This is a genomic window from Streptomyces yangpuensis, from assembly GCF_024666385.1.
Lineage (GTDB): Bacteria > Actinomycetota > Actinomycetes > Streptomycetales > Streptomycetaceae > Streptomyces > Streptomyces yangpuensis.
The window spans coordinates 1,814,658-1,928,522 of the sequence record NZ_CP102514.1 but is presented as its reverse complement, the minus strand read 5'-3'; the positions used below and the strand labels follow the sequence as shown (position 1 = coordinate 1,928,522).

100 protein-coding genes (2 of these 100 running past the window's edge) are annotated in these 113,865 nt (G+C 72.6%); 63 read left to right on the top strand and 37 right to left on the bottom strand.

Features of this window, described 5'->3' with window-relative positions:
* Positions 1–795, bottom strand: the 5' portion of a protein-coding gene (locus NRK68_RS08875; protein ID WP_257855540.1) for an FdhF/YdeP family oxidoreductase. 1,476 nt of this gene lie to the left of the window's left edge; 795 of the gene's 2,271 nt are visible here — the first part of the coding sequence; it begins with the start codon at positions 793–795; its stop codon lies beyond the left edge, outside the window.
* A gap of 200 nt (positions 796–995) precedes the next feature.
* On the opposite strand from NRK68_RS08875, the gene polA reads away from it, so the two are divergent.
* Positions 996–3,719, top strand: a complete 2,724-nt coding sequence (polA, locus tag NRK68_RS08870; RefSeq protein WP_183069518.1) for a DNA polymerase I — start codon at positions 996–998, stop codon at positions 3,717–3,719.
* Positions 3,720–3,807: 88 nt separating this feature from the next.
* Here the strand turns inward: polA and NRK68_RS08865 are convergent, their stop codons facing one another.
* Complete coding sequence (locus tag NRK68_RS08865; RefSeq protein ID WP_257855539.1) at positions 3,808–4,668, bottom strand: DUF4184 family protein; 861 nt, start codon at positions 4,666–4,668, stop codon at positions 3,808–3,810.
* Positions 4,669–4,852: 184 nt separating this feature from the next.
* Between NRK68_RS08865 and NRK68_RS08860 the strand changes: the two genes are divergently transcribed.
* From NRK68_RS08860 to pgfA, 4 genes are all read left to right on the top strand, one after another.
* A complete protein-coding gene (locus NRK68_RS08860; protein ID WP_257855538.1) occupies positions 4,853–6,133 on the top strand; it encodes a lytic transglycosylase domain-containing protein in 1,281 nt (426 codons plus the stop codon).
* Positions 6,134–6,204: 71 nt separating this feature from the next.
* Positions 6,205–7,254 (top strand): hypothetical protein, encoded by a 1,050-nt coding sequence (locus NRK68_RS08855; protein WP_257855537.1) that lies wholly within the window; start codon positions 6,205–6,207, stop codon positions 7,252–7,254.
* A gap of 170 nt (positions 7,255–7,424) precedes the next feature.
* A complete protein-coding gene (locus NRK68_RS08850; protein WP_183069522.1) occupies positions 7,425–7,565 on the top strand; it encodes an SPW_0924 family protein in 141 nt (46 codons plus the stop codon).
* Positions 7,566–7,578: 13 nt separating this feature from the next.
* Positions 7,579–8,574 (top strand): cell envelope lipid trafficking protein PgfA, encoded by a 996-nt coding sequence (gene pgfA / locus NRK68_RS08845; RefSeq protein ID WP_183069523.1) that lies wholly within the window; start codon positions 7,579–7,581, stop codon positions 8,572–8,574.
* Here pgfA and NRK68_RS08840 read toward each other — a convergent pair.
* Both NRK68_RS08840 and NRK68_RS08835 read right to left on the bottom strand, forming a co-directional pair.
* Positions 8,561–11,395, bottom strand: coding sequence for an ATP-dependent RNA helicase (locus NRK68_RS08840; protein WP_257855536.1), 2,835 nt, complete (start codon positions 11,393–11,395; stop codon positions 8,561–8,563). The two genes, pgfA and NRK68_RS08840, sit on opposite strands and share 14 nt — an antisense overlap.
* A 4-nt stretch (positions 11,396–11,399) precedes the next feature.
* A complete protein-coding gene (locus NRK68_RS08835) occupies positions 11,400–12,248 on the bottom strand; it encodes a class I SAM-dependent methyltransferase (RefSeq protein WP_257855535.1) in 849 nt (282 codons plus the stop codon).
* 353 nt (positions 12,249–12,601) lie between these two features.
* Between NRK68_RS08835 and rpsA the strand changes: the two genes are divergently transcribed.
* The 4 genes from rpsA to NRK68_RS08815 all read left to right on the top strand — a co-directional run bounded on the left by rpsA (position 12,602) and on the right by NRK68_RS08815 (position 16,393).
* Positions 12,602–14,110 (top strand): 30S ribosomal protein S1, encoded by a 1,509-nt coding sequence (rpsA, locus tag NRK68_RS08830; protein ID WP_030666059.1) that lies wholly within the window; start codon positions 12,602–12,604, stop codon positions 14,108–14,110.
* Positions 14,111–14,358: 248 nt separating this feature from the next.
* The gene (locus NRK68_RS08825; protein ID WP_257855534.1) at positions 14,359–15,297 is read left to right on the top strand and encodes a PAC2 family protein; all 939 of its coding nucleotides are present in this window, start codon (positions 14,359–14,361) and stop codon (positions 15,295–15,297) included.
* Positions 15,298–15,328: 31 nt separating this feature from the next.
* The gene (gene coaE, locus NRK68_RS08820) at positions 15,329–15,940 is read left to right on the top strand and encodes a dephospho-CoA kinase (protein ID WP_183069527.1); all 612 of its coding nucleotides are present in this window, start codon (positions 15,329–15,331) and stop codon (positions 15,938–15,940) included.
* A gap of 66 nt (positions 15,941–16,006) precedes the next feature.
* Entirely contained in the window at positions 16,007–16,393 is a 387-nt protein-coding gene (locus NRK68_RS08815) for a tetratricopeptide repeat protein (protein ID WP_183069528.1), read from the top strand.
* Positions 16,394–16,441: 48 nt separating this feature from the next.
* On the opposite strand, the gene NRK68_RS08810 is transcribed toward NRK68_RS08815, so the two are convergent.
* Positions 16,442–17,056: a hypothetical protein gene (locus tag NRK68_RS08810; protein WP_257855533.1), complete on the bottom strand. Its 615-nt coding sequence runs from the start codon at positions 17,054–17,056 to the stop codon at positions 16,442–16,444.
* Between the two features lie 175 nt (positions 17,057–17,231).
* Here NRK68_RS08810 and NRK68_RS08805 point away from each other — a divergent pair, with 175 nt between their 5' ends.
* The 3 genes from NRK68_RS08805 to NRK68_RS08795 all read left to right on the top strand — a co-directional run bounded on the left by NRK68_RS08805 (position 17,232) and on the right by NRK68_RS08795 (position 22,900).
* Entirely contained in the window at positions 17,232–18,614 is a 1,383-nt protein-coding gene (locus NRK68_RS08805) for a helix-turn-helix domain-containing protein (protein ID WP_257855532.1), read from the top strand.
* Between the two features lie 111 nt (positions 18,615–18,725).
* Entirely contained in the window at positions 18,726–21,698 is a 2,973-nt protein-coding gene (locus NRK68_RS08800; RefSeq protein ID WP_257855531.1) for an SCO1167/SCO6262 family helicase, read from the top strand.
* Entirely contained in the window at positions 21,695–22,900 is a 1,206-nt protein-coding gene (locus tag NRK68_RS08795; protein WP_257855530.1) for an SWIM zinc finger family protein, read from the top strand. The genes NRK68_RS08800 and NRK68_RS08795 overlap by 4 nt, the downstream gene beginning before the upstream one ends.
* On the opposite strand, the gene NRK68_RS08790 is transcribed toward NRK68_RS08795, so the two are convergent.
* Entirely contained in the window at positions 22,881–23,429 is a 549-nt protein-coding gene (locus NRK68_RS08790; RefSeq protein ID WP_183069531.1) for a hypothetical protein, read from the bottom strand. The genes NRK68_RS08795 and NRK68_RS08790 overlap by 20 nt on opposite strands.
* A 126-nt stretch (positions 23,430–23,555) precedes the next feature.
* On the opposite strand from NRK68_RS08790, the gene NRK68_RS08785 reads away from it, so the two are divergent.
* Entirely contained in the window at positions 23,556–24,254 is a 699-nt protein-coding gene (locus tag NRK68_RS08785; protein WP_257855529.1) for a chaplin, read from the top strand.
* Positions 24,255–24,417: 163 nt separating this feature from the next.
* On the opposite strand, the gene NRK68_RS08780 is transcribed toward NRK68_RS08785, so the two are convergent.
* Positions 24,418–25,110 (bottom strand): DUF2293 domain-containing protein, encoded by a 693-nt coding sequence (locus NRK68_RS08780; protein ID WP_183069533.1) that lies wholly within the window; start codon positions 25,108–25,110, stop codon positions 24,418–24,420.
* 148 nt (positions 25,111–25,258) lie between these two features.
* On the opposite strand from NRK68_RS08780, the gene NRK68_RS08775 reads away from it, so the two are divergent.
* Positions 25,259–25,657 (top strand): cupin domain-containing protein, encoded by a 399-nt coding sequence (locus NRK68_RS08775; RefSeq protein WP_308296103.1) that lies wholly within the window; start codon positions 25,259–25,261, stop codon positions 25,655–25,657.
* A 27-nt stretch (positions 25,658–25,684) separates the two neighbouring features.
* Here NRK68_RS08775 and NRK68_RS08770 read toward each other — a convergent pair whose 3' ends face one another.
* Entirely contained in the window at positions 25,685–27,139 is a 1,455-nt protein-coding gene (locus NRK68_RS08770; RefSeq protein ID WP_183069535.1) for a WGR domain-containing protein, read from the bottom strand.
* A gap of 92 nt (positions 27,140–27,231) precedes the next feature.
* Between NRK68_RS08770 and NRK68_RS08765 the strand changes: the two genes are divergently transcribed.
* On the top strand, positions 27,232–27,879 hold the full coding sequence (locus NRK68_RS08765; RefSeq protein ID WP_183069536.1) for a nucleoside/nucleotide kinase family protein: 648 nt from the start codon (positions 27,232–27,234) through the stop codon (positions 27,877–27,879).
* A gap of 238 nt (positions 27,880–28,117) precedes the next feature.
* On the opposite strand, the gene NRK68_RS08760 is transcribed toward NRK68_RS08765, so the two are convergent.
* Together NRK68_RS08760 and NRK68_RS08755 are read right to left on the bottom strand one after the other, a co-directional pair.
* Positions 28,118–29,023 (bottom strand): carbohydrate kinase family protein, encoded by a 906-nt coding sequence (locus NRK68_RS08760; protein WP_257855528.1) that lies wholly within the window; start codon positions 29,021–29,023, stop codon positions 28,118–28,120.
* Positions 29,020–29,964, bottom strand: coding sequence for a pseudouridine-5'-phosphate glycosidase (locus tag NRK68_RS08755; protein WP_183069538.1), 945 nt, complete (start codon positions 29,962–29,964; stop codon positions 29,020–29,022). Before NRK68_RS08755 ends, NRK68_RS08760 begins: the two co-directional genes overlap by 4 nt.
* Here NRK68_RS08755 and NRK68_RS08750 point away from each other — a divergent pair.
* On the top strand, positions 29,852–30,811 hold the full coding sequence (locus tag NRK68_RS08750) for a class I SAM-dependent methyltransferase (RefSeq protein ID WP_308296102.1): 960 nt from the start codon (positions 29,852–29,854) through the stop codon (positions 30,809–30,811). The two genes, NRK68_RS08755 and NRK68_RS08750, sit on opposite strands and share 113 nt — an antisense overlap.
* 73 nt (positions 30,812–30,884) lie before the next feature.
* Positions 30,885–31,271, top strand: coding sequence for a cupin domain-containing protein (locus NRK68_RS08745; protein WP_257857804.1), 387 nt, complete (start codon positions 30,885–30,887; stop codon positions 31,269–31,271).
* Here the strand turns inward: NRK68_RS08745 and NRK68_RS08740 are convergent.
* The 3 genes from NRK68_RS08740 to NRK68_RS08730 all read right to left on the bottom strand — a co-directional run bounded on the left by NRK68_RS08740 (position 31,261) and on the right by NRK68_RS08730 (position 34,259).
* Positions 31,261–32,466, bottom strand: coding sequence for an MFS transporter (locus NRK68_RS08740; protein ID WP_183069578.1), 1,206 nt, complete (start codon positions 32,464–32,466; stop codon positions 31,261–31,263). The genes NRK68_RS08745 and NRK68_RS08740 overlap by 11 nt on opposite strands.
* 258 nt (positions 32,467–32,724) lie before the next feature.
* Positions 32,725–33,288 (bottom strand): methylated-DNA--[protein]-cysteine S-methyltransferase, encoded by a 564-nt coding sequence (locus tag NRK68_RS08735; protein WP_257855526.1) that lies wholly within the window; start codon positions 33,286–33,288, stop codon positions 32,725–32,727.
* A gap of 68 nt (positions 33,289–33,356) precedes the next feature.
* Positions 33,357–34,259 (bottom strand): glycerophosphodiester phosphodiesterase, encoded by a 903-nt coding sequence (locus tag NRK68_RS08730; RefSeq protein ID WP_257855525.1) that lies wholly within the window; start codon positions 34,257–34,259, stop codon positions 33,357–33,359.
* 234 nt (positions 34,260–34,493) lie between these two features.
* On the opposite strand from NRK68_RS08730, the gene uvrB reads away from it, so the two are divergent.
* The 4 genes from uvrB to NRK68_RS08710 all read left to right on the top strand — a co-directional run bounded on the left by uvrB (position 34,494) and on the right by NRK68_RS08710 (position 40,558).
* On the top strand, positions 34,494–36,668 hold the full coding sequence (gene uvrB, locus NRK68_RS08725) for an excinuclease ABC subunit UvrB (protein WP_183069541.1): 2,175 nt from the start codon (positions 34,494–34,496) through the stop codon (positions 36,666–36,668).
* Positions 36,669–36,756: 88 nt separating this feature from the next.
* Complete coding sequence (locus tag NRK68_RS08720) at positions 36,757–37,335, top strand: TerD family protein (protein WP_046775365.1); 579 nt, start codon at positions 36,757–36,759, stop codon at positions 37,333–37,335.
* A 44-nt stretch (positions 37,336–37,379) separates the two neighbouring features.
* On the top strand, positions 37,380–39,335 hold the full coding sequence (locus NRK68_RS08715; RefSeq protein ID WP_257855524.1) for a TerD family protein: 1,956 nt from the start codon (positions 37,380–37,382) through the stop codon (positions 39,333–39,335).
* A 239-nt stretch (positions 39,336–39,574) separates the two neighbouring features.
* The gene (locus NRK68_RS08710; protein WP_183069543.1) at positions 39,575–40,558 is read left to right on the top strand and encodes a TerC family protein; all 984 of its coding nucleotides are present in this window, start codon (positions 39,575–39,577) and stop codon (positions 40,556–40,558) included.
* A gap of 27 nt (positions 40,559–40,585) precedes the next feature.
* Here NRK68_RS08710 and NRK68_RS08705 read toward each other — a convergent pair whose 3' ends face one another.
* From NRK68_RS08705 to NRK68_RS08695, 3 genes are all read right to left on the bottom strand, one after another.
* Positions 40,586–41,911 (bottom strand): MFS transporter, encoded by a 1,326-nt coding sequence (locus NRK68_RS08705; RefSeq protein WP_183069544.1) that lies wholly within the window; start codon positions 41,909–41,911, stop codon positions 40,586–40,588.
* A 195-nt stretch (positions 41,912–42,106) separates the two neighbouring features.
* Positions 42,107–42,763 (bottom strand): MBL fold metallo-hydrolase, encoded by a 657-nt coding sequence (locus NRK68_RS08700; protein WP_046775368.1) that lies wholly within the window; start codon positions 42,761–42,763, stop codon positions 42,107–42,109.
* A gap of 23 nt (positions 42,764–42,786) precedes the next feature.
* A complete protein-coding gene (locus NRK68_RS08695) occupies positions 42,787–43,476 on the bottom strand; it encodes a maleylpyruvate isomerase family mycothiol-dependent enzyme (RefSeq protein WP_183069545.1) in 690 nt (229 codons plus the stop codon).
* 184 nt (positions 43,477–43,660) lie between these two features.
* On the opposite strand from NRK68_RS08695, the gene uvrA reads away from it, so the two are divergent.
* The gene (gene uvrA, locus NRK68_RS08690) at positions 43,661–46,642 is read left to right on the top strand and encodes an excinuclease ABC subunit UvrA (RefSeq protein ID WP_183069546.1); all 2,982 of its coding nucleotides are present in this window, start codon (positions 43,661–43,663) and stop codon (positions 46,640–46,642) included.
* Between the two features lie 239 nt (positions 46,643–46,881).
* Here the strand turns inward: uvrA and NRK68_RS08685 are convergent, their stop codons facing one another.
* Positions 46,882–47,763 (bottom strand): carbohydrate kinase family protein, encoded by an 882-nt coding sequence (locus tag NRK68_RS08685; protein ID WP_183069547.1) that lies wholly within the window; start codon positions 47,761–47,763, stop codon positions 46,882–46,884.
* A 129-nt stretch (positions 47,764–47,892) separates the two neighbouring features.
* On the opposite strand from NRK68_RS08685, the gene NRK68_RS08680 reads away from it, so the two are divergent.
* Positions 47,893–48,324: a Rieske (2Fe-2S) protein gene (locus NRK68_RS08680; RefSeq protein WP_183069548.1), complete on the top strand. Its 432-nt coding sequence runs from the start codon at positions 47,893–47,895 to the stop codon at positions 48,322–48,324.
* Between the two features lie 75 nt (positions 48,325–48,399).
* On the opposite strand, the gene NRK68_RS08675 is transcribed toward NRK68_RS08680, so the two are convergent.
* Positions 48,400–49,341 carry a hypothetical protein gene (locus NRK68_RS08675; protein ID WP_183069549.1) on the bottom strand — a complete coding sequence of 314 codons (942 nt, stop codon included), beginning with the start codon at positions 49,339–49,341 and terminating at the stop codon, positions 48,400–48,402.
* Positions 49,342–49,568: 227 nt separating this feature from the next.
* Between NRK68_RS08675 and NRK68_RS08670 the strand changes: the two genes are divergently transcribed.
* The 13 genes from NRK68_RS08670 (at position 49,569) to pgi (ending at position 65,393) form a co-directional block, all read left to right on the top strand.
* Positions 49,569–50,177 carry a papain-like cysteine protease family protein gene (locus tag NRK68_RS08670; RefSeq protein WP_183069550.1) on the top strand — a complete coding sequence of 203 codons (609 nt, stop codon included), beginning with the start codon at positions 49,569–49,571 and terminating at the stop codon, positions 50,175–50,177.
* Between the two features lie 5 nt (positions 50,178–50,182).
* Positions 50,183–50,974: a hypothetical protein gene (locus NRK68_RS08665; protein WP_257857803.1), complete on the top strand. Its 792-nt coding sequence runs from the start codon at positions 50,183–50,185 to the stop codon at positions 50,972–50,974.
* Positions 50,975–51,219: 245 nt separating this feature from the next.
* Positions 51,220–53,256 (top strand): excinuclease ABC subunit UvrC, encoded by a 2,037-nt coding sequence (gene uvrC / locus NRK68_RS08660; RefSeq protein ID WP_257855523.1) that lies wholly within the window; start codon positions 51,220–51,222, stop codon positions 53,254–53,256.
* On the top strand, positions 53,253–54,200 hold the full coding sequence (rapZ, locus tag NRK68_RS08655) for an RNase adapter RapZ (RefSeq protein WP_051809984.1): 948 nt from the start codon (positions 53,253–53,255) through the stop codon (positions 54,198–54,200). The genes uvrC and rapZ overlap by 4 nt, the downstream gene beginning before the upstream one ends.
* Entirely contained in the window at positions 54,197–55,252 is a 1,056-nt protein-coding gene (locus NRK68_RS08650; RefSeq protein ID WP_183069552.1) for a gluconeogenesis factor YvcK family protein, read from the top strand. Before rapZ ends, NRK68_RS08650 begins: the two co-directional genes overlap by 4 nt.
* A complete protein-coding gene (whiA, locus tag NRK68_RS08645; RefSeq protein WP_030009075.1) occupies positions 55,243–56,238 on the top strand; it encodes a DNA-binding protein WhiA in 996 nt (331 codons plus the stop codon). The genes NRK68_RS08650 and whiA overlap by 10 nt, the downstream gene beginning before the upstream one ends.
* Positions 56,239–56,386: 148 nt before the next feature.
* Positions 56,387–59,353 carry a M14 family metallopeptidase gene (locus NRK68_RS08640; protein ID WP_183069553.1) on the top strand — a complete coding sequence of 989 codons (2,967 nt, stop codon included), beginning with the start codon at positions 56,387–56,389 and terminating at the stop codon, positions 59,351–59,353.
* A gap of 233 nt (positions 59,354–59,586) precedes the next feature.
* Positions 59,587–60,591, top strand: a complete 1,005-nt coding sequence (gene gap, locus NRK68_RS08635) for a type I glyceraldehyde-3-phosphate dehydrogenase (protein ID WP_183069554.1) — start codon at positions 59,587–59,589, stop codon at positions 60,589–60,591.
* A gap of 126 nt (positions 60,592–60,717) precedes the next feature.
* On the top strand, positions 60,718–61,929 hold the full coding sequence (locus NRK68_RS08630; protein WP_183069555.1) for a phosphoglycerate kinase: 1,212 nt from the start codon (positions 60,718–60,720) through the stop codon (positions 61,927–61,929).
* Positions 61,930–61,934: 5 nt separating this feature from the next.
* Positions 61,935–62,711: a triose-phosphate isomerase gene (tpiA, locus tag NRK68_RS08625; protein WP_183069556.1), complete on the top strand. Its 777-nt coding sequence runs from the start codon at positions 61,935–61,937 to the stop codon at positions 62,709–62,711.
* Positions 62,712–62,839: 128 nt separating this feature from the next.
* Complete coding sequence (gene secG / locus NRK68_RS08620; RefSeq protein ID WP_030831296.1) at positions 62,840–63,070, top strand: preprotein translocase subunit SecG; 231 nt, start codon at positions 62,840–62,842, stop codon at positions 63,068–63,070.
* 181 nt (positions 63,071–63,251) lie between these two features.
* A complete protein-coding gene (locus tag NRK68_RS08615) occupies positions 63,252–63,587 on the top strand; it encodes an RNA polymerase-binding protein RbpA (protein WP_010352468.1) in 336 nt (111 codons plus the stop codon).
* A 150-nt stretch (positions 63,588–63,737) separates the two neighbouring features.
* On the top strand, positions 63,738–65,393 hold the full coding sequence (gene pgi, locus NRK68_RS08610; RefSeq protein ID WP_183069557.1) for a glucose-6-phosphate isomerase: 1,656 nt from the start codon (positions 63,738–63,740) through the stop codon (positions 65,391–65,393).
* Between the two features lie 64 nt (positions 65,394–65,457).
* Here the strand turns inward: pgi and pgl are convergent, their stop codons facing one another.
* The 5 genes from pgl to tkt all read right to left on the bottom strand — a co-directional run bounded on the left by pgl (position 65,458) and on the right by tkt (position 72,281).
* Positions 65,458–66,240, bottom strand: a complete 783-nt coding sequence (gene pgl, locus NRK68_RS08605) for a 6-phosphogluconolactonase (RefSeq protein WP_183069558.1) — start codon at positions 66,238–66,240, stop codon at positions 65,458–65,460.
* A gap of 234 nt (positions 66,241–66,474) precedes the next feature.
* On the bottom strand, positions 66,475–67,512 hold the full coding sequence (gene opcA, locus NRK68_RS08600) for a glucose-6-phosphate dehydrogenase assembly protein OpcA (protein WP_257855522.1): 1,038 nt from the start codon (positions 67,510–67,512) through the stop codon (positions 66,475–66,477).
* On the bottom strand, positions 67,509–69,035 hold the full coding sequence (gene zwf, locus NRK68_RS08595) for a glucose-6-phosphate dehydrogenase (RefSeq protein ID WP_030766695.1): 1,527 nt from the start codon (positions 69,033–69,035) through the stop codon (positions 67,509–67,511). Before zwf ends, opcA begins: the two co-directional genes overlap by 4 nt.
* Positions 69,036–69,040: 5 nt before the next feature.
* Entirely contained in the window at positions 69,041–70,159 is a 1,119-nt protein-coding gene (tal, locus tag NRK68_RS08590) for a transaldolase (RefSeq protein WP_183069560.1), read from the bottom strand.
* Positions 70,160–70,193: 34 nt separating this feature from the next.
* Complete coding sequence (gene tkt / locus NRK68_RS08585; RefSeq protein ID WP_183069561.1) at positions 70,194–72,281, bottom strand: transketolase; 2,088 nt, start codon at positions 72,279–72,281, stop codon at positions 70,194–70,196.
* Positions 72,282–72,606: 325 nt separating this feature from the next.
* Between tkt and NRK68_RS08580 the strand changes: the two genes are divergently transcribed.
* The 3 genes from NRK68_RS08580 (at position 72,607) to NRK68_RS08570 (ending at position 75,157) form a co-directional block, all read left to right on the top strand.
* Positions 72,607–73,554, top strand: coding sequence for a heme o synthase (locus tag NRK68_RS08580; RefSeq protein WP_075970093.1), 948 nt, complete (start codon positions 72,607–72,609; stop codon positions 73,552–73,554).
* Between the two features lie 24 nt (positions 73,555–73,578).
* Positions 73,579–73,938, top strand: coding sequence for a hypothetical protein (locus NRK68_RS08575; RefSeq protein ID WP_257855521.1), 360 nt, complete (start codon positions 73,579–73,581; stop codon positions 73,936–73,938).
* A 127-nt stretch (positions 73,939–74,065) separates the two neighbouring features.
* A complete protein-coding gene (locus NRK68_RS08570; protein WP_183069563.1) occupies positions 74,066–75,157 on the top strand; it encodes an amidohydrolase family protein in 1,092 nt (363 codons plus the stop codon).
* 46 nt (positions 75,158–75,203) lie between these two features.
* On the opposite strand, the gene NRK68_RS08565 is transcribed toward NRK68_RS08570, so the two are convergent.
* The 4 genes from NRK68_RS08565 to NRK68_RS08550 all read right to left on the bottom strand — a co-directional run bounded on the left by NRK68_RS08565 (position 75,204) and on the right by NRK68_RS08550 (position 79,093).
* Positions 75,204–76,163 carry a COX15/CtaA family protein gene (locus tag NRK68_RS08565; RefSeq protein ID WP_373023495.1) on the bottom strand — a complete coding sequence of 320 codons (960 nt, stop codon included), beginning with the start codon at positions 76,161–76,163 and terminating at the stop codon, positions 75,204–75,206.
* Between the two features lie 34 nt (positions 76,164–76,197).
* Positions 76,198–77,334 carry a hypothetical protein gene (locus NRK68_RS08560; RefSeq protein WP_183069565.1) on the bottom strand — a complete coding sequence of 379 codons (1,137 nt, stop codon included), beginning with the start codon at positions 77,332–77,334 and terminating at the stop codon, positions 76,198–76,200.
* 68 nt (positions 77,335–77,402) lie between these two features.
* Complete coding sequence (locus NRK68_RS08555) at positions 77,403–78,170, bottom strand: ABC transporter permease (RefSeq protein WP_257855520.1); 768 nt, start codon at positions 78,168–78,170, stop codon at positions 77,403–77,405.
* Positions 78,167–79,093 carry an ABC transporter ATP-binding protein gene (locus NRK68_RS08550; RefSeq protein ID WP_257855519.1) on the bottom strand — a complete coding sequence of 309 codons (927 nt, stop codon included), beginning with the start codon at positions 79,091–79,093 and terminating at the stop codon, positions 78,167–78,169. The genes NRK68_RS08555 and NRK68_RS08550 overlap by 4 nt, the downstream gene beginning before the upstream one ends.
* A gap of 349 nt (positions 79,094–79,442) precedes the next feature.
* On the opposite strand from NRK68_RS08550, the gene NRK68_RS08545 reads away from it, so the two are divergent.
* From NRK68_RS08545 to NRK68_RS08500, 10 genes are all read left to right on the top strand, one after another.
* Complete coding sequence (locus tag NRK68_RS08545) at positions 79,443–80,204, top strand: helix-turn-helix transcriptional regulator (protein ID WP_183069568.1); 762 nt, start codon at positions 79,443–79,445, stop codon at positions 80,202–80,204.
* Positions 80,201–81,616, top strand: a complete 1,416-nt coding sequence (gene sufB, locus NRK68_RS08540; RefSeq protein WP_183069569.1) for a Fe-S cluster assembly protein SufB — start codon at positions 80,201–80,203, stop codon at positions 81,614–81,616. Before NRK68_RS08545 ends, sufB begins: the two co-directional genes overlap by 4 nt.
* Before the next feature lie 71 nt (positions 81,617–81,687).
* Positions 81,688–82,866: a Fe-S cluster assembly protein SufD gene (sufD, locus tag NRK68_RS08535; protein ID WP_257855518.1), complete on the top strand. Its 1,179-nt coding sequence runs from the start codon at positions 81,688–81,690 to the stop codon at positions 82,864–82,866.
* Entirely contained in the window at positions 82,866–83,183 is a 318-nt protein-coding gene (locus NRK68_RS08530; protein WP_030027083.1) for a bifunctional 3-phenylpropionate/cinnamic acid dioxygenase ferredoxin subunit, read from the top strand. Before sufD ends, NRK68_RS08530 begins: the two co-directional genes overlap by 1 nt.
* Positions 83,184–83,190: 7 nt before the next feature.
* Entirely contained in the window at positions 83,191–83,955 is a 765-nt protein-coding gene (sufC, locus tag NRK68_RS08525) for a Fe-S cluster assembly ATPase SufC (RefSeq protein WP_030846240.1), read from the top strand.
* On the top strand, positions 83,952–85,208 hold the full coding sequence (locus tag NRK68_RS08520) for a cysteine desulfurase (RefSeq protein ID WP_183069570.1): 1,257 nt from the start codon (positions 83,952–83,954) through the stop codon (positions 85,206–85,208). Before sufC ends, NRK68_RS08520 begins: the two co-directional genes overlap by 4 nt.
* A gap of 22 nt (positions 85,209–85,230) precedes the next feature.
* Positions 85,231–85,692: a Fe-S cluster assembly sulfur transfer protein SufU gene (sufU, locus tag NRK68_RS08515; RefSeq protein WP_030027090.1), complete on the top strand. Its 462-nt coding sequence runs from the start codon at positions 85,231–85,233 to the stop codon at positions 85,690–85,692.
* A complete protein-coding gene (locus NRK68_RS08510; RefSeq protein WP_030027092.1) occupies positions 85,689–86,033 on the top strand; it encodes a metal-sulfur cluster assembly factor in 345 nt (114 codons plus the stop codon). Before sufU ends, NRK68_RS08510 begins: the two co-directional genes overlap by 4 nt.
* Before the next feature lie 131 nt (positions 86,034–86,164).
* Positions 86,165–86,485 (top strand): DMT family transporter, encoded by a 321-nt coding sequence (locus NRK68_RS08505; protein ID WP_183069571.1) that lies wholly within the window; start codon positions 86,165–86,167, stop codon positions 86,483–86,485.
* On the top strand, positions 86,485–87,045 hold the full coding sequence (locus tag NRK68_RS08500) for a TetR/AcrR family transcriptional regulator (RefSeq protein ID WP_183069572.1): 561 nt from the start codon (positions 86,485–86,487) through the stop codon (positions 87,043–87,045). Before NRK68_RS08505 ends, NRK68_RS08500 begins: the two co-directional genes overlap by 1 nt.
* Before the next feature lie 191 nt (positions 87,046–87,236).
* Here NRK68_RS08500 and NRK68_RS08495 read toward each other — a convergent pair whose 3' ends face one another.
* On the bottom strand, positions 87,237–88,112 hold the full coding sequence (locus tag NRK68_RS08495) for a winged helix-turn-helix transcriptional regulator (protein ID WP_183069581.1): 876 nt from the start codon (positions 88,110–88,112) through the stop codon (positions 87,237–87,239).
* Between the two features lie 105 nt (positions 88,113–88,217).
* Between NRK68_RS08495 and NRK68_RS08490 the strand changes: the two genes are divergently transcribed.
* Both NRK68_RS08490 and dapD read left to right on the top strand, forming a co-directional pair.
* Positions 88,218–89,447: an MFS transporter gene (locus NRK68_RS08490; RefSeq protein ID WP_257857802.1), complete on the top strand. Its 1,230-nt coding sequence runs from the start codon at positions 88,218–88,220 to the stop codon at positions 89,445–89,447.
* A 9-nt stretch (positions 89,448–89,456) separates the two neighbouring features.
* Positions 89,457–90,437, top strand: a complete 981-nt coding sequence (dapD, locus tag NRK68_RS08485) for a 2,3,4,5-tetrahydropyridine-2,6-dicarboxylate N-succinyltransferase (RefSeq protein WP_030963949.1) — start codon at positions 89,457–89,459, stop codon at positions 90,435–90,437.
* 63 nt (positions 90,438–90,500) lie between these two features.
* Here the strand turns inward: dapD and NRK68_RS08480 are convergent, their stop codons facing one another.
* The 3 genes from NRK68_RS08480 to NRK68_RS08470 all read right to left on the bottom strand — a co-directional run bounded on the left by NRK68_RS08480 (position 90,501) and on the right by NRK68_RS08470 (position 93,452).
* Positions 90,501–90,941: a PAS domain-containing protein gene (locus tag NRK68_RS08480; RefSeq protein WP_220819630.1), complete on the bottom strand. Its 441-nt coding sequence runs from the start codon at positions 90,939–90,941 to the stop codon at positions 90,501–90,503.
* Positions 90,942–91,085: 144 nt separating this feature from the next.
* Positions 91,086–91,340, bottom strand: a complete 255-nt coding sequence (locus NRK68_RS08475) for a hypothetical protein (protein WP_183069582.1) — start codon at positions 91,338–91,340, stop codon at positions 91,086–91,088.
* Positions 91,341–91,610: 270 nt separating this feature from the next.
* Positions 91,611–93,452: a DUF8508 domain-containing protein gene (locus NRK68_RS08470; protein ID WP_183069583.1), complete on the bottom strand. Its 1,842-nt coding sequence runs from the start codon at positions 93,450–93,452 to the stop codon at positions 91,611–91,613.
* Positions 93,453–93,829: 377 nt separating this feature from the next.
* Between NRK68_RS08470 and NRK68_RS08465 the strand changes: the two genes are divergently transcribed.
* Together NRK68_RS08465 and NRK68_RS08460 are read left to right on the top strand one after the other, a co-directional pair.
* Positions 93,830–95,338, top strand: coding sequence for a hypothetical protein (locus tag NRK68_RS08465; protein ID WP_183069584.1), 1,509 nt, complete (start codon positions 93,830–93,832; stop codon positions 95,336–95,338).
* A gap of 193 nt (positions 95,339–95,531) precedes the next feature.
* Positions 95,532–96,971, top strand: a complete 1,440-nt coding sequence (locus NRK68_RS08460) for an alkaline phosphatase PhoX (protein ID WP_183069585.1) — start codon at positions 95,532–95,534, stop codon at positions 96,969–96,971.
* A 27-nt stretch (positions 96,972–96,998) separates the two neighbouring features.
* On the opposite strand, the gene NRK68_RS08455 is transcribed toward NRK68_RS08460, so the two are convergent.
* The 4 genes from NRK68_RS08455 to NRK68_RS08440 all read right to left on the bottom strand — a co-directional run bounded on the left by NRK68_RS08455 (position 96,999) and on the right by NRK68_RS08440 (position 100,501).
* Positions 96,999–97,175 carry a hypothetical protein gene (locus NRK68_RS08455; RefSeq protein ID WP_167344711.1) on the bottom strand — a complete coding sequence of 59 codons (177 nt, stop codon included), beginning with the start codon at positions 97,173–97,175 and terminating at the stop codon, positions 96,999–97,001.
* 102 nt (positions 97,176–97,277) lie between these two features.
* Positions 97,278–98,546, bottom strand: a complete 1,269-nt coding sequence (locus NRK68_RS08450; RefSeq protein WP_257855517.1) for a TerD family protein — start codon at positions 98,544–98,546, stop codon at positions 97,278–97,280.
* A gap of 35 nt (positions 98,547–98,581) precedes the next feature.
* Complete coding sequence (locus NRK68_RS08445) at positions 98,582–98,821, bottom strand: hypothetical protein (RefSeq protein ID WP_183069587.1); 240 nt, start codon at positions 98,819–98,821, stop codon at positions 98,582–98,584.
* Positions 98,822–98,977: 156 nt separating this feature from the next.
* On the bottom strand, positions 98,978–100,501 hold the full coding sequence (locus NRK68_RS08440) for an aldehyde dehydrogenase (NADP(+)) (protein ID WP_183069588.1): 1,524 nt from the start codon (positions 100,499–100,501) through the stop codon (positions 98,978–98,980).
* 147 nt (positions 100,502–100,648) lie between these two features.
* On the opposite strand from NRK68_RS08440, the gene NRK68_RS08435 reads away from it, so the two are divergent.
* From NRK68_RS08435 to NRK68_RS08390, 10 genes are all read left to right on the top strand, one after another.
* Positions 100,649–101,431, top strand: coding sequence for an IclR family transcriptional regulator (locus tag NRK68_RS08435; protein WP_030962125.1), 783 nt, complete (start codon positions 100,649–100,651; stop codon positions 101,429–101,431).
* 160 nt (positions 101,432–101,591) lie between these two features.
* Positions 101,592–102,575, top strand: a complete 984-nt coding sequence (locus tag NRK68_RS08430) for a hypothetical protein (RefSeq protein ID WP_257855516.1) — start codon at positions 101,592–101,594, stop codon at positions 102,573–102,575.
* Entirely contained in the window at positions 102,575–103,864 is a 1,290-nt protein-coding gene (locus NRK68_RS08425; protein WP_183069590.1) for a sensor histidine kinase, read from the top strand. The genes NRK68_RS08430 and NRK68_RS08425 overlap by 1 nt, the downstream gene beginning before the upstream one ends.
* On the top strand, positions 103,861–104,544 hold the full coding sequence (locus NRK68_RS08420; RefSeq protein WP_257855515.1) for a response regulator transcription factor: 684 nt from the start codon (positions 103,861–103,863) through the stop codon (positions 104,542–104,544). Before NRK68_RS08425 ends, NRK68_RS08420 begins: the two co-directional genes overlap by 4 nt.
* Positions 104,545–104,606: 62 nt before the next feature.
* On the top strand, positions 104,607–106,055 hold the full coding sequence (locus tag NRK68_RS08415) for a peptidoglycan D,D-transpeptidase FtsI family protein (protein WP_257855514.1): 1,449 nt from the start codon (positions 104,607–104,609) through the stop codon (positions 106,053–106,055).
* 52 nt (positions 106,056–106,107) lie between these two features.
* Positions 106,108–106,596, top strand: coding sequence for a GNAT family N-acetyltransferase (locus NRK68_RS08410; RefSeq protein ID WP_308296096.1), 489 nt, complete (start codon positions 106,108–106,110; stop codon positions 106,594–106,596).
* Positions 106,597–106,755: 159 nt separating this feature from the next.
* Complete coding sequence (locus NRK68_RS08405) at positions 106,756–107,463, top strand: DsbA family oxidoreductase (protein WP_257855513.1); 708 nt, start codon at positions 106,756–106,758, stop codon at positions 107,461–107,463.
* 70 nt (positions 107,464–107,533) lie between these two features.
* On the top strand, positions 107,534–108,595 hold the full coding sequence (locus NRK68_RS08400; RefSeq protein WP_183069594.1) for an aminotransferase class V-fold PLP-dependent enzyme: 1,062 nt from the start codon (positions 107,534–107,536) through the stop codon (positions 108,593–108,595).
* Positions 108,596–108,715: 120 nt separating this feature from the next.
* Positions 108,716–109,792, top strand: coding sequence for an amidohydrolase family protein (locus NRK68_RS08395; RefSeq protein ID WP_257857799.1), 1,077 nt, complete (start codon positions 108,716–108,718; stop codon positions 109,790–109,792).
* A 201-nt stretch (positions 109,793–109,993) separates the two neighbouring features.
* Positions 109,994–110,968, top strand: a complete 975-nt coding sequence (locus NRK68_RS08390) for an SCO1860 family LAETG-anchored protein (protein WP_183069595.1) — start codon at positions 109,994–109,996, stop codon at positions 110,966–110,968.
* Between the two features lie 209 nt (positions 110,969–111,177).
* On the opposite strand, the gene NRK68_RS08385 is transcribed toward NRK68_RS08390, so the two are convergent.
* Positions 111,178–112,410 carry a CapA family protein gene (locus NRK68_RS08385; protein WP_183069596.1) on the bottom strand — a complete coding sequence of 411 codons (1,233 nt, stop codon included), beginning with the start codon at positions 112,408–112,410 and terminating at the stop codon, positions 111,178–111,180.
* 181 nt (positions 112,411–112,591) lie between these two features.
* Positions 112,592–113,865, bottom strand: the 3' portion of a protein-coding gene (gene cobC, locus NRK68_RS08380) for an Rv2231c family histidinol phosphate aminotransferase CobC (protein ID WP_257855512.1). The gene runs 148 nt beyond the window's last position; 1,274 of the gene's 1,422 nt are visible here — the last part of the coding sequence; the start codon falls outside the window, past its right edge — the gene reads right to left on this strand; it ends in the stop codon at positions 112,592–112,594.

Genomic DNA, 113,865 nt, shown 5'->3' with positions numbered 1-113,865 from the left:
CCGTTCCAGGCCGGCTTCGGGCAGCGGGTTCACCGAGATGATCTTCGCGCCGGCGGCCTTGGCCTGTTCCAGGGCGGAGAGCATGCGCGGGTGGTTGGTGCCCGGGTTCTGCCCGGCGACGATGATCAGTTCGGCCTGGTGGAGGTCTTCGAGGGAGACGCTGCCCTTGCCGATCCCGATGGTTTCCGTCAGTGCGGAGCCGGAGGACTCGTGGCACATGTTGGAGCAGTCGGGCAGGTTGTTGGTGCCGAACTCGCGGGCGAAGAGCTGGAAGAGGAACGCGGCCTCGTTGCTGGTGCGGCCGGAGGTGTAGAAGAGGGCCTCGTCGGGGGAGCCGAGCGCGTTCAGCTCCTCCGCGATGATCGCGAAGGCGCGGTCCCAGCTGACGGCCTCGTACCGGTCGCCGCCCTCGGGAAGGTACATGGGCTGGGTGATGCGGCCCTGCTGGCCGAGCCAGTAGCCGGAGCGGCCGGCCAGGTCGGCCAGGGGGTGCGCGGCGAAGAACTCGGGGGTGACCCGGCGCAGGGTGGCTTCCTCCGCGACGGCCTTGGCGCCGTTCTCGCAGAATTCGGCGGTGTGCCGTTTGTCGCCCTCGGGCCAGGCGCAGCCGGGGCAGTCGAAGCCGTCCTTCTGGTTGACCTTGAGGAGCGTGCGGGCGGTGCGGGCCAGGCCCATCTGCTGCTGCGCGATCCGCAGGGTGTGGCCGATCGCCGGAAGTCCGGCCGCCGCGTGCTTGGGCGGTGTGACCTGCGGTGCGTCCTGTACCGGATCGCCTGTGGGCGGCTTGGTCGCCATCGCGCTCCCCTTCGAGCGTTCGTACGTGCGCAGCACGGGTGGCCGCGTGCTTCGATCCTTGCACGACCCATGGGATTCGGGGGAGGGCGGTCCGGTGTCCGTGGTGTCCGCCCGGGTGCGCGGGGGGCGTCCGGTGGGGCGGGTGCGCCGGTGGGGGCGACGGGCCGGAATTGTCGGTGGGGGCGCCTAGGATCGGGGACGTGGCAGATTCAGCATCGAAGAAGACGGACCAGACGACCGCAGCGGACCGCCCCCGCCTGATGCTCATGGACGGGCACTCCCTGGCGTACCGGGCGTTCTTCGCGCTGCCCGCGGAGAACTTCACGACCGCGACGGGGCAGCCGACCAACGCCATCTACGGCTTCGCGTCGATGCTGGCGAACACGCTGCGCGACGAGGCGCCCACACACTTCGCGGTGGCGTTCGACGTGTCCCGCAAGACGTGGCGTTCGACGGAGTTCCCCGAGTACAAGGCGAACCGTTCCAAGACGCCCGACGAGTTCAAGGGGCAGGTCGAGCTGATCGGCGAGCTGCTCGACGCGATGAAGGTGCCGCGGTTCGCGATCGACGGTTTCGAGGCCGACGACGTGATCGCGACGCTGGCGACGCAGGCGGAGGCCCTCGGTTTCGAGGTGCTGATCGTCACCGGCGACCGGGACTCCTTCCAGCTCGTGTCCGAGCACACGACCGTGCTCTACCCGACCAAGGGCGTCTCGGAGCTGACGCGCTTCACGCCGGAGAAGGTCGAGGAGAAGTACGGGCTCACCCCGCAGCAGTACCCGGACTTCGCGGCCCTGCGCGGCGACCCGTCCGACAACCTGCCGGGCATCCCGGGCGTCGGTGAGAAGACCGCCGCCAAGTGGATCACGCAGTTCGGGTCGTTCGCGGAGCTCGTGGAGCGTGCCGAGGAGGTCAAGGGCAAGGCCGGGCAGAACTTCCGGGACCACCTGGAGGCCGTCAAGCTCAACCGGGTCCTGACCGAGATGGTCAAGGACGTGGAGCTGCCCAGGGGCGCCGCCGACCTGGGCCGCCTGCCGTACGACCGGGCCGCGGTGACCGGGGTGCTGGACGTGCTGGAGATCCGCAACCCGTCGCTGCGGGAGCGGCTGCTGGCCGTGGACCCGGGCGCGGCCGGGCAGGAGGCCGCCCCGGCGCCGGCGCCGGGCGTCGAGCTCGACGGGTCCGTGCTGGGCACGGGCGAGCTGGCGCCGTGGCTGGAGAGCCACGCGGGCGGGCCGCTGGGTGTCGCGACCGTCGACAGCTGGGCTCTCGGCCAGGGCAGCGTCGCCGAGATCGCGCTGGCCGCGGCCGGGGGAGCCGCCGCCTGGTTCACGCCGGCCGAGCTGGACGAGAGTGACGAGCGGGCCTTCGCGGCCTGGGCGGCGGACGCGGCCCGTCCCAAGGTCGTGCACAACGCCAAGGCCCTGATGCGGGTCTTCCCCGAGCACGGCTGGAGCCTCGCCGGCGTCACCATGGACACCGCGCTCGCCGCCTACCTGGTCAAGCCGGGCCGGCGGTCCTTCGCGCTGGACGCCCTGTCCACGGAGTACCTGCACCGTGAGCTGGCCCCCGCCGCCGCGGACGGGCAGCTCGCCTTCGGCGCCGACGAGACCGCCGAGGCCGAGGCGCTGATGGCGCAGGCCCGCGCCGTCCTGGACCTGGGCGACGCCTTCTCCGGCAAGCTCGCCGAGGTCGGCGCGGCCGAGCTGCTGCACGACATGGAGCTGCCGACCTCCGAGCTGCTCGCCCGGATGGAGCGCGCCGGCATCGCCGCCGACCGCGACCACCTGGAAGCGATGGAGCAGCAGTTCGCCGGCGCGGTGCAGCAGGCGGTCAAGGAGGCGCACGCGGCGGTCGGCCACGAGTTCAACCTCGGCTCGCCCAAGCAGCTCCAGGAGGTCTTCTTCGGTGAGCTGGACCTGCCGAAGACGAAGAAGACCAAGACCGGCTACACCACGGACGCCGACGCGCTGGCCTGGCTGGCCACGCAGACCGACCACGAACTCCCGGTGATCATGCTCCGGCACCGGGAGCAGGCCAAGCTGCGTGTCACCGTCGAGGGCCTGGTCAAGACCATCGCCGCCGACGGCCGGGTGCACACCAGCTTCAGCCAGACCGTCGCCGCGACCGGCCGGCTGTCCTCCACCGACCCGAACCTGCAGAACGTGCCGGTGCGCACCGACGAGGGGCGGGCCATCCGCCGCGGCTTCGTCGTCGGCGAGGGCTTCGAGTCGCTGATGACGGCCGACTACAGCCAGATCGAGCTGCGCGTGATGGCCCACCTCTCCGAGGACGAGGGCCTGATCGAGGCGTTCGCGTCCGGCGAGGACCTGCACACCACCGTCGCCTCCCAGGTGTTCGGGGTGGAGCGCGACCAGGTCGACGCCGAGATGCGCCGCAAGATCAAGGCCATGTCCTACGGCCTGGCCTACGGGCTGTCCGCCTTCGGCCTGTCCCAGCAGCTGGGCATCGAGCCGGCCGAGGCGCGCGGCCTGATGGAGACCTTCTTCGAGCGCTTCGGCGGGGTCCGCGACTACCTCCAGCGCGTCGTGGACGAGGCCCGGGCCACCGGATACACGGCGACGGTCTTCGGCCGCCGCCGGTACCTGCCCGACCTCAACAGCGACAACCGCCAGCGCCGCGAGGCCGCCGAGCGGATGGCGCTCAACGCCCCGATCCAGGGCACCGCCGCCGACATCGTCAAGGTCGCGATGCTGCGCGTCGACAAGGCGATCACCGAGGCCGGTCTGCGCTCGCGGATGCTGCTCCAGGTCCACGACGAAATCGTGCTGGAGATCGCCCCCGGCGAGCGGGAGCAGGTGGAGGAGCTGGTGCGCCGCGAGATGGGTGCCGCCGTCGAACTCCGTGCCCCGCTGGACGTGTCGGTGGGCGTCGGCTCCGACTGGGAGTCCGCCGCGCACTGACCCCGCGCGCCGCGCCGGGCGGTGTGCGGCGTGCTGCACGCGGCGTGCGGCGCGCCACGACGAGCGGGCAGCGCCCGTCCCCGTCCGCTCAGGCGGCGGGGACGGGCGTTCGCGTCTCCTCGTCCGAGCGCTGCCTGTCCCGGTCGCGGCGCTGCCGCAGGCGTACGAGGACCCCGTAGACCAGCAGGGCCACACTGAGGCCGCCGCCCGCACCGAAGCAGACGGTCGGGATGATGTCGAGGGGCGTACGGATCCGGTCGAAGAAGGTGAAGAAGCGGATCACGCGGAAGGTCACCCCGATCGAGACGCCCGCCCCGATCAGCGCCAGCGCACCCCAGTACTCCGCGCGGCCCAGCACCGGCACCGACGCGGGCGGCGGGGACGCCGGCAGGCGGCGCAGCGCGGTCGCCGTGAACCACAGCAGCGCACCGGCCGCGATCGCCGAAGTGCCGTACTGCAGGAAGGTGTACGGCGGGAAACCGAAGGCGATGGGCTCACCGAGCCAGGGCAGTGCGTTCGTCCCCCAGCGGTCCATGTGCGTGAAGCTGTCCCACAGCACGTGCGTGAGCGAACCGATGACGGCCGAGACGTAGAACCAGGCGAGGAGCGCGGGCAGTCGACGGTGTACGCGCCATTCCTCGCCCCGCACGAAGGCGTGGACCCTGCCGCGCAGGCGGCGCGGCAGGAGCGCGACGAGCGGCTCGCGCAGCAGCAGCCAGCACCCCACGAGGCCGGCGGTGAGCACCGCGTCCAGCGTGAGGATCCCGGGCAGTGAATGCGTGACGCTCCCGTACGCCATGAAGCCCTCGACGACCGCGTCGGTGAAGTAGAAGGTGTCCGGTGCGAAGGAGCCGAGGACCATCGCGGAGGCGACGAGGGGACCCCGTGCACGCCCCGTCCGGCGGATGGCCGGAAGTACGGCGGCCGCATGGCTGAGAGTGAACGGCATGGCACCTCTTCTGCGCGTTGCTGCGGTCGTTCCCTACTTCGGGCCAATGCGCCCGAAGGGTCCCGACAGTATGCGTGAGCTGCCTGTGGACGTGGGGATCCGGTGAATTCCGGCCCGTGGTGCGTGTCCATTGCAGGGAGTTGACGTAGGGTCACGCGGACGTCGAGGGGGAGGGGTCCGGCTCATGTCGTCTCGGATATTCGGCCGCAGGCTGCGCAGGGGAACGACGGCCGCGCTGGTCTGTGCGCTGACGGCCGCCGCGCTGACCGCTTCGCGGGGCCCGGCGGGCCCGGTCCCGGACACGGCGGTCACGGCCGGCGACAGCGCGGACCGGCCGCTCCCGGCGCCGGGGAGCGGCGGCGACTCGGCCTACTTCACCGAACTGCCGCCGCTGGTGAGCCCGCAGCCGCCACCGGTACTGCTGCCGGACGGGCCGCCCGAGACCCGGCCGCAGGAGCAGCCGGCGACGCCACAGCCGGCGACGGTGGTCGCCGTGGGCGGGGCCGCGCAGGGGATACCGGCGAGCGTACTCGCGGCGTACCAGCGGGCCGAGAAGACGGTGGGGCGGAGCGACCCCGGATGCGGACTGCGCTGGCAACTCCTCGCGGCCATCGGCAGGGTGGAGTCCGGTCAGGCGCGCGGCGGCCAGGTGGACGCGGCCGGCACCACCCTGCGGCCGATCCTGGGTCCGGTCCTCGACGGCAACGGCTTCGCGAACATCGCGGACACCGACGGCGGCGCGTACGACGGCGACGCGAGGTACGACCGGGCGGTCGGGCCGATGCAGTTCATCCCCTCCACGTGGGCGGCCTGGGGCCAGGACGCGGACGGCGACGGGCGCCGCAACCCGAACAACGTCCACGACGCGGCCCTCGCGGCAGCCCGCTACCTGTGCGCGGGCACCAGGGACCTCCGGGTGGAGGCGGACCTGGACCGTGCGGTGCTGTCCTACAACCACTCCACGGAGTACCTGCGGACGGTGCGGTCCTGGTTCACGTACTACCTGAAGGGGACGCACGAGGTCCCGGACAGCGGCGGTACGACGGCTCCCGCACCCACGGCCCCGTCGCCGAAGCCCACCCCGAAGCCGGACCCGGCACCGACGCCCACCCCGGACGCGAAGCCGAGCCCGACACCCACGCCGAGCCCGACACCGACGCCGGACCCGAAGCCCACGCCGACGCCTGCACCGACTCCGACCCCGACCCCCACACCGACGCCCACCCCCACACCGACGCCCACCCCCACACCGACGCCGGACCCGAAGCCCACGCCGACGCCTGCACCGACTCCGACCCCGACACCCACACCGACGCCCGGTCCGACCGTGACCCCGTCGCCGAAGCCCAGCCCCACGGCGAGTTCCGGGCCGACCCGGCGTCCGACGCCGACGCCGACGCCGACGCCGACTCCGGCTCCGGGTCGGACCTCGACGCCGAGCGCGAGCCCGACCGGTACCCCGTAGGGCAAAAGGAGTTGGCGGCCCGTCACCCGACCCCTGATGATTCCGGTTGTTCAGGGGGCGGAGGAGGGTGCATGGCCGATGTGTTCGCGTGTGCGGGGTGCGGAGCCGCGCTGACGGCCTCCCTGACGCGGGTCGCGCTCCCCGCCCGCGCCCACCAGCGCTACGGGCACGACCTGCTGCCCGCCCTGATGGAACAGGGCACCTACGCCGTCGACCCGGAGCCCTCCGGCCCGCCCTGGCGGCCGTGGAGCGGGATCGGGGCCGACGAGGCGGCCGCCCGCGGTGTGTTCGCCCCGGTCCCCTCCCTCTCCTTCGGGCCGCCGGGCACGTTCCTCGTCGCTCCGGGCGATACCCGCGACACCGTCCTTATCCCCGAGCGCTGCGACGGCTACTGCCTGGGCCTGGACGGTCGGGCCGGCCCGAACCTGGCCTGCGCGCACTGCGGACGGGCAGTGGCCACCCGCATCGACGACTGCACGCTCTGGCAGGTGGTGCGGCTCGACCCGGCCGCCGTCGACCGGATCCCCTCCGCGGACCCCGCCCCGACCGCCGACTGGGCCGAGCTCACCCGTGACCCGCAGTACGCGCCGCCGATCGAACCGCCCGGCCGCTGGAGCCCGCAGTGGGAGGCGGCCGTGGCGGTCGCCCTGGCCCACCTCCTGGCCGTCTCGGGAGGAAACCGCGTCAGCGTCCCCGCGGGCCTCCTCGCCACCGCCTTCGGCCGCGCGCTCGACGGGCTGCTCCCGGCCGGGCCGACGACGAACATCCTGGCCCTGGCCGGACCGGGCCTGCCCACCCCCACTCCCGCCACCGGCATCGTCCTCGTCCCGCAGCACCCGCAGACGGGTGAAGCCTGGCAGCCGCCGTCCGGCACCGCCGAGGCCGTGCCGCTGGCCGCCGACGTATGGATGCACCTGGCCTTCCACGACGACCGGCGGCTGGTCCCCGCGACCGGCGTGCTTCCCGACGGAGTCCTGCGTGACGATCCACTGCCCCGCCATCCGTGGAGGGTCTTCCGCCCCGACCGCAGCGTGCTCCTGCACACCCTGTCCCGGCTGCCCGCCGTCCGCGAACCCTGGCTGCGCGCGATCCACGACCGCCTGAGCAGCCGCCCCTGGTAGGCCTTGTCCTCAGAGGGGGTCCCCGGCGCCCGTGCGCCGGTGTCCACGCTCAGGGCCTGCACAGGTCGGGGGCCGTTCCCGCTGATCCACGGTCCGGACGGTTCTCATCTCGACCCCGCGTTGCTACGGTGCCCCATCTCTGACGCCTCATCAGATCCCGGAGCACCGGCATGCGCGCATTCGTCGCCGCCGTCGTCGGCCTCGCGGCCGCGCTGGCCCTCGTGTTCGCCCTTACGGCGTTCGGGGTGCCCGAAGGCGAGACCTCACCCAAGCCCCTGCTCACCACCGCGCCCCCCGCGCCCGGAAAGTAGAGGAGGGCCGGGCGTGCGACGCAGAGCGAGCCTTGTCCTGCTGGCCGTCGCCGTGTTCTGCGCGGCCCTCGCGCCGCTGCTGCGCTGGTACGCGTACCCACGGCTCGCCAAGATCCCGCCGAACCAGTACCAGGAGATGGTCCTGGAGGCGAAGGACGCGACCCTCCTCGACTACACCGGCGGCATGCAGCCCAAGAAGGTCGACAAGGTCACGATCGTCCAGACCCTCAAGGGCAACGTGGAGGCGTCCAGGGAGATCGAGACCAGCGCCGGCAAGGACGTCGTCGTCTGGGACACCCTGTCCTACATCATCGGGCCCGACGGCAAGATGGTCTCCCAGATCCCCGAGCGCTACATCTTCGACGCCCACACCCAGGATCCCGTGCACGCCACGGGCGAGATGGTCGACGGCGACGCCGTCAGACGCGAGGGCATCGAGTTCAAGTGGCCCTTCTTCACCGAGCCGCGCGACTACCTCTACTTCGACGCCCAGACCCGCACCTCCTCGCCGATCCACTACGTCGGACCGCGCACGTACCGGGGTATGGACGTCTACTACTTCGAGCAGACCGTCCCCTGGACGAAGGTCCCCATGCCGAAGAAGATGCCGATCGAGGGCATCGACCCGGCCACGATCGAGGCGGCCACCGGCACCACCCTCTGGTACACGGCGAAGGCGATGTTCTGGGTCGACCCGGTGACCGGGGCGCCCGTCAACGCCGAGCAGGAGATCCAGCAGGAGATGCGCGGCGGGATCGCGGCGGGCGGCCCCGACGGCAAGCTCACCGCCTTCGCCGGGCACGTGAAGATGCGCGAGGACTACGCCGAACACACCCTCGACCTGGTCGCCTCCAACCGTACGAAGGTCCTCGCACTGCACACCTACGCCCCGGCCGGCCTGGCCGCCGGCGGGCTGGCGTTCCTCGGGCTCGCGCTGTGGCTGGAGGCCCGCGGCCGCCGCGCACGGGACGGGGTGCCGGAGGGCGGCGAAGGGATCAGCCCCGCCTGAGCCGGGCGTTGGTGTGGCGGGTGGGCTCGGCGGTGGCCGGATCCTCCGGCCACGGGTGCTTGGGATAGCGGCCGCGCAGCTCCGCGCGGACGGCCCGGTAGCCGCCCTGCCAGAACGAGGCCAGGTCCGCGGTGACGGCCGCGGGCCGCCCGGCCGGCGACAGCAGGTGGACGAGTACGGGAACCCCCGCCACCCGCGGGGTCTCGGCCAGCCCGAACAGCTCCTGGAGCTTCACCGCGAGCACCGGCTGCTCGGCGGTGTAGTCGACGCGGATCCGCGAGCCGCTGGGGACCTCGATCCGCTCCGGCGCCAGCTCGTCCAGCCGGACCGCCTCGCCGGTGGCCCACGGCAGCAGCCGGTTCAGGGCCTGGCCGGCGTCGATCCGGGCCAGGTCCGCGCGGCGCCGGGCGCGGGACAGCTCCGGCTCCAGCCAGTCGTCGGCCCGCGCCAGCAGTACGGCGTCGTCCGCCACGTCGGGCCAGGGGCCGCCGAGCGTCCGGTGCAGGAACCCGAGGCGGGCCCGGAGCCCTTCCGCGTCCGCGGACCAGCGCAGGAGCCCCACGCCCTCGGCGCGCAGCCCGTCGAGCAGGGCGGCCCGTACGAGCGCCGGGTCGGGGCTGCGCAGCGGGCGCGTCGCGAGTTCGATCGCGCCCAGCCGCTGCGCCGCGCGGGTGACGACGTCCCCCTCCTCCCAGCGCACCTCCTCGGCGTCGGTCCGCAGGTGGGCGGCGGCGGTCAGGGCGGTGTCCTCGTCGATGACCGCGGCCAGCCGGATGCGTGCGGAGGCCGAGTGCGGGGGCCGGTCGGCGACGGCGACGGCCAGCCAGGGCGCGTGCCGCAGCGGTGACCCGTCCCCGAGCCCGGCCCCGGTCCCCGAGGCCATGAGGAAGGCCCCCTCGCCCCTGGCCTTCGCCACCCGCTCGGGGAAGGCGAGGGCGGCGACGAGCCCGGCGGCGAGGTCATCGGGTGCGGCGCCACCGCCGCGGCTCGGCCCCGCACCCCGCTCCTCGAACGCCGGAGGGGCTGGATTCGCCGGCTGTCGTGCACCGGTGTCCGCGGCGGAGGCCGGGATCCCGGCCCCGGCCGCGGAGCCCGGCGCCATGGAGCCGGTGCCGGTGCCGGTGCCGGGCGCGGGCACGCGCCCGGCGACTCCGGCCCCGGTTCCGGACGGGCGCCCCGCGGCCCCGGACGGGGTCCCGGTCCCGGATGCGGAAGTGCGCCCCGCCCCGGTTCCGGTCCACGCCCCGGCCCCTGCCCCTGCCCCGGTCCCGGCCCCGGTCCCGGCGGGGGTCCCGGAGGCGGGTTCCGCAGTGCCTCCCGCAGGGGCAGCGGCGCGCTCCAGACGGCGGGCCTCCGCGCGCCAGCGTGTCGCGTAGGAGTCGGTGCCCGCGCGGGCCGCGCGCCAGGCGGCGGCCAGGTCGTCCCCGTACTCGCGCGGCGGCTCCTCGCTCAGCAGCGCCACCACCTCCGCCGCCCGGCGGGCGCCGAGTGCGGCGCCGCCGTCCAGCAGGGCCCGCGCCAGCCGCGGGTGCAGCCCGAGCCGGGCCATCCGCAGCCCGCGCGGGCTCGGCCGGCCGGCCCCGTCCACCGCGCCGACGGCCAGGAGCACCTCCCGCGCCGCGGCCATCGCCCCGGCCGGCGGGGCGTCCAGCAGCGCCAGCCCGGCCGCGTCCGGGTCGCCCCAGCACGCCGCCTGCAGGGCGAACTGCGCCAGGTCGGCGATGCGGATCTCCGGCGCCGGGAATGCCGGCAGCCGGCCGTCCTCCGCCTCCGTCCAGCAGCGGTACACCACGCCCGGAGCCTCGCGCCCGGCCCGGCCCGCCCGCTGGCGCCCGGCCGCGCGGGAGGCCCGTACGGTCGCCAGCGCACCCAGCCCCCGGGCGTGGTCCACCCGCGGTTCGCGGGCCAGCCCCGAGTCGACCACCACCCGCACCCCGGGGACGGTCAGGCTCGACTCCGCGACCGCCGTCGCCAGGATCACCCGGCGGTGGCCCGCAGCCGTCAGCGCCGCGTCCTGCACGGCCGCCGGGGCCCGGCCGTGGACCTGGAGCACCTCCGCGTCCACGCCGCCCAGCTGCCCCGCCACCCGGGCGATCTCGCCGACGCCGGGCAGGAAGCACAGCACGTCACCGGAACGTTCCGCCAGCGCCCGCCGCACCACCGAGGCCACGTGCGCGAGCTGCGCCGGATCCACCCGCATCCCGTGCGGGGGCCGCACCGGGCGGGCCGGCGGCGCCCAGACGGTCTCCACCGGGTACGACACCCCCGCCGCCTCCACCACCGGCGCACCCCCCAGCACCCGGGCCCAGCCCGCGGAGTCCGTCGTCGCCGAAGCCGCCACGAGCCGCAGCTCCGGGCGCAGGGTCTCCCGTACGTCGAGGAGGAACGCCGCGACCGTGTCGGCGTCCAGGTGCCGCTCGTGGCACTCGTCCAGGACGACCACGTCCACGCCGGACAGCTCCTGGTCGCGCTGGAGCCGCTGCAGCAGCACCCCGGTGGTCACCACCTCCACCACCGTGCCGGGCCCGGCCACCCGCTCCCCGCGGACCGTGAAGCCGACCGAACCGCCGGTCTGCTCGCCCAGCAGCCACGCCATCCGGCGCGCCGCCGCCCGGGCGGCGATCCGCCGCGGCTCGGCCACGACCACCCGGCGCCGGGGGCCGCCGCCCACCAGGCCCGCGAGGACCAGCGGGACCAGCGTCGTCTTGCCGGTGCCGGGCGGCGCGCACAGCACCGCGGCGCCGTGCGCGTCGAGCGCACGGACGAGCCCGGGCAGGGCCTCGCGTACGGGAAGGGCGTCGAGGGCGGCCTGGCGGATCAAGGGGTCAGGCCCTCTCGCAGACGAAGATCGCGGTGCCGGGGATCAGGTTGCCGCGCAGCGGGGACCAGCCGCCCCACTCCTGGCCGTTCCACTCGGGCCACTCGGGCTCGACGAGGTCGAGCAGGCGGAAGCCGCCCGCGACCACGTCGCGGACCCGGTCGCCGACGGTGCGGTGGTGTTCGACGTACACGGCGCGCCCCCGCTCGTCCTGCTCGACGTACGGGGTCCGGTCGAAGTAGGAGGCGGAGACGGTCAGGCCCTCGGGGCCGGGTTCGTCGGGGAAGGCCCAGCGGACGGGGTGGGTCACGGAGAAGACCCAGCGGCCGCCGGGGCGCAGCACCCGGTGCACCTCGCGCATGACGTTGACCGGGTCCGCGACGAAGGGGACGGCGCCGTAGGCGGAGCAGGCCAGGTCGAAGGAGCCGTCGCGGAAGGGGAGGTTCCCGGCGTCCGCCTCCACGAGGGGGATGTCGTCGCCGATGCGCAGGGCGTGCTGGAGCTGGCGGTGGGAGAGGTCCAGGGCCACGGGACGGGCGCCCTGGGCGGCCAGCCAGCGGGAGCACTGGGCGGCGCCGGCACCGATCTCCAGCACGTCCTTGTCCTTCAGGGAGGCGGCGGGGCCGAGGAGGGCCGCGTCCGCCTCGTCGAGGCCCTCGGGGCCCCAGACGAAGCGGTCGTCACCGAGGAAGGCGCCGTGCTCGCTCTGGTACTCGTCGGCGTTGCGGTCCCACCAGCCGCGGCTCGCCCGGCTGCTCTCCGCTTCCCCGGCGTCACGGCGTGTGGCCTCGGCGTCGTCCGCGGAGCCCGGATCGGCCGTGTACGCGTTCTCGGGGGCGTCGTCCTCTTGGTTCATGGGGCCCGTCGTCGTAGTCTGCGAGTGTCTTGGGAAGTGGCAGGAACCGCCATCAGGGCGTTCCCGCCCATGAATTGTGCCGGTTGTGCGGTGATCCGCCCGGGCTGTGGGCCTTCGCGCATTGACCCTGTCCGGCCGCCCCCGTATGCTACAAGTTGCGCTGCGAGCCTGTGCTCCTCAGACCTAGCAGGCTGCGCTTGCATCTGTTGATGTCCCCTCGGTTTTCGAGGCCCTCCCCGCTTCTGCGGATCAGGGGCTTCCTTGGCTGTCCGGCTTCTTCGGCAGATGCCGATAAGGGCTCCCGGCGTAGCAGTACCTACGACTTTCTGTCCGTAACCGGAGCCCTTTCCCACATGACGAGCAGCACCGAGACCACCTCTACCACTCCGCAGGTAGCGGTCAACGACATCGGTAACGAGGAAGCCTTCCTCGCCGCGATCGACGAAACGATCAAGTACTTCAACGACGGCGACATCGTCGACGGCGTCATCGTGAAGGTCGACCGGGACGAGGTCCTGCTCGACATCGGTTACAAGACGGAAGGCGTGATCCCGAGCCGCGAGCTCTCGATCAAGCACGACGTCGACCCGAACGAGGTCGTCAAGGTCGGCGACGAGATCGAGGCCCTGGTTCTCCAGAAGGAGGACAAGGAAGGCCGTCTGATCCTGTCCAAGAAGCGCGCTCAGTACGAGCGTGCCTGGGGCACGATCGAGAAGATCAAGGAAGAGGACGGCATCGTCACCGGTACCGTCATCGAGGTCGTCAAGGGTGGTCTCATCCTCGACATCGGCCTCCGCGGCTTCCTCCCGGCCTCCCTGGTCGAGATGCGCCGTGTCCGCGACCTCCAGCCCTACGTGGGCAAGGAGCTCGAGGCGAAGATCATCGAGCTGGACAAGAACCGCAACAACGTGGTCCTGTCCCGCCGTGCCTGGCTGGAGCAGACCCAGTCCGAGGTCCGCCAGACGTTCCTCACCACCCTGCAGAAGGGTCAGGTCCGCTCCGGCGTCGTGTCCTCGATCGTCAACTTCGGTGCCTTCGTGGACCTGGGTGGCGTCGACGGTCTCGTCCACGTCTCCGAGCTGTCCTGGAAGCACATCGACCACCCGTCCGAGGTTGTCGAGGTCGGCCAGGAAGTCACCGTCGAGGTCCTCGACGTCGACATGGACCGCGAGCGTGTCTCCCTGTCGCTGAAGGCGACGCAGGAGGACCCGTGGCAGCAGTTCGCCCGTACGCACCAGATCGGTCAGGTCGTCCCGGGTAAGGTCACCAAGCTGGTTCCGTTCGGTGCGTTCGTCCGCGTGGACGAGGGCATCGAGGGTCTGGTCCACATCTCCGAGCTGGCCGAGCGCCACGTGGAGATCCCGGAGCAGGTCGTCCAGGTCAACGACGAGATCTTCGTCAAGGTCATCGACATCGACCTCGAGCGTCGCCGGATCTCGCTGTCCCTGAAGCAGGCCAACGAGTCCTTCGGTGCCGACCCGGCGTCGGTCGAGTTCGACCCGACCCTGTACGGCATGGCCGCGTCCTACGACGACCAGGGCAACTACATCTACCCCGAGGGCTTCGACCCCGAGACCAACGACTGGCTCGAGGGCTACGAGAAGCAGCGCGAGGCCTGGGAGACCCAGTACGCCGAGGCGCAGGCTCGCTTCGAGCAGCACCAGGCCCAGGTCATCAAGAGCCGCGAGGCCGACGAGGCCGCCGCTGCCGAGGGCGCTGCCGCCCCGGCCGCCGGTGGCAACGCCGGTGCGGGCATCTCGGGTGGTTCCTACTCCTCGGAGTCGGACGAGACCTCCGGCGCCCTGGCGTCGGACGAGGCCCTGGCCGCGCTCCGCGAGAAGCTGGCCGGCGGCCAGAGCTGATCGCAGCGCGCTTCGCACCGACGGTGTGAGCAGAGCTGATCGAGTACGACGGTGAGGCCCGTCCCCTTCGGGGGGCGGGCCTCACCGCGTTCCCGGCACGGTGCCGGTGGATACCGGTCCCGGCGCGGATGCCGGTGCCGGTGCGGATGCCGTGATCCGTTGCGTTCCTGTGAATGCGCCCAACTGGGGAATGGCGCCGCCGCCTTGGACGTTCTTCGCAGAGAACGAGACGAGGAGGAGTGGTGGCGGTGCTTGATCCACAGGGCTTGTACGAATGGGATGCCAAGGGTCTGGCGGTGGCGGACCTGGCGGTCGCCCAGGACTCGGCCGGGCTGGTCATGCTGTACCACTTCGAGGGGTACATCGACGCGGGAGAGGCCGGCGAGCAGATCGTCGAGCGGCTCCTGGACACCCTGCCCCACCAGGTGGTCGCCCGCTTCGACGCGGACCGCCTCGTGGACTACCGGGCACGCCGGCCGCTGCTGACCTTCCAGCGCGACCACTGGGCCGAGTTCGAGGAGCCGCGGCTGGAGGTCCGGCTGGTCCAGGACGCCACCGGAGCGCCCTTCCTGCTGCTGTCCGGACCGGAGCCGGACGTGGAGTGGGAGCGCTTCGCCGTCGCCGTCCGGCAGATCGTCGAGCGCCTCGGGGTCCGGCTCTCGGTCAACTTCCACGGCATCCCGATGGGCGTCCCGCACACCCGGCCCGTCGGCATCACCCCGCACGGCAACCGGACCGACCTCATGCCGGGCCACCGCAGCCCCTTCGACGAGGCGCAGGTGCCCGGCAGCGCGGAGTCCCTGGTGGAGTTCCGCCTGTCCCAGGCCGGGCACGACGTCCTCGGCGTCGCCGCGCACGTGCCGCACTACGTGGCCCGCTCCCCGTACCCGGACGCCGCGCTGACGGTGCTGGAGGCGATCACGGCGGCGACCGGCCTGGTGCTGCCGGCCGTGGCGCACGCGCTGCGCACCGAGGCGCACCGTACGCAGACGGAGATCGACCGGCAGATCCGCGAGGGCGACGAGGAGCTGGTCAGCCTCGTGCAGGGGCTGGAGCACCAGTACGACGCGGCCGCGGGCGCCGAGACCCGGGGCAACATGATCGCCGAGCCGGTGGAGCTCCCGTCGGCGGACGAGATCGGCCGCGAGTTCGAGCGCTTCCTGGCGGAGCGGGAGGGCGAGAGCTGACGTACGGCGGGCGCCCCCTATGCTGCGGGGCATGCTGAAAGTGGGCCTGACGGGCGGAATCGGTGCCGGCAAGAGCGAGGTCTCGCGCCTGCTGGCGGGGTACGGGGCGATCGTCGTCGACGCCGATCGGATCGCGCGGGAGGTCGTCGAACCCGGTACGCCGGGCCTCGCGGCCGTCGTGGCGGCCTTCGGGGAAGAGGTGCTGACCCCCGAGGGAACGCTGGACCGGCCCAAACTGGGCTCCGTCGTCTTCGCCGACCAGGACAAGCTCCGGACCCTCAATGCGATCGTGCACCCGCTGGTCGGCGCCCGGTCCGCCGAGCTGGAGGCCGCCGCGGGCCCCGACGCCATCGTCGTGCACGACGTACCGCTGCTCACCGAGAACGGCCTCGCACCCCTCTACGACCTGGTGGTCGTGGTGGACGCGGCGCCGGCCACGCAGCTCGCCCGGCTGACCGCGCTGCGCTCGATGGCCGAGGAGGAGGCCCGGGCCCGGATGGCCGCGCAGGCCACGCGCGAGCAGCGGCTGGCGGTGGCCACCCTCGTCATCGACAACGACGGGCCGCTGGAGGCGCTGGAGCCCCAGGTGCGCAAGGTGTGGGAAGAGCTCACCGCGCGGGCGGCGGGCGGCACCACCGCCTGACGTGTGCATGGAATAGCGGGTGGGGCGGGGGCGTTGAAGGCGCCGGTAGAGGGAAGGATTCATACCGTGTCCGAGACCGCACGCCCCACGCCGTCCAGCCCGGAAACACACGTCATTGACTTCCGGGCGGCCGAGCAGCTGCTCGCCGCACGTGACCCGCGCGGTGCGGTCAAGCTGCTCGACTCGGTCGTGGCCGCCCACCCGGAGAACACCGCGGCCCGGCTGCTGCGCGCCCGGGCCTTCTTCGCCGCCGCCCAACTGCGCCCGGCGGAGCTGGAGTTCGAGCTGGTGCTGGAGCGGGAGCCGGACAACGCCTTCGCCCACTTCGCGCTGGCCCGCACGCACGAGCGCGCTGGCCGGCCCGAGCAGGCCCGCAAGCACTTCCGGCTGGCCGCGGCCCTCGATCCGCAGCCCGACTACCTGGCGGCGGCCCGCTTCGAGGAGCAGGCCTGACCGCTCCGGGGTCCCGGCCGGCCGGGCGCCGCGCGCCGGGGCCCGCGGCTACGGATTGAGCTTGTTCACGGCCTTCGTCGTCGTCTTCTTGAAGGCGGCGACCGGAGCCTGGGACAGGTCGCCCATCTGTCCCCACTTCACGACGGTCACGGTGGAGCCGTCGCGCCCGATCCCGTACAGGTGCACGCCCGGCTCGGACTCCGGGATCGAGGTGTGGACCCCGTAGACGTGCGCGCCCTCCTCGACGGGCAGGGTCCCGTAGTCCTGCCAGGAAGCCGTGCCGCCCGGGGTCGTGCGCAGCCAGTCGGCGGCGCAGGCGGCGACCCTGCGCTCCAGCGTGCCGACGAGCTTGGCGGCCGCGGCGGGCGAGGCGGAGCGTACGGAAACCTGCACGGCGCCCGTGTCGAACTCGGTGCCGAACGTGCGGTGCCAGCTGCCCGCCGCCGGGAGCGCGCCGTCCAGGCAGAACGGCGCCGTCTCGGGCAGCCCCGCGGTGATCTCGCCGGCGTACCAGGCGGACGACGGGTGCGGCGGCAGATCGGTGCCGTTCAGGAAGCCGGGCGCGGTGGCGGCCGCGGCGGGCGAGGCGGTCAGGGCGAGGGCGGCGGCCGCCGCGACCAGCGCGGTCGCGAGGCCGGAGGCGGTGCCGGTACGTCGGAACATGTCGGTTCTCCCCGTGGATGCGTCGGTGTGCGTGCCTGACGAGACTGTTCCCCGGCCGGGGGCGGGGGCCACGGTTCGGGGCGAAATCGGGACACTGGAACGCCCGTACACGCTGTCACCTGGGGGAACACCTCAGGCATGGAACGGAGCCACGGGACGGGGGACGGGGGACACCGTGAGTGAGGCCGAGGATTTCGCGCGGCTGATGCGGGAGATGAAGGAACGCGGCGGGCTGAGTTACGGCGTACTGGCGCGCAGACTGCACACGAGTACGTCGACTCTGCACCGCTATTGCAGCGGGGACGCACTGCCCGTGGAGTTCGCCGTGGTGGACCGCTTCGCGCGGGCCTGCGGGGCCTCGGCGGCGGAGGCGGTGGACCTGCACCGGGCGTGGCTGCTGGCGGACGCCCGGCGGCGGGCGGGGACGGCGGCATACCGGCCCGCATCCCGGCCCGCGCCGGAGCCGGTGCCGGAGCCGTCGGCCGCGCCGGAGCCGGAGCCGGAGCCGGTGCCGTCAGCCGCGCCCGAGCCGACCGTCGCTGCGGAGCCGACGCCCGCTGTCGTGGGGGAGTCGGCCGTGGTGGTCGGCCCGGCCGCGGCGGCGGGGCCGGGGGCCCGCCCGTCCTGGTACCGGCGCCGGGCGGCCGTGGCCGCCGCCGCCGGGCTCGCGGCGGGGGCGGTGGCCGTGGCACTGCTGGCGGTGACCGGGCCGGACCCGGGCGCGCCCTCCGCCGGTCCGGGGGCAGGGGGCGGGGCCGGTACGCGGGGGCCTTCGGGATCCGCCTCCGCGGGGCTCACCCCGCCGGAGGCGGGAGCGGCTCCACCGGAGTCGGCGACGGGTCCCGCGACGGGTTCGGCACCGCCATCGGAACCGGGGGCAGGATCCGCCACCGCGTCGGCTCCGTCCTCCGCCTCGCCGCCCGTCCCGGCCCCCGGCCGGGTACCGGCGGCGCCCCTGAAGGCGGCGGTGCGGTCGCACGTGTGGGCCGCGGGCTGCGATCACGCGTACCTGACCGAGCGGGGTCCCGGATCGGTGCCCCCGCCACCGGTGGAGGCCGACGCGCCCGCCTGGGCGGCGGCGCAGCGCGCCGTGCACGCGGGGTCCCAGATCGTCGAGGTCACCCTGCACGGCACGGGTGGGGGAGCGGTCGTCCTGGAGGGCCTGGAGGTGCGGGTGGGCGCCCGCCGTACGCCGCCCGCCTGGAACGTCTACCAGATGTCCCCGGGCTGCGGCGGAGGTCTCACCCCGGCCGCCTTCGCCGTCAACCTGGACGCGCCGCGCCCGCTGGCCCGCCCCGTCGCCGGGAACGACGCGGGGGGCCGGCAGCCGGCCCCGGCCTTTCCGATGCGGGTCTCGGCGGCCGAGCCGGTCGTCCTGCGGGTGGAGGCCGCCACCACGGGTTGCGACTGCGACTGGTCCCTCGACCTGCGGTGGACCTCGCCGGCCGGCTCGGGCACCCTGCGCGTCGACGACGGGGGACGCCCGCTGCGCACGAGCGCCGCGCCCGGGCGGCCGGTTTACGGGTACGCGCTGGAGCAGGGCCGCTGGGCCCGCTGAAACAGCAGGTCAGGGGCGATGTCGGTGGGCGCACCTAAACTCATGGCAAAGGGGCCGGAGGGCCCGCGAGGACAGTGTGAGCACGTCGTGAGGGAGCGGGAGGGGGACATCATGACAGCGCAGCAGGAGACACGGCCGGAGACAAAGCCGGAGACACAGGCACCGCGGTGGTCGCCGCAACGGTCACTGCCGCAGCCGCAGCCGCAGCCGCAGCCGCAGCCGCAGCCGCAGCCGCAGCCGCAGCAGCGGCAGTCGCAGCCGCCGACGCCGCAGCCGTCCGCGCTGCTGCGCCACGCCGCCGTCTTCCTGCCCGCCGCTGTCCCCCGGCAGGGCCGGGTCGCCTTCTGGTCGCCCGACGGGGACCCGCTGCCCGAGGCCGGCACACCGGCCCCGCTCACCGTCGTCCGTCCGCACGGCGCCGGGGTCCGCAGCCGGACCGTGCCCGCGGTGACCTTCTCCGTGGCCGCCGCCCTGCCCCTGCTGGTGCGGGCCCCCCGCAGCCCCGCCGCGCATCCCGCCACGCGGGCCTGGGGCACCGCCGCCACGCAGGCCCTCACCCTGGCCGCGCGCGGCAGGCTGCTCCCCGGGCTCACCCCCGAGGGCGTCGACGCCTGGCGGGCCGGCCCGCTCGACGCCGCCGACATCGCCCATCTGCGGGCGATCGCCGCCGCCCTGCCCCACGAGGGGTATGCGACGCCCCTCGCCGGGCGACGCCCGCTCCGGCTGCCCGAACCGGAGGCACTGGTCCGCGCCTTCCTCGACGCCGTCGCCGACAGCCTGCCCCGTACCCCGGCGGCGGCCGTCGCCGCCGGACGGCCGTTCGCCGCGCGGGAGCCGCAGCGGGTCCCCGGGATACAGGAGTGGGCCGCGCAGGTCGCGGCCGGGGCCGACACCGGGGTCGGGCTCTCGCTCCGGCTCGACCTGTCCTCCTTCCGCCTCTTCGACGAGGCCGAGGGGGAGGAGACCCGGCGCGCCGGCGCCGCCGTCGTCCAGGTGCACAGCCTCGCCGACCCGACGCTGGTCACCGATGCGGGGCAGCTGTGGGCCGGCACGGCCGGGGCCGGTTTCGGGCCGCGCGCCCGGATCGACGCCGTGCTCGCGCTGCGCCGGGCCGCGCGGGTCTGGCCGCCGCTGCTGCGCCTGCTGGACCAGCCCGTGCCCGACGCCCTGGCGCTGTCCGACCCCGAGCTGGAGGACCTGCTGGGGGTGGCCGCGACCCGGCTGGCGGCCGCCGGGGTCGTGGTCCACTGGCCGCGCGAGCTGGCCCGTACGCTGTCCGCGACCGCCGTCGTACGGTCCACCGCGCCCGGGTCCGCCACCGACGGGACCGCCTTCTTCGACGCGGAACACCTCTTCGCCTTCTCCTGGGAGCTGGCCCTCGGCGGTGACCGGCTCACCCCCGGCGAGATGGACGCCCTGGCCCAGGCCCACCGGCCCGTCGTGCGGCTGCGCGACCAGTGGGTACGGGTCGACCCGGAGCTGGTGCGCAAGGCGCGCAAGCGCGAGCTGGGTCTGCTCGACCCGGTCGACGCGCTGGCCACCGCACTGTCGGGCACCGCCGAGATCGACGGCGAGCGGGTCGAGGCGGTGCCCGTGGGGGCGCTCGCCGCCCTGCGGGAACGGCTGACGGCGGAGCTCGCCCCGCTCCCGCAGCCCGCCGCGCTCAAGGCCACCCTGCGCGACTACCAGGCGCGCGGCCTGGCCTGGCTGGACCTGATGACCTCCCTCGGCCTCGGCGGCTGCCTCGCCGACGACATGGGCCTGGGCAAGACCGTCACCCTGATCGCGCTGCACCTGCACCGCGACCGCCGCGAGCCGACGCTCGTGGTGTGCCCCGCCTCCCTCCTGGGCAACTGGCAGCGGGAGATCGAGAAATTCGCGCCGGGCACCCCCGTGCGCCGCTTCCACGGCGGCGGCCGCAGCACCGAGGACCTGACGTCCTGCACGGGCGGGTTCGTGCTCACCACCTACGGGACGATGCGCGCCAGCGCCGCCCTGCTCGCCGAACAGCGCTGGGGCATGGTCGTCGCCGACGAGGCGCAGCACGTCAAGAACCCCCACTCGGCGACCGCGAAGGCGCTGCGTACGATCCCGGCTCCGGCCCGGGTGGCGCTGACCGGCACCCCGGTGGAGAACAACCTCTCCGAGCTGTGGGCGCTGCTCGACTGGACCACGCCGGGGCTGCTGGGTCCGCTGACCACCTTCCGGGCCCGGCACGCCCGCCCGGTGGAGCACCAGCAGGAGGAGGACGGCGGCAACGAGGCGGCGGTCGCCCGGCTGGCGGCGCTGGTCCGGCCGTTCCTGCTGCGGCGCAAGAAGTCCGACCCGGGCATCGCGCCCGAGCTGCCGCCGAAGACGGAGACCGACCACCCGGTGTCGCTCACGCGTGAGCAGGTCTCGCTGTACCAGGCCGCGGTGGACGAGGCGATGGCCGTGATCGAGTCCAGCGAGGGCATCGAGCGACGCGGCATGATCATGAAGCTGCTGGCGTCGCTCAAGCAGATCTGCAACCACCCCGCGCAGTACCTGAAGGAGGAGCAGCCCCGGCTCCCGCACCGCTCGGGCAAGCTCGCCCTGCTGGACGAGCTGCTGGACACGATCGTCGCCGAGGGCGGGTCGGTGCTGGTCTTCACGCAGTACGTGACGATGGCCCGGCTCATCGAGCGGCACCTGGCGGCCCGCGGGATCGCCACCCAGCTCCTGCACGGCGGCACCCCGGTCGCCCGCCGCGAGGAGCTCGTGGACCGCTTCCAGGCGGGCGAGGTCCCCGTCTTCCTGCTGTCCCTGAAGGCGGCGGGCACCGGCCTCAACCTGACCCGCGCCGGCCATGTCGTCCACTTCGACCGCTGGTGGAACCCGGCCGTCGAGGAACAGGCCACCGACCGCGCCTACCGCATCGGCCAGACCCAGCCCGTACAGGTCCACCGGATCATCGCCGAGGGCACCGTCGAGGACCGCATCGCCGAGATGCTGGAGGCGAAGCGGGCCCTGGCCGACGCCGTCCTCGGTTCCGGCGAGGCGGCGCTGACCGAGCTGACCGACCGCGAGCTCGCCGACCTCGTCTCCCTGCGGAGGCCCGCATGATCACCGCCCGGGACGACCGCCGCCGCACCTTCGAGACCGTGCCCGCCGGGGCAGCGGCGGTCAGCTGGTGGGGACGGGCCTGGGTGGCCGCCCTGGAGGAGGTCTCCCGCGATCCGGCCCGGCTGGCCCGGGGCCGCGGGTACGCCGAGGGCGGGAACGTCGACGCGGTGACCGTCACCCCCGGCCGGATCGTCGCGTACGTCCGGGGCAGCAGGCCCCGCCCGTACCGCACCGAGCTGATCCTGCCCGCCTTCGCGGACGCGGAGTGGAGCGAGCTGCTGGAAGAGGTCGCGGCCGACCCGGCGGCGCTCGGCGCCCTCCTGGAGCGAGAGGTTCCGCAGTCGCTGGCGGGGACCGTCCTGCCCGGGGCGGGCGAGCTCGTCCCGCACTGCTCCTGCCCGGACACCGGGCGCCCGCCGTGCAAGCACGCCGCCGCCCTCTGCTACCGGGCGGCCCGCCTCCTCGACGAGGACCCCTTCGTCCTGCTGCTCCTGCGCGGCCGCGGCGAGCGGGAGCTCCTCGACGACCTGACCCGCCGCAACGCCGCCCACGCCGCCCGCGAACAGCCCGATGAGGCACCGGACTTCCCCGGAGTACCGGCCCGGGAGGCGCTCACCCGGACCGTGCTGCCGCCGCTGCCCGCGCCGCTCGCCGCGCCCGCGGCGGCGGGCCTTCCGCCCGCCTGTCCGGCCGACCCGGCGGCCCCGGACCCGCTGGCCCTCGACCAGCTGGCCTCCGACGCGGCCGCCCGCGCCCTCACGCTGCTCACCACCGGCGAGGATCCGATCGCCGGCCTCACCTTCTGGCAGGACGCCGTCCGGCTGGCCTCCGCGGACCCCACGGCGGGCCTGACGGGTGCGGCCCGTGTCCTCTACCGGGAGCTGGCCCGCGCCACCGGGCGTACCACCACCGACCTCGCGCGGGCCGCGGCGGCCTGGCGCCAGGGCGGGCGTGCCGCCCTGGCCGCGCTCGAAGAGGCCTGGGACCCGCCGGCCGGACCCTTCGACCGGGCCCGCCCGGCGCTCCTCGCCGCGTCGCAGGGGGTCTTCCGCCCCGAGCGCAACCGCCTGACGTCCCACACCCGCCAGCTCCGGCTCGGGCGTGACGCCCTCTGGTACGCCTACGAGTCCCGGCCGGGCGATGACGACTGGTGGCCCACGGGCCGCCCCGCCCAGGACCCGGTCAGCGCCCTGCTGGGCTGAGACCCTCCGCCCAGCGGGTCAGGGCCGTGAAGTCGCGGTCCCGCAGGCCGTGGCGCGGGTGGACGCGCAGCAGGAGGGCCGGCGCCGGATGGTGGGCGGCGACCCACGCCCGGTCCCGCGGGGTGATCATGTCGTCGACCCAGGCGAAGGGGCGGCCGGCGGCCCAGTCCCTCAGGTGCCGGGTCTTCCAGGAGAGGCCGTCGGGGTCCTCGGCGAACAGCTCGGGCCATTCGACGACGGACAGGTCGCCGGGGAGCCCGATGTGCGGGGAGATCAGGGTGTTGGCCTGGTGCGTCCACGCGGTGGCCCAGGTCAGCTCGAAGGGCAGGGCCAGCAGCCGGGCGCCGTGGGAGGGATGGAGACGGATCCGGGCACCGCGTCGTGCCCTGCGGGATTCGGGGTCGCGGTAGGAGAGCCAGACCTCCGGCCACATGCGGTGGCTCTTGTACCCGCGCAGTCCCGCGAAGGGGGCGCGGAAGGGGTTGAGGGGGCCGTCCACGTCGAGGAGGAGCAGCGGGCGTTCAGTCATGAAGTACCCAGTACCCAGTACACGATTGAGTGAAATGCCTACCGCTTCTATAACCCGTATGGGTTCGCAGGCGTTGTCTCCGGTGCGGGGCGAGGCCCCGAAATCCACCGGAAGGCAGGGAAAGTGATGCGTAACAGTCGTCGAAGCGGCGTGATCGCGACGGTCGTTGCGGGCGGCGGTCTGGCCGTCGCGGGTGTGGGCGGCTTCGCCCACGCCGACGCGGACGCGGACGGCAGGGCCGAGCGCTCGCCGGGTCTGCTGTCCGGGAACCTGATCCAGCTGCCTGTGAACCTGCCGGTGAACGCCTGCGGCAACACCGTGAACGTGGTCGGCGTACTGAATCCCGCGGCGGGCAACCGCTGTGCGAACGAGTCCGGGGGCGGCGGCCATGCCGAGCAGGGCGGCGGGAACGGCGGGGGAGCAGTGGCAGAGGGGCGCGGAAAGGATTCTCCGGGCGTATTGTCAGGCAATGGGATCCAGCTGCCCGTCGACCTCCCGCTGAACGTCAGCGGCAACTCGGTCAACGTGGTCGGCGTCGGGAACCCCGTGTACGGCAACTCGTCCGTCAACGGCGAGAAGCCCACCCCCGGCAAGCCCGTCCAGCCGCCCGTCGTCGAGAAGCCGGTCACCCCGGCCGAGCCGGCCGAGCCGGCCGAGCCGGCCACCCCCGTCACGCCGGTCGTCCCGGTCACCGAGGTCCAGCCGCCGCGGCACAGTGAGGCGCTCGCCCACACCGGCGCCGACGGTGTCGGCTATCTGGTGCCCGCCGGCGGTGCCCTGCTGCTCGGAGGCGTCCTGCTCTACCGCCGCTTCCGCCTCAACTAGGCCGTCTCTTCCGGATCTTGCCTTACCCGCGCCGCCCGGCACCGCACCTCGCCGCGGTCTCGAGGCACCCGAGTAGGTCCAGTACACGGGAGCCTCTCCGCCTTGCGCTGCTTCCCCTCGGCCCTGCGGGCCTGGGGGGCCCATGGCACCGGACGACGCGGGCTCAATCGGCAAGATCCGAAAGAGACGACCTGGCCTCCGTCCGCGGCACGGTGCGCCATCCGTCCAGGATGGCGTCGATCCGTGCGGCCAGCCGGGCGCGGGCCGCGAAGCGGGGGACGCCCGCCATCAGCAGGGCGTCGTACTCGGTGTCGGTGTGCCGTACGGCCGCCCGCACCGCCACCGAGACCGCCGCCTCGTCCAGGGCCCGCCCGGCCGCGGTGCGGCCCACCCGGCCGCTGCCGCGCAGCGAGGCATGGGCTGCGATGGCCACGGCCCGGTCGGCCGGGCAGCCGGGGAACAGCCGCACTATCTCGGCGGCGAAGGCCGCCGTGAAGCGGACGTCCTGCGCCGCGCGACGCAGCCGGTCGCGCTCCCGGCGGCGCGCCCGCGCCTCGGAGTCCGCCAGGCAGGCGCGTTCCGCGGCGGCCAGCGCCGCCTCCTCGACGAGGAGCCCGAGGCGCTCGTACCGGCGGCGCCGCCTGTGGAAGCGGACCACGACCGCGCAGAGCGCACTCGCCTCGCGCGAACGGCGGGTCAGCGCGGCGTCCCCGCGCGGGAGATAGACGAGATGCCCCAGATCCGCGCAGTCCAGACACCGGGGCACACCGGCCTCGCGCACCAGGTGCCGGAGGGGCCCCTGCCGGCACTCCGCGCAGTGGATCTGCTTCAGCGACTCGAACACGACCAGGCTCATACGGGTGTGATACCGCCGTCCGACCCTCATATCACCTGGTGGGGAAGGGACGTTGAGGTTTCACCGAGTCTTCCGGATTCGGCCTGATCACTCCTACGGTGGGCCGTGGACCATGGACCGCGGTGGCCGGTCCACGGAGGAGGAACACATGCGCGCACGGCGGACGACCACGGCGCGGCCGCCGGTGACCGGCTTCGGCATGGGCACCGGCAGGGCATGCGTGACCACGATCCCGGCAGGCCGGGAGATCGTCATCCCGCCCGGCGGCTGCACCGGCTGGCACTACCACCGGGTGCGGCTGGAAGCCGTCGTCCTGGCGGGCACCCTGACCCGGGTCCTGCACGACCTCAGCGTCGAGGTGCACCGGCCCGGGACCGCCTTCGTGGAACCCGCGGGCATCGGGCACATACACCTGGGCCACAACCTGGGCACCGAACCGGTCGTCCTCCACGTGACCCCCCGGCTGCCCGAGGGGACCCCCTTCTCCATACCCACGCCGGCTCCGGCCGGCGCCACCCCGGAGGTCTGCCTCCACCACACCCACTGAGCCGCCGCCCGGGCCGCCCGGCCGCGCTCACACCAGTCGGCGTATCTCCCCGCGGACCCGGTAGAAGCCCCCGGAGGCCGCGTGCAGGCCGTCGACCACATACCGGGCGCCGACCTCCCTGATCCCCCGCGGGAACTGCACGTTCCAGGACGGCTCGAAGCCGCCCGACACCACCTGCACCCGCATCCTGCCGCCCTGCTGGACGCACTCCACCACCACGGCGCCCGCCGGCTCCGAGGCCACCGCGGCCATCGAGACCGTCGCCACCGCCGAGGCCGAGGCGGCCGGGGTGAACACCGGCAGCGCGGCCGCCGACTTCACATCCATCGGCGCGGGCACCGAACCCTGCTGGGCCGCCGCGATCGCCTGCTCGCTCGCGTCCACGCAGACCAGGGAGCCGTCCGTGGTCACCAGATACAGCCGCCCGTCCAGGTACTGCATCGACAGCGCCGACCCGCCGCCGGTCCCCAGCTTCCACAGCCGGTTCCCGTTCGCGTCGAAGCAGTAGACCGAGGAGGAGGAGTCGCCCGCGAAGACATGGCGGCCGTCCGGCGAGGTCGCGCACGAATACACCGCAGCGTCGCACCGGTAGGTGGCCTCCGTCGCCCCCGAGGCCTTCGACAGCCGCTGCACGGTGTTGCGGACCGTACCCGCATACACCGAGTGCTCCTCCTGCCAGCCGAACAGAACCCCGCCCGGGGTGGCGCTGTGCCACAACTGCCCGGTGCCGTCCGCCGCGTAGGCCGTCACACCGGCGCTGTGCCCGTGATAGACCGCCCGCTCGTCGGCCCGCACCATCCACGCACCCGACCCGGAGGACTTCCGCGACCACTGGTGCTCGTCCTCGTGGTCGATGACGGTCAGACCGCCGTTCGCATCCGACACGTTCAGCACGCCCTCGTGGATGTCCAGCCAGTAGATGTCCACATCCGCCGCGATGCCGTAGGCGCCGAACGGCACCTTCGACGACAGGTCGTACACCGTGCCGTCGTCACAGCCCGCGTATATCCAGAACTCGTCCGCCACCAGGCACTTCACCCCGTCCGGCAGCGAATAGCGGGCCAGCACCTCACCGCCGTGGCTCAGCGTGTAGACGTCACCGGCCTGGTTGCCGACCCAGCAGCGGTCCTCGTCGACGTGGATCCCGAAGGCCGCGGAACCGGTCCGGAAACGCCAAAGCACCGGGGCGACGGCACGAGCCGTCGAGGGCGCCGACGTCACCTGGCGGCGCGTCACCGCCCGGGCGGCCCGCTGCCCCTGCACGGCCGGGGCGTACCCCTTGCGGACCTTCTCCCCGATCTTCTTGGCGGCGGCGGCCCGGGCCTTCTCGGCCGTCGGGAAGGAGGAGCTCTGCAACTGGCCGGGCGCCCCGATCCGTCCGTAGCGCACGGAGACGGCCGTGCCGTCCACGGTCACCTCGTAGAACTTGTGCGCCCCGCCACCGTCCTGCGACAGCTCCAGGTACGTCGTCTCCCGAGCCATGACAGACCCCTCCCCGAAAACCGGTCCACCGGCGCCGTTTCCGCGGTGATCCCTCCTGAGAAAAGCTACGGGCGACCACTGACAATGGGCCGGTGCAGTGGAAAGCGATCACATGGCAGCGGATGGCCGAGCGGCTCGCCGGTCACCTCGACGACCCGGACAACGCCCCCGGGCCCGACGCCTGGCAGCGCGTGGGCATCGACGGAGCGCCCGCGGCGGACACCGGTGCCCTCGCCGGTCTGCTCGCGGACGAACTGCGGCTGCGCGGACGCTCGGTCCTGGTCGTGCCGACCGGCGGCTTCCTGCGGCCGGCGTCCCTCCGGTTCGAGTTCGGCCGCCGGGACGTCGACGCCTACCTGGACGGCTGGTACGACACGGCAGCGCTCTGGCGGGAGGTGTTCGGGCCGACCGATCCCGGCGGGACCGGGCGGGTGCTGCCGGACCTGTGGGATCCGGCGACCGACCGGGCGACCCGCAGCCCCTACGTCGAACTCCCGGCCGGTGGTGTGCTGCTGGTGCACGGGCCGCTGCTGCTGGGGCGGTGGTTCCCCTTCGACCTGAGCGTCCACGTACGGCTCTCGGCGGGGGCGCTCGCGCGGCGGACCGAGGAGTCCGAGCGGTGGACGGGGGCGGCGTTCGCCCGGTACGAGGCGGAGGCGGATCCGGCCGGCGCCGCCGACGCGGTGGTGCGGGCCGATGATCCCAGGCATCCTGCCTGGACCGGGATTCGGGGGCGGTGACCTGGGGTTGGGGTGCGGGTGCGGGTGCGGCTGTCGCTGCGCGGAGCCTCCTCCCCGCCCCGCCCTTTCGCCGTTTCCCGGGCTCTGCCCGGACCCGCGCCTCAAACGCCGGCGGGGCTGGGGTGGGCCGGCGGGGCTGGGGGTGGGCCGGCGGGGCTGGGGTGGGCCGGTCGGGCGGGGAGTGGGCTGCGGTCGGGCGTCGGGCCAGTTCGGGGGCAGGCGTTGCGGCAGGACCCCCTCAGGGGCGGCCGCCTGGGTGGGTTATGGCTTGGGCTGCTGCGCGGCAGCCCGCGCGGGCCGACTCCGTCGGGTCCGCACCGTCCAGGCGGGCCGCCAGGAAGGCGCCGGTGAAGGCGTCACCGGCGCCCGTGGAGTCCACCACCGGCTCGGCCGGCTGCGCGGCCGCCACCTCGGCCGTGATCCGGCCCCGCTCGGCCACCAGCGCCCCCGCCCGGCCCCGGGTCACCACCACCAGCGGGATCCGCCGGCTCAGCTCCGTCGCCGCCCGGGCCGCCCCGGCCCGCTCCGGCAGCCCGGCCAGCAGCCGGGCCTCGTCCTCGTTCGGCAGCAGCACCCCCGTCCCCGCCACGGCGTCCAGGAAGCGCCGCGGGCCCAGCGCCGCCAGGAACCCCGCCGACGCCGGGTCCACGCTCACCGGCACACCCCGCGTCCGCGCCGCCCGCAGCGCGACCATGGCCAGCTCCCGGCTGCTGTCCGCGAAGAACAGATAACCGGACAGGTGGAGATGCGCAGCCCCGTCCAGCAGGGACGGGGCCCAGTCGGCCGGGCACAGCCGCAACGAGGCCCCGCTGTCGGTGAGGAAGGTCCGCTCCGCGTCCGTGCCGACGAGGGCCACCACCGTTCCGGTCGGCTCCTCCGCGTCCACCACCAGCCGGGGCCGCACCCCCGCGTCCACCAGGGCCCGTTCGTGCCACCGCGCCGATTCCGCGCCCACCCGCGCGAGGAGCCGTACCTCGGCGCTCCCCGTAAGGGCGGCCCAGCACGCCGCGTTGGCCCCCGCCCCGCCCGGCAGGGTCCGGATGCGGGCCGCGGTGTCGGTGGCCGGAGCCAGCGGCTCCGGATGCATGGCCACCACGTCCGTCACCACGTCCCCGACCACGAGCAGCGCCCCCGCCGCGGTCATGCCCGCGCCGCCCAGGCCCCGGCGATCCGGGCGCCGAGCCGTACGTTGCCGCGTACCGCCGCCAGGTTCGCCTCCAGCGAGGCCCCGGCCGTCGCCCGTACCAGGAACCCCAGCAGGAACGGGGTCACGGCCTGACCCGTGATCCCCTGCTCGCGGCACGCGGCGAGGGCCTCGGCCAGGACCCGGTCGTGCAGCTCCGGGTCCAGCTGCTGATCGGCCGCCACCGGATTGGCCACCAGCAGCGCCGCCTGCGGACCGCCGAGCGCGTCCTGGGCGGCCATCACCGCCGCGACCTCCTCGGGCCGGTGCACGGTCCAGTCGACCGGCTCGCCGGAATCGGCCAGGTAGAACCCGGGGAACCGGTCCGTGCCGAACCCGAGCACCCCCACCCCCAGCGTCTCCAGCCGCTGCAGCGTGGCCGGCACGTCCAGGATGGACTTCACCCCCGCGCACACCACCGTGATCCGGGTCCGCGCCAGCAGGGAGAGGTCCGCGGACTCGTCCTGCGTCTGCGTCCATTCGCGGTGGACGCCGCCCAGCCCGCCCGTCGCGAAGACGCGCAGGCCCGCCCGGGCCGCGAGGAAGGCCGTCGCGGACACCGTCGTCGCCCCGGTCGCGCCCGTCGCCAGCGCGGGCGCCAGGTCCCGGTGGCCCAGTTTGCGCACGCCGTCACCGGCCGCGATCCGTTCCAGCTGGGTCTTGTCCAGGCCCGCGCGGGCCACGCCGTCCACGACCGCGACCGTCGCCGGAACCGCGCCCTCCGCGCGGACCAGTTCCTCCAGTTCGAGGCCCACCTCCAGGTTGCGGGGGCGGGGCAGGCCGTGCGCGATGATCGTCGATTCCAGGGCCACCACGGGCCTGCCCTGCGCGAGCGCCTCGCGCACCTCCTCCGACAGGACCGGTCCACCGGACGGGGATGCAGTTGCTCTGTGCTGTGACATGTCCCCATCCATGGCACGGGATCGCCGCCTCCAAACGCACTCCCGTCACACCCGTCCCAAGCTGTCCGAGGAGCGTTCCCCCACGGACACGCGCGGCTCCCACGACGGCCTCGCCGACCGCTACGAGCCTGTCCACCCGGACTGGACCGCATCCGCCGCCCGCCAGAACCGGGCCCTCGACGCCCTGCTCACCGCCGTGCCGGGCCCCGGACCGCACGCCGTCCTCGACAACGCCTGCGGCATCGGAACCCGGGCGCTGGGCCTGTCCGCGCCGGGCCACGAGGTCGCGGGCACCGACCTGAGCCCCCGCTCCGCCGCCCGGGCGACGCGGGAGGCCGCCGCCCGCGGACTCGCCCCGCCCGTCGCCGCCGCCGACATGCGCACCCCGCCCTTCGTGGACGCCTCCTTCGACGCCGTGGTCTGCGCCGACAACGCGCTGCCCCACCTGCTGACCGCGCAGGACGTGCGCGCCGCCCTGGCCGAAACCCGGCGAGTCCTGCGGCCTGGACGAGCCACCCGCCCGTGCGGGGACCTGCTGGGGACCGGCCGCGGAGCGAGGCCCCGCACGTCCACACGGGCCCCCACGGGCGGCGGACCACCACCTTCCAGCTGTGGCACCGGCACGCCGACGGGGGGCGCTGCGACCTGGAGCTCTTCCAACTGCTGCCGGCCGGCGACACCTGGACGCCCCGCACCTCGCGCGCCACGTACTGGGCGCGCAGAAGCGGACCGCGCGGTTCGCCCGGGAGGCCGGCCTGTGCGACACCGCCTGGCACGCGCCGGTGGACACCGGCTTCCACCAGCCGCTCCTCACCGCCGGACGCCCCGCTCCGACTGGACAGGGTGACTCGTGGGCCGGGCCGTTCCTGGACGCTGTGGTCACCGCGCCGGGCGGGCGGGCCGCACTACGCTGGCGCGCCATGAGCACCAGTGATCATTCCGCCGTCCCCGTCCCCGTCCCCGCCCCCGCCTCCTTCGCCGTCACCGTGGCGGACGTGGAGCTGGAGCCCGACGACCTCGACCCCGGGCAGATCGTCTCCGGCGATCCGGTGGTCACGGGCAAGGTCCTGTGGGAGTCGCCCGACGGCAAGCAGGTCCGCGGGATCTGGCAGATCACCCCGGGCGTGGTCACCGACGTCGAGGCGAACGAACTGTTCGTGGTGGTCGCCGGACGCGCCACCGTCGAGGTCGAGGGCGGCGCGACCCTGGAGCTGGGCCCGGGCTCGGCCTGTGTCCTGCGGGAGGGTGACAAGACGGTCTGGACCGTCCACGAGACGCTCCGCAAGGCTTACCACATCAGCCACTGACCCCCTTGGGATCCGCGGGGTGGCGGCGCGCGGTGAACAGGGCGAGCGCCGCCATCGGCAGCAGCAGCGAAGCCCCGACGGCGTTGAGCCAGCCGTAGCCCGCCTGGGACATGATCACCCCGGCGGCGGCCCCGCCGACACCCGCGGCCGTGTTCATCGTGAGGTCGCTCAGGCCCTGTACGGCGGCCCGCGCCGCCTGCGGCACCGAGTCCGTCAGCAGGGCCGAGCCGGCCACCATCCCGGCGGACCAGCCGAGGCCGAGCAGGAAGAGGCCGAGCGCGCTCCGGCCGTGGCTGGGCCCGGCCGTCCCCGCGAGCAGCGCCGCGACCGACAGCAGCCCCGCGGCGAGTCCGATCACGGTGAGCCGGCCGAGCCGGTCCGCGAGCCATCCCATGAGCGGGGAGAAGGCGAACATCCCCGCGATGTGACCGCTGATCACCAGTCCGACGAGTTCCAGCCCGGCGCCGTGGTGGCCCAGGTCCACCGGGGTCATGACCATGATCGAGACCATGGTGGTGTGGGACACGGCGACGGTGAGGAGCGCGAGCCGGGCCCGCGGCGACGCCCGCACGGCGGCGATTCCGGCGCGGATCGAATGGCCCTCGCGGGTCCGCTCCTCGGGCGCGGCGAGCGCCCGCGCCGTCAGCAGGGGGTCGGGGCGCAGGAGTACGGCGATCAGCGCGCCGGTCAGCACGAAGACGACGGCGGCCCACACGAAGGGGCCCGCCGTCTCGGGTATGGAGGTGCCGGCGAAGCTGCGGCTTGCCGGAGCGGACAGATTGGGGCCGAGCACCGCGCCGAGGGTGGACGACCACACGACGAGCGAGATGGCGCGGGCCCGGCGGTCCGGGGCGGCGAGGTCCGCGGCGGCGAACCGGGCCTGGAGGTTGGCGGAGGACGCGGCGCCGAAGGCGGCCATGCCGAGCAGCAGCAGCGGGAAGTTCTTGACGGTGGCCGCGAGGACGACGAGGCCCGCCCCGACGGCGCCGATCGCGTACGCCAGGACCAGGCCGGGTCGCCGGCCGCGCGCGGTCATCAGGGCGGCGAGCGGCAGCGAGACCAGGGCGGTGCCGATCACCGAGGCGGTGGAGGCGAAGCCGGACAGCGCCTCGGTGCCGCTGACCTCGGTGGCGAGCACGGGGGCCAGGGCGATGCTGATGGGCACGCCGAGGCCGCCGAGGACCTGGCCGGCCATGAGCACCCGGGAGGTGCGCTTCTGGAGCCGTGCGAGGTCCGGGAGGGCGAGCGGCGGCGGGGCGGGGCGGTCCGTACCGGGGGTGGCGGTCACGCCGGACCCCGCCCTCGCGGGTGCGCGGTGCGGGACGCCGAGGACGCGGTGGGGCCGGGTGCGGCTGCAGCAGTACTCACCGCCGCAGTGTGCCACCCCCTACCGCCGTGCGGAACCGGGCCGTCACGGCGGCCGGTCACGCAGGTCACGGGCGTCACAAGGGGCTCAGAACAGCGGCTGCGGGAGCACGCCCTCCAGTGCGAGGAGCTGTCGCTTGGTCTCCAGTCCGCCGCCGAACCCGCCGATGCCGCCGTCGTTCTCCACGACGCGGTGGCAGGGCACCACCAACGGCAGCGGATTGGAGCCCATGGCGTTGCCGACGGCCTGGGCGGCGCCGGGCTGTCCCGCGCGGGCCGCCAGCTCCCCGTAGCCGACGACGGATCCGTAGGGCACGGAACGGTCCAGCTCCTGGAGCACCTGCCGGTTGAAGCCGGAGCTGAGGCGCCAGTCCAGCGGCAGGTCGAAGCGCCGCAGGGCACCGGCGAAGTACGCGGCGAGCTGGCGCACCGGCTCGGCCAGCAGCACTTCCTCGCCCGGCGCGGGCCGCCGGGCGTCGGCGCCGAGCCGGGAGACCAGCGGACCCATCATCCGGTCGATCCGGTCCGGCCCGGCATGGAACTCGACCCTGACCAGCCCCTCCGGGGTGGCGGCCAGGAGCAGGGGGCCGATGTCGCTGGCGACGACGGTCCATTCGAGGTGCGGCCCGCGGGGCCGCTCGGTGGTGTCCACGCGTCCACGGTACGGCCCGCCTCCGACAGGCCGGGGCCGTCCGGGGGCCGTGGCGGCCGGCCATGGGCTCAGAAGCCGCCGACCGCCTCCCGGACCACGTCCGGGGCGTTGGTGATGATGCCGTCCACGCCCATCTCCTGCACCTTCCGTGCGGTCGCGGCGTCGTCCACGATCCAGGTGTCCACCTCCATCGCCCTGCCGTGCGCCCCGAGCAGGCCGTGCACGGCCGCGACCCAGTCGGCCGAGATGGTGGTGTGCCAGGGGTTGATCCGGTCGGTGAACTGCGCGTACCGGGGCAGCTCCGCCACGGGCGGGGTGCCCAGGAACGCCGTCACCAGGTCGGGGCGCAGCCCGTGCACGATGCGCACGCAGTCGGCGCTGAAGCTCTGCACCACCAGGCGCTGGGAGACGTGGCGCGGGTCGAGCCAGCCCGCTTCGCCCAGCACCTTCAGGGTCTGCTCCTCGATCCCGGGGTAGAGCTCCGGCTTCTTGATCTCCAGCAGCAGCCGCTGCCGGTTGCGCTGCACCCGGTCGAGGTACTGCCGCAGGGTCGGTACGAAGGCGCCCGCGTACTCCTCGCCGAACCAGCTGCCCGCGTCCAGCCGGGCGATCTCGGCCGCCGTGAAGTCCTTGACCCGCCAGGGCTTGCGGTCGGGGAAGACCTGTTCGACGTCGGTGGTCCGGGCCAGGGTGTCGTCGTGGATCACCACCAGCTCGCCGTCCTTGGTGCGCTGCACGTCGTTCTCGACCCAGTCGAAGCCCATGCGCCTCGCCAGGTCGATGGCTTCGAGGGTGTTCTCCGGGGCGTACGCCGAGGCCCCCCGGTGCGCGTACACGACGGGACCCCCCAGGCCCAGCGGCCCGGCGTTGGGTCCGGGCCCGGTGGCGGCGTACGAGGCCGTCCCGCCCAGCAGGGTGAGGGCGAGGCCCAGGAATGCGGCGGCGGCCGCGGCGGCGGGTCGGACGTACATGTGCGTTCTCCTCGGGTCGTGAGCCCTGTTCCTGCGTCAGACGGGTGCGGAGCGGCAGACGTTGTGGCGATGCACTTCACCGCGATCATGGGGTTGAAGATCACCGAGCCGCCACCGAACTACGACAAACGGACCAGAAGGGATGAGGCCGGCCCGGACCGGCGGCCCGGCCCGGAGCGCGCCGGGCCCGGGCGGGGAGACGTGAGTGTCAGTGGGGGGTCGTACGGTGGAGTCATGCGGCCCGTATCGAAGATCGAACGCACGGTGGCGCCTTTCGAGGTCGTCAGCCCCTACCAGCCCAGCGGCGACCAGCCGGCGGCCATCGCCGAGCTGGAGAAGCGCATCCGTGCAGGTGAGAAGGATGTCGTCCTGCTGGGTGCGACCGGCACCGGCAAGTCGGCGACCACCGCCTGGATGATCGAGAAGCTCCAGCGCCCCACCCTGGTCATGGCGCCGAACAAGACGCTGGCCGCCCAGCTGGCCAACGAGTTCCGCGAGCTCCTGCCGAACAACGCCGTCGAGTACTTCGTCTCGTACTACGACTACTACCAGCCCGAGGCCTACGTACCGCAGTCGGACACGTACATCGAGAAGGACTCCTCGATCAACGAGGAGGTGGAGCGGCTGCGCCACTCCGCCACCAATTCGCTGCTGACCCGGCGCGACGTGATCGTCGTCGCCTCCGTGTCCTGCATCTACGGCCTCGGCACGCCGCAGGAGTACGTCGACCGGATGGTCTCGCTCAAGGTCGGCGAGGAGATCGACCGGGACCAGCTGCTGCGCCGCTTCGTCGACATCCAGTACACGCGCAACGACGTCGCCTTCACCCGCGGCACCTTCCGGGTGCGCGGCGACACCATCGAGATCTTCCCGGTCTACGAGGAACTGGCCGTCCGCATCGAGATGTTCGGCGACGAGATCGAGGCCCTCTCCACCCTGCACCCGCTGACCGGCGAGGTCATCAGCGAGGACCGCGAGCTCTACGTCTTCCCCGCCAGCCACTACGTCGCCGGCCCCGAGCGCATGGAGAAGGCGATCAACGGCATCGAGGCCGAGCTGGCCGAGCGCCTCGCCGAGCTGGAGAAGCAGGGCAAGATGCTGGAGGCGCAGCGCCTGCGCATGCGCACCACCTACGACCTGGAGATGATGCGCCAGATCGGCTCCTGCTCCGGCATCGAGAACTACTCCCTGCACATGGACGACCGCGAGCGGGGATCGGCGCCCAACACCCTCATCGACTACTTCCCGGAGGACTTCCTCCTGGTCATCGACGAGTCGCACGTCACCGTCCCGCAGATCGGCGCCATGTACGAGGGCGACGCCTCCCGCAAGCGGACCCTGGTCGACCACGGCTTCCGCCTGCCGTCCGCGCTCGACAACCGGCCGCTGAAGTGGGAGGAGTTCCAGGAGCGCATCGGCCAGACCGTGTACCTGTCGGCGACCCCCGGAAAGTACGAGCTCTCCCGCGGCGACGGCTTCGTCGAGCAGATCATCCGCCCCACCGGCCTCATCGACCCCGAGGTCGTGGTCAAGCCGACCGAGGGCCAGATCGACGACCTGGTGCACGAGATCCGCACGCGCGTGGAGAAGGACGAGCGGGTCCTGGTCACCACCCTCACCAAGAAGATGGCCGAGGACCTCACGGACTACTTCCTGGAGCTCGGCATCCAGGTCCGCTACCTGCACAGCGACGTCGACACCCTGCGCCGCATCGAGCTGCTGCGCGAGCTGCGGGCCGGTGAGTACGACGTCCTGGTCGGCATCAACCTGCTGCGCGAGGGCCTCGACCTGCCCGAGGTGTCCCTGGTGGCGATCCTCGACGCCGACAAGGAGGGCTTCCTGCGCTCGGGCACCTCCCTGATCCAGACCATCGGCCGCGCCGCGCGCAACGTCTCCGGCCAGGTCCACATGTACGCGGACAAGATCACGCCGGGCATGGAGAAGGCGATCGAGGAGACCAACCGGCGCCGCGAGAAGCAGATCGCCTACAACACGGCGAACGGGATCGACCCGCAGCCGCTCCGCAAGAAGATCAACGACATCGTCGCCACCATCGCCCGCGAGGAACTCGACACCGAACAGCTCCTCGGCACCGGATACCGGCAGACGAAGGAGGGCAAGGGCGCCAAGGCGCCGGTGCCGGCGCTCGGCGGCCTCGCCCCCCACGCCCCGGCGGCTGCCAAGGGAGCCAAGGGAGCCAAGGGAACGAAATCGGCCAAGGGCGGCAAGGCCGCCGAGGTGCTCACCGACCGGCCCGCCGCCGAACTGGCCTCGCTCATCGAGCAGATGACCGAACGCATGCGCGCCGCCGCGGCGGAGCTCCAGTTCGAGGTCGCGGCCCGGATCCGGGACGAGGTCGGCGAGCTGAAGAAGGAGCTTCGGCAGATGAAGGAAGCGGGCCTCGCTTGAGTCCGGGGGTGTCAGTAGGGTTGGGTCACAGCCGCAGGAACACGCTGCGCACCAGTCAACTGGGGCGGGCTACGGAGAGGGGACGCGCGTGACGGTCAACATGACCAAGGGTCAGGCCATCAGTCTGCAGAAGGCGGACGGAGGGACGCTGACCGCGGTCCGGATGGGCCTGGGCTGGCAGGCGGCGAAGCGCCGCGGACTGTTCGGCTCGCGGACGCGGGAGATCGACCTCGACGCGTCGGCGGTGCTCTTCGCCGACAAGCAGCCGGTCGACGTGGTCTTTTTCCGCCACCTGCAGAGCGATGACGGCTCGGTGCGCCACACCGGTGACAACCTGGTCGGCGGCGTCGGCCAGGGCGGGGACGACGAGGCGATCCTCGTCGACCTCCAGCGCGTGCCGGTCCACATCGACCAGATCGTCTTCACGGTGAACTCCTTCACCGGCCAGACGTTCCAGGAGGTGCAGAACGCCTTCTGCCGCATCGTCGACGAGACCAACGGCCAGGAGCTGGCCCGCTACACCCTCGACGGCGGCGGCGCGTACACCGCGCAGATCATGGCGAAGGTGTCCCGCGTGGGATCCGGCTGGCAGATGACGGCCCTGGGCAACCCGGCCAACGGCCGGACCTTCCAGGACCTGATGCCGGCGATCCTGCCGCACCTGTAGCAGTACCGGAAAAAGAGAAGAAGGCACGGGGGAGGGGCTGCACGATGACGGCCGAACTGGTCCGGGGGCAGAACCACCCCGTGTCCCAGAGCCGGGTGGAGATCAGGGTTTCGGCGGGCACGCCCGTGCTGGCCCTGGCCTCGCTCGCCGACGAACAGGGCCGGCTCACCGGCAGTGAGGTCCTCGCCCACCCGGGCGCCAGGTCCCTCCCCGGCGTGGACGCGCCGGCGGAACTCGCCGACCGGCACACCTTCGCGGTGGACCTCGACGCCGTCGCGGCCGACGTCCACCGCATCGGCGTGCTGCTCGTGCTGCCGCCCGGCGGCCCGGTCCGCTTCGGCGCGGTCCCGGCCTCCCACGTGGCCGTCGCCGGCCCCGACGGCGGAACCGAGATCGCCGGCCACACCCTGACCGGGCTGGACACCGAGACCGCCGTGGTCGCCCTGGAGCTGTACCGGCGCCAGGGCGCCTGGAAGGTCCGGGCCGTCGGCCAGGGGTACGCCGACGGCCTCGGTGCCCTGCTCGCCGACGGCGGGCTGTCCGTGCCGGCCGCCCGGGAGCTGGCCGCCGCCGCGCTGCGCACGGTCGCCCCGGTGAAGGAGGCCGACGCGACGCGCGCGGCCCTGCCCACCCTCGTCGGCGACGTGCGCTCCCCGCAGGCCCCCGCCCAGGCCCCGGCGTCCGTCCCGGAGCCCCCGGACCCGGTCCCGGTCTCCGGCGTCCCGTACGCCGGTACGCCCGGCCCCGCGTCCGGCGGTGACGGCTCCCCGCCCACGATCAGCTACACCCACCCGCGCCGCCGCACCAGCAGCGAGCCGCCCGAGCCGGCGCCGCGGCCCGCCGCCGCGGCGGAGCCCGGGCAGCCCCCGCGGCCGGTCGCCGGCGACGCCAGCGGCTGGTCCATGGACGAACGGCTCTACAACCAGGTCTGGGGCATGTTCGAGGACCTGGCCCGCACCGCCGCCGCCCACCGCAGCGCCGTGGAGTTCGCCGACAACCGCATGGAACGCGAGCTCGACGACGCCCTCTCCGACCCGCGCCACCGCCTCGGCGGCTCCGGCAACGCCGCCCGCGACACCGCGCGGGCCCGCCGGGAGGAACTGGTCGCCCAGGCCCAGGCCGTCCTCGACCGGGACCTCGCCCAGCTGGTCGCCGAGGCCGAGGTCGTCGAGCCCGCGCTGCCGGCCGCGTACGCCCGCTGGGACAATCCCGTCTGGCACGGCCACCGCACGCCCGAGGAGGGCCCCCTCGCCCTGCGCCTGGGCGACCTGCACCTGCCCGAGCGGCCCGACCTGCGCATCCCCATGCTGGTCCGGCTCCCGATGGAGCGCGGGCTGTGGATCGACAACGGCCGCACCGGGTCCGAGGCCGCGATGGCCATGGACACCGACCGGCTGCGCCGTGCCGCCATGGACATGGCCGTCGCGCACGCGGTGCGGCTGCTCGCGGTCCACCCCGCCGACCGGTTCTCCGTCCACGTCATCGACGCGGCCGGGGCCGGCGCCGCCTCCCTGGCGCCCCTGGTACGGGCCGGGGTGCTGGCCGCGCCGCCCGCCGCCGGGGCCGCGGGGGTCAGCGGGACGCTGGCCGGGCTGACCCGGCGGGTGGACCTCGTGCAGATGGCGCTGAAGGCCGGGGCGCCCGAGGACCTGCCGCCGGACGTGGACACCGCCGAGCAGCTGCTCATCGTGCACGACTTCCCGCACGGCTTCGACGACCGGGCCGTCACGCAGCTGCGCTACCTCGCAGACGAGGGCGCCGCGGTCGGGGTGCACCTGCTGATGGTCGCGGACCGCGACGAGGCGTCGGCCTACGGGCCGCTGCTGGATCCGCTGTGGCGCTCGCTGATGCGGCTGTCGCCGGTCCCGGACAACCACCTCGCCGACCCCTGGGTGCACCACGCCTGGACCTTCGAGCCGGACGTCCCGCCGCAGGGCAGCCGGGTCCTCGACCAGGCACTCGACCGGGTGGCGGAGGCCCGGCGCACTACCCGTCCGTGACCATCCTTTGGCATTCCCTTTACCTTTACCGCCTTCGGCGGGTAAGCTCGTCTGCGCGGAGGGGAGTATTCCTGCTTTCCTGCTACGGCGTGCCCGTCAATACGGACCACCGCCGCGCACACGAGCGCGGCCGGTCCCGGGGCGTCGGCCCACGGCCTCCAGGCCGCCCGGGTGGAAGAGACCTCCGGCAGCGATGATGCTGACGAAGTGCTGAGCCATCCGCCGGAGGCGTGTTCACCATGGAAGTTTCCTGGGCCCTTTGGGTCGCGACCATTCTCGGTCTGTCCCTGCTCATCGGCGCCGATTTCTTCATCGGCCGCAAGCCGCACGACGTATCGATCAAGGAAGCCGGCACCTGGACGGTCGTCTGGATCGCCCTCGCCGCACTCTTCGGCCTCGGCCTGTGGTTCTTCGGCACGCCCCAGGCGTCCCAGGAGTTCTTCGCGGGCTTCATCACCGAGAAGTCCCTGAGCGTCGACAACCTCTTCGTCTTCGTCCTGATCATGGCGAAGTTCGCGGTGCCCTCCCACCTCCAGCAGCGCGTGCTGCTCGTGGGCGTACTGATCGCGCTGGTCCTGCGCGCGATCTTCATCGCCGCCGGTGCCGCGATCATCGCCAGCTTCAGCTGGGTCTTCTACATCTTCGGCGCGTTCCTGATCTACACCGCGTGGAAGCTGATCCAGGAGGCCCGCAAGGACGAGGACGACGAGGAGTTCGAGGAGAACCGCCTCCTGAAGTCCGTCGAGAAGAAGTTCGGCGTCGCCGACCAGTACCACGGCACCAAGCTCTTCATCATCAACAACGGCAAGCGCGTACTGACGCCGCTGATGATCGTCATGCTCGCCATCGGCACCACCGACGTGCTGTTCGCGCTGGACTCGATCCCCGCCATCTTCGGCCTCACCCAGGACCCGTACATCGTCTTCACGGCAAACGCCTTCGCGCTGATGGGTCTGCGCCAGCTGTACTTCCTCATCGGCGGCCTGCTGGAGAAGCTGGTCCACCTCAGCTACGGCCTGTCGATCATCCTCGGCTTCATCGGCGTCAAGCTGGTGCTGCACGCCCTGCACGAGTCCGGGGTGCACGTCCCGGAGATCTCGATCCCCTTCTCCCTGGCCGTCATCTGCGGTGTCCTGGTCATCACCACGATCACCAGCCTGATCGCCTCGAAGAAGCAGGCGGCGGCCGAGGCCGCCGCCCGCACCGAGAGCATCGACGCCTGACCCGGCCCGCGGACCGCGTCCGCGGGCCTACACGGGGGCGGCCGAAGCGGCCGCCCCCGTTTCCCTTTCCGCCTGCGCGGCCTCCGCGCCCGACTTCCTGCGTACGGCCAGGGGGCCGGTCTCCGGCAGCAGCGCGAAGCAGGCCAGGCTGACCAGGGCGATCGCGGTCAGGTACGCCGCGACACCCCACGGCGGACCGGAGCCGTCCGCCAGCGCCGTCGCCACGATCGGGGTCAGCGCCCCGCCCAGCACGCCGCCCAGGTTGTAGCCGACGGCCGCTCCCGTGCAGCGGATCCGCGGGGCGTACAGCTCCGGCAGGTACGCGCCGACCACCGCGAACATCGTCACCATGCCCAGCAGCGCCACCGCGAAGCCCAGCGTCATCAGCAGCGGGTCGGCCGTCCGCAACAGCGCCACCAGCGGGAACATCCACACGGCGCTGGCCGCGCACCCGGCCAGGCACAGCGGCCGCCGCCCGTAGCGGTCACCCAGCATCGCCAGCAGCGGCGTCATCAGCCCCTTGAACGCGACAGCCGCCATGATGCAGGCCAGCATCGTCGTCCGGCCCACCGGCAGGTGCTCGGCGGCGTAGGCCAGGGACCAGGTGGTGACCGCGTAGAAGACGGCGTAGCCCACCGCGAGGGCCCCGCCGGTCAGCAGCAGCAGCCGCCAGTGGCCCCGGAACACCTCGGCGAGCGGGGCGTCGGCCCGGCGCCCGGTCGCCGCGAGCGCGCGGAACTGCGGGGTCTCCTCCACCGAGTGCCGCAGCCACAGCCCTGCCAGCGCCAGCAGTCCGGCCGCCCAGAAGGGCACCCGCCACCCCCAGGAGGTGAACTGGGCGTCGGTCAGCGACGCGGACAGTCCCAGCATCAGGCCGTTGGCCAGCAGGAACCCCACCGCCGGGCCGACCTGCGGGAAGCTCGCCCACAGTCCGCGCCGGTGTTCCGGCGCGTGCTCGGCGGTCAGCAGCACCGCACCGCCCCACTCCCCGCCGAGCCCGAGGCCCTGGAGGAAGCGCAGCAGGAGCAGCAGCGCCGGCGCGGCGATGCCGATCGTTTCGTACGTCGGCACACAGCCGACGGCGACCGTGGCGAGGCCGGTGAGCAGCAGGGAGGCCAGCAGCACCGGGCGCCGGCCGTAGCGGTCGCCGATGTGACCGAAGACGGCGGACCCCAGCGGGCGGGCGAGGAAGCCCACGCCGAAGGTGCCGAAGGCGGCGAGGGTCCCGGCGAGCGGGGAGAAGGACGGGAAGAAGAGCGGGCCGAGCACGAGAGCCGCGGCCGTCCCGTACACGAAGAAGTCGTAGAACTCGATGGCGGTCCCGGCGAGCGCGGCGGCCGCGAGGCGCGGCATGCCCGGCCCGGAGGAACCCCCGGCCTCAGCGGCCCGCGGGGCCGGAGGAACGGGGGTGGCGGCAGGGACGGGGGGCGGGGAGGGGTCCTGTGGCATGCGGCACCAAATACCGCCTCCCCGTCCACCGGGATACGAGTTCGGCCGTCAACGACCGGAAGGAGTGCTCCGTGTCCGGAAGTTGACGCGTTGCCGTCCCTACCAGCCGCGCTCGCGCCACTCGGCGAGGTGCGGACGCTCCGCGCCGAGCGTGGTGTCGTTGCCGTGGCCCGGGTAGACCCAGGTCTCGTCGGACAGCTGCTCGAAGAGCTTGTGCTGCACGTCGTCGATGAGGCTCTTGAAGGCCTCCGGGTCGTCGTGGGTGTTGCCGACGCCGCCCGGGAAGAGGCAGTCGCCGGTGAACACGTGCGCGTGGCCGTGCGGGTCGTCGTAGATCAGGGCGATCGAGCCGGGGGTGTGGCCCACCAGGTGGCGCGCGGTCAGCTCGACCCGTCCGACGCGCACGGTGTCCCCGTCCGCGACCGGGACGTCCGTCGCGACCGGGATGCCCTCGGCGTCGTGGGCGCCCGCGTAGGTCCTCGCCCCGGTGGCCGCCACGACCTCCGCGAGCGCGCCCCAGTGGTCGCCGTGGCGGTGGGTGGTGACGACGGAGGCGATGCCGTCGTCGCCGATCAGGTTCAGCAGCGTCTGCGGTTCGGCTGCCGCGTCGATGAGCAGCTGCTCATCGGTGGCCCGGCAGCGCAGCAGGTACGCGTTGTTGTTCATCGAACCCACCGCGACCTTGGAAATCATCAGGTCCGCGAGCTCGTGCACGTCGGCCGGACCGCCGACCTTGACCTCTCCGGTGTACGTCATGTGGTGATCCTAGAGGTGTATTCCTACAGCGGCGGGAGCGCGGGCAGAGGGCCGCCCGTGGTGGTCAGGGAGGCGCCCTTGTCGCCGCGGCCGGCGAGCCAGGCGAGCAGTGCGGCGGGCGGGCCGGACACGGTCACGGCCGGGTCCCCGGCGGAGCCGGTGCGCCAGGTGCGCCCGTCGTCGGTGGTCAGGGCCGTCGCGGGTACCTCCGGGCGTCCCGACCAGCGGTCGGCGAGGAAGGTGATCTCGCGGTCGGTGAACTCCTCCGGGAGGTCGGAGAGCTCGTAGCCGATGTTCAGGTCGACGTGGTGCAGGTCCACCTCGACCCAGCGGCGGAAGGGCACGTTCCCGGCGCGGTCCGTGACGCCGCCCCGCAGCTCGACGGTGCGGGACCAGTCCTGGTCGGGCTCGGTGGTGGCGAGGAAGCGGGCCGCGGAATCACGGAGGTCCGCCAGGTGTTCTTCCAGGGGCCGGCCGGCGTCGCGTGCGATGTCCGCGTCGCGCGCCTCGCCGCTCTCGTACATCGGACGGCCCTCGAGGACGTTGAGGAGGGCGTCGGCGTTGCGCGCGAGGTGGGCCAGGATGTGGCCGCGGGTCCAGCCGGGGAGGTGTGACTCCTCGGAGAGCGCGCCGTTGTCCAGTTTCGCGACCGCGGTCAGCAGTCGGTCCGTGGCTTCACGTACAGATCGCAGGTCGTGCACATGATCAGTCATGGCTTCGAGCCTAGTGCTCGGAGCCGGTGGCCACACGATCGGGTGAAGAGGTCTGCGGAGTGCCGTAAATCGAATGTGCGTGCTATACGCTCGAAGTCCAGACTCCATCTCACCGCAGTGGCGCCCCCCATACCCTGGGACGGGGGCAGTGCCCCCCGCTCTCTCAAGAAAGGTGCGGACCGGCGTGACCGACCGTCTCATCGTTCGTGGCGCTCGCGAGCACAACCTCAAGAACGTCTCGCTCGACCTGCCCCGCGACTCGCTCATCGTCTTCACCGGACTCTCCGGGTCGGGCAAGTCCTCCCTGGCCTTCGACACGATCTTCGCCGAGGGTCAGCGCCGCTACGTCGAGTCGCTCTCGTCGTATGCCCGTCAGTTCCTGGGGCAGATGGACAAGCCCGACGTCGACTTCATCGAGGGCCTCTCCCCGGCCGTCTCGATCGACCAGAAGTCCACCTCGCGCAACCCGCGCTCGACGGTGGGCACCATCACCGAGGTCTACGACTACCTCCGCCTCCTCTTCGCCCGCATCGGCAAGCCGCACTGCCCCGAGTGCCGCCGGCCCATCTCGCGCCAGTCGCCGCAGGCGATCGTGGACAAGGTGCTCGCGCTCCCCGAGGGCAGCCGCTTCCAGGTGCTCTCGCCGCTCGTGCGCGAGCGCAAGGGTGAGTTCGTCGACCTCTTCGCCGACCTCCAGACCAAGGGCTACAGCCGGGCGAGGGTGGACGGGCAGACCATCCAGCTCTCCGAGCCGCCGACGCTGAAGAAGCAGGAGAAGCACACGATCGAGGTGGTCATCGACCGCCTGACCGTGAAGGACAGCGCCAAGCGCCGGCTCACCGACTCCGTGGAGACGGCCCTGGGCCTCTCCGGCGGCATGGTCATCCTCGACTTCGTCGACCTCGCCGAGGACGACCCCGAGCGTGAGCGGATGTATTCCGAGCACCTCTACTGCCCGTACGACGACCTCTCCTTCGAGGAGCTGGAGCCGCGCTCCTTCTCCTTCAACTCGCCCTTCGGCGCCTGCCCCGAGTGCACCGGCATCGGTACGCGCATGGAGGTGGACCCGGAGCTGATCGTCCCGGACGAGGACAAGTCCCTCGACGAGGGCGCGGTCTCGCCGTGGGCGCTCGGCCACACCAAGGACTACTTCCAGCGGCTGATCGGCGCGCTCGCCGGGGAGCTCGGATTCCGCACGGACATCCCGTGGGCCGGGCTGCCGGTCCGCGCGAAGAAGGCCCTGCTCAACGGCCACCGGACGCAGATCGAGGTCCGCTACCGCAACCGGTACGGGCGTGAGAGGGCCTACACCACGGCCTTCGAGGGTGCCGTGCCGTTCGTGAAGCGGCGGCACGCGGAGTCCGAGAGCGACGCCAGCCGCGAGCGCTTCGAGGGCTACATGCGCGAGGTGCCCTGCCCCACCTGTGAGGGCACCCGCCTCAAGCCGATCGTGCTCGCCGTGACGGTGATGGAGAAGTCCATCGCCGAGGTCGCCGCCATGTCGATCAGCGAGTGCGCGGACTTCCTGGGGCGGATGCGCCTCGACGCCCGCGACAAGAAGATCGCCGAGCGGGTCCTGAAGGAGGTCAACGAGCGGCTTCGCTTCCTCGTGGACGTCGGTCTGGACTACCTCTCCCTCAACCGGGCCGCAGGCACCCTGTCGGGCGGCGAGGCCCAGCGCATCCGGCTCGCCACCCAGATCGGCTCCGGCCTCGTCGGTGTCCTCTACGTGCTGGACGAGCCCTCCATCGGCCTGCACCAGCGCGACAACCACCGGCTGATCGAGACGCTGGTCCGGCTGCGGGACATGGGCAACACCCTCATCGTCGTCGAGCACGACGAGGACACCATCAAGGTGGCCGACTGGGTCGTGGACATCGGTCCGGGCGCGGGCGAGCACGGCGGCAAGGTGGTCCACAGCGGTTCGCTCAAGGAACTGCTGAAGAACACCGAGTCGATGACCGGGCAGTACCTGTCGGGGAAGAGGTCCATCGAGATCCCGGACATCCGCCGGCCCGTGAACGGCGAGCGGAAGCTGACCGTCCACGGTGCCAAGGAGAACAACCTGCGGGACATCGACGTGTCCTTCCCGCTGGGCGTGCTCACGGCCGTGACCGGTGTCTCGGGCTCCGGAAAGTCGACCCTGGTCAACGACATCCTCTACACCCACCTGGCGCGGGAGCTGAACGGCGCCCGCTCGGTGCCGGGGCGCCACACCCGGGTGGACGGGGACGACCTCGTCGACAAGGTGGTCCATGTCGACCAGTCGCCCATCGGCCGGACGCCCCGGTCGAATCCGGCGACGTACACCGGCGTCTTCGACCACGTGCGCAAGCTCTTCGCCGAGACGATGGAGGCGAAGGTGCGCGGCTACCTGCCGGGCCGCTTCTCCTTCAACGTCAAGGGCGGCCGGTGCGAGAACTGCTCCGGCGACGGCACGATCAAGATCGAGATGAACTTCCTGCCGGACGTCTACGTCCCCTGCGAGGTCTGCCACGGCGACCGGTACAACCGGGAGACGCTGGAGGTCCACTACAAGGGCAAGTCCATCGCGGAAGTCCTGAACATGCCGATCGAGGAGGCGCTGGGCTTCTTCGAGGCCGTGCCGACCATCGCCCGTCACCTCAAGACGCTGAACGAGGTCGGACTGGGCTACGTCCGCCTCGGCCAGTCCGCGCCGACCCTGTCGGGCGGTGAGGCGCAGCGCGTGAAGCTGGCCTCCGAGCTGCAGAAGCGCTCGACGGGCCGGACGGTCTACGTGCTGGACGAGCCGACGACGGGTCTGCACTTCGAGGACATCTCGAAGCTGATCAAGGTGCTGTCCGGGCTGGTCGACAAGGGCAACTCGGTGATCGTCATCGAGCACAACCTGGACGTCATCAAGACCGCGGACTGGGTCATCGACATGGGCCCCGAGGGCGGATACGGCGGCGGCATGGTGGTGGCCGAGGGCACGCCCGAGCAGGTGGCCTCCGTGGGCGCGAGCCACACGGGCAAGTTCCTGCGGGACATCCTGGGCGCGGACCGCGTCTCCGACGCGGGCACGTCCCCGGTGCGGGCCGCGGCGAAGAAGGCCCCGGCCAAGAAGACGGCCGCCGCGAAGAAGGCGGCCCCCGCCAAGAAGACGGCCGCCAAGAAGACGACGGCGCGAGCGCGCAAGGTCTAGGGGCGCTCAGCCCGGCAGAACAGGAGGGGCCCGGCCGCCGCGCCGGGCCCCTCCCGCCGCCCGCGGCCGCCTGGGGACGCCCCACCGCGTGGCGGGCCGCCGTCGGGTCCGTCGGCTCCGTCGGGCTAGCCGGGCAACGCGGGGCCTCGACGTCCGGCGGCCCGCCGGCCGAGGTCCGCCGAGGCCGCGGGCCCGGTGCGGGCGCCCCAGGGGCTCCGGCGGATCAGGGCCGGACACCCCTAGTCGCCGAGTTCCGCCGCGTAGGGGGGTTCGGCTCCTGGGCGGGTACAGGTCAGGGCTGCCGCGTGGGCGGCGTAGGCCAGCACGTCCGGCCAGTCCACCGGGCCGCCCGGAGCCGCCGTCAGACGGTGCAGCAGGGCCGCGTTGACCGTGTCGCCCGCGCCGATCGTGTCCGCCACCGCGACCGGGCGGGCCGCGGCCGAGTGCTCGGCGCCCTCCCGGGTCCAGACCGTCAGGCCCGCCGCTCCACGGGTCAGCACCACCGCCGAGGGCCCGGCCGCCAGCCAGTCGCCGACCCGGCCGCCCAGCCAGGCCGCGTCCTCCTCCGACAGCTTGAGGACGCCCGTGTACGGCAGCAGCCGCTCCGTGAAGCGGGCGCGGTGGCCCGCCGGGTCCGCGATGAGCGCCGGCCGGATGTTGGGGTCCAGCAGGGTCAGCAGCCCGCGCCGCGACTCCCGGCGCAGCAGGGCCTCGTACGCGCTCGCGCCCGGCTCCAGGACGAGCGAGCAGGTGCCGAGCGCGAGGGCCCGTACCCCCTCCGGGAGGGCCGGCGGCAGGGTGAACAGCCGGTCCGCGGTGCCCTCGACGTAGAACCCGTACGAGGCCGAGCCGTCCGGCGCCAGGGAGGGCACGGCGAGAGTGGTCGGCTCCGGCCCGCGCTGGACCAGCGACACGTCCACCCCCGCCGTCCGCAGCCCGGCCAGCAGGCCCTCGCCGAAGCCGTCCGTCGAGACCCGGGAGCAGAAGGCGACCTCGGCGCCGAGCCGCCCGAGCGCACGCGCCGTGTTGTACGGTCCGCCGCCCGGCCGGGGCAGCAGCGCACCCGGCGGTCCGGCCGCGGGCACCAGGTCGATGAGGGCTTCTCCGCCGACGACGATCACGCGGAGGAAGGTACTCCATGGGGCGGCGGTATCGTCGGGTGGGCCGGTGCCCGGGCCGGGCCCCGGCCCGTGACCCCGTCCCCGCCCCGCCCCGCCCCACCGCGCCCGCCCGCACCCCTGGAGAACCGCATGTCCGCGCCGCAGTCCGCCGCCCGCCGTACCGTCCTCAAGGGCGCAGCAGCGCTCGCCGGGGCCGCCGGCGCCGGGGCGGCGCTCACGGCCTGCTCCACGGAGACCAACAGCGGCGGCAACACCCCCGCGACCCCGACCGCCCCCGTGGAGCTGGGCGCCGCGGCCGACGTCCCGGTCGGCGGAGCCAAGCTCTACCGGGAGCGGAAGCTGATCGTCAGCTGCCCGGCGGAGGGCCGGTACAAGGCGTTCAGTGCCCAGTGCACGCACGCCGGCTGCGTCCTCGACAAGATCGTCGAGGGGGAGGGGAACTGCCCCTGCCACGGCAGCCGTTTCGACGTCTCCACGGGCAAGGTCCTGCAGGGACCGGCCGACCGGCCGCTGCCCGAGGTGCCGGTGCGCGCGGAGAACGGCAAGCTCGTCGCGGGCTGATCCGCACGGGCCGTACCTGGTCGTACCAGGCGGCACGGGCCGTATCCGGCGTACGGGCCGTATCCGGCGTACGGGTCAGTCCCAGTCCCAGGCGATCCCGAGGATGCCGCGCCGCACCGCCTGCTCCACCAGGTGCACCGCCCGGTGCCGGCCGTTCGGCGTCAGGTCCGCCAGGCCGGTGCGCGGGGCGTCCGGCCCGGTGCGGGCGAAGCGCCGGCAGCGCACCGGGAGGGCCGCCTCGTCGAAGCGGACCTGGAGCACGTACTGGCCGCCCGCGTAGCTGAAACCGCGCACGTACTCGTCGCTGCGGGGGCCCGTGCCGTCCTCGATGCCGTAGCCGAAGACGTAGGTGTCCCCGCGCCGCAGCCCGGCGTCGAAGAGCAGCTCGGCGACGACCACCCCGGCCTCCGGGTGGCATCGCACACGGCCCGTGCGGCAGTTCTCGTACGCCGTCACGCGCACCCGGGACACGTCGCAGCCCGGGTCGCCGTGGTGCACGGCGAGGTAGCGGTCGACCCCGTCCCGGTGCGCCCGGACGATCTGCTGCGACTCGCGGACCCGCAGCTCACCCGCCGGACCGATGCGGACCCGCTCGTGGTGACCGAGCGAGTGCAGCCCGCCGTCCGGCGGGAGTTCCATCCCGTCGAGCAGCCGCTCCACCGTCCCGCCCCCGCTGAACAGGGCCCGGTACGAGCGGCCCGGCGGCCGTGCGGGCCCGGCGCCCGGCGCCGGGGCGGCCAGCAGCCTGACCAGGGCGCCGTCGGGCAGCTCCAGGATCCGCTCCAGGGCGGTGACGGCCCGCAGCGATTCCGGCTGACGCGGCCTGCGGGCGCCCTGCTGCCAGTAACTGAGGCTGGTCACTCCGACCTTGATGCCCTGTGCCGCGAGCCGGTGCTGCACACGCTGGAGCGGCAGCCCGCGGGCGGCGAGGGCGGCGCGCAGGGCGAGGTGGAAGGGGCCGCCGCGCAGCAGCCGGTTCAGTTCCGCCATGCTCGCCGGATCCGTGGAAGGCCGCATGGCGACTCCTCTGTGAACGTTCACACGCGCCGAGGTGGGGGTCACGGCGGCAGCTCCGGGGGACCAGGTGGAACGACAGCAACCGTTCACACCGCAGTCCCACCGTTCACACTGCAACGTCACCGCGTATTGAAGCGCGTTGACCTGATCGCGACAACTCCCGGATGCTCCTCCACAGCGTCCGGACGCGCTCCTCCACCCCCACTCCCCACTTCGGGAGGAACGCGATGCGCAACCGAAACCGGCGGCTTTCCCCGGCCGCCCTCCTCACCGCCGTTCTCACCACCCTGCTCCTCGCCCTGCCCGCCGGCACCGCCACCGCCGCCGATGCCGACGCCGCACCCGCATCCGCCCTGGCGCAAAAGCGCCTGAACATCACCATGCAGGCGCAAGCGAAGACGAACTGGTGCTGGGCCGCGGGCGGCAACACCATCGCCACCTGGTTCGGCCGCACCTACAGCCAGAACCAGTTCTGCAACGCAGCCTTCAACCGCCAGCAGGGCACCGACTGCCCCAACAACCAGGCCACCCTCGGCAACGTCCAGACCGGGCTGCGCTGGGCGGGCGTCAACCCCGGCTCCTACGTCACCGGCTGGCTGCAGTACTCCACCGTCCAGACCGAGATCAACGCGAACCGGCCGATCGAGACCCGGATCCAGTGGTCGAACGGCGGCGGCCACATGCACGTCCTCTACGGCTACGACACCGCGAGCAACTGGGTCTACTGGGGCGACCCCTGGCCCTCCAGCGACCGCTACAACTGGGCCTCCCACGCCTGGTACGTCAACAACAACACCTTCTCCTGGACCCACTCGCTCTACCGGATCGGGGCGTGACCGCCATGACCCTGCGCGCTTCGGCCGCCGCGGCCGTCCTCGCCACCACCGTCCTCCTCGGGCTCGCCCCGCAGGCCGCCGCCGCCCCCGTGCCGCAGCCGCAGGCGGCCACCGCCGAGAACAGGGCCGCCGCCGCACGGGCGGCCACCGCCCCCGACACCCTGGCCACGCTCTCCCGCTTCTTCGCCCGGGAGGGCAGGGTCTCCCCCGCCGCCGCACAGCCCCGCATCGAGGGCGAGGCGGTTCCGGTCCACCACCTCTCGCCGGACTTCGTCGCGGGCCGGGCGGACGCGCCCGTCGCCCGCCTGGAGTTCCTCGCCAGCCAGGCGGTCTCCTCCGACGGGCAGCGGGCCGCCCTGTGGACCGCCCGTACGGAGACCGGCTGGCAGGTCGTGAACATCGCCACCGGCGACGACGAATTCCGCTACGTGCGACTGGGCGCCGCGAAACTGCCCGGCGGGACCGTGTTCCGGGAACCGCAGATCGACGCCTGGTACGTGGCCGGGGGCGGCCGGGTGCTGCCGCTGGACGAGGACGCGGTGCGGGCCGTGGGCGCCGGGGGTACGACGCTGGGCGGCTACCGGGTGCGGGTCGCCGAGGCGTACGGGGACAAGCTCCCCGGGACCCCGTACGCCGAGCGCGGCGCGGCGGGCGGCTTCGCCGAGGCCGGCGGCCCGGACTCCGGCCCGGGCCCCGCCCCGGGCGGGCTGCCGGCCGGCTGGGCCGGGGCCGGGATGCTCGCGCTGGCCGGGGCCGGGGTGCTGCTGCGGCGGTCCCGGCGCCGGACCGCGCCCTAGGGGGTGCCCGGCGGGCCCGGCCGGTGCCTCAGGCCGGGCCCTGCGGGCAGCTCTCCCCGCCCCGCCCTTTCGCCGTTTCCCGGGCTCCGCCCGGAGCCGGGCCTCAACCGCCGGCGAGGCTGGCAGACGGGGCTCCGCCCGACCCGGGCGTCAAACGCCGGCGAGGCGGAAAGGCAGGGAGCCCCGAGCTTTCAGCCCCGGAGGGCTACGGGGCGTTGTCGGTCCGCGCCAGTAGGGTGGTTGGCATGGCCGACCCTTCCAGCTACCGGCCCCAGCCGGGGCAGATCCCCGATTCGCCCGGGGTCTACAGATTCCGCGACGAGCACCGCCGGGTGATCTACGTCGGGAAGGCCAAGAGCCTGCGCCAGCGCCTGGCCAACTACTTCCAGGACGTCGCGGGCCTGCACCCCCGGACCGCCACCATGGTGACCACGGCCGCCTCCGTGGAGTGGACCGTGGTCTCCACCGAGGTCGAGGCGCTCCAGCTGGAGTACTCCTGGATCAAGGAGTACGACCCCCGGTTCAACGTCAAGTACCGGGACGACAAGAGCTACCCCTCCCTCGCCGTCACGCTGAACGAGGAGTACCCCCGGGTCCAGGTCATGCGGGGCCCCAAGAAGAAGGGCGTGCGCTACTTCGGTCCGTACGCCCACGCCTGGGCGATCCGCGAGACCGTCGACCTGATGCTGCGGGTGTTCCCGGTGCGGACGTGCTCCGCCGGAGTGTTCAAGCGCTCCGCCCAGATCGGCCGGCCCTGCCTCCTCGGCTACATCGGCAAGTGCTCCGCGCCCTGCGTCGGCCGGGTCACCCCCGAGGAGCACCGCGAACTGGCCGAGGACTTCTGCGACTTCATGGCCGGCCGCACCGGCGCCTACCTCTCCCGGCTGGAGCAGGAGATGCGCATCGCGGCCGAGGACATGGAGTACGAGAAGGCCGCCCGGCTGCGCGACGACATCGGGGCGCTGCGCCGCGCCATGGAGAAGAACGCCGTGGTGCTCGCCGACGCCACCGACGCCGACCTGATCGCCGTCGCCGAGGACGAGCTCGAAGCCGCCGTGCAGATCTTCCACGTCCGCGGCGGGCGCGTCCGCGGCCAGCGCGGCTGGGTCACCGACAAGGTCGAGGCCGTCGACACGGCCGGGCTCGTCGAGCACGCCCTGCAGCAGCTCTACGGCGAGGAGCAGGGCGAGGCCGTCCCCAAGGAGGTGCTGGTCCCCGCGCTCCCCGAGGACACGCCCGCGCTGGCCCAGTGGCTCGCCGGGCGCCGCGGGTCCCAGGTCAGCCTGCGGATACCGCAGCGCGGCGACAAGAAGGCCCTCATGGAGACCGTCCACCGCAACGCGCAGCAGTCCCTCGCCCTGCACAAGACCAAGCGCGCCGGCGACCTCACCACCCGCTCCCGGGCCCTGGAGGAGATCGCCGAGGCCCTGGAGCTGGACGGCGCACCGCTGCGCATCGAGTGCTTCGACATCTCCCACCTCCAGGGGGACGACGTCGTCGCGTCCATGGTCGTCTTCGAGGACGGCCTGGCCCGCAAGAGCGAGTACCGGCGCTTCCAGATCAAAGGTCGTGTCGGAGACACGCAGGTCTGGCACGGCGAGGGGCAGGACGACGTCCGGTCCATGCACGAGGTGGTCTCCCGGCGCTTCCGCCGCTACCTCCTGGAGAAGTCCAGGACGGGGGAGTGGGACCCCCAGGACGGAGAGGACGGGCCGCCCGAGGACGACGGGAAGCCCAAGCGCTTCGCCTACCCGCCCCAGCTCGTCGTCGTCGACGGCGGGCGGCCGCAGGTGGCCGCCGCCCGGCGGGCCCTGGACGAGCTCGGCATCGACGACGTAGCCGTCTGCGGCCTGGCCAAGCGGCTGGAGGAGGTCTGGCTGCCCGGCGAGGACGACCCCGTCGTCCTGCCCCGCACCAGCGAGGGCCTCTACCTGCTCCAGCGGGTACGTGACGAAGCCCACCGCTTCGCCATCCAGTACCAGCGCAGCAAGCGCGGAAAACGCCTGAAGTCGGGCCCGCTGGACGAGGTGCCGGGCCTCGGCGAGAGCCGCAAACAGGCCCTGGTGAAGCACTTCGGTTCGGTGAAGAAGCTGAGACAGGCGACAATCGACCAGATCTGCGAGGTCCCGGGCATAGGACGGAAGACGGCCGAGACCGTCGCCGCCGCCCTCGCCCGGGCGGTCCCCGCCGGTCCTGCCGTCAACACGGCCACAGGAGAGATCATTGAGGATGAGAACCCCGCGCCAGCGGGAGCATCGTCCGAACGGGGGACCGAGCAATGACCGAGCACGAGACCACGCACGACCGAGACGGAGCACAGGTGAGTACGGGCACGACAGTGGAGCCCGGCGAGACCGCCGAGGCGGCCATCCCCGAGCTGGTGATCATCTCCGGCATGTCCGGGGCCGGCCGGAGCACGGCGGCCAAGTGTCTGGAGGACCTCGGCTGGTTCGTCGTCGACAACCTCCCGCCGGCGCTGATCCCCACCATGGTGGAGCTCGGTGCCCGCTCCCAGGGCAACGTGGCCCGCATCGCGGTCGTCGTCGACGTCCGCGGCCGCCAGTTCTTCGACGCGCTGCGCGAGTCCCTCGCCGACCTCGACAGCAAGGGCGTCACCCGCCGCATCGTCTTCCTGGAGTCCTCCGACGACGCGCTGGTCCGCCGCTTCGAGTCGGTCCGCCGCCCGCACCCCCTCCAGGGCGACGGGCGCATCACCGACGGCATCGCGGCCGAGCGCGACCTGCTGCGCGAGCTGCGCGGAGACGCCGACCTGGTGATCGACACCTCCAGCCTCAACGTGCACGAGCTGCGCGCCAAGATGGACGCCCAGTTCGCCGGGGACGAGGAACCCGAGCTGCGGGCCACCGTCATGTCCTTCGGCTTCAAGTACGGCCTCCCCGTGGACGCCGACCTCGTCGTCGACTGCCGCTTCATCCCGAACCCGCACTGGGTCCCGGAGCTGCGCCCCTTCACCGGGCTCAACGAGGAGGTGTCGGGGTACGTCTTCAGCCAGCCGGGCGCCAAGGAGTTCCTCGACCGTTACACCGAGCTGCTCCAGCTCATCGCCACCGGCTACCGTCGCGAGGGCAAGCGGTACGTGACCATCGCGGTCGGGTGCACGGGCGGCAAGCACCGCAGCGTGGCCATGTCCGAGAAGCTCGCCGCCCGCCTCGCCTCCGAGGGAGTCGAGACCGTCGTCGTACACCGGGACATGGGGCGCGAGTGACCGCACGGACCCCGCGGCTGAGCCGCCTGCGCCGCCTCACCCCGGGACGGGGAGAGGACGGCGCGGGCCGCTCCGGCCGCCGGAGGGGCGCCACGCCCAAGGTGGTCGCGCTCGGCGGCGGCCAGGGCCTGTCGGCCTCCCTCGCCGCCCTGCGCCGGATCACCGGTGACCTCACCGCCGTGGTCACCGTCGCCGACGACGGCGGCTCCAGCGGACGGCTCCGGGAGGAGCTCGACGTGCTGCCGCCCGGCGACCTGCGCAAGGCGCTGGCGGCGCTGTGCGGTGACGACGACTGGGGCCAGACCTGGGCCCGGGTCATCCAGCACCGCTTCCAGTCCGAGGGCGACCTGCACGGGCACGCCGTCGGCAACCTGCTGATCGTCGCCCTGTGGGAACAGCTCGGCGACCCCGTCCAGGCCCTCGACCTGGTCGGCCGGCTGCTGGGCGCCCACGGCCGGGTGCTGCCCATGTCGGCGGTGCCCCTGGAACTCCAGGCCCTGGTCAGGGGCCACGACCCGGACCGCCCCGAGGACGTCGACACCGTCCGCGGGCAGGCCACGGTGGCGCTGACCCCGGGCGAGGTGCTGTCCGTACAGGTCGTGCCGAGCGCCCCGCCGGCCGTGCCGGAGGCCGTCGCGGCCGTCCTGGACGCCGACTGGGTGGTGCTGGGGCCCGGATCGTGGTTCTCGTCCGTGATCCCGCACCTGCTGGTGCCGGAACTCCTGGACGCGCTGATGGAGACGAAGGCCCGGCGGGTCCTCTCGCTGAACCTCGCGCCGCAGCCCGGCGAAACAGAGGGCTTCTCTCCGCAGCGTCATTTGGAGGTTTTGGCCCGACACGCCCCTAAACTCGCCCTGGACGTGGTGCTGGCCGACGAGGCCGCCGTGCCCGACCGCGAGTCCCTCGCCGATGCCGCGAAACGCTTCGGTGCCGCGGTCGAGCTGGCCCCCGTGGCCAGGCAGGACGGCTCGCCGAAGCACGACCCGGAGCTGCTGGCCGCCGCGTACGACCGTATTTTTCGGATGCATGGAAGGATCGGCCCATGGCGATGACGCCTGCGGTGAAGGACGAGATCTCCCGCCTGCCCGTCACCCGGACCTGCTGCAGGAAGGCGGAGGTCTCGGCGATCCTTCGGTTCGCGGGCGGGCTGCACCTGGTGAGCGGCCGCATCGTCATCGAGGCGGAGCTGGACACCGGGATCGCCGCCAGACGTCTGCGCAAGGACATCCTGGAGATCTTCGGCCACTCCTCGGACCTCGTCGTGATGGCGCCCGGCGGACTGCGCCGCGGCAGCCGCTACGTGGTCCGCGTCGTGGCCGGCGGTGACCAGCTGGCGCGCCAGACGGGCCTCGTGGACGGCCGCGGACGCCCCATCCGAGGTCTTCCCCCGCAGGTGGTCTCCGGGGCCACCTGTGACGCCGAGGCGGCGTGGCGCGGCGCCTTCCTGGCCCACGGCTCGCTCACCGAGCCGGGCCGGTCCTCCTCCCTGGAGGTCACCTGCCCCGGCCCGGAGGCCGCCCTGGCCCTGGTGGGCGCCGCCCGCAGGCTGTCCATCGCCGCGAAGGCGCGCGAGGTGCGCGGTGTGGACCGGGTCGTGGTCCGCGACGGCGACGCCATCGGCGCCCTGCTGACCCGGCTCGGCGCGCACGAGTCGGTGCTGGCCTGGGAGGAGCGGCGGATGCGGCGTGAGGTGCGCGCCACCGCCAACCGCCTCGCCAACTTCGACGACGCCAACCTGCGCCGCTCGGCGCGGGCCGCCGTGGCCGCCGGAGCCCGCGTGCAGCGCGCGCTGGAGATCCTCGGCGAGGAGGTCCCCGAGCACCTCGCGGCGGCCGGCCGGCTGCGCATGGAGCACAAGCAGGCCTCCCTGGAGGAGCTGGGCGCGCTCGCCGACCCGCCGCTGACCAAGGACGCGGTCGCCGGCCGGATCCGGCGTCTGCTCGCCATGGCCGACAAGCGGGCCCAGGACCTCGGCATCCCGGGCACCGAGTCGAACCTCGACCTCAGCGAGGAGATGGCCGACAACATGGCCGGATAGCCCGGACACCGCTCCACGGCTACGTCGGAAGGGGCCCGCGCGATCACTCGTGCGGGCCCCTTCGCGGCATGCCCCATTGACATGAGCATGGGCCGGTCTTGAGTCTGGCGTCCGAACCTTTCGTGGCAGACGACGCCCAGGGGGGCACATGAGTCACCGCGCGAGAGTCATCCTCGCCGCAAGCGCACTCGTCTTCGCAACCACGCTCGCCGCACTGCCCGCGGCTGCCCAGGCCCAGGCCCGGCCCGGCACCGGCGCCGCCTCCGGCGCCGAGGAGGTACGGGTCTACGACGCCGACATCACCAAGGAACAGGTGCCGCTCGTCCTCGCGGCCGGCCAGGACGCCCACGAGCTCACCGAGCGCGCCCCCGAGACCGGGACCGCCCGCGTCGAGCTCTTCCTCACCGCGGCCCAGGCCGGCGAGCTCGCCGCCCAGGGGGTCCGGCTCGCCGAGCGCAAGATCCCGGCCCAGGGCCTGGCCCGCGCCAAGGCGGCCGGCGACGGCGTGTTCCGCCCGTACAGCGGCAAGGGCGGCCTCCAGGAGGAGATCCTGCGCACGGCCCAGGAGCACCCGGCCCTCACCAAGGTCGTCTCCATCGGCAGGACCGTCCAGGGCAAGGACATCCTCGCCCTCAAGGTCAGCAAGAACGCGAAGAAGACCAGGGACGGCGCCAAGCCCTCCGTGCTCTACATGTCCAACCAGCACGCCCGCGAGTGGATCACCCCCGAGATGACCCGGCGGCTGATGCACCACACCCTCGACAACTACGGCAAGGACCAGCGCATCACCGGCCTGGTGGACTCCAGCGAGCTGTGGTTCCTGCTCAGCGCCAATCCCGACGGCTACGACCACACGCACGCCGCCGACAGCCAGCGCCTGTGGCGCAAGAACCTGCGCGACAACAACGGCGACGGGAAGATCACCACCGGCGACGGCGTCGACCTCAACCGCAACTTCGCCTACAAGTGGGGCTACGACAACGAGGGCTCCTCGCCGAACCAGGCCGGCGAGACCTACCGCGGCCCCCGGGCCTCCTCCGAGCCCGAGACCGTCGCCCTCGACGCCTTCGAGAAGCGCATCGGCTTCGAGTACGCCGTCAACTACCACTCCGCCGCCGAGCTGATCCTCTACGGCGTGGGCTGGCAGGTGGCCACCCCCACCCCCGACGACGTGGCCTACAAGGCCCTCGCCGGCACCCCCGAGAACCCGGCCGTGCCCGGCTACTACCCGCAGGTCTCCTCCGAGCTGTACACCACCAACGGCGAGGCCGACGGCCACGGCGCCAACGTCAACGGCATCATGATGTTCACGCCGGAGATGACCACCTGCCAGACCGCAGCGGCGAGCGACCCGGACGACCGGTGGAAGCCCGAGGACTGCGCCTCCGGCTTCAACTTCCCGGACGACGAGAAGCTCATCCAGGCGGAGTTCGCCAAGAACGTCCCCTTCGCCCTCGCGGTCGGCGAGAGCGCCGCCCGCCCGGACCGCCCGGCGTCCTCCGTCGGCCTGAGCGCGGCCGACTTCACCCCCGACCCCTTCACCACCTCCTACGCGGCCCGCGGACAGGACCAGGAGGTCGCCGTCACGGCCCGCAAGGCGCTGAAGGACAAGGAGCTCAACTACCGCATCAACGGCGGCCGCACGCACGACGAGGACCTGGAGGCCTGGAAGGGCGGCGACGTCTACGGCGGCGAGGACAACAACTGGTTCGACGAGTACCGGGCCGAGATCGAGGGCGCGAAGCCGGGCGACAAGGTCGAGGTCTGGTTCACCGGCCGCGACCGCTCCGGCAAACAGGTCTCCAGCGAGCACTTCACGTACACGGTGGCCGAGCGGCCGCGCGCGGACGTCCTGGTGATCGCCGAGGAGGGGGCCGCCGCCCGGCACGCACAGACGTACGTCGACGCGCTGCGCGCCAACGGCCGGTCCGCCGCGGTCTGGGACGTCGCCGTCCAGGGCGTCCCGCACCACCTCGGCGTCCTCTCCCACTTCGGCACGGCCGTCCACTACACGGGAGCCAAGTCCCCCGGCGGGGAAACCCAGTTGGCGGTCCGCGACTTCCTGAACGAGGGTGGCAGGCTGATCGAGGCCGGCGAGCTGGCGGGCGGCAACGCCCAGGTCGGCCGCGCCGTGACCAACGACTTCAGCCAGTACTGGCTCGGCGCCTACGGCCGCAGCAGCACCCCCGGCGCCACCGGCTTCGCCGGCACCGGCGCCCTGCAGGGGGCGCAGGGCGGCCTCGGTGACGCCGCGGGCAACCCGCTGAACGCGCCCGGCTCCTACACCGTGACCTCGGAGACCCTGGCGCCCGCCCAGTTCCCGCAGTTCAAGAGCGCGCAGGCGGGCCGCTACACCGGTGTCGCGAACCCGTACGCCCCCTACGCCGGCACCGGGATGGCCTCGGCCCTCCACGCCGACAGCGACTGGAAGCGGCTCGTCCGCACCCTCGACCTCACCGGCGTGACCGCCGCCGACCAGCCGAAGCTGAAGCTCGCCCTCAACTGGAACATGGAGGAGGGCTACGACCACGCCGCGCTGGAGGCCCGCACGGCCGGCGGCGACGACTGGACCATGCTGCCGGAGGCGGGCGGTCTGAGCAGCCCGGCCGTCCCGGAGGAGTGCGCGGCCGGGTTCTTCATCAACGGCCACCCGTTCCTGCGCCGCTACCTCACCCTGGACGCCGGCGGATGCAGCCCGCAGGGCACCAGCGGTCAGTGGAACACCTTCACCGGGTCCTCCGGCGGCTGGAAGCAGGTCTCCTTCGACCTGAGTGCCTACGCGGGCAGGTCCGTCGAGCTCTCGCTCTCCTCCATCACCGACCCCGGATCGGGCGGACGCGGCGTCTTCGCGGACGAGGTGCGCCTGTCGACGGCCGCCGGGGAGCAGGCGGCCGAGGGGTTCGAGACCTCTCTCGGCGCCTGGACCGCCCAGGGCGCACCCGCCGGAAGTCCCGACGTTCCGGGCGACTGGTCCCGGACAGAAGAGCTCTTCCGCTCCTATGCCTCGGTGACCACGCGTGACACCGTACTTCTGGGCTTCGGCCTGGAACACCTGCCCGCGGCGACGGATCGCGCCCTACTCGTCGGTAAGGCGCTCCGCTCGCTCAACCGCTGATCAGCGCCACGCTCGTCGCTCACCCACAGTGACCGGGACCAAGGTCCCCGGGGCCCGCACCGGTGTGTCCGGAGCGGGCCCCGGAGGGGACGGCCCCCGTGAAGTGGGGGGAGTGTCAGGCCTCGACCGATGTCACCCAAAAGCTCACGGAGAGGTAGGGTCGTAAGCGGTCGGGGACATCCCATTTCAGCTCGCCGGCGCTCTCACCGGCGCACCAACGAGGAGATCGGTTCGTGACGATCCGCGTAGGCATCAATGGTTTTGGCCGAATTGGCCGTAACTACTTCCGGGCTCTTCTCGAGCAGGGAGCGGACATCGAGATCGTCGGTGTCAACGACCTGACGGACAACGCCACCCTGGTGCACCTTCTCAAGTACGACACCATTCTGGGCCGCCTCAAGGCCGAGGTGTCCCACACCGACGACACCATCACCGTCGGCGGCAACACCTTCAAGACCTTCGCCGAGCGCGACCCGGCGAACCTCCCCTGGGGCGAACTGGGCGCCGACATCGTCATCGAGTCGACCGGCATCTTCACGAAGAGGGCCGACGCCGCCAAGCACCTCGCGGCCGGCGCGAAGAAGGTCCTCATCTCGGCCCCGGCCAAGGACGAGGACATCACGATCGTGATGGGCGTCAACCAGGACAAGTACGACGACGCCAACCACCACGTCATCTCCAACGCGTCCTGCACCACGAACTGCGTGGCGCCGATGGCCAAGGTCCTCGACGAGAACTTCGGCATCGTCAAGGGCATGATGACGACGGTCCACGCGTACACGAACGACCAGCGCATCCTGGACTTCCCGCACTCGGACCTGCGCCGCGCCCGCGCCGCCGCCGAGAACATCATCCCGACCTCCACCGGTGCCGCCAAGGCCACCGCGCTGGTCCTGCCGCAGCTCAAGGGCAAGCTGGACGGCATCGCGATGCGCGTCCCGGTCCCCACCGGCTCGGTGACGGACCTCGTGCTGGAGCTCGACCGCGAGGTCACCAAGGACGAGATCAACGCCGCCTTCCAGAAGGCCTCCGAGGGCCAGCTGAAGGGCATCCTCGACTACACCGAGGACGCGATCGTCTCCTCCGACATCGTGAACTGGCCGGCTTCCTGCACCTTCGACTCCTCCCTGACCATGGTCCAGGGCAAGCAGGTCAAGGTCGTCGGCTGGTACGACAACGAGTGGGGCTACTCCAACCGCCTCGTGGACCTCACGGTCTTCGTCGGCGGCCGGCTCTGAGTTCCAGGGCTGACACCACGATGTGAGGCACAGGGTCCGGGCCGCGCGACGATGCGCAGCTCGGACCCTGTAGCTTGCCAGTCGTTCTACGCCCCCGACACGGGCGCCCAAAGGAGTCAGAAACACATGAAGACGATCGACGAACTGCTCGCCGAAGGCGTCAAGGGCAAGCGGGTCTTCGTCCGCGCGGACCTGAACGTTCCGCTCGCCGAGGGCACCATCACCGACGACGGCCGCATCCGCGCCGTCCAGCCCACGATCGAGAAGCTCGCCGAAGCCGGCGCCCGCGTCGTCGTGGCCTCGCACCTCGGCCGCCCCCAGGGCGCCCCGGACCCGGCCTTCTCGCTCGCGCCGGCCGCCGCGCGGCTCGGTGAACTGCTGGGCGCGGACGTCGCGTTCGCCACCGACACCGTCGGCTCCTCCGCCAAGGAGACCGTCGCGGCCCTCACCGACGGCCAGGTCGCCGTGATCGAGAACCTCCGCTTCAACGCCGGCGAGACCTCGAAGGACGACGCCGAGCGCGGCGCCTTCGCGGACCAGCTGGCGGAGCTCGCCGACGTCTATGTCGGCGACGGCTTCGGCGCCGTCCACCGCAAGCACGCCTCGGTCTTCGACCTGCCCGCGCGGCTCCCGCACGCGGTCGGCCAGCTCATCGCCACCGAGGTCGGCGTCCTGAAGAAGCTGACGGACGAGGTCAAGCGCCCCTACGTCGTGGTCCTCGGCGGCGCCAAGGTCTCCGACAAGCTCGCCGTCATCGACGAGCTCCTCGGCAAGGCCGACCGCCTGCTGATCGGCGGGGGCATGGCCTACACCTTCCTCTACGCCAAGGGCTACGAGGTCGGCATCTCCCTGCTCCAGAAGGACCAGGTCGACAAGGTCAAGGAGTACATGCGGCGTGCCGAGGAGACCGGCGTCGAGCTGGTCCTCCCCGTCGACGTCCTGGCCTCGACCGACTTCCCGGACCTGAAGACCAAGGCCCCGGCCGTCTTCGAGACCGTCGACGCGGACAAGATCCCCGCCGACAAGGAGGGTCTGGACATCGGCCCGAAGACCCGCGAGCTGTACGCCTCGAAGATCGCCGACGCGGCGACCGTCTTCTGGAACGGTCCCGTGGGCGTCTTCGAGCACCCCGACTACGCCGGCGGCACCCGCGCGATCGCGCAGGCCCTCGTCGACTCCAGTGCCTTCACCGTCGTCGGCGGTGGCGACTCGGCCGCCGCCGTGCGCACGCTGGGCTTCGACGAGAACGCTTTCGGCCACATTTCCACCGGTGGTGGCGCCTCCCTCGAGTACCTCGAGGGCAAGACGCTCCCCGGCCTCGCCGCCCTGGAGGGCTGACCCGCATGACCACCCGCACCCCGCTCATGGCGGGCAACTGGAAGATGAACCTCAACCACCTCGAGGCCATCGCCCACGTCCAGAAGCTCGCCTTCGCGCTCGCCGACAAGGACTACGACGCCGTCGAGGTCGCGGTCCTGCCGCCCTTCGTCGACCTGCGCTCCGTCCAGACCCTGGTCGACGGCGACAAGCTGAAGATCAAGTACGGCGCCCAGGACATCTCCGCGCACGACTCCGGCGCCTACACCGGCGAGATCTCCGGCCCGATGCTGTCGAAGCTGAAGTGCACGTACGTGGCCGTCGGCCACAGCGAGCGCCGCCAGTACCACGGCGAGACCGACGAGATCTGCAACGCCAAGGTCAAGGCCGCCTTCAAGCACGGGATCACCCCGATCCTGTGCGTCGGCGAGGGCCTGGACGTCCGCAAGGCCGGCGAGCAGGTCCCGTACACGCTCGCCCAGCTCGACGGCGGCCTGAAGGACGTCCCGGCCGAGCAGGTCGAGTCCATCGTGATCGCCTACGAGCCCGTCTGGGCCATCGGGACCGGCGAGGTCGCCACCCCCGAGGACGCCCAGGAGGTCTGCGGGGCGATCCGCGGCCGCCTGGCCGAGCTGTACTCGCAGGAGCTGGCCGACAAGGTCCGCATCCAGTACGGCGGCTCCGTGAAGTCCGGGAACATCGCGGCGATCATGGCCCAGCCCGACGTCGACGGCGCCCTGATCGGCGGCGCGGCGCTGGACGCGGACGAGTTCGTCAAGATCGTCCGCTTCCGCGACCAGTGAGTATGCGGTAGGGCCGATCCGTCGTACCCTTGCGGGGGCCAGGGGCTGAACCACCAGCCACTGGCCCCCGCGCACATCCCGCAAGCCGGAAAGCCTGAAAAGCCAGAAAGTAGGAATCAGCCGTGATTATGGGGTTCTCGATCGCCCTGATCGTCTTCAGCGCCCTGCTGATGCTGCTCGTGCTGATGCACAAGGGCAAGGGCGGCGGCCTCTCCGACATGTTCGGCGGCGGCATGCAGTCGTCGGTCGGCGGTTCCTCCGTCGCGGAGCGGAACCTGGACCGCATCACCGTCGTGGTGGGTCTGCTCTGGTTCGCGTGCATCGTCGCGCTCGGCCTGGTGATGAAGTCGGGCAGCTGACCGTTCTCGCCATTCCGGCAGTCCGGTCGGCATCGCCCGGCCTATCATGAGGCTGGCGTTCACGACGTGGAATCAGTAACTCCGCTCACTGGACGTGCGTTGGGCCTTACGTAGACTTGGGCGCTCCGCGGCGGAATTTCCACTCACACTCCGCGGCACCTTCACGCAGGGAGTTACGACCGTGGCAAGTGGCAACGCGATCCGTGGTAGCCGGGTCGGAGCGGGGCCGATGGGTGAGGCAGAGCGTGGCGAGTCCGCGCCCCGCCTGCGCATCTCCTTCTGGTGCTCGAACGGGCACGAGACGCAGCCGAGCTTCGCCAGCGACGCGCAGGTGCCGGACACCTGGGACTGCCCGCGCTGCGGGTTCCCGGCCGGCCAGGACCGGGACAACCCGCCCGCCCCGCCGCGCACCGAGCCGTACAAGACGCACCTGGCGTACGTGCGTGAGCGGCGCTCGGACGCCGACGGTGAGGCGATCCTCGCCGAGGCGCTCGCCAAGCTCCGGGGCGAGATCTGACCCCGCCCGGCGAATATGACGTGAGGCCCGGCCCCGCAGGAATCTCTCCTGCGGGGCCGGGCCTCTTTGTGTGCGTTGCGCCGCTTGTGATCCCTTAAGTTGGTGAACGGCGGGGCACGACAGGACGGAAGAAACGGGTTGATGTCCGAGATGAACACAGAGAGCAGGGCGAAGCTCAACCGGACGCCGCAGTGGCTGGCACTCGGCAAGCACCGGGAGGAGTTCGGGCACACGCACCTGCGGCAGCTGTTCGAGGAGAACCCCGGCCGCGGCGCCGGTTACACCCTGCAGGTCGGCGACCTGCACATCGACTACTCCAAGCACCTCGTCACCGACGAGACGCTGGAGCTGCTGCGCGAACTGGCGGCGGCGACGGGCGTGGCCGAGCTGCGCGAGGCCATGTTCCGCGGCGAGAAGATCAACACGACCGAGGACCGGGCGGTCCTGCACACCGCACTGCGCGCACCGGCCGACACGGTCGTCGAGGTGGACGGCGAGAACGTCGTCCCCGGCGTGCACGCGGTCCTCGACAAGATGGCGGCCTTCTCCGAGCAGATCCGGTCGGGGAAGTGGACCGGCTTCACCGGCAAGACCATCAAGAACGTCGTCAACATCGGCATCGGCGGCTCCGACCTGGGTCCCGCGATGGCGTACGAGGCCCTGCGCGCCTTCGCCGACCGCGACCTGACCGTGCGCTTCGTGTCCAACGTCGACGGCGCGGACCTGCACGAGGCCGTGCGCGACCTGGACCCGGCCGAGACGCTGTTCATCATCGCCTCCAAGACCTTCACCACCATCGAGACCATCACCAACGCCACGTCGGCGCGCGGCTGGCTGCTCGCGGGACTGGGCGGCGACCAGGCGGCCGTGGCACGGCACTTCGTCGCGCTGTCGACCAACGCCGAGAAGGTCACCGAGTTCGGCATCGATCCGGCCAACATGTTCGGGTTCTGGGACTGGGTCGGCGGACGCTACTCCTTCGACTCGGCCATCGGGCTCTCCCTGATGATCGCGATCGGTCCGGCCGCCTTCCGTGACCTGCTCGCCGGCTTCCACCTGATGGACCAGCACTTCCGCACAGCGCCGCCCGAGGAGAACGCCCCGCTGCTGCTGGGCCTGTTGGGGATCTGGTACGGCGACTTCTTCGACGCGCAGTCGCACGCGGTGCTCCCGTACAGCCACTACCTCTCGCGCTTCACCGCTTACCTGCAGCAGCTGGACATGGAGTCCAACGGCAAGTCCGTGGACCGCGACGGCAATCCGGTGGAGTGGCAGACCGGCCCGGTGGTCTGGGGCACGCCCGGCACCAACGGCCAGCACGCCTACTACCAGCTGATCCACCAGGGGACGAAAATGATCCCCGCGGACTTCATCGGCTTCGCGAACCCGGTGGCCGAGCTGGAAGCGGCCCCGGCCGCCCAGCACGACCTGCTGATGGCCAACTTCTTCGCGCAGACCCAGGCCCTTGCCTTCGGCAAGACGGCCGACGAGGTCCGCGCGGAGGGCACGCCGGAGTCGCTCGTCCCGCACAAGACCTTCCACGGCAACCACCCGACGACCACCATCCTGGCCACGGAGCTCACCCCCGGCGTGCTGGGCCAGCTGATCGCGCTGTACGAGCACAAGGTGTTCGTCCAGGGCGCCGTGTGGAACATCGACTCCTTCGACCAGTGGGGCGTCGAGCTCGGCAAGGTGCTCGCCAAGCGCATCGAGCCCGCGCTGACCGAGGGCGCGGACGTGCCCGGACTGGACGCCTCGACGAAGGCCCTGGTCGACACCTACCGCACGCTGCGCGGCCGCAGCTGACGCACGCGCGAAGGGCCCGCTCTCCCGGGGCGGGCCCTTCGTGTCGGCCGGTGTCGGGGGACCGTCAGGAGGAGACCGGGGGGTACATCCCGGACGGCAGCTTGGCCGCCGCCGCGCGGTCCAGCAGCCACAGGGTGCGCGAGCGCCCGTACGCCTCCGCGGCCGGCGCCTGCACTCCGCCGGCTCCGCCGAGGGCGATGGAGACCGCTCCTGCCTTGTCCGCGCCGGCCGCCAGCAGCCAGACCTCGCGGGCCGCCCGGATGGCCGGGAGGGTCAGCGAGATCCGGGTGGGCGGGGGCTTGGGCGCGCCGTGCACGCCGACCACCGTACGGTCGGTCTCCCGGGCCGCCGGGTGCTCGGGGAAGAGCGAGGCCACGTGCGTGTCCGGGCCGACGCCCAGCATCAGCACGTCGAAGGTGGGCACCGGACCGTGGTCCTCCGGCCCGGCCGCCCGCGCCAGCTCGGCCGCGTAGGCGGCGGCCGCCGCGTCCACGTCGGCGCCGTGCGGGCCGTCCGAGGCCGGCATGGCGTGCACGCGGGCGGGGTCGACCGGGACGGAGTCCAGGAGGGCCTCCCGGGCCTGCGTGTGATTGCGCTCCGGGTCGTCGGCGGGCACGTACCGATCGTCGCCCCACCAGAGGTCCAGCCGGTGCCAGTCGATCGCGTCGCGGGCCGGGGCGGTGGCCAGTGCGGCGAGGAGACCGTTGCCGTTGCGGCCGCCCGTGAGGACCACGGACGCGCTGCCGCGGGCCGTCTGGGCGTCCACGATCTTCGTGATGAGCCGGGCCGCGGTGGCCTGGGCCATCAGTTCCTTGTCCCGGTGGACGACGACCTGAGGAGTCGTCATACCCATGTGCTGCCGCCTTCGTGGTTTCTGGGGTGATATCCGGTCGCCGCTGCGCGGAGCCCTTCCCCCACCCCGCCCCTTCCCGAAACCGGGCTCCGCCCCGGAACCCGGTCCTCAAACGCCGGACAGGCTGAACTTCAGCCCCGCCGGCGTTTGAGGCGCTGGGTCCGGGGCGGAGCCCCAGGAAACGGAGAAAGGGTGGGGCGGGGAGCGGCTCCGCGCAGCGGCCCCCGGCTACTTGGCCGTCGCCTTCTTCGCCGGCTTGGCCGCCGGCTTCGAGGGCTCGGCCTTGGCCGGAGCGGCCGCCTCGGCCTTGGCCGGGGCCTCGGCCTCGGGCTGCGAAGAGGCCGCCGCCAGCTGGGACACTCCGTACTTCAGCGAAGCCTCGTACGTGTTGTCCGGGTCCAGCCGACGCAGCTCCTCCGCCAGGAGCTCGGCCGTGTCGCGGCGCTTGAGCGCCACGTTCCGGTCGGGCTGTCCCGGCATGCACAGCGTGGCCAGCCCGCCGTCCGCCCGGTTCAGGACGATGTCGCCGTCCTTGGTCGCCAGGCGTACGGCCGTCAGGCCCGGCCCCGCCGACAGCGTGCGGCGGACGGGGACCTGGAGCCGGTCCGCCAGCCACATGGCCAGCAGTTCACAGCTCGGGTTGTCGCCCTCCCCCTCCACGGTCGCCGAGACGACCGTCAGGGCCTGCTGGTCCAGTGCCGCGGCCAGCATGGAGCGCCACGGGGTGATCCGGGTCCACGACAGATCCGTGTCCCCGGGCGCGTACGCCCCGGCCCGGGAGCCGAGCGTCCCGACCGGGTCCTCGCAGGAGTACGTGTCCGTGATGCGGCGCTGCCCGAGCGCACCCAGCGGATCGCCCGCCAGGTCCGTGGGAGCACCGTCCGGCCACCAGACGACCACAGGCGCATCCGGAAGGAGCAGCGGGAGAACCACCGACTGGGCGTGGTCGACCAGTTCGCCGTGAAGGCGCAGCACGACCGTCTCGCCGCTGCCCGCGTCCGCCCCGACGCGGACTTCCGCGTCGAGCCGGGCGTCACGGCGGCTGCGGGGCGAGCGGCTGGCCCGCTTGATGACGACGACGATCCGCGAGGGGTGTTCGTGGGACGCGTCGTTCGCCGACTTGAGCGCGTCGTACGCGTTCTCCTCGTCGGTCACGATCACCAGCGTGAGGACCATGCCGACGGCCGGCGTGCCGATGTCCCGGCGTGCCTGCACCATCGCGGCGTTGATCTTGCTGGAGTTGGTCTCCGTGAGGTCGATCTTCATGGCCGGCGCCAGCTCCGTCCGTCTCGTGCGAGCATCTCGTCCGCCTCGACCGGCCCCCAGGTGCCCGCCGGGTACTGCGCGGGCTTGCCGTGCTTGTCCCAGTACTCCTCGATCGGGTCGAGGATGTTCCAGGACAGTTCGACCTCCTGGTGGCGCGGGAAGAGGTTCGCGTCGCCGAGGAGCACGTCGAGGATGAGCCGCTCGTACGCCTCGGGGCTCGACTCCGTGAAGGACTCGCCGTAGGCGAAGTCCATCGTGACGTCCCGGACCTCCATGGAGGTGCCCGGAACCTTGGAACCGAAGCGGACGGTCACGCCTTCGTCCGGCTGGACCCGGATGACCAGGGCGTTCTGCCCGAGCTCCTCGGTCGCGCCCGACTCGAAGGGCAGGTAGGGGGCCCGCTTGAAGACGACCGCGATCTCCGTCACCCGGCGGCCCAGGCGCTTGCCCGTCCGCAGGTAGAAGGGGACGCCCGCCCAGCGGCGGTTGTTGATCTCCAGGCGGATGGCCGCATAGGTGTCGGTCTTCGACTTGGGGTCGATGCCGTCCTCTTCGAGGTACCCGACGACCTTCTCGCCGCCCTGCCAGGCCGCCGCGTACTGGCCGCGCACGGTGTGCTTGCCCAGGTCCTCCGGCAGCTGCACCGCCGTCAGCACCTTGAGCTTCTCCGCCACCAGCGCCTTGGGGTGGAAGGAGCCGGGCTCCTCCATCGCGGTCAGCGCGAGCAGCTGGAGCAGGTGGTTCTGGATGACGTCACGGGCCGCGCCGATGCCGTCGTAGTAGCCCGCCCGGCCGCCGATGCCGATGTCCTCGGCCATGGTGATCTGCACGTGGTCGACGTAGGACCGGTTCCAGATCGGCTCGAACATCGTGTTGGCGAAGCGGAGCGCCAGGATGTTCTGGACGGTCTCCTTGCCGAGGTAGTGGTCGATCCGGAAGACCTCGTCACGCGGGAAGACCTCGTGGACGACCTTGTTGAGCTCCTCGGCGCTCTTCAGGTCGTGGCCGAAGGGCTTCTCGATGACGGCGCGCCGCCAGGAGCCCTCCTTCTGTGCCAGACCGTGGTCCTTGAGCTGCTGGACCACCTTGGGGAAGAACTTCGGCGGGACGGACAGGTAGAAGGCGAAGTTGCCGCCCGTGCCCTGCGCCTTGTCGAGCTCGTCTATCGTCGCCTTGAGCGTCTCGAAGGCGGCGTCGTCGTCGAAGTCGCCCTGGACGAACCGGCAGCCCTGGACGAGCTGCTGCCAGACCTCCTCACGGAAGGGGGTGCGCGAGTGCTCCTTGACCGCCTCGTACACCTCCTGGGCGAAGTCCTCGTGCTCCCACTCCCGGCGGGCGAAGCCGATGAGGGAGAAGCCCGGCGGCAGCAGGCCGCGGTTGGCCAGGTCGTAGACGGCAGGCATCAGCTTCTTGCGCGACAGGTCACCCGTAACGCCGAAAATGACCAGGCCGGACGGCCCCGCGATGCGCGGGAGCCGCCGGTCCTGTGCGTCACGAAGCGGGTTCGCTCCGTTTACAGACAAGGTGTTCAGGCCTCCGTGGGGGCGAGGCGCTGGAGCTCCGCCTCGGTCGACTTCAGCAGGTCGTTCCAGGACGCCTCGAACTTCTCGACGCCCTCGTCTTCCAGCAGCTGAACGACATCGTCGTACGAGATGCCCAGCTTCGCGACCGCGTCGAGCTCGGCGCGGGCCTGCTCGTAGGTGCCGCGCACGGTGTCACCCGTGATCGAACCGTGGTCCGCGGTGGCCTCCAGGGTGGCCTCCGGCATGGTGTTCACCGTGTTCGGGGCGACCAGGTCCTCCACGTACAGGGTGTCCTTGTACGCCGGGTCCTTGACGCCCGTCGAGGCCCACAGCGCACGCTGCTTGTTGGCTCCGGCGCGCTCCAGGGCGTTCCAGCGGTCCGAGGAGAAGACCTCTTCGTAGGCCTCGTAGGCCAGACGGGCGTTGGCGAGCGCCGCCTTGCCCTTGAGGGCCTTCGCCTCGTCCGTGCCGATGGCGTCCAGGCGCTTGTCGATCTCGCTGTCCACGCGGGAGACGAAGAAGGAGGCGACCGAGTGGATCAGGGAGAGGTCCAGGCCGGCGGCCTTGGCCTTCTCCAGACCCGCCAGGTACGCGTCCATGACCTCGCGGTAACGCTCCAGCGAGAAGATCAGCGTGACGTTGACGCTGATGCCCTTGCCGATGACCTCGGTGATCGCCGGCAGGCCGGCCTTCGTCGCCGGGATCTTGATGAGCGTGTTAGGCCGGTCCACCAGCCAGGCGAGCTGCTTGGCCTCGGCGATCGTCGCCGCGGTGTTGTGGGCCAGACGGGGGTCGACCTCGATCGAGACGCGGCCGTCCTGGCCGTCGGTGCGGTCGTAGACCGGGCGCAGGATGTCGGCGGCGTCCCTGACGTCCGCCGTCGTGATCATGCGCAGGGCCTCGTCCACCGTGACCTTGCGGGTCGCGAGGTCGGTGAGCTGCTGCTCGTAGCCCTCGCCGCCGCTGATCGCCTTCTGGAAGATCGCCGGGTTGGTGGTGACACCGACCACGTGCGACTGGTCGATGAGCTCGGCCAGGTTGCCGGACGTGATGCGCTTGCGGGACAGGTCGTCCAGCCAGATCGCCACGCCTTCGTCGGAGAGGCGCTTGAGTGCGTCTGTCATGGGAATTGCATCTCCTACTGGTGTAGTACGGGCGTCAGCGCGCGGCGGCGGCGAGGGAGTCGCGGGCGGCGGCGGCGACGGCCTCCGGCGTGAACCCGAACTCGCGGAACAGCACCTTCGCGTCGGCCGAGGCACCGAAGTGCTCCAGCGACACGATCCGGCCCGCGTCACCGACGTAGCGGTGCCAGGTCAGGCCGATGCCCGCCTCGACCGCGACCCGGGCCTTGACCGAGGGCGGCAGGACGCTGTCCTTGTACGCCTGGTCCTGCTCCTCGAACCACTCGACGGACGGCATCGAGACCACACGGGTCGGGATGCCGGCGGCCTGGAGCTGCTCGCGGGCCTCGACGGCCACGTGGACCTCGGAACCGGTGCCGATGAGGACGACCTGGGCGTCGCCGCCGTCGGCCTCGAACAGCACGTAGCCGCCCTTGACGGTGTTCTCGTTGGCCTCGTAGGTCGGCACGCCCTGGCGGGTGAGGGCCAGACCGTGCGGGGTGCCCTTGCCGAACACCTTGGTGTGGCGCCTCAGAATCTCGCGCCAGGCGATCGCGGTCTCGTTCGCGTCGGCCGGACGGACGATGGTCAGGCCCGGAATGGCGCGCAGCGAGGCGAGGTGCTCGACCGGCTGGTGGGTCGGACCGTCCTCGCCGAGGCCGATGGAGTCGTGCGTCCACACGTAGGTCACCGGCAGGTGCATCAGGGCGGACAGGCGCACGGCGTTGCGCATGTAGTCGGAGAACACCAGGAAGGTGCCGCCGTAGATACGGGTGTGGCCGTGCAGGGCGATGCCGTTCATGGCCGCGGCCATGGCGTGCTCGCGGATGCCGAAGTGGATGGTGCGGCCGTACGGGTCGGCCTCCGGCAGCGGGTTGCCCACCGGCAGGAACGAGGAGTCCTTGTCGATGGTGGTGTTGTTGGAGCCGGCCAGGTCGGCCGAGCCGCCCCACAGCTCCGGGATGACCGCGCCGAGCGCCTGCAGCACCTTGCCGGAGGCGGCGCGGGTGGCGACGGCCTTGCCGGCCTCGAAGACGGGGAGCTCGTCCTCCCAGCCCGCGGGCAGCTCGTTTGCGTTGATGCGGTCGAACTCGGCGGCGCGCTCCGGGTTGGCGGTGCGCCAGGCGGAGAAGTCCTTCTCCCAGGCGGCCTTGGCCTCGCGGCCCCGGTCCAGCGCCTTGCGGGTGTGGGCGATGACCTCGTCGGCGACCTCGAAGGTCTGCTCCGGGTCGAAGCCGAGCACGCGCTTGGTGGCCGCGACCTCGTCGTCGCCGAGGGCCGAGCCGTGGGCGGCCTCGGTGTTCTGGGCGTGCGGGGCGGGCCAGGCGATGATCGAGCGGGCCGCGATGAAGGACGGGCGGTCCGTGACGGCCTTCGCGGCCTGGAGCGCGGCGAACAGCGCCTTCGGGTCGAGGTCGCCGTTCTCCTGCTGCTCGACGCGCTGGACGTGCCAGCCGTACGCCTCGTAGCGCTTCATGGTGTCCTCGGAGACGGCCGTCTCCGTGTCACCCTCGATGGAGATGTGGTTGTCGTCCCAGAGAAGGACGAGGTTGCCGAGCTTCTGGTGGCCGGCCAGTGCGGACGCCTCGTGGGAGATGCCCTCCTGGAGGCAGCCGTCGCCCGCGACCGCGTAGACCATGTGGTCGAACGGGGAGGTGCCGGGGGCGGCCTGCGGGTCGAAGAGACCGCGCTCGTAGCGGGCGGCCATGGCCATGCCCACCGCGTTGGCGACACCCTGGCCGAGCGGGCCCGTGGTGGTCTCGACGCCGGCCGTGTGGCCGTACTCCGGGTGGCCGGGGGTCTTGGAGCCCCAGGTGCGGAAGGACTTGAGGTCGTCCAGTTCGAGCCCGAACCCGCCCAGGTACAGCTGGGTGTAGAGGGTCAGGGACGAGTGCCCCGCGGAGAGCACGAAACGGTCGCGGCCCACCCACTCGGGGTCCGCCGGGTCGTGCCGCATCACCTTCTGGAAGAGGGTGTACGCGGCGGGGGCGAGGCTCATCGCCGTCCCGGGGTGGCCGTTTCCGACCTTCTGGACCGCGTCAGCGGCCAGGATGCGGGCGGTGTCGACGGCCCGCTGGTCCAGTTCGGTCCACTCGAGCTCTGTGGTGGTCGGCTTGGTGCTCACCGTGGGTCAGGGCTCCTCTCCACATGTTTGTATCCCGGTGACGAACGGTGCACCGGCGGTTCCGAGCCTACCCCCGCAACGGCGTGCAGCTATTCGAGTGCAGGCGGTCCGTCACCGCGCCGCCGCCATGCGTTCACCCGGCCACGGGGACACGGCGGGTGTCGTCCCCCGTATGTATGCACGGTCCGATCGGCTCAACACGAGGCGACCCCGGCGCGGGGCGACGTAAGCGCAACGTCTACAGTGGCGTGGTACGCGCAAGCCCCAACCCGGCCTCCATACCGTGAACGGCCGGAGTCGGAGCTTGCTGGATTCTCTCTCAGGGGTGTGCGTGACGGCCGTCGAATCCCGTCCAGCGGGGGTGCTCGGGACGAACCCCGGTCACCGGCCGTTCGGGACCCGCGTCATGGCTTTCGTGGCATTGACCAAGCCGCGGATCATCGAACTTCTGCTGATCACCACAGTGCCGGTGATGTTCCTCGCGGAGCAGGGCGTGCCGTCGCTGTGGCTGGTCCTGGTGACCTGCGTGGGCGGTTACCTGTCCGCGGGCGGCGCCAACGCGCTGAACATGTACATCGACCGCGACATCGACGCGCTGATGGACCGGACCTCCCAGCGCCCGCTGGTGACCGGGATGGTCAGCCCGCGGGAGTGCCTGGTCTTCGGCATCACGCTCGGCGTGGTCTCCACCCTGTTCTTCGGCCTGCTCGTCAACTGGCTGTCGGCCGCGCTCTCGCTCGGCGCGCTCCTCTTCTACGTCGTCGTCTACACGATGCTGTTGAAGCGGCGCACGACCCAGAACATCGTCTGGGGTGGCATCGCCGGCTGCCTGCCGGTCCTCATCGGCTGGTCCGCGGTCCGCAACGAGGTCTCCTGGGCCGCCGTCATCCTCTTCCTCGTCATCTTCTTCTGGACGCCGCCGCACTACTGGCCGCTGTCGATGAAGGTGGCCGACGACTACGCGCGGGTCGGTGTGCCGATGCTCCCCGTCGTCGCGGGCAACAAGGTCGTGGCGCGCCAGATCGTCCTCTACAGCTGGGTCATGGTCGGCGTCTCGCTGCTGCTGACCCCGCTGGGGTACACCGGCTGGTTCTACACCTCGGTCGCGCTGCTGGCCGGCGGCTGGTGGCTGTGGGAGGCGCACGCGCTGCACGCGCGGGCCAAGGCGGGTGTGACGGGCGCGAAGCTCAAGGAGATGCGCCTGTTCCACTGGTCGATCACCTACGTGTCGCTGCTGTTCGTGGCGGTGGCCGTGGATCCCTTCCTCCGTTGATTACTCGCCGGTAGCATGGCTTCCATGGGAGACACCGCAGACACCGCGGCCGCCGCAGGCGCCGCGGACAAGAAGCAGGACCGTACGGCCGCGAAGCTGGCCAAGCAGATCGGCGCCTTCGCCAAGCAGCACGGCGGCGCCGAGGGCCAGCTCGCGCACATCGGCCAGGCCGGCACCCGCATCGTGCTCGTGGGCACGGACGGCGGCTGGGGCGACCTGGTCGCTCCGACCTTCGCGGTGGCGCAGCTGGCCGCCGAGAAGGCCGGACTGACCCTCCATGACGAGTTCGACGGGGAGTTCGCCGCGCGCGTGCGGACGGGCCCGTACGAGTGGTCGCGGATGGCCGGCATCCAGCTCGGCGGACCCGAGAACCCGGCGGCCTGACCGCCCCCTGCCCCGTACCGGGGCCCGGTGTGCGGTCTCGGTCAACAGCCCGAGCAACACCTCACACCCCGCTCACCCGTTAGGACGTGTGGAAGCGCCTTCCTCACGTCCGCAACGGGATGCCCGGATGATCGAAACGCCGCCCCTGGTGGACCAGTACTGCCACGGAGTCCTCCGTACGGAGCTGGGCCTGGGTACCTTCGAGGCCCAGCTGATCCCTTCGGCCGGGCCGCCCGCCGCGGGCACCACCTTCTTCGACACCCAGACCGGTTTCGCGGTCCGCCGCTGGTGTCCGCCGCTGCTGGGGCTGGAGCCGCACGCGGCCCCCGCCCGCTATCTGGCCCGGCGCCGCGAGCTGGGCCCGGCCGAGACCGCGCGGCGGCTGCTGAGGGGGTCCGGGGCCGGTGTCTATCTCGTCGACACCGGCCAGGCCGGGGACCTCACCGGCCCCAAGGAACTGGCCCTCGCCGGCGACGCCGAGGCCTTCGAGACGGTCCGGCTGGAAGCGCTGGCCGTACAGGCCGCCGACACCTCCGGGACCGTGGCCGGCTTCCTCGCCGGCCTCGCCGAGGCCGTCCACCACGCCGCCGCCGGCGCCGCGGCCTTCGCCTGCGCCGCGGCCCCCGACCACGCCGGCGGTCCCGCCCTCGACCCCGATCCGCCCGGCCCGGGCGAGGTGCGCGGGGCGGCCGGGCGGTGGCTGGCAGGACGGCCGCGCGGTGGACCCGTACGGGATCCCGTGCTCCTGCGGCACCTGCTGTGGAGCGCGGTGCCGTCCGGGCTGCCGCTCCAGCTGCACACGGGTACGGGGGATCCCGCGGCGCTGACCGGGTTCGTACGGGCCACCGGGGGGCTGGGCACACGGCTGGTGCTGCTCGGCGGACATCCGTACCACCGGCACACGGCGCGGCTCGCGGAGGTCTTCCCGCACGTCTACGCCGACGCGGGCGCGGGCCTCGGGCGGACCGGGGCGCGGGCCGCCGCGGTCCTGGCCGAGCTGCTGGAGACCGCGCCGTTCGGGAAGCTGCTGTTCTCCAGCGGGGGCCGGGGGCTGCCCGAACTGCACGCGGTGGGCGCCCTGGTGTTCCGGGAGGCGCTGACCCGGGTGCTGGGTGGCTGGGTCGCCGAGGGGTCCTGGTCGTGGCGGGACGCGGACCGGGTGGCGGCCATGGTCGCGGCGGGCAACGCCCGCCGCCTCTACCGCCTGGACGGGCCGTGAGGCCCCGTCCGGCGCGGACGGGGCCTCACGGCCCGGGCGGAGGCGATCAGACGGAGGAGAGCTGGGCGTCGCCCGGTGCGGCGAGCCCCGCCTCGTCGGCCGGCCGCTCGCGCAGGCTCAGCGCGAGGCGGAGCACGGCGATCCACACCAGGCAGGAGCCCAGCATGTGCACGGCGACCAGGACCTCGGGCACATCGGTGAAGTACTGCACGTAGCCGATGCCGCCCTGGGCGAGCAGCACGAGCAGCAGGTCGCGGGCGCGGGCCCGGGTGTCGACCGGGGCGTCGACCACCCGCAGCACCAGCCACATCGCGACGGCCAGCGCGCAGACCACCCAGGCGGCGATGGCGTGCACGTGCGCGGTCGCCTCCCAGTCGAACGGCATCCGCTTGATCTCGCTGCTGTCACCGGCGTGCGGGCCGGACCCGGTGACCACCGTGCCGGCGGCGATCAGGACGAGGGTGGTGGCGATCAGCGCCCACGACAGCTTGCGCACCGGGCCGGGGACGCGCGGGCGCGGGGCGGTGTCGCCCTCGCCGACGCGCTGCCAGGTGACGGTCGTCACGGCGATCAGCGCGGTGGCGAGCAGGAAGTGCCCGGCCACGCTGTACGGGTTCAGGCCCGTCATGACGGTGATGCCGCCGAGCACGGCGTTGCACACCACGAGGGCGAACTGGATCCAGCCGAGCTTCGTCAGCGAGTGGCGCCAGGGCTCGGCCGACCGGGCCGCGACGATCACCCAGCCGACGGCGGCGCTGAGCACGTAGGTCAGCATCCGGTTGCCGAATTCGACGGCCCCGTGGAAGCCCTGCTCCTGCGTCACGATCAGGCTGTCGTCGGTGCACTTGGGCCAGGTGTCGCAGCCGAGACCGGATCCGGTCAGCCGCACCGCGCCGCCGGTGACGACGATGGCCACGCTCATGAAGAGCGCGGCGAGCGCGGCCCGCCGGACGATCCGGGGTGACGGAGTCCAGCGGCTGGCGATGTATGCGAGGGGGTTCAACACGCCCCATATCGTAGGCGACCCCTTGTGCAAAGTTTCACGAGGGGGTGGGGGGTGCCGCGTCCGGGCCCACGAGCAGGCGGAACCTGGCCCCGGCGGGGTCGCCCTCCTCGTGCCACCAGAGCAGGACACGCCAGTGCGCGGCGTGGCCCGGGTGGTGCGGTGAGTGCGTGAACCCCTGTATCAGTTCGGTCGCCACGTCCTCGGCCGTCCGGTTCCGCACTTCTGCGGCGCTGTGCCAGGGATGGGGGAGTGCGTTCCATGATCCGTCGGGGCCCCGGACGTCGAACCGCCATACCGCGATCCACGGGGTGACCTCCAGCATCGTGCGCACCTGCTCGGCGCCGAGGTGCAGCCGGGCCGCGATCTCGGGCTCCTCCACCGACCGGATGCGGGCGGCCACCACGGCCCGGGGCAGCAGCCGTTCGGGTAGCAGCCCCCGCGTGCGCAGGCCCACCAGCTCGTCGAAGGCCAGGTAGCGCAGGCGCAGTTCCAGCTGGCGGCCGATGTGGTCGAGGGCCTCCTCGGCGGCCTCGGCCTCCTCCGCCCCGGGGTCGGCCAGCAGCAGCCGGCGGAAGTCGGCCTCGGCGTCCACGGCCCAGGCCACCGCTTCCTCGGTCAGGCCCAGCTCGGCGAGGCGGTCCCCGAGGAACACCTTGGCCTGCGCGAGGCCCCGCCGGTTGACCGGGTCCTGCTGGTCCAGTCCGGCCCACACCTCCACCGCGGTACGGGTCAGATGACGGGCGCGCTCACCGGCTGCCCGCTCCATGGCGCTGGGGCCCTCGCCGGCGGCGGCCGGGCCCAGCGGGTGCTTGGGCAGCCGGTCCGCGTCGCTCAGCGGCCAGGCCAGCCACACCCCGTGGTTGATCAGCCCGCGGGCGTACCAGCGGGCGTACTCCGGGGTGTGCCGGGCCGCGCGTTCGGAGCTGCGCAGGCCCTCCTCGATGGTGGCGAGGGCGCTCGCGCGGTCCCCCGCGGCGAACCGCAGGGCGGCCCGGTCGGCGAGGCGCAGCCCGAGCAGGGCGGTGCACTCGGGGTCGTCCGGGAGGGTGCGCAGGGCGCCGATGAGCTCGTCGAGGAGCCGCTCGCGTTCCGCCGGCGCCGCCTGCGCGGCCCCCGCCCGCACCCGCGCCCACTGGTCGTCCAGCCGAAGAACGGCCTCCCGCTGCACCATGTCCGCCCCCCGGCTTCATGTGTGGAGGCGCCCATCTTCCCGGCTGTGCGGTCGCGAGGGAAAGGGTTTCATTCCCAGCGGAAGAGGCGCGCGGCGGCGCCCAGACCGAGTACCGCCCAGGCCCCGAGCACGGCGACGTCGCCCCACGGCAGCGCCGCTCCGTGCTGGAGCACCTCGCGCAGGCCGTCGGACAGCGCCGAGATCGGCAGCAGCCCCAGGACGGACTGCACGGCGTCCGGGAACTTCTCCATCGGCACGATCACCCCACCGCCGACGAGCAGCAGCAGGAACACCAGATTGGCGGCGGCCAGGGTGGCCTCGGCCTTGAGCGTGCCCGCCATCAGCAGCCCGAGCCCCGAGAAGGCGGCGGTGCCCAGCAGGACCAGCGCGACGGCCGACAGCGGGTTCCCCTGCGGGGACCAGCCCAGGGCGAGCGCGATCACCGTCAGCAGGGCGATCTGCAGCACCTCGGTGACCAGCACCGAGAGGGTCTTGGCGGCCATCAGCGCCCAGCGCGGGAGCGGGGAGGCCCCGAGCCGCTTGAGGACTCCGTAGCGGCGGTCGAAGCCGGTGGCGATGGCCTGGCCGGTGAAGGCCGTGGACATCACGGCGAGGGCGAGGATGCCCGGTGCGAGGAAGTCCACCGGCTTCCCGGCACCGGTGTCGACGATGTCGACGGCGGAGAACAGCACCAGGAGCAGCGCCGGGATGATCACCGTCAGCAGCAGCTGCTCGCCGTTGCGCAGCAGCATCCGGGTCTCCAGCGCCGTCTGCGCGAGGATCATGCGGGACACGGGCGCGGCCCCCGGGCGGGGGGTGAACGTACCGGCGCTCATGCGCGCAGCTCCTTACCGGTCAGTTCGAGGAAGACGTCTTCGAGGGTGTGCCGCTGCACGGCGAGGCTGTCGGGCAGCACGCCGTTCTGCGCGCACCAGGAGGCGACGGTGGCCAGCATCTGCGGGTCGACCTCGCCGGTCACCCGGTAGACGCCCGCGGTGACCTCGGCCGCCCGGGTGCCGTCGGGCAGCGCCTTGAGCAGCGAGGCGAGGTCGAGGGAGGGGCGGCCGGTGAAGCGCAGGGTGTTCTCGGCGCCGCCGCGGCACAGCTGGTCGGGGCTGCCGTGGGCGATGACGCGGCCCCCGTCCACGATGGCGACCTCGTCGGAGAGCTGCTCGGCCTCGTCCATGTGGTGGGTGGTGAGGACGACGGTGACCCCGTCGGTGCGCAGTTCCCGTACGAGATCCCAGGTGGCGCGGCGGGCCTGCGGGTCCAGGCCGGCGGTCGGCTCGTCGAGGAAGACGAGCTCGGGGCGGCCCACGACGGCCATGGCCAGGGCGAGGCGCTGCTGCTGACCGCCGGAGAGCCGGCGGTAGGGGGTGCGGCCGCAGCCGCCGAGTCCCAGGCGTTCCACCAGGGTGCCGGGGTCGAGCGGGTCGGCGTACAGCTTGGCCATGTGGCGCAGCATCTCGACGGCGCGGGCGCCGGAGTAGACGCCGCCGGACTGGAGCATCACACCGATACGCGGGCGCAGCGCCCCGGCCTGGGCGACCGGGTCGAGGCCGAGGACGCGGACGGTGCCGGCGTCGGGGCGGTGGTAGCCCTCACAGGTCTCCACCGTGGTCGTCTTGCCCGCGCCGTTGGGACCGAGGACCGCGGTGACGGTGCCCCTGCGGACGGTGAGGTCCAGTCCGTCCACCGCGGTCTTGGTGCCGTACCGCTTCACCAGTCCGCGGATCTCCACGGCGGGGTCGTTGCTCATGGAGGGTGAGTCTACGGAGCCGGAGGGTGGCCCCCCGGCCGAGGGCGGCGGTATTCGAACAGCCGGTCACGGAAATGGCTTTTTTCGGTCCGGTCCTCCCGGCCGGCCGATCCGGTTTCGGTGATCTTCCGTCGCGCCCGGCGCTCGGGGCGCCCGGAGCCGGCGGGAACGCATGAGCGCTGGTGGGGGCGGTGCGCCCAGCGAAATTGCGGGTGCGCGGGGTGATCGGAATTAACCCTTCCGAATAACTCTCCGTCGATAAATAAGGTAACCCTTAGTGATGGAGGCCACCAGGCGTGGCGTCCGTCACGGCTTGTCCGGGCTCGGTTAATTACGCAACAATGGCGTTGTGAAATACGGCGAACGGCAGAACGAGGCCCCCCAGGGGGAGCTCACCACCGGGGAGCGGTCAACCCGCAACCGGGTGGCGCGCTCGATCCTGGACCACGGCCCGTCCACCGTCGCCGACCTCGCCCAGCGCCTCGGCCTCACCCAGGCCGCCGTCCGCCGCCACCTCGACGCACTCGTCGCCGACGTCGTCGTCGAAGCCCGTGAGCAGCGCGTGTACGGAGCGCGGACCCGGGGTCGGCCCGCCAAGGTCTTCGCGCTCACCGACTGCGGCCGCGACGCCTTCGACCAGTCCTACGACACGCTCGCCGCGGACGCCATGCGCTGGATCGCGCAGTCCGTCGGCGGCGGCGAGCAGGGCGAGGCGGCCGTCGCCGCCTTCGCCCGGTCGCGGATGGAATCGCAGGCGCAGACCTACCGGGAGGCCGTCGAGGCGGCCGCCCCGGAGGGCCGCACGGAGGCCCTGGCCAAGGCGTTGACGCAGGACGGGTACGCTGCTACGGCGAAGAGCGCTCCCGGTCCGCACAGCGGTGAACAGCTCTGCCAGCACCACTGCCCGGTCGCCCACGTGGCCGAGCAGTTCCCGCAGCTCTGCGAGGCGGAGACCGAGGTCTTCTCACGCCTGCTCGGGACGCACGTGCAGCGCCTCGCCACGATCGCCCATGGCGACGGAGTGTGCACGACGTTCATTCCGCGAAGCGCGGGCACCACACAGACCGACACATCAGTATCTGCAAGTACGGCCGGGAGGAACCCCGCATGACCACGGAGACCGCTCACCCTGAGCTCGATGGCCTGGGCACCTATGAATACGGCTGGGCCGACTCCGACGCGGCCGGTGCCGCCGCCAAGCGGGGTCTGTCCGAGGACGTCGTCCGCGACATCTCGGCGAAGAAGTCCGAGCCGGAGTGGATGCTGAACCTCCGCCTCAAGGGCCTGAAGCTTTTCGACAAGAAGCCCATGCCGATGTGGGGCTCCGACCTCTCCGGCATCGACTTCGACAACATCAAGTACTTCGTGCGTTCCACCGAGAAGCAGGCCGCTTCCTGGGAGGACCTGCCCGAGGACATCAAGAACACGTACGACAAGCTCGGCATCCCGGAGGCGGAGAAGCAGCGCCTCGTCGCCGGTGTCGCGGCCCAGTACGAGTCCGAGGTCGTCTACCACCAGATCCGTGAGGACCTGGAGGAGCAGGGCGTGATCTTCCTCGACACGGACACCGCGCTCAAGGAGCACCCGGAGCTCTTCCAGGAGTACTTCGGCACGGTCATCCCGGTCGGCGACAACAAGTTCGCGTCGCTGAACACCGCGGTGTGGTCGGGCGGCTCGTTCATCTACGTCCCCAAGGGTGTCCACGTGGACATCCCGCTCCAGGCCTACTTCCGTATCAACACGGAGAACATGGGCCAGTTCGAGCGGACGCTGATCATCGTCGACGAGGACGCCTACGTCCACTACGTCGAGGGCTGCACCGCCCCGATCTACTCCTCCGACTCGCTGCACAGCGCCGTCGTCGAGATCATCGTGAAGAAGGGCGGCCGCTGCCGCTACACGACGATCCAGAACTGGTCGAACAACGTCTACAACCTGGTCACCAAGCGCGCCGTGGCGTACGAGGGCGCGACCATGGAGTGGATCGACGGCAACATCGGTTCCAAGGTCACCATGAAGTACCCGGCCGTCTACCTGATGGGCGAGCACGCCAAGGGCGAGACCCTGTCCATCGCCTTCGCGGGCGAGGGCCAGCACCAGGACGCCGGCTCCAAGATGGTCCACATGGCGCCGAACACCTCCTCGAACATCGTCTCCAAGTCGGTGGCCCGTGGCGGTGGCCGCACCTCCTACCGCGGTCTGGTCGAGATCGGCGAGGGCGCCGCCGGCTCGAAGTCGAACGTGCTCTGCGACGCGCTGCTCGTCGACACCATCTCCCGCTCGGACACGTACCCCTACGTGGACGTCCGCGAGGACGACGTGACGATGGGCCACGAGGCGACCGTCTCCAAGGTCTCCGACGACCAGCTCTTCTACCTGATGCAGCGCGGCCTCACCGAGTTCGAGGCCATGGCCATGATCGTGCGCGGCTTCGTCGAGCCGATCGCGAAGGAGCTGCCCATGGAGTACGCGCTGGAGCTCAACCGGCTGATCGAGCTGCAGATGGAGGGCTCGGTCGGCTGACCCGCCGACCGCCCCCGCACCGCAGCACAGCGACGATTCTGTAGACGTAGGAAGAGAGCAAGACGACAGCCATGGCTGAGGCTCAGAATATTCCGGCGGGCTCCACCACCGCCGGCGCGATCGCGGTGGCCGCAGAGTCCACCGTCGCCACCCGGATGAGTGCGCCCCCGTCCTTCGACGTGGCCGACTTCCCGGTTCCGCACGGCCGTGAGGAGGAGTGGCGCTTCACGCCGCTCGCCCGCCTCAAGGGCCTGCACGACGGCACCGCGGTCGCCAACGGCACCATGAAGGCCCAGATCGACGCGCCCGAGGGTGTGACGGTCGAGTCCGTGGAGCGCGGCGACGAGCGGATCGGCAAGGCCGGCACCCCCGTCGACCGGGTCGCCGCACAGGCCTTCTCGTCCTTCGCCAAGGCCACGGTCGTCACCGTGCCCAAGGAGACCGTGCTCGACGAGCCGATCCGGGTCGCCCTGCACGGCGAGGGCGGCACGACCTTCGGCCACACCGTCTTCGACGTGAAGCCCTTCGCCGAGGCGATCATCGTGATCGACCACACCGGCGACGGCGTGCGCGCCGCCAACGTGGACATCCTCGTCGGCGACGGCGCCAAGGTGACCTTCGTGTCCGTCCAGGACTGGGACGACACCGCCGTCCACACCTCGCAGCACAACGCCCTCGTCGGTCGCGACGCGAGCTTCAAGTCCGTGGTCGTCACCTTCGGCGGCGACCTGGTCCGCCTCCACCCGCGCGTCACCTACGCGGGCCCCGGCGGCGAGGCCGAGATGCTCGGCCTGTACTTCACGGACGCCGGCCAGCACCAGGAGCACCGCCTCCTGGTGACGCACGACGCCCCGCACTGCAAGTCGAACGTGGTCTACAAGGGCGCCCTCCAGGGCCAGGACGCCCACGCCGTCTGGATCGGTGACGTGCTCATCGAGAAGAGCGCCGAGGGCACCGACACGTACGAGATGAACCGCAACCTCGTCCTCACGGACGGCGCGCGGGTCGACTCCGTGCCGAACCTGGAGATCGAGACCGGCGAGATCGTCGGCGCCGGCCACGCCTCCGCCACCGGCCGCTTCGACGACGAGCAGCTCTTCTACCTGCAGGCCCGCGGCATCCCGGCCGACGAGGCCCGCCGCCTGGTCGTCCGCGGCTTCTTCGCCGAGCTCGTCCAGCAGATCGGTGTCGACGACATCGAGGAGCGCCTGATCGCCAAGATCGAGGCCGAGCTCCAGGGTTCCGTCTGATGAATTACGTCAAGGCCTGCGCGCTGAGCGAGCTGGAGGAGAACACCCCCAAGCGGGTGGAACTCGACGGCACGCCGGTGTCCATCGTCTCCACCGACGGGGAGGTGTTCGCGATCAACGACATCTGCTCGCACGCGAACGTCTCGCTCTCGGAGGGCGAGGTCGAGGACTGCATGATCGAGTGCTGGCTGCACGGGTCGGCCTTCGACCTGCGCACCGGCAAGCCCTCCGGTCTGCCCGCGACGCGCCCCGTTCCCGTATACCCCGTAAAGATCGAAGGGGACGACGTGCTCGTCTCCCTCACCCAGGAGTCCTGAGGTATCCATGGCAACGCTTGAAATCCACGACCTGCACGTCTCCGTCGAGGCCGAGAACGGCGCCCGCGAGATCCTCAAGGGCGTCGACCTCACCGTCAAGCAGGGTGAGACGCACGCCATCATGGGTCCGAACGGCTCCGGCAAGTCCACGCTGGCGTACTCGCTGGCCGGTCACCCGAAGTACACGATCACCGGCGGCACCGTCACCCTCGACGGCGAGGACGTCCTGGAGATGTCCGTCGACGAGCGCGCCCGCGCCGGCGTCTTCCTCGCCATGCAGTACCCGGTCGAGGTCCCCGGCGTCTCGGTCTCCAACTTCCTGCGCACCTCCGCCACCGCCATCCGCGGCGAGGCCCCCAAGCTGCGCACCTGGGTGAAGGAGGTCAAGTCCGCGATGGAGCAGCTCCAGATGGACCCGGCCTTCGCCGAGCGCAACGTCAACGAGGGCTTCTCCGGCGGTGAGAAGAAGCGTCACGAGATCCTCCAGCTGGAGCTCCTGAAGCCGAAGATCGCGATCCTCGACGAGACCGACTCCGGCCTCGACGTCGACGCCCTGCGCATCGTCTCCGAGGGCGTCAACCGCGTCCGCGAGACCGGTGAGGTCGGCACCCTGCTGATCACCCACTACACGCGCATCCTGCGCTACATCAAGCCCGACTTCGTGCACGTGTTCGCCAACGGCCGCATCGCCGAGTCCGGCGGCGCCGAGCTCGCCGACCAGCTGGAGAACGAGGGCTACGACAAGTACGTGAAGGGTGGCGCGACCGCGTGACACAGCTGCCTGGCCTCCTCGACATCGAGGCGATCCGCAAGGACTTCCCCCTGCTGGATCGTGTGGTCCACGACGGGAAGAAGATCGTTTACCTGGACAACGCTGCGACCTCGCAGAAGCCGCGCCAGGTGCTCGACGCGCTGAACGAGTACTACGAGCAGCACAACGCGAACGTCCACCGCGGCGTGCACGTGCTCGCCGAGGAGGCCACGGCGCTGTACGAGGGCGCCCGCGACAAGGTCGCCGCCTTCATCAACGCGCCGAGCCGCGACGAGGTGATCTTCACCAAGAACGCCTCGGAGTCGCTCAACCTCGTCGCGAACATGCTCGGCTGGGCGGACGAGCCCTACCGGGTCGACCGCGAGACCGAGATCGCCATCACGGAGATGGAGCACCACTCCAACATCGTGCCGTGGCAGCTGCTCGCGCAGCGCACCGGCGCCAAGCTGAAGTGGTTCGGCCTCACCGACGACGGCCGGCTCGACCTGTCCAACATCGAAGAGGTCATCACGGAGAAGACGAAGATCGTCTCCTTCACGCTGGTCTCCAACATCATGGGCACGGTCAACCCGGTCGAGGCGATCGTCCGGCGCGCCCAGGACGTCGGCGCGCTGGTGCTGATCGACGCCTCCCAGGCCGCTCCGCACATGCCGCTGGACGTGCAGGCGCTCGGCGCCGACTTCGTGGCCTTCACCGGCCACAAGATGTGCGGCCCGACCGGCATCGGCGTCCTCTGGGGCCGCCAGGAGCTGCTGGAAGACCTGCCTCCGTTCCTCGGCGGCGGCGAGATGATCGAGACCGTGTCGATGCACGCCTCGACCTACGCCCCCGCGCCGCACAAGTTCGAGGCCGGTACGCCCCCGATCGCCCAGGCCGTCGGCCTCGGCGCGGCCGTGGACTACCTGACCTCGATCGGCATGGACAAGATCGCCGCGCACGAGCACGCGATCACCGAGTACGCGATCAAGCGCCTCGCCGAGGTGCCCGACCTGCGGATCATCGGCCCCACCACGGCCGAGGACCGCGGCGCCGCGATCTCCTTCGTACTCGGCGACATCCACCCGCACGACGTCGGCCAGGTCCTGGACGAGCAGGGCATCGCGGTCCGCGTGGGGCACCACTGCGCGCGCCCCGTCTGCCTGCGCTACGGAATTCCGGCGACGACGCGAGCGTCTTTCTACCTGTACTCCTCTCCGGCCGACGTCGACGCGCTGATCGACGGGCTGGAGCACGTACGGAACTTCTTCGGCTGACGGACGAGGCGACGAGGACGCAGTGAAGCTGGATTCGATGTACCAGGAACTGATCCTGGACCACTACAAGCACCCGCACGGGCGTGGCCTGCGCGACGGCGACGCCGAGGTGCACCACGTCAACCCGACGTGCGGCGACGAGATCACGCTGCGCGTGAAGTACGACGGTGAGACGCTGACAGATGTCAGCTACGAGGGCCAGGGCTGCTCCATCAGCCAGGCCAGCGCCTCCGTACTGAACGAGCTGCTCGTGGGCAAGGAACTGGCCGAGGCGCAGAAGATCCAGGCCGTGTTCCTGGAGATGATGCAGTCCAAGGGCAAGATCGAGCCCGACGAGGCCATGGAGGAGGTGCTGGAGGACGCGGTCGCGTTCGTCGGCGTCTCCAAGTACCCGGCCCGAGTGAAGTGCGCCCTGCTGAGCTGGATGGCGTGGAAGGACGCGACCGCCCAGGCCCTGGGCGACGCGGAGAGGAAGACGGCATGACCGAGAACGCGACGCCCGAGGCGTCGACCAAGCCGGCCACCGAGGAGGAGGTCCGTGAAGCCCTCTACGACGTGGTCGACCCCGAGCTGGGCATCGACGTCGTCAACCTGGGCCTGATCTACGGCATCCACATCGACGACGCGAACATCGCCACCCTCGACATGACCCTGACCTCGGCGGCCTGCCCGCTGACGGACGTCATCGAGGACCAGGCGAAGTCCGCGACGGACGGCATCGTCAACGAACTCCGGATCAACTGGGTCTGGATGCCGCCGTGGGGCCCGGACAAGATCACGGACGACGGTCGCGAGCAGCTCCGCGCGCTCGGCTTCAACGTCTGAGCACCCCCGCACGTACAGCAGGGCCCCCGGCACGTCGGTGCCGGGGGCCCTCGCTGTTCTGCGCGCGCCAGGACGGCACGCACTCCTTTGCGTGTGTACGGTCGTACGCATCGATGTGTACCCTTGTACACATGCCCTATGTCCTGCTTGCCGCAGCCATCGCCGCCGAGGTCGCCGGCACCACCGCCATGAAGTACAGCGACGGCTTCACGAAGCTCTGGCCCTCGCTCGGCACCCTCCTGGGATACGCCATAGCGTTCACCCTGCTCGCGCAGACGCTGAAGACCATGTCGGTCGGCACGGCCTACGCGATATGGGCCGGCGTCGGCACCGCCGCCATCGCCGCGATCGGCATGGTGTTCATGGGGGAGGCGGCCACCGCCGCGAAGATCGCCGGGATAGCCCTGGTGATCGCCGGGGTGGTCCTGCTGAACCTGGGCGGGGCCCACTGATGCCGCAGGGCGTCCGGCGCTACGACCCGGACCGGCGCCAGCGCATCATCGACGCCGCGATCCGGGTGGTCGGCGCCAAGGGCATCGCGGGGCTGAGCCACCGCAGCGTCGCCGCGGAGGCCGACGTACCGCTGGGCTCGACGACGTACCACTTCAGGACGCTGGACGACCTGCTGGTCGCGGCGCTCCGGCAGGCCAACGAGGGCTTCGCGCGGGCGGTGGCCGACTCGGCCGCGCTGGCCGACCCGGACACCGACCTCGCCGGGGCGCTGGCCCGGCTGCTGGGCGAGTTCCTGGCGGCGGACCGCGGCCGGGTGGAGCTGGAGTACGAGCTCTACCTCGCGGCGCTGCGCCGCCCGGCCCTGCGGCCGGTGGCCGCCGAGTGGTGCCGGGCCGCGGCCGAGGCGCTGACGCCGCGGACCGACCCGGCGACGGCCCGGGCGCTGGTGGCCGTGATGGACGGCATCAGCTTGCAGGTCCTGCTGACGGACGCCGAGTACGACGAGCACCACGCCCGCGAGATCCTGTCCCGGGTCCTGGGAAACGGGCCGGGCGGCTAGGGGGTGTCCGGCGGATCAGGGCCGGGCCCGGGCTGCCCGGCACCGCGGCCTGCCGCGTTGTCGTCGGTCGCCGACGCTCCGCGTGGGCTCCTCCTCCGCCTTGCATTCCTTCCCCTCGGCCCTGCGGGCCTGGGGAGACCCCATGGCACCGGACGACCCGGGCTGTCCGACCCTGATCTGCCGGACACCCCCTAGGCGGCGGTGCGGACCGCCGTGAGGGCCGTCTGCACGCTCGCCTCGATGTCGCGGATCGGGTAGACCACCTCGCGCACCGTGCGGTCGCGGTCGACGACCAGGGTCAGCCGCTTGATCCGGCTCACCCCCGCCGCACGGAACGTCGGCAGGCGCAGCGCGGCCGTCAGTGCCAGGTCGGCGTCCGAGAGGAGCGGGAAGCGCAGCCGCTCCTGCTCCGCGAACTCCCGCTGCTCGTCGGGGCGCTGCGTCGAGACCCCGTGCACGGTGGCGCCGGCCGCCGTGAACTCCGCGAGCTGGTCGCGGTACGTGCAGGACTCGAACGTGCAGCCCTTGGCACCCGGGATCCCGGCCCAGCCGGGCGGATAGGACTCGGCGCGCGCGTAGGCGCCCGGGAAGAAGTACAGGACCGTGAACGGGGTGTCCGCCACCGGGTCGGCGACCCCGCCGAAACGGTCCGGCAGCAGCAGCGGCGGCACTCGCGTGCCGTGCAGCGCGTGCACCCGTTCCGCCTCGCGCGATGCCTCGTCGGTCGTCGCCGTCATCTCTCCCTCTCCCAGGATCCAGGTGTCGCCCCAGTCCTGGAGAGCCACCAGGACCGGCAGCAGCCCCCGCCCGCGCGGGGTCAGCCGGTACTCGTGCCGTACCGGACGTTCCTGGTACGGCTCGCGCGCCAGCACCCCGGCCTCGACCAGCAGCTTCAGCCGCTCCGCAAGCACCTTGCGGGAGACCCCCAGCTCGCGCTGGAGCTCCTCGAAGCGGTGCAGGCCGCGCGCCGCGTCCCGCACGATCAGCAGCGTCCACCAGTCGCCCACCACGTCGAGGGCCTGGGCGATCGCGCAGTCCGCGTCGCCGAGGTGTGTGCGCTGGGCCATGGGAGCTCCTTTGTCCGTTGACCCAAGGCTGTCATGCTGACATAGTCCGTTCCCAAAAGGAACTGACTCATCGACCGGCGCGTCGGAAGCGGGGGTACGGGTGTGCTGCAGGGGTTCAAGGACATACCGAGGGTTGTGTGGCTGCTGGCTGCGGGGGTGTTCGTCAACGCCGTCGTCAGCTTCACCTTCGTCTTCGTCTTCCTCTACCTGACCGGCCCGCGCGGCCTCGGCGCCGCGCAGGCCGGCCTGGTCACCGGGATCGGCGGAATCGGCCTGGTCGCGGGCAACTTCACCGGCGGCTGGTACGGGGACCGCTTCGGCCACCGCCGGGTGCTGCTGGCCGCCGCCACCCTCGGCGGGCTGACCCTCATGGCCTTCCCGCTGCTGCCCGCGCCGCTGCTCTTCGTGGCCATGCCGGTGGCCCAGTACGCCTCCGGCGTGATCCGGGCCGCCAACTCCGCGCTGGTCGCGGTCACCGTCCCGGAGGGCGGCCGCCGTCAGGCCTTCGCCCTCGTACGCTGCGTGTCCAACGGTGGATTCACCCTCGGGCCGCCGCTGGGCGCCCTGATCGCGACCGGCCTCTCGTACGACTGGCTCTTCGTGGCCGACGGCGTCGGAACCCTCTTCTTCGCCCTCTGGACCGCCCGCGTCGTCCCGGCGCGCGGCGCCTCCCGCACGGCCTCCGCGGCCCCGGGCGGGGGTCGGGGCCGCGGACTCGCCGCCGAACTACGGGCCCGCCCCGCCCTGCTGGTGGTGCTCGGCGCGATCCTGGTGACCGACGTCGTCTACCGCCAGCAGTACTCCACCTTCTCCGTCTTCCTCACCGACCACGGCCTGGACCCGCGCGTCTTCGGGCTCGTCATCGCCCTCAACGGCGGGGTGATCCTGCTGCTGGAGCTGCCCGCCGCCGTCGCGCTGCGCGAGCGGCCGGCGCTGCCGGTGATCGGTACCGGCCTGGTGCTGGTCGGGGCCGGGTACGCGGCGCTGCTGCTCGGAGCCGGCATCACGAGCGCCGTGGTGATGATGGTCCTGCTGAGCCTCGGCGAGATCCTCTACAAGACCACCGCCACCGCCTACGTCGCCGACGAGGCCCCCGAGCATGCCGTCGGACGCTTCCAGAGCCTGTACGCGGGGATCTCGGTCAGCGGGGTCGTCATCGGCCCGCCGCTGGGCGGAGCCCTGTACACGGCCGCTCCCGGGCTGCTGTGGCCGCTGTGCGCCGGGCTCGCGGCGGCGGCGGGCGCGGCGGTGCTGTGGGCCTCGGCGCGGCAGCGGCGACACGCGGCCCGACCGGCACATGAGACCGGTTCGCAACCTCAGGCCGTCGCCGGTTAGGTTTCGGGCATGACTGCTACGCGTACCACCGGCGCCGTCGCCGCCGGACTTGCCACCATCACCGCCGACGGCACCGTCCTCGACACCTGGTTCCCCGCCCCCGAGCTGGTCGCCGAGCCCGGCCCGGCCGGCACCGAGCGCCTCACCGCCGAGCAGGCCGTGGAGTCCCTCGGCGCCGCCGCGGCCAAGGCGATCCGCAGCGACGCGGTCCGCGGCGTCGAGGTCGTAGCCGTCCGCACGGTCATCGCCTCCCTGGAGGACAAGCCGCTGGACGCGCACGACGCGTACCTGCGCCTGCACCTGCTCAGCCACCGCCTGGTCAAGCCGCACGGCCAGAACCTCGACGGTGTCTTCGGCCTGCTGACCAACGTCGCCTGGACCTCGCTCGGCCCGGTCGCCGTCGACCAGGTCGAGACCGTCCGCCTCAACGCCCGCGCCGAGGGCCTGCACCTGCAGGTCACCTCGATCGACAAGTTCCCGCGGATGACGGACTACGTCGCCCCCAAGGGCGTGCGCATCGCCGACGCCGACCGCGTCCGCCTCGGCGCGCACCTCGCCGAGGGCACCACCGTCATGCACGAGGGCTTCGTCAACTTCAACGCCGGTACCCTCGGCACCTCCATGGTCGAGGGCCGCATCTCCGCGGGCGTCGTCGTCGGCGACGGCTCCGACATCGGCGGCGGCGCCTCCACCATGGGCACCCTCTCCGGCGGCGGCAAGCAGATCATCTCGATCGGCGAGCGCACCCTGATCGGCGCCGAGGCGGGCATCGGCATCGCCCTCGGCAACGAGTGCGTCGTCGAGGCCGGCCTCTACGTCACCGCCGGCACCCGCGTCACCCTGCCGGACGGCCAGGTCGTCAAGGCCCTGGAGCTCTCCGGCGCCGACAACATCCTCTTCCGCCGCAACTCGGTGACCGGCGCCGTCGAGGCCCGCCCGTACAAGGCGAACTGGGGCGGCCTGAACGAGGTCCTGCACAGCCACAACTGACGCCCGCGTCCGTTCCCGGGCGCCCTCCCGGCCCCAGCGGCCCGGGACGGCGCCCGGCTGTGTTCAGCACGGGCGGCGCAAGGCCGCGTACGCCCGCCCGATCTCGCCCAGGTACTGCTCCGGGCGGAAGCGGACCTCCTCGACCACCGTCTCGTCGGCGCCGGGGTACATGAGGCCGGACCAGACGACCGTCCCGCCACGGAGCCGGATCCGGACGGTCAGCCGGTCCGGGCCCGGTTCGGGACCGAGCTCGGCGGCCACGGCCACCGTGCGCGGGGTGTCCGCCGGGTGGAGCGGGCCGCCCGGACGCAGGAGCAGTCCGGGGGTGAGGCCGGCCATCCTGCGGTCGCTGCGCGTGATGACGTCGAGGCCGTCGACGAAGAGGTGGGTGTGCACCGCCGTGCACGCGGGCGGTCCGGGACACGTGCCGATCAGCAGTGTGCTGAGCGCGCTCGGGCTGCCGGGCGCACCGGCCCTCCGCTCCCGCGGGGATCTACGAGGCATCCGCCTGCTGTGTCGTCATGGCCCGAGCGTAGCGCCCGGCGGGCACTGGCGGCGCAGGCATTCACCATCCGGGCACGGGCATGACCGGTGAGTACTTCCGCGTCACGGCGGCCGCGTCGGAGCGCGCCCGGGTGCCGCGGACGCTCAGTGGTGGGGGATCGTGCGGATCAGGCCCGCGAAGGCCTGCTCCTCCGCCTCGGTCAGCTGGACCGACTCCATGGGGTGCGCGGCCGAGGTGCGCTGGGCCGGGATCCTCGGCAGGGCGTCGGCCACGCCGGGCTCCGGCTGCTGGACACGGCTGTCCCGCAGCATGTGGCCCAGGCCGGCCACCCAGACGAGCGCTGCCACGAGCAGGACGGCCAGGCCGGTTTCCTGGGCGAGGGAGATCGAGGGGAACACCAGGATCCTCCAGGGATGCGGGGGGTGCGAGCCGGGGCAAGATCGGGCGTGCAGACACTCAACACCACAACCGGTCGATTCGGTGGAGATGTGGCGAGCGTCACGCCAGGGCCGAAAGTCCCCATCTTGCCCGGGAACCCGCCCGCCGGGCCCGGCCCGCCGTACGCACCCTGCTCGCCGCCGAGGACCGGCACGGAGGACCACGGCGAAACGGTGGCAAGGAGCCCGGCCGGGACGGCGGCCGGGTCCCTGCTGCTCCGGACCCGGGGGTTACGGGCGGAAGCGCAGCACCTGCGGGTCGTGGTCGCTGTTCTGCGCCGCGAACTCCGCGTTGATGTGCACGCTGTCGTACGTGAACTTCTTGATCGCCGGGCTGGTCAGGATCTGGTCCAGCACCTGGGCGTTGCCCTGGTAGACGTACGAGTAGCGCTCGGTCTTCGGCAGCGACTTGATCGCCGGGTACAGCGCCCCGCCGTCGGCCAGCGCGTCCGTGGTCGCGGAGAACTCGAAGTCGTTGATGTCACCGAGCACGAGGACGTTGGCGTTCTTGTCCTCCGCCAGGATCTGCTTCACGAAGCCGTTCACGGCCTGCGCCTGGAGCAGCCGCTTGGCCTCCGAGGAGCGCAGCGGCGGCTGGTGGTGCGAGGTCAGGCCCTCGTCGCCGCCCTTGGAGCCGAAGTGGTTGGCGATCACGAAGACCGTCTTGCCGCGGAAGACGAACTCGCCGGCCAGCGGCTTGCGGCTGTCGGCCCACGCCGGGTTCGCGGGGTCCACACGGCCGGGGGAGTGGGTCAGGTGGGTCTTGCCGTTCTCCTTGACGACGCCCGTCGCCGTCACCGCGTCGCCCGGGGCGCGCTCGGTGAAGGAGACCCGGGCCGGGTTGAAGAGGAAGACCTGGCGGATGTTGCCGCCGGGCTCGCCGCCGTCCTTCTTGTCCTCCGGGTTGACGGTCCGCCACTGGTAGGCCGGGCCGCCCGCCGCGGCGATGGCCGTGGTGAACTTGGTGAGGGTCTGCTCCGCCGAGACGGTGCCGTCGTTCTTGGCGCCGTTGTCGTCCTGGATCTCCTCCAGGGCGAGGATGTCGGGGGAGGCGAGGTTCTCGACGACGGCCTTCGCCAGCGCGTCGAACTTCTCCTGCGGGTCCGTCGGGTCGAGGTTCTCGACGTTGTACGTGGCGACCGCGAGCTCGTGCTCGGTCTGCGGCTTGGTCTTCTCGGGGGCGAGGGTGCCCGCCTTGACGGTGCCGAGGGTGCGGGCCACCAGGGTGTAGCCGCCGAACTGGTTGAAGTCCAGCGGGCCTTCCGTGGTGCCGGTCAGCTTGTCGCCGACGTTGGCCACGGGGAAGGGCTGCTGCGCGATCGGCGCGAGCTGCTGGATCTGCAGGCGGCCGGTGTTCTGGGACTCGTAGGAGCCGTAGACGGTGCCGCCGCGCTTGGCGGCGTTCTCCCAGCCCTTCACCGTGACCCACAGCTCGGAGTACGGGTCGGTGGCGCCGACGACGCGCGAGGTGCCGATCTTGACGTTCATGCCCTCGAGGGACTCGTAGAAGTCCAGGGCGAAGCGCGAGGGGTCCAGCGTCAGGCCGTTGATGCTGCCTTCGGCGGCCGGGTCGCCGGCCGGGGCGTACTCGGCGGGCACGTTGTACTCGTTGATCGCGGTGGCCTCGGGCAGGGCGTTGCCGGAGGAGACCACGGTGACCGTCGGCTTGGAGATCTGGGTCACCGACTGGTTGCCGGACTTCACGCCGCCGGGGATGTACTCGCCGACGGTGCCGGAGACCTTGACCGCGTCGCCCACGGCGACGGCCGGGACGGAGTTGGTGAAGACGAAGACGCCCTCGCTCGTCGCGGCGTTGTCGTCGGCGTCGGGGTCCTGGATCCAGAAGCCGCGCGAACCGTAGGTCCGCACGCCCGTCACGATGCCCTCGACGTCGGAGACCTGCTTGCCGTTGAGCGGGGATATCCGGGTGGTGCCCTGGATGTCGTGGATGCGTACCGGATCGGCGGACGCCGCGCCCTCGGCCGCGTCGGCGGAGCCCGCGAGCAGGCCGGTGGCCAGCGCGGTGGCGACGAGGGCCGCGACGGCGGCGGAGCGGGGATGCGAGGAGCGCATGGTCAGGAAACTCCGGTGTGGGAGAGGGGTAGGGAGAGGCTGCGAACAGCGAGATCTGCGGGGGGTTGGTCAGCCCCCAAACGTCTACGCGCGTCAATTTCCTGTGTTGTCAGCAAAGTTGTCAAGCCCTCCAGAGCAGCCGGGAGTCGACTGTGGGATGAACCAAAGGCGATGGCCCGGCGGGCGTGCCCGATATGCGTCTACGCTGGGTCGCCGTACGACGGCCCCGGCTGTCATCTGCGCCACATCCGCCATGCCCGCCCTGCCCCGCCATGTCGGCCATGTCGCCGGTTTTCGGGCACGTATGACGGTCCGGCCGCCCGGCCGGACCGCCACGGCCCGCCCTCATCACCGCGTCCGCGAGGAGACCCTCACCCATGTCCGCTGAGTCGCACCCCACACTGCCGCCGGTACGGCTGCACTCCGATGCGGAGCTGGCCCGAGACGCCCTCGGCGCCCCGCTGTTCGCCCGCGCCGTGCGGCTGGCCCGCTGGGCCGGGCCCGCAACCCGCGTCGGCGTCGGCGGCGAACTGGCGGCCGACCAGCTTCCCGGGGCCGCCGCCCATCTCGGTCTCGACGCCGGCGACGAGAACGCCGCCGGGTACGCGAGCCGGGCCTGGCGGGTGGCCGTGGACACCGGGCTGGTGGACGTGACCGAACCGGAGGGGGACACGGCCGCGGAGGAGGGCGGCGAGGCGGGCGAGGAGCCGTACGGCACGGCCGCGCCCGGCGAGGACCTGGCGCTGGTGACGGGCGGGGCGCCCGCCGACGTCCTCGGCCTGTGGCGGGCGGCCCTGGAGGCGGTGCTCGCCGACGCGGCCGTGCCGGACCTGGACGGCCTGGTCGACGCGCTGGACGCGGGAGGGGAGATCGACTTCGACCGGCTGGACTGGAACCCGGGCCGCGAGGCGGACCTGCTCGACGAGGTCCTCGCCCATCTGTACCTGCTCAGCGTCGCCGGGGGCAGGACTTCGGACCGTCAGATTCCGCTTCCGGTGCTGGCCGCGTCGGTGGTCGTGCCCGACGGAATGGGCGAGCCGACCGATGCCGTGCTGGAGCAGGTCTCGGACGCGATGATGCGCCTGGACGACCAGTTCCGGCAGCTGGAGCCGATCGGACTGGTGGAGTTCCGGCCCGTCGACGAGGAGCTGATGGCGCGGCCCGACGAGGACGCCGGGCGCGGTGACCGCGCGGGCGACGACGAGGACGACGAGGACGACGAGGACGTGTCCCGCTACGGCATGGTCCGGCTGACCCCGCTCGGCCTCTACGGGATCCGCGCCCGGATGCTGGAGGCCGGAGTGGACGCCCCCGCGGTCGGTGAACTGGCCGGCAAGGGCGCCGACGCCCTCCTCGACGCCGTCTCCTCCTACCCCGAGCACGCGGCGCAGGCCGAGATCGAGCAGTGGATGGCGGGCCGCGAACCGTCCGCCGCCGTCGCCGAACTGCTCGCCGCCGCCCGCGGGGACGACGAAGGGGGCCCGCTGCGCAGGCTGCGCTGCCAGCAGGCCCTCGCGCTGGCCGGGCCGGAGGCCGAAGGGGCCGTCCGCGCGGTGCTGGACGAGGCGGAGCTCGGCGGGCTCGCCCGGGTCTGGCTGGCGGAGCACGGAGTGACCGGCGTACCGGCGCCCGCCCCGGAGATGGTCTTCTGGCTGACGGTCGACACGATCGCGGCGCAGCTCGCCGCGGACGGGGAGACCGAGGAGCTGCCCCTTCTGATGGAGACCCTGACCGCCCATCACACGGGCTTCTTCGACCAGGTGTGGCGCGTCCGGCACCCTTCGACGGTCCAGGTCCTGGAGGCCATGGGACGGCTGCATCCCGACCGGAAGACGGCCAAGGAGGCCCGCAAGGCCGCCTTCAAGGCGCGCTCCCGCAGGTCCTGAGCAAGGCTCCGAGCGTGCGGTCCGGGAGGCGGGCGACAATGCGCCGTTCCTGGGCCGGAGTCGGCCATTGAGGCCTACCGGCGGGGGGCCGGTTCTCCTTCGTGGGTAATTCAGCCGCCGTTCACGTGCGGGCGGGAGCGTGTGCGCCGACGACCGCACCACAGGCGCACCACTCCCCACCCCTGGAGACCCGATGCCGCTCAGCCGCAGAGACTTCACCGCCCGTACCGTCATCGCCGGCGCGGGAGTCGCGCTCACCGGGACGGTCGGCGCCCTCGCCACCGCTCCGGGCGCGCTGGCGGCCGAGGACGCGGCGGACCGCGACGAGCACGGGCGGCCCTGCGAGCCCGGCTACGGCCCGCTCGTCCCCGACCCGGCCGGCATCCTCGCGCTGCCCGCCGGCTTCACCTACCGCGTGATCACGCACAGCGGCGTGACCAGGCTGGAGTCCGGCGAGACCACCCCGTCGAACCACGACGGGACCGCGGCCTTCGAGGGCCACCGCGGTGTCACCCTCCTCGTCAACAACCACGAGCTCAAGGGCAGGCGGGAGAACTGGGCCCGTCCCGTCCCGCTCGCCGAGGGCCTCGTCTACGACCCGGCCGCGGCCGGCGGATGCACGGTCGTCGAGGTCCGGCGCGGCGGCGAGGTCGCCGAATGGGTGGGCATCGCCGGTACATCGACCAACTGCGCGGGCGGCGCCACCCCCTGGAACACCTGGCTGACCTGCGAGGAGAACTCCGACCTCGCGGGCAGGAACGGCATGACCAAGGACCACGGCTACGTCTTCGAGGTCGACCCGCACGACCGCCGGGCCAACCGCGACCCGCGGCCGGTCAAGGCCTTCGGCCGCTACGACCACGAGGCCGTGGTCATCGACCCGCGCCAGGGCCACGCGTACCTGACCGAGGACGCCTCCGGCCCCAACGGGCTGCTCTACCGCTGGACCCCGCCCCGCGGCTTCCGGCACGGGCGCGGCAGGCTCCGCGACCTCGCCGCCGACGCCGGCGTGCTCCAGGCCGCCAAGTGCACCGACAGCTCGGGCCGGTTCGTAGACGACCTCTCGCGCGCCACGCGGATCGGCACCGTCTACGGCGTCGACTGGGTGGACGTGCCCGACCGCGACGCGCGGACCGTGCCCGTGCGCAAGCAGTTCGGGGCCAACGCGGTGACGCGCGGACGCAAGCTGGAGGGCATGTGGTGGGGCGACGGGGGCGCCTACTTCGTCTCCTCCTACGCCCGTGAGGAGAGCCCGGGCGCGGCGCACGACGGCCAGGTGTGGTTCTACGACCCCAAGCGGCGCACGATCCGGCTGACCGTCCTCATCGGGGTCAACGCCGACCCGTCGGCGGGCGGCGGCTACGACGGCCCGGACAACATCACCGTGTCGCCGTACGGAGGCCTGGTCATCGCGGAGGACGGCTCGGGGCTGCAGCACCTCTTCGGCGCGACCGACTCCGGGCGCACCTACCCGCTGGCGCGCAACGAGCTCAACATCGGGTCGGCCGAGGAGCCCGAATACTCCGAATTCACCGGGGTGTGCTTCTCACCGGACGGGCGCACCCTGTACGCCTGCATCCAGGACCCGGGCATCATGCTGGCCGTCACCGGGCCGTGGCGGCGCGCACGCTGACGCTCCGCCCGGCCGGCATCGCGGGCCTCAGTGGGCCGGGGAGACCTCCGCGCGGGAGGCCTCGGCCCACTCGGCGAGCAGGAATTCATACGCCTCGGAAGGCCACTCGCCGTCCACCCGGGTCTCCACGAGGTGCCGTATCGCCTCGTTCGCCTCGGCGGCGGACGGGCGGGCGGGCCCCGCGGGCGTGAGTGTCTCGTGCATGCTTCCAAGGCTACGGGCGGGCACTGACAGCCACCCACGGATTACGCGTGGCATCCATCACCCGCGGAGCCGTCCGGTGGCCGGGCGTGCCCGCCCACCTGCTCAGAGTGCCTGCGCGGCGGGCTTGACCATGCCGCGCACTGTGCGCGACTTCACAAACTCACCCATGGCCGTCATCTCCCACTCGCCGGAGAACTGACGGATCAGCTTGGCCATCATCACGCCCGTCTGCGGCTCGGCGCTCGTGAGGTCGAAGCGGACCAGCTCCTCGCCGCTGGCCGCGTCGATCAGACGGCAGTAGGCCTTGGCCACGTCGGTGAACTTCTGGCCGGAGAAGGAGTTGACCGTGAAGACCAGGCCGGTGGCGTCGGCGGGGAGCCGGCCGAGGTCGACGACGATCACCTCGTCATCGCCGGCGCCCTCTCCGGTGAGGTTGTCCCCGGAGTGCTTGATGGCACCGTTCAGGATGGACAGCTTGCCGAAGTAGCAGCTGTCGATGTGGTTGCGCTGGGGGCCGTACGCGATGACGGACGCGTCGAGGTCGATGTCCCGGCCGCGGAAGGCCGGCTCCCAGCCGAGGCCCATCTTGACCTGCGAGAGCAGCGGACGGCCGCCCTTGACCAGGGAGACGGTCTGGTTCTTCTGGAGGCTGACCCGGCCCTTGTCCAGGTTGATCTTCCCGGTGGCGGGGGCGGCGGCCGGGGCGGCCGGGGGTGCGGCGGGGGCGGGGGCCGGGGTGACGGGGGTGGGGGTGCCGGCGCCGGCGGTCAGCCAGGGGGAGGGCTGGTGGACCGGCGGGGCGGGCGGAGCCGGGGGTGCCGCGGGCGCCGGGGGCGCGGGCGGGGCGACGGCCGCCGCGGGAGCCGGTTCCTCGTCCACGCTGACCCCGAAGTCGGTGGCGATGCCGGCGAGACCGTTCGCATACCCCTGGCCGACCGCGCGGACCTTCCACACGCCGCCGCGCTGGTAGATCTCGACGACGACGAGCGCCGTCTCGGTGGCCAGCTGCGGCGGGGTGAAAGAGGCGATCACCGAGCCGCCGTCGGCGTTGCGCACAGTGGCGGTGGGCTCGATGCCCTGGAAGGTCTGTCCGGCGGCGTCGGGGCTGGCCGTGACCACGATCCGCTCGATGCCCGGGGGCACCGAGGCGGTGTCCACGGTGACCGAGTCCGGTGCCGCACCGCCACCGGACCGGTAGGTGACACCGGGCCCGGTGGGCTGGTTGAAGAAGATGAAGTCGGCGTCGGAGCGCACCTTGCCGTCCGCCGTGAGGAGCAGGGCGGACACGTCGAGCCGCACCGGCGCAGCCACGTCGACCGTCACGCGGACGGCATTGAGCGGCAGGTTGGATCCAGGGGTCATAGCGGTCATGCCCGGAGAACGACCGGAGGGGCTTTGCCGTTCCCTTACCCTCGCGGGATATTTCCGCGCCGGTTGCGGGGGTGGTTCTTCGCGGTGCGCTCGTTGCCGAACTTGTACGAGCCGGTCCACCGGGCCATCACGAGCTGCGGATCCCCGGCTTCCACTTCGGCCAGGAAGGCGGCGGCACGGTCCCCGCGCAGGGTGGCGGCGGTGCGGCCCCGGTGGGTGATGACGACGTGACCGTCGCCCCGTCGGTCGTAGGTGAACCCGTGCGGTTTCGGCATGGCCCGCAGCCTGCCCCGCCGGGGGCGGGGCGGGCAACGGGTTTGTTCGTGCGCTCATGCGCTCGTGCGCTCATGCGCTCGTGCGCTCGTGAGCTTGTGTGGTCGCGTGTTCGTGTGCGCAGGGCGGCCGGGACCCCGGGGCCCGGCCGCCGGGGGTCAGGCGCCCGTGACCCGGCGGGGGAGCCCCAGGGGGTTGGCCTCGCGCAGTTCGGCCGGCAGCAGCGCGTCCGGCACCGACTGGTAGGCCACCGGCCGCAGCCAGCGCTCGATCGCCGTGCCGCCCACGGAGGTGGAGTGCGAGGTCGCGGCCGGGTACGGCCCGCCGTGGTGCTGGGCCGGGGCCACCGCGACCCCCGTCGGCCAGCCGTTGACCACGATCCGCCCCGCCAGCCGGGTGACCTGCCCGATCAGCTCCGCCGCCGGGCCCGGGGCGCCCTCGGTCTCGGCGGCCGACAGCTGGAGGGTGGCGCTCAGGTTCCCCTCCAGCAGTTCGAGGACCGCACCCGCCTCGGCCTGCCCGCCGTACCGCACGACGACGGTGACCGGGCCGAAGCACTCCTCCAGGAGGAGGTCGTGCCCGTCGCTCGCGAGGAGGTCCCCGGCCCGTACGGTCAGATAGCCCGCACCCACGGTGTGCTCGCCGCCCGACCCCGGCGTCACGGGGGCCTCGACGCCGGGCAGCGCGGCCCGCTCGCGCACCCCGGAGATGAAGTTCTCCCGCATCCGCCGGTCGAGGAGCACCCCGGGCTCGGTCTCGCCGAGGGCCTTGGTGAGCTCGCCGGTGATCCGGTCGCCGTCCGCGCCGTCCGGCACCAGGACCAGGCCGGGCTTCACACAGAACTGGCCGACGCCGAGGGTCATCGAGGCCGCGAGACCGGAGCCGATCTCCTCGGCGCGTTCGGCGGCCGCGGCCGGGGTGACCACGACGGGGTTGAGGGAGCCCAGTTCCCCGTGGAAGGGGATGGGCACGGGCCGGGCGGCGGCGGCGTCGAACAGCGCCCTGCCGCCCCGGACGGAACCGGTGAATCCGGCGGCGGCGACCAGCGGGTGGCGGATCAGCTCGAGGCCGGCGTCGAACCCGTGGACCACGCTCACCACCTCGGGCGGGAGCCCGTTCGCGACGGCGGCCCGGCGCAGCAGCGAGGCGCACAGCTCGGAGGTGGCGGGGTGGTCGGGGTGCGCCTTGACCACGACCGGGCAGCCCGCGGCCAGCGCGCTCGCGGTGTCCCCGCCGGGGACGGAGAAGGCGAGCGGGAAGTTGGAGGCGGCATAGACCGCGACCACGCCGAGCGGCACCTTGTAGCGGCGCAGCTCGGGGCGGGGCGGGCTGAGCGAAGGATCGGCGCGGTCGATCCGGATGTCGAGGTAGGACCCCTCGTCGACGGCGTCGGCGAAGGCGCGCAGCTGGCCGGTGGTGCGGGCCAGTTCGCCGGTGAGCCGGCCCGGACCCAGCGCCGTCTCGGCGTCGGCGGCCTCGATGACGTGGGCGGCGGCCTCGTCGAGCAGCGCGGCGGCGGTGCGCAGGAACGCGGCGCGGACGGCGGCGTCCGCGAGCGGTCCGCGGGCGGCGTGGGCGGCCCGTACGGCCTCGTCCACCTCACGGGGTGTGGCCTCCACCGCAACCTGTTCGCGCTGCTTCCCGGTGCGGGGGTCCACACTCCAGACTGGTGTCGTTGTCATGGCCCACTGCCTCCTGGATCGTTCAGTATTCTGAACGCGGTTCCGGTGGATGAATGATCACATCTGCTGCGGACTCTATTTCCGGGTCCTCCGCGTGACAAGAGCCGACCAGAGGCGACCAGAGGCGACCAGAGGGGAAGCAGGCGTATGACGACGACCGAGCCGGGGATCCCTGCCCAGGCCGCGCCGGTCAAATCGGCGGTCCGCACCGTCCTGCTGCTGGAGCACTTCGCGGCGCGGCCGGGGCTGCACAGTCTGGCCGACATCCAGAACGACCTCTCCCTGCCCAAGTCCAGCCTCTACATGCTGCTGCGCACCCTGGTGAACCTGGGCTGGGTGGAGACCGACGCGACGGGCACGCGGTACGGCATCGGCGTACGGGCCCTGCTGGTCGGCAGCTCGTACATCGACGGCGACGAGGTGGTCGCCGCGGCCCGCCCCACCCTGGACCGGCTCTCCGACGACACGACGGAGACCATCCACCTGGCCCGGATCGACGGGACGAGCGTGGTGTACCTCGCCACCCGGCAGTCCCAGCACTACCTGAGGCCCTTCACCCGGGTCGGACGGCGGCTGCCCGTGCACTCGACGGCGCTCGGCAAGGCCCTGCTCGCCACACACTCGGACGCGGAGGTGCGGGCGCTGCTGCCGCGGCGGCTGGAGGCGGTCACCGAGCACACCATCACCGACCGGGAGCAGCTCATCGAGGAGCTGGAACTGGTACGGGAGCAGGGGTACGCGGTGGACCGGGAGGAGAACACGCTCGGACTGCGCTGCTTCGGGGTGGCCGTGCCGTACCGGACGCCGGCCCGGGATGCGGTGAGCTGCTCCGTGCCGGTGGCCCGGCTGACGCCGGGGCACGAGCAGGTCATCAAGGCGGCGCTGTTCGAGGCGCGCGACCGGCTGTCGGTGGTGACGCGCCGCATGTGACGGTGTGTACGACGCCGCGGGTGACAGCGTGTGCGGGGCCGCGGGTGGGGGAGTCCGGGAGGTTCCCGTCCGGGAGTCCGGGAGGTCCTCCCCCGCACGGGGGAGGCGGTTCCCCTTCGAGGGGGAGGTGGCGGGCCGCCGCGCACGCGACCGTGGGGACATGACCACACGAGGCGTTCACACGACGTACGAACCGCAAGCCTCCGCCCCGTCGCAAGGGGCCGGGAGGCGCGTCCTCGCGGCAGCGGCCCTGGCGGCCACGGTGCCGTATCTGGCGCTCAAGGCCGCCTGGCTGTCCGGCAGCCGGATCGGGATACCGGACGGCAGCGCGCTGCTGGAGGCCGGCCTGTTCCTCACCGTGGCCAATGCCGTCACGCTGGCCATGGACGCGGCCGTGATCGTGCTCGTCCTGGTGCTCACCAGACCCTGGGGGCTGAGAACGCCCGCCTGGATGCTGACCGTTCCGGTGTTCACCGCCACGGGCCTGCTGACCCCGATCCTCCTCGGCTTCCCCGGCCAGCTGCTCGTACGGGCCCTCGGGTTCGGGCCCGGCCCGGACGAGGCGGCCGCGCGCGAGCCCTTCCTGGACTCCTGGGTCTTCAGCGTCGTGTACACGGGATTCACCGTCCAAGGACTCGCCCTGGCCGGGCTGTTCGTGCCCTATGCGCGCAGGCGCTGGGGCCGGCGGTGGCAGGGCGTGGTGGGCGAGCGGCTGCCGTCACCCACGGGGGTGGTGGCGGCAGCCGCGGCCTCGGGCGCCCTGGCCCTGGGAGCGCTGTTCCTCTACTGGGCCTTCGGCGGCACCGCCGGGCTGAGCGCCGAGCGGGCCGAGGCGTACACGGTGGAGAGCGCCGTGGGCTCCGCGGCCCACGCGATATGCGCGCTTGCCGCGGGAGCGGGCACGCTGCTCCTGACCCGCGGCCGGACGCTGCGGGCGCGGTGGCCGCTCGGGCTCACCTGGGTCGGCGCCGCCGCGACCCTGGCCTGGGGAGCCTGGATGCTGATCGCCTCGCTGGGCCCGCAGGTCGGCGGCGGCGAAGCACCCTCCACCGCAGGGCAGTTGATCTACGCTGGCCAGATGATCACCGGAGCGCTCGCCACCGCCGTCCTCACCCGGTTCCTCATATCCCGACGCGCGAGCTGATGCGCGACGGCCTGGGCCGGCTGCTGGGTGAGCGGGCCCGGCTGCGGTGGCTCCACCAGATCCTCGGTGGTGCCCTGCTGATGCCGTACTTCCTCCTGGCCTCGGTGGGGGTCGGCTCGGCGGCCGGCGGAGCCAACGCCCTGTCCTCCCTCCCCCTGAGCCTCGCCGCCTACGCGGCGGCGCTGCCGCTGACCGCCGTCACCGGGGTGTACGGGCTGGTCCGGCCGCTGTCGGTGACCGTCGTGCGGGCCATGTGCGCGGTGCCGGGGGAGCGGCTCGCCGAAGGGCCCGCGCGGACCTGGGCCGCGCGGGGGCGGGCCTCCGCCTGGTGGACCCTGCACCTGGGGGTCGGAGCGCTGGTCAGCGGGATGACCCTGGCGGTGCCGCCCATGGCAGTGGTGCTGCTCGTCCTGCCCTTCGTCAGCGGCCTGCGCGAGGTCCGGCTGGGGTTCGGCTGGTTCGGCACGGGCGTCGAGACGTACACGGCGCCCCTCCTCGGGATCGGTCTGCTGGCCGCTCTCACGGTGTGCGCGGCCGCAGCGGGGGAGCTGCTGGCCCGGCTGGCTCCCGTACTGCTCGGGCCGACGGCGGCGGACCGGCTCGCGGCGGCCGAGGAGCGGGCCGCCGACCTGGCCGTGCGCAACCGGCTCGCCCGGGAGCTGCACGACGCGGTCGGGCACGCGCTCAGCGCCGTCACCCTCCAGGCGGCCGCCGCCCGGCGCATGCTGGAGCGCGATCCCGAGTTCGTACGGGAGGCGCTCGCGGCGATCGAGGACACCACCCGGCGGACGGTGGGCGAGCTGGACGCCGTCCTGGGCCTGCTGCGCGAGGGGGACCCGGCCCGGCCGGACGGCGTGACCGCCCCCGCCCCCACCCTCGCCGCCGACCTCGACGGCCTGCTCGCCCGCACCCGGGCCGCGGGAACCACCGTCACCGCACACCAGGACCCCGGGCCCGTGGAGGACTGGCACCGGCTTCCCGAGATCACCTCGCGCGAGGCATACCGGATCGTCCAGGAAGGCCTCAGCAACGCCCTGCGCCACGGCGCCGGCCCGGTGGACCTGCGGATCCTCGTCCGGGCCGGCCACGACACCGCACCGCGAGAACTGGAGATCACCATGACCAATCCGCCCGGGCCCGAGGCCCGGGAGCCGCGCACCACCGGCGGCCGCGGGCTGCGCGGCTCCGCCGAGCGGGCCGCACTGCTCGGCGGCAGCGTCGAGGCGGGCCCGCACGAGGACCGGTGGCGGCTGCGCGCGGTCCTCCCGCTGGCCGGAGGCGACCGATGACCGCGGCCGCCCCGGCGGACAGGCCGCCGCTGCGCATCGTGCTATGCGACGACGAGCGGATGGTCCGCACCGCGCTGCGGGTCATCCTCGAGGCCGAGACGGACCTGGAGGTCGTCGGCGAGGCCGCCACCGGCGCCGAGGCGGTCCCGCTGGTGCGCTCCCTCGCCCCCGACGTGGTGCTGATGGACGTCCGGATGCCCGAGATCGACGGCATCCGGGCCACCGAGCAGATCCTGGCCACCATGGCCGAGCCGCCCAGGATCGTGGTCGTCACCACCTTCGAGAACGACGCCCACGTCTATGACGCGCTGCGCGCCGGTGCCGTCGGCTTCCTCCTCAAGCGTGCCGACCCCGACGAGCTGATCGGCGCGGTCCGGCTCGTCGCCCGCGGCGACTCGCTGCTCTTCCCGGCCGCCGTCCGCTCCCTCGCCGCCACACACGCGTCGGCCCCCGCCCCCGTCGCCGCCCCCTGGATCGCCGGACTCACCGGCCGCGAGGCCGACGTCCTGCGCCTGATGGCCACCGGGCTGTCCAACCACGAGATGAGCGAACGGCTCGGGGTCGGACCCCAGACGGTCAAGACACACGTCGCGTCGGTCCTCACCAAGACCGGCTCCCGCGATCGCACCCAGGCGGTCATCGCGGCCTACGAGGGCGGATTCATCATGAAGAACCGCTGAGAACTCGGCCACAATCGGGGCAGAGCGGAACGCCGGGGGCCGCCGGGACGTCCTTTCGTTCGATGAACAAAACGATCAGGCGTGCGTCGGTCTTCTGTCTGCTCCTGGTGCTGGCCCTGCTGGTCCGCGTCACCTGGGTGCAGGCGTACCAAGGCCAGGCCCTCGCAGACGACAAGCACAACCGCCGCAATCTCATCGGGCAGTTCGAGAACCCGCTGGGCAACATCATCGTGGGCGGGGAGGCGATCACCGGCTCGGAGAAGACGGGAGGCAAGGACTTCGGCTACAAGCGGACCTATGTCGACGGCCCGCTCTACGCGCCCGTCACCGGCTACAGCTCACAGGCCTTCGGCACCAGCATGCTGGAGGGCATCTACAAGAACGTCCTCAACGGCTCCGACAGCCGGCTGAAGACCGTGATGGACATGCTCACCAACAAGCGGGCCGACCCCGGCAACGTCCTCACCACGATCGACAAGGACGTCCAGAAGGCCGCCTACGACGCGCTCCAGGGCAAGCAGGGCGCCGCCGTGGCCCTCGACCCCGTCACCGGCCAGATCCTCGCCGTCGTGAACAACCCCTCCTTCGACCCGGGCAGCATCGCCGGCGCCAACGACCAGAAGGCCTGGGACGCGCTCTCCGCCGACAAGGGCAAGGCCATGGAGAACGTCGCCCTGCGCAAGCCCCAGGCGCCCGGCTCCACCTTCAAGCTGGTCACCCTCGCCGCGGCGATCGAGAACGGCCTGGTCACCGACATCGACCAGCAGACCGGCATCGCCGATCCGTACACGATCCCCGGCACCCGCACCCCGCTGCCCAGCGAGGCGGGCTCCGCGGCCTGCAACAACGTCTCGGTGCGCACCGCCCTGCGCCTGTCCTGCAACAACGTGTTCGCCGAGCTCGCCTCCAAGCTCGGCCAGGACAAGATGCGCGCGACCGCCGAGAAGCTCGGCTTCAACACGCAGACCGACACCCCGGTCCGCACCAACCCGCCGAGCAAGTACCCGTCCAAGAAGATGTCGATCGACCAGGTCGCGCAGACGGGCATCGGCCAGTTCGACGTCCAGGCCACGCCGCTGCAGATGGCGATGGTCACGGCCGCGATCGAGAACGGCGGCAAGCTCGTCGCCCCGCACATGGTCTCCGAGGTCACCGACGCCAACGGCAACGTGCTGGAGAGCTTCAAGGACCCGAAGTCCCAGCAGGTGATGAAGGAGCGGACCGCCTCGATGATCCGGGACGCCATGCGCACCGTCGCCACCGAGGGCGGCGGCAAGCCGGCCCAGGTGCCGGGCGCGGAGGTGGGCGGCAAGACCGGCACCGCTCAGCGCGGCGTGAACAACAGCCTCGCGCCGCTGGCCTGGTTCACCTCGTACGGCAAGGCGAACGGCAAGCAGATCGCCGTGGCCGTGGTGATCGAGAACTCCGACACCGACCGCTCCGAGATCGGCGGCGGCAAGCTGGCCGCGCCGATCGCGCAGAAGATGATGCAGGCCTGGCTGAAGAAGTAGGCGAGCGGGGCTCCGTGCCCGACGCGCCGGGAACCGACGTGGTTCTCGGCGCGTGTCCGTCTTCATGATCAGGAATGCGCGACCCGCAGATCTCGACGCCATCGCCGCCCTCCACACCAGGGCCCGCGCCACCTACTACCAGGGCCACATACCCGAGGAGGCCTATGCCGGGGAGGCCGAGCTGGCCCGGACCCGCGAGAGCTGGACCCTGGCCGTCGCCCGCGACGCCACCGAGGGCGGGGTGCTGTGTGCCGAGGAGTACGGCGAGCTCACCGGGGTCGCCGCCTACCGCACGCAGGACGGCGAGACCACCCTCACCCAGCTGCACGTCGACCCGGTCCACTGGCGCCGGGGCACCGGGGGCGCCCTGCACGCCGCCTGCGTGGAGGTCTGGCGGCGCGCCGGCATCCGCCGGGTCCGCCTGGAGGTCTACGAGCACAACCTCCGGGCCCAGGCCTTCTACACGGCCCAGGGCTGGCTCCCCGACCCGGCCGGCACCCCGTCGGGCAGCCATCGCACGCTCTGGCTGGAGATCGTCTGAGGCAGCCGCGCCGCCCATGCCGCCCATGCCGCCCATGCCGCCCGGGCCGCCCGCGCCGCCCGCGGCGTCCGGGGAATGGGACGGCCGGCCGGATGGTTCACACCACTGATGGTTGAACAGCAAACCGTCCCCTCAGTGACCCCGGAGAGAAGAAGGATCATGCGCGTCGAGATCTGGAGCGACATCGCCTGCCCCTGGTGCTACATCGGCAAGGCCCGTTTCACCAAGGGGCTGGCCGAGTTCGCGCACCGTGACGAGGTGGAGGTCGTCTTCCGGTCCTTCGAGCTCGACCCGGGCAGCCCCAAGGGCGTGACCGCTCCCGTCCTGGAGATGCTCGCCAAGAAGTACGGCCGCACCCTCGACGAGGCGCGCGGCATGGAGGAGCACGTCGCCGCGAGCGCCCGCGCCGAGGGGCTGGCGTACCGGACCGAGGGGCGCGACCACGGCAACACCTTCGACATCCACCGGCTGCTGCACCTGGCCGACGCCAGGGGCCGGCAGGAGGAGCTGCTCGACCTCGCCTACCGGGCCAATTTCGCCGAGGAGCGCTCCGTCTTCGACCCCGAGGTGCTCGTCGCGCTCGCGGTCGAGGCCGGACTGGACGAGGCGGAGGCGCGCGCCGTCCTCGCCGACGGCTCCGCCTATGCCGACGAGGTCCGCGCCGACGAGCGCGAGGCCGCCGAGCTGGGTGCGAACGCCGTGCCGTTCTTCGTCCTCGACCGCCGTTACGGGATCTCCGGCGGGCAGCCGGCCGAGGTGTTCACCCGGGCCCTGGAGCAGGCGTGGGCCGGGCGCGAGGTGGAGGAGCCGGCTCCCGCGGCCGACGCGTGCGAGCCCGACGGGTCGTGCGCCGTCCCGCAGGTATAAGCACTGCTTGGAGTGGGCGAGTAAAACTCGGCAATGGACTTTGGGTCGTTCCTGGCGCAGAGTTGACGGCATGGATCTTCCGATCGCCGAAACGGCCCGTGCCGAGTTCGCCCACTCCACCACCTATCTCAACTCCGCCAAATGCGGGGTCGTCCCGCGTTCCGCCGTCGCCGCGATGAAGGAGCTGGCCGAGGGGGCGGGGGCCGGGATCCCCGCCGGATTCGGCGACTTCGACCGCGTGAACCGCGCCCGCGCCTCCTTCGCCCGCCTGGTCGGCGTGGACACCGGCCGGGTGGCCGTCGGCTCGGCCGTGGCCACCCACGTCGGCCTCGTCGCGGCCTCGCTGCCCTCCGGCGCCGAAGTGCTGTGCCCGGAGGACGACTTCGCCTCCGTGATCAACCCGTTCGTGGTGCGGGACGACCTCAAGGTGCGGTTCGCACCGCTGGAGTCCCTCGCCGAGGCCGTCGGCCCGGACACCGCCCTGGTCTCGCTGAGCGCCGTCCAGTCCGCGGACGGGCGCAAGGCCGACCTGGCGGCGGTGCGCGCGGCGACCGCCGCGCACGGCGCCCGGATGCTCGTGGACGCGTCCCAGGCGGCGGGCTGGCTGCCCTTCGACGCCTCGCCGTACGACTACACGGTCACCGTCGGCTTCAAGTGGCTGCTCGGCGTCCGCGGGGCCTCGTTCCTGACCGTGTCGCAGGAGGCGCAGGAGTCGCTGACCCCGCTGCACGCCGGCTGGGTGGCCGCGGAGTCCATGTGGGACGCCGTCTACGGCCCGATGCCCGAACTGGCCGCCTCCGCGCGTCGGTTCGACGAGTCCCCGGCCTTCCTCGCCTACCACGCGGCAGAGGTCTCGCTGGCCCTGTTCGAGCGGATCGGCATCGAGGCCGTGCACGCCCACGACACCGCCCTGGCCGCCCGCTACCGCGCCGGACTCGCAAGCCTCGGCCACGAACCCGTACCCGGTGACGCCGCCATCGTCTCCGTGCCGGGCCTCGCCGGCCGGCAGCCCGCCCTGGAGGCGGCCGGCATCCTCACCTCGGCCCGCGCGGGCATGCTGCGGGCCTCGTTCCACCTGTACAACACCGAGGCGGAGGTGGACCGGCTGCTGGACGTCCTCTCCGCCTCCTGAGGCGGCGGGGGCCGCACGTACAGTGCCGCCATGAGCGATGTGAGCGGTGTGCGCGATGTGAGCGGTCGGACCGGTCCGGGCGGCTCGGGCGGTCCGACCGGTCCGGGCGGCTCGGGCGATGTGCTGCACGTGAAGGGGCGGGTGCTGATCGGGCCCGACGAGGTCCGCGACGAGCTCTGGGTGGTCGGCGGGCGCGTCTCCTACGAGCGCCCGCCCGGAGCCCGCGAGGTCACCACCGTGACCGGCTGGGTCCTGCCCGGGCTGGTCGACGCGCACTGCCACGTGGGGCTCGACGCCCACGGGCCGGTCGACGCCGGGACGGCCGAGCGCCAGGCGCTCACCGACCGCGACGCGGGCACCCTCCTGATCCGCGACGCCGGATCGCCCTCGGACACCCGCTGGATCGACGACCGCGAGGACCTCCCGAAGATCATCCGGGCGGGCCGGCACATCGCGCGCACCCGCCGCTACATCCGCAACTACGCCCACGAGATCGAGCCGGCCGACCTCGTCGAGTACGTCGGCCGCGAGGCACGGCGCGGCGACGGCTGGGTGAAGCTGGTCGGCGACTGGATCGACCGCGACGCCGGCGACCTGACGGCCTGCTGGCCGCGCGCCGAGGTCGAGGCGGCCATCGCCGAGGCACACCGGCTGGGCGCCCGGGTCACCGCGCACTGCTTCGCCGAGGACTCGCTGCGCGATCTCGTCGAGGCCGGCATCGACTGCGTCGAACACGCCACCGGCCTCACCGAGGACACCATCCCGCTGTTCGCGGAACGCGGGGTCGCGATCGTCCCCACCCTCGTCAACATCGCGACCTTCCCGAAGCTCGCGGCGGGCGGCGACGCGAAGTTCCCCCGCTGGTCGGCCCACATGCGCCGGCTCCACGAGCGGCGCTACGACACCGTCCGGGCCGCCCACGACGCGGGCATCCAGGTCTATGTCGGCACCGACGCCGGGGGTTCCCTGCCGCACGGGCTGGTCGCGGCGGAGGTCGCCGAGCTGGTGAAGGCCGGGATCCCGGCCCTGGAGGCCCTCTCGGCGACGGCCTGGGCGGCCCGCGAGTGGCTCGGCAGGCCGGGGCTGACCGAGGGCGCACCGGCGGACCTCGTGGTCTACGACGCCGACCCGCGGGCCGACGTACGGGTCCTGGCGCAGCCGCGGCGGGTGGTCGTCGACGGCAGGGTCAGGGCCTGAACGCGACGGCACGAACGGGGGCGGTGAGCGGGGCCGCAAATCGAAACCCAGCACGGAAACCACCCTTTGGGGTGAAGTGGCCTCAGGTAGCTGCCCCGTCACCCACATTGAGTAAGGATTCCCAGGGTCGAAGCCGTCGGCGCGTGCGATGTCCCCCATTGGCCGCGCGACGGCACCCAACTCCCCGGGGGTTCCAGGACCTTGAACAGCAATACCTTCCGCATGCCCGCGGCCGTTCTGCTCGCCACGGGGGCGGTCGCCCTGCTCACCGCACCGCCCGCCTCCGCCACCGCAGGCACCCCCGGCGGCGGAGAGGGCAAGGCCGGCGCCGTCGTCCTGCGCACCGGACTGGACGTGGGACTGCTCAACAAGACCGTGCACGTCCCCATGAAGGCGACCCTCAACGAGGTCAGCGCCCCCGCGACCGCCGAGAAGACGGCGCTGACCGTCACCCTGGACGGGGTCGAGGGGAACAAGCCGGTCAGCGTCCTGAACGCGACCGTCGCCACCTCCAAGGCCACCGCCGACAAGAACGCGGCGGCGGCCGAGGTCAACCTGGCCAAGGCCCGCGTGCACGTCCCCGGGCTCCCGCTGCTCTCCCTGATCGAGGTGGAGAAGGTCACCTCCAAGGCCGTCTGCGAAGCCGGCAAGAAGCCGGTGGCCAGCGCCAACGTCCTCGGCACGGTAACCGCGCTCGGCAAGAAGGTCACCCTGTCGGCGGGCGGTCCCACCAAGGTCGAGGTCCCCGGAGTGGGCATGGTCAGCATGGAGCTGTCCGGCACCGAGACCACCTCCGGCACGGCCGCCGCGGCCGCGCTCCGGCTGAAGGTGGCGGTGAACCCGCTGAACCTGAACGTGGCCCAGGTGGACGGAGAGATCGTGCTGGCCGAGGCGCACTGCGAGTCCCCGAAGGGCCCGGCCCCGACGACGAAGGCGCCCGAGCGGCCGGGGCAGCCCGGGCAGCCCGACATCAAGACCCAGACCGGGACCGGCACCGGGACCGGCACCGGTGGCGCCACCACGGGTTCGGGCACCGGCTCGGGCGGCACCCCGGACGCCAACCTGGCCGAGACCGGCGGCGGTTCGCTCACCCCCTTCATCACGGGCGGTGCGCTGACCCTGCTCGCTCTCGGCGGCGGCGCGCTCTTCCTGACCCGCCGGGGCCGGGCCCAGTAGGACTGCCGGGCGACCAGGCCCGACCTGGTTCCGGCCCGGGCCCCGGCCCGGTTCCGGCCCGGGCCCCGGCCCGGTTCCGGCCCGGGCCCCGGCCCGGTTCAGGCGCGGGCCCCGGCGCGGGGCCCGCCCCGCCCCGGGCCCCGGCCCGCCGTCCGGCCCGGCCGAGCCCGGCACCGACGCCACCCGGCGAGCACATCGGAGGGGAGTGCTCAACGGGTGGCGTGGGTGAGCCCCTGGTCACCCGCGCCGCGTGACATCACGGCGTCGGTGACCTGCCGGTCGATCCGTGCGTACGCGTCGCGCTTCGCGGCCGGCAGCGTCTCGTCCGAGGCCGCGCAGGAGGCGCAGACGACGCGGAACGGCGGGCCCATGTCCGAGTACTGCGTGAGGTACTCGGCCTTCACCACTTCCCAGCGGCCCGGCCGGTCCGCCGCCGGGGCGAAGGTGAAGCGCGGGACCGAGGACTGGTTGCCGCGCAGCTTGTCGGCCGGGACGAAGCTGGCGACCTGGTCGCCCATGCCGAAGACCACCCAGGTGCCGTTGATCTTCTCGTAGGGCTGCGGCACGTGGTTGTGCGTGCCGATGATCAGGTCGATGTCGGGGAGGCCGTCGGCCGAGCGGGACGCGGTCAGGGCCTGCGCCAGCTCCGTCTGCTGCTGGTCCGGGGCCGTCTGCCATTCGGTGCCCCAGTGGACGCTGAGCACCACGACGTCGGCCCCGCCCGCCCGGGCCGCGCGCGCGTCGGCGACGATCCGGTCCTTGTCGATCAGGTTCACGGCCCACGGCTTGTCCTGGGGGAGCGGGATGCCGTTCGTGCCGTACGTGTACGACAGCTGGGCGACCTTCGCGCCGCCCGCCGAGAGCAGGGCCGGGGCCTTGGCCTCCTCGGCGCTGCGCGCCGAGCCGACGTGCGGGATGCCGACCCGGTCCAGGTGCTCCAGGGTGCGGGCGAGGCCCTCGTAGCCGTCGTCCAGCGTGTGGTTCGAGGCGGTGGAACACCCGTCGTACCCGGCGTCCTTGAGGGCGTCCGCCAGCTGGTGCGGGGCCTTGAAGGTGGGATAGCCGGTGTAGGGGCCGCCGGGGCGCCCGTACGGTATCTCGTGGTGGCATATCGCCAGGTCGGCGGCGGAGACCAGGGGTTTGACCCCGGCGAGTATCTTCCGGAAGTCGTACTCACCGGCCCGGCCGGCGTCGTCCCCCGCCCGCTGGACGATGGACGGGTACGGGATGATGTCCCCGGTCGCCACCAGCGTGAACGGCTGTCCCGCGGGCGCGGCGGCGGCCGTAGGCGACGGTGCCGCGGCGCGGTCCTGTCCGGCGCCCAGCCGCTGCCGTGCGGCGGGTGCGTCCTCCCCGCCGAGCAGCTGCGGTACGGCGTACAGGGCGCCGCCCACGATCACCAGTCCGGCCAGTGCTGCGCCTGCCGCGGCGGATGCCTTCATTCCTGCCCCCGTTGTCCGAGCCCCGATGCGGGGATCCTCGAACGGCCCCGCCCCCGCAGCCATCGTAGGGGGGCCGTTCGAGTGAACCAGGCGCCGGAGCCTCCGGGAACATGCAGGTCAGGCAGGTGTGCACGAGGCCGTCCCGAGGCCGGCCCCAGGTCGGCCCGAGGCCCGCGAGAGATCAGCGGGCGGTCAGCGCGAGGGCCCGGTCCAGGGCCTGCAGCAGCCGGCCCGTCGTCGCCCGGTCGCGCACCGCCAGCCGGAGCCAGGTCCGGTCCAGCCCGGGGAAAGTGTCCCCGCGCCGGACGGCGAAGCCGAGGGCCCGCAGCCGGGTGCGGACCTCCGCGCCGTCCGCCACCCGGATCAGGACGAACGGACCCTCCGCCCGGCCCACGACCGTCACCTCCTCGAACTCCGCGAGCCCGGCCAGCAGGTGCGCCCGGTCCACCGCGATCCGCCGCGCCGCCTCCTCCGCCTCGGCCAGCGCCGCCGGAGCCACGCAGGCCTCGGCCGCCACCAGGGCGGGCGTCGACACCGGCCACAGCGGCTGCGCCGCCGCCAGCTTCGCGATCACCCCGGGCTCGGCCAGGACGTAGCCGATCCGCAGTCCTGCCAGGCCCCACGTCTTCGTCAGGCTCCGCAGCACCACCAGCCCCGGCAGGTCCGTCCGGCCCGCGAGGGCCTCCCGTTCGCCCGGGACGGCGTCCATGAACGCCTCGTCCACCACCAGGGTCCGGCCCGGCCGGGCCAGCGCGGCCAGGGTCGCCGCCGGGTGCAGGACGGACGTCGGATTGGTCGGGTTGCCGACGACCACCAGGTCCGCGTCCTCCGGCACGGCCGCCGGATCCAGCCGGAACCCGTCCTCGGGGCGCAGCACCACCCGCTCGACCCGGTGGCCGGCGTCCCGCAGGGCGGCCTCCGGCTCGGTGAACTGCGGATGCACCACGACCGGCCGTACGGCGCCCAGGGCCCGCGCGATCAGCACGAAGGCCTCCGCCGCCCCCGCCGTCAGCAGCACCCGCTCGACCGGCAGCCCGTGCCGGGCCGCCACCGCCGCGCGGGCGGCACGTCCGTCGGGATACGCGGCGAGGTCCCCGAGACAGGCGGCGATCCGCTGCCTGAGCCACTCCGGCGGAGTGTCCGCCCGTACGTTGACCGCGAGGTCCTCCAGGGCGGAGCCCGCGTCCACCACCTCGGCGTCCCCGTGGTGGCGCAGGTCGTGGGCCTGCGCCGTGGCCACCGCGCAGGTCGCCGAGAGAGAGCGGCGCTTGGGCACGAGGAGCTCCCCGCCCGCCACGAGAGCGGCGGCCTCCGCCACCGAGGGTGTGCCGGTCGCGGCCCGCGCCGCCTCCGAGGGGTGCGGTACGGGGACGGCGGCCAGCCGGTCCGCGGGATAGCCGACGACGGGCACGCCGAAACGTTCCGCCGCCCCGGCGATCCCCGCCTCGCCCGCCT

Bases quoted from the DNA above. Each gene is read 5' to 3' on its own strand.
- NRK68_RS08865 (WP_257855539.1), bottom strand. From the start codon at position 4,668: ATGCCGTTCACTCTCAGCCATGCGGCCGCCGTACTTCCGGCCATCCGC.
- NRK68_RS08860 (WP_257855538.1), top strand. From the start codon at position 4,853: ATGTCGTCTCGGATATTCGGCCGCAGGCTGCGCAGGGGAACGACGGCC.
- NRK68_RS08855 (WP_257855537.1), top strand. From the start codon at position 6,205: ATGGCCGATGTGTTCGCGTGTGCGGGGTGCGGAGCCGCGCTGACGGCC.
- NRK68_RS08850 (WP_183069522.1), top strand. From the start codon at position 7,425: ATGCGCGCATTCGTCGCCGCCGTCGTCGGCCTCGCGGCCGCGCTGGCC.
- NRK68_RS08835 (WP_257855535.1), bottom strand. From the start codon at position 12,248: ATGAACCAAGAGGACGACGCCCCCGAGAACGCGTACACGGCCGATCCG.
- rpsA (WP_030666059.1), top strand. From the start codon at position 12,602: ATGACGAGCAGCACCGAGACCACCTCTACCACTCCGCAGGTAGCGGTC.
- coaE (WP_183069527.1), top strand. From the start codon at position 15,329: ATGCTGAAAGTGGGCCTGACGGGCGGAATCGGTGCCGGCAAGAGCGAG.
- NRK68_RS08810 (WP_257855533.1), bottom strand. From the start codon at position 17,056: ATGTTCCGACGTACCGGCACCGCCTCCGGCCTCGCGACCGCGCTGGTC.
- NRK68_RS08800 (WP_257855531.1), top strand. From the start codon at position 18,726: ATGACAGCGCAGCAGGAGACACGGCCGGAGACAAAGCCGGAGACACAG.
- NRK68_RS08795 (WP_257855530.1), top strand. From the start codon at position 21,695: ATGATCACCGCCCGGGACGACCGCCGCCGCACCTTCGAGACCGTGCCC.
- NRK68_RS08790 (WP_183069531.1), bottom strand. From the start codon at position 23,429: ATGACTGAACGCCCGCTGCTCCTCCTCGACGTGGACGGCCCCCTCAAC.
- NRK68_RS08785 (WP_257855529.1), top strand. From the start codon at position 23,556: ATGCGTAACAGTCGTCGAAGCGGCGTGATCGCGACGGTCGTTGCGGGC.
- NRK68_RS08780 (WP_183069533.1), bottom strand. From the start codon at position 25,110: ATGAGCCTGGTCGTGTTCGAGTCGCTGAAGCAGATCCACTGCGCGGAG.
- NRK68_RS08775 (WP_308296103.1), top strand. From the start codon at position 25,259: ATGCGCGCACGGCGGACGACCACGGCGCGGCCGCCGGTGACCGGCTTC.
- NRK68_RS08770 (WP_183069535.1), bottom strand. From the start codon at position 27,139: ATGGCTCGGGAGACGACGTACCTGGAGCTGTCGCAGGACGGTGGCGGG.
- NRK68_RS08760 (WP_257855528.1), bottom strand. From the start codon at position 29,023: ATGACCGCGGCGGGGGCGCTGCTCGTGGTCGGGGACGTGGTGACGGAC.
- NRK68_RS08750 (WP_308296102.1), top strand. From the start codon at position 29,852: ATGATCGTCGATTCCAGGGCCACCACGGGCCTGCCCTGCGCGAGCGCC.
- NRK68_RS08755 (WP_183069538.1), bottom strand. From the start codon at position 29,964: ATGTCACAGCACAGAGCAACTGCATCCCCGTCCGGTGGACCGGTCCTG.
- NRK68_RS08745 (WP_257857804.1), top strand. From the start codon at position 30,885: ATGAGCACCAGTGATCATTCCGCCGTCCCCGTCCCCGTCCCCGCCCCC.
- NRK68_RS08740 (WP_183069578.1), bottom strand. From the start codon at position 32,466: ATGGCCGGCCAGGTCCTCGGCGGCCTCGGCGTGCCCATCAGCATCGCC.
- NRK68_RS08730 (WP_257855525.1), bottom strand. From the start codon at position 34,259: ATGTACGTCCGACCCGCCGCCGCGGCCGCCGCCGCATTCCTGGGCCTC.
- uvrB (WP_183069541.1), top strand. From the start codon at position 34,494: ATGCGGCCCGTATCGAAGATCGAACGCACGGTGGCGCCTTTCGAGGTC.
- NRK68_RS08715 (WP_257855524.1), top strand. From the start codon at position 37,380: ATGACGGCCGAACTGGTCCGGGGGCAGAACCACCCCGTGTCCCAGAGC.
- NRK68_RS08710 (WP_183069543.1), top strand. From the start codon at position 39,575: ATGGAAGTTTCCTGGGCCCTTTGGGTCGCGACCATTCTCGGTCTGTCC.
- NRK68_RS08705 (WP_183069544.1), bottom strand. From the start codon at position 41,911: ATGCCGCGCCTCGCGGCCGCCGCGCTCGCCGGGACCGCCATCGAGTTC.
- NRK68_RS08700 (WP_046775368.1), bottom strand. From the start codon at position 42,763: ATGACGTACACCGGAGAGGTCAAGGTCGGCGGTCCGGCCGACGTGCAC.
- NRK68_RS08695 (WP_183069545.1), bottom strand. From the start codon at position 43,476: ATGACTGATCATGTGCACGACCTGCGATCTGTACGTGAAGCCACGGAC.
- NRK68_RS08680 (WP_183069548.1), top strand. From the start codon at position 47,893: ATGTCCGCGCCGCAGTCCGCCGCCCGCCGTACCGTCCTCAAGGGCGCA.
- NRK68_RS08675 (WP_183069549.1), bottom strand. From the start codon at position 49,341: ATGCGGCCTTCCACGGATCCGGCGAGCATGGCGGAACTGAACCGGCTG.
- NRK68_RS08670 (WP_183069550.1), top strand. From the start codon at position 49,569: ATGCGCAACCGAAACCGGCGGCTTTCCCCGGCCGCCCTCCTCACCGCC.
- NRK68_RS08665 (WP_257857803.1), top strand. From the start codon at position 50,183: ATGACCCTGCGCGCTTCGGCCGCCGCGGCCGTCCTCGCCACCACCGTC.
- uvrC (WP_257855523.1), top strand. From the start codon at position 51,220: ATGGCCGACCCTTCCAGCTACCGGCCCCAGCCGGGGCAGATCCCCGAT.
- rapZ (WP_051809984.1), top strand. From the start codon at position 53,253: ATGACCGAGCACGAGACCACGCACGACCGAGACGGAGCACAGGTGAGT.
- whiA (WP_030009075.1), top strand. From the start codon at position 55,243: ATGGCGATGACGCCTGCGGTGAAGGACGAGATCTCCCGCCTGCCCGTC.
- NRK68_RS08640 (WP_183069553.1), top strand. From the start codon at position 56,387: ATGAGTCACCGCGCGAGAGTCATCCTCGCCGCAAGCGCACTCGTCTTC.
- NRK68_RS08630 (WP_183069555.1), top strand. From the start codon at position 60,718: ATGAAGACGATCGACGAACTGCTCGCCGAAGGCGTCAAGGGCAAGCGG.
- tpiA (WP_183069556.1), top strand. From the start codon at position 61,935: ATGACCACCCGCACCCCGCTCATGGCGGGCAACTGGAAGATGAACCTC.
- secG (WP_030831296.1), top strand. From the start codon at position 62,840: ATGGGGTTCTCGATCGCCCTGATCGTCTTCAGCGCCCTGCTGATGCTG.
- pgi (WP_183069557.1), top strand. From the start codon at position 63,738: ATGAACACAGAGAGCAGGGCGAAGCTCAACCGGACGCCGCAGTGGCTG.
- pgl (WP_183069558.1), bottom strand. From the start codon at position 66,240: ATGACGACTCCTCAGGTCGTCGTCCACCGGGACAAGGAACTGATGGCC.
- opcA (WP_257855522.1), bottom strand. From the start codon at position 67,512: ATGAAGATCGACCTCACGGAGACCAACTCCAGCAAGATCAACGCCGCG.
- tal (WP_183069560.1), bottom strand. From the start codon at position 70,159: ATGACAGACGCACTCAAGCGCCTCTCCGACGAAGGCGTGGCGATCTGG.
- NRK68_RS08575 (WP_257855521.1), top strand. From the start codon at position 73,579: ATGGGAGACACCGCAGACACCGCGGCCGCCGCAGGCGCCGCGGACAAG.
- NRK68_RS08570 (WP_183069563.1), top strand. From the start codon at position 74,066: ATGATCGAAACGCCGCCCCTGGTGGACCAGTACTGCCACGGAGTCCTC.
- NRK68_RS08560 (WP_183069565.1), bottom strand. From the start codon at position 77,334: ATGGTGCAGCGGGAGGCCGTTCTTCGGCTGGACGACCAGTGGGCGCGG.
- NRK68_RS08555 (WP_257855520.1), bottom strand. From the start codon at position 78,170: ATGAGCGCCGGTACGTTCACCCCCCGCCCGGGGGCCGCGCCCGTGTCC.
- NRK68_RS08550 (WP_257855519.1), bottom strand. From the start codon at position 79,093: ATGAGCAACGACCCCGCCGTGGAGATCCGCGGACTGGTGAAGCGGTAC.
- sufB (WP_183069569.1), top strand. From the start codon at position 80,201: ATGACCACGGAGACCGCTCACCCTGAGCTCGATGGCCTGGGCACCTAT.
- sufD (WP_257855518.1), top strand. From the start codon at position 81,688: ATGGCTGAGGCTCAGAATATTCCGGCGGGCTCCACCACCGCCGGCGCG.
- NRK68_RS08530 (WP_030027083.1), top strand. From the start codon at position 82,866: ATGAATTACGTCAAGGCCTGCGCGCTGAGCGAGCTGGAGGAGAACACC.
- sufC (WP_030846240.1), top strand. From the start codon at position 83,191: ATGGCAACGCTTGAAATCCACGACCTGCACGTCTCCGTCGAGGCCGAG.
- NRK68_RS08510 (WP_030027092.1), top strand. From the start codon at position 85,689: ATGACCGAGAACGCGACGCCCGAGGCGTCGACCAAGCCGGCCACCGAG.
- NRK68_RS08505 (WP_183069571.1), top strand. From the start codon at position 86,165: ATGCCCTATGTCCTGCTTGCCGCAGCCATCGCCGCCGAGGTCGCCGGC.
- NRK68_RS08500 (WP_183069572.1), top strand. From the start codon at position 86,485: ATGCCGCAGGGCGTCCGGCGCTACGACCCGGACCGGCGCCAGCGCATC.
- NRK68_RS08495 (WP_183069581.1), bottom strand. From the start codon at position 88,112: ATGGCCCAGCGCACACACCTCGGCGACGCGGACTGCGCGATCGCCCAG.
- dapD (WP_030963949.1), top strand. From the start codon at position 89,457: ATGACTGCTACGCGTACCACCGGCGCCGTCGCCGCCGGACTTGCCACC.
- NRK68_RS08480 (WP_220819630.1), bottom strand. From the start codon at position 90,941: ATGCCTCGTAGATCCCCGCGGGAGCGGAGGGCCGGTGCGCCCGGCAGC.
- NRK68_RS08470 (WP_183069583.1), bottom strand. From the start codon at position 93,452: ATGCGCTCCTCGCATCCCCGCTCCGCCGCCGTCGCGGCCCTCGTCGCC.
- NRK68_RS08465 (WP_183069584.1), top strand. From the start codon at position 93,830: ATGTCCGCTGAGTCGCACCCCACACTGCCGCCGGTACGGCTGCACTCC.
- NRK68_RS08460 (WP_183069585.1), top strand. From the start codon at position 95,532: ATGCCGCTCAGCCGCAGAGACTTCACCGCCCGTACCGTCATCGCCGGC.
- NRK68_RS08455 (WP_167344711.1), bottom strand. From the start codon at position 97,175: ATGCACGAGACACTCACGCCCGCGGGGCCCGCCCGCCCGTCCGCCGCC.
- NRK68_RS08450 (WP_257855517.1), bottom strand. From the start codon at position 98,546: ATGACCGCTATGACCCCTGGATCCAACCTGCCGCTCAATGCCGTCCGC.
- NRK68_RS08445 (WP_183069587.1), bottom strand. From the start codon at position 98,821: ATGCCGAAACCGCACGGGTTCACCTACGACCGACGGGGCGACGGTCAC.
- NRK68_RS08440 (WP_183069588.1), bottom strand. From the start codon at position 100,501: ATGACAACGACACCAGTCTGGAGTGTGGACCCCCGCACCGGGAAGCAG.
- NRK68_RS08435 (WP_030962125.1), top strand. From the start codon at position 100,649: ATGACGACGACCGAGCCGGGGATCCCTGCCCAGGCCGCGCCGGTCAAA.
- NRK68_RS08430 (WP_257855516.1), top strand. From the start codon at position 101,592: ATGACCACACGAGGCGTTCACACGACGTACGAACCGCAAGCCTCCGCC.
- NRK68_RS08425 (WP_183069590.1), top strand. From the start codon at position 102,575: ATGCGCGACGGCCTGGGCCGGCTGCTGGGTGAGCGGGCCCGGCTGCGG.
- NRK68_RS08420 (WP_257855515.1), top strand. From the start codon at position 103,861: ATGACCGCGGCCGCCCCGGCGGACAGGCCGCCGCTGCGCATCGTGCTA.
- NRK68_RS08415 (WP_257855514.1), top strand. From the start codon at position 104,607: ATGAACAAAACGATCAGGCGTGCGTCGGTCTTCTGTCTGCTCCTGGTG.
- NRK68_RS08405 (WP_257855513.1), top strand. From the start codon at position 106,756: ATGCGCGTCGAGATCTGGAGCGACATCGCCTGCCCCTGGTGCTACATC.
- NRK68_RS08400 (WP_183069594.1), top strand. From the start codon at position 107,534: ATGGATCTTCCGATCGCCGAAACGGCCCGTGCCGAGTTCGCCCACTCC.
- NRK68_RS08385 (WP_183069596.1), bottom strand. From the start codon at position 112,410: ATGAAGGCATCCGCCGCGGCAGGCGCAGCACTGGCCGGACTGGTGATC.